This is a genomic window from Gilliamella sp. wkB7, from assembly GCF_001693435.1.
Classification (GTDB): domain Bacteria; phylum Pseudomonadota; class Gammaproteobacteria; order Enterobacterales; family Orbaceae; genus Gilliamella; species Gilliamella apicola_N.
This window is the reverse complement of sequence record NZ_CM004509.1, coordinates 1,787,815-1,903,157: the sequence shown is the minus strand read 5'-3', so window position 1 is coordinate 1,903,157 and position 115,343 is coordinate 1,787,815. Positions and strand designations below refer to the sequence as shown.

Below are 115,343 nucleotides of genomic sequence, written 5' to 3'. Positions count from 1 at the left end.
ACTTCAGATGGTGATTCAGCTAGCGTTGCAATCATGGATAAAGAGTTATCAAACACAATAATCATTCTTGATGGGTTAGGATTATTCTTTATCTCTTCTTTAGTAATACAATTCGGAGGATTTTTGACTTTTGGCACTGGTTTAGGTGCATTTTCTATCTTGATATCTTGCTTTTTATCTTCAATTGGTAACTCTTTTGGCTCTAAATTTTCAACAAATTTAGGTTCTTCTTTAGGAGATTCAGCAATTGGTTCTGGCTCTGGTTTTTTTACCAATATAGGAGAAATAATGGTAATTTGAGGTATCGTTTCTGCTAGTTTATCCTTGTTAAATGGATAAAAAAAGAGTAGCAAAGCACCTAATGCGGCTAATAATAATAAAGATAACAATAACACATGCCACCATCTCCAGAAAGTTTTTGGAGAAATGACTGGCTCTGTAATAGCTGGTTTAGGTAAAACAGGCTCATCAAGACTATAAATTATTACGGGATCATCATTAATAACAAGAATTTCATTACTTAAACTTTTGATCCGAGGTAACCATAATGAAATTATTTTTTGCTGTTCTTCATCCAATACAATTGTTTTGATAGATGTTTCAACATCATTTATTCGAGTTTGTAACGTTTCCGTTATCTTTTGTTTTAATGACTCATCTGCAATATTATTAACTGGAATAGGTTGACCTTCAAGATTTGTGTACCAAGCTAAATATTGATTATTATCTATTAACTTTGGTACCGCAAAAATCGAAAAAGTCCGTTCGGTCAAATAAGGTTTTAGTAACGATAATATTAAATTATATTGATCTAATAAAATGAGTTTTGATGGATTATTGTGATCGACTTTAACTCGAGTTATACGTTGCATTGTTAACCCACGTCCTTATTTCTAATTATTTTCAGACTATCATACAAATCTAATGTGAAGCCTATTTATATCATTATTTTTTTAATTAATTTATATATTAAATAATCTTTAGCTTAATATCATTCACAGATAGGTTTAGTAATATTCAAGTCAGAAACAGCATTGTTCATTTGATTAACAATTTCTGTCGGATTTTGTGCGATATAAACTTTACCACCTGTGCTTTTCGCTACACAGTCAATTTTATGTTGCCCAGCAATATCAACAATATTAATTTTTAAACGGGGCTGTTTAGCTGCAATTTTACTAGCTAATGTACAAATATTACTTTTAGTACAATTATCTTCACCATCACTAATTATTAAAATATAATCATCGCGATTTACACCATCAAGCATTTTACTCGCTTGCTGTACACCACTGTATAATGGCGTAGCACTATTATATTCTAATGGATTGAGTTTATTAATCTTATTTTTTAGTTTTTCGCGGCTGGCATGATCATAAAATGAAGTTGTTTGTGCAACAGGGCAACTGGTTAATGTAACGAGAGCAATATTAATATCTTGTTGTATTTTATCAATAGTCGACAATGCGACTTTTTTACTACTTGATAAACGATTAGGTAACCTTGTCATTCTCGCTTCATAAGCATCAGCTTCTTTTTCTGTCATCATACTAAAATCACTTGCTAAATACTGATCAATAGCTGATTTTGACTCCATTAACGTTAATGTCATTGAAGCCGAATTATCAAATATCATCACCATCTTCGATGCATTATTATTTTTTATCACATCTTCTTTAGGAATACAGTTTCTAGCAACAGGAGCCGGTTCTGGTTCGGGTTTCTTAACCAATACTGGCGGTATAATAGTTAATTTAGGTATCTCGCCTACTATATTGGCTTTATTGAAAGGATACAAAAAGTATAACAAGGATCCTAATGCTGCAAATAAAAGAGCTAATATCAGAAAATGCCACCAACGCCAAAATTTTTTCATCGGTATAGTTGAAGGCGCAACAACAGGTGGTGGTAAGATAGGATCTTCAAATGTATTTATAATCACTGGTTCACCATTAACAATATAGATTTGGTTACCTAAACTTTTAATTCTTGGTAACCAAGATGAAACCAACGCTTGTTGATCCTCATTCAACTGTAAAGATTTAATGGTTAATTCAATGTCGCAAATTCGTGTTTGTAATTTTTCTGATATTTGCTTTTTTAATACTTCATCAGCAACACTATTTAGAAAAGCAGGTTGACCCTGAAGATCTGTATACCACCCCAAATACTGATTGTCATCAATTAATTTGGGCGTAGCTAAAATTGAAAAGGTTCGTTCAGTTAAATGTGGTTTTAATAACGTTAACAAAGAATTATACTGATCCAATAAAGACATTTTTTGAAAATCATTATGATCAATCTTAATCCTTATTATTCTCTGCATTTGTTATTAATTCCTTACATTTAACTTTTTTATCAATATTTTATTAAGCACCAGTATATTTATATATTTAACGCTTTTTGTAATTTTTGAAGTTTTATATACAATTTGTCGAGTTCAACTTGTTTTTCAATTTCTGACTTATTTGATTGATTAACTTGTTTAAATTGTTGTTGAATGTCATTAACTTGTTTTTGTAAATCATCACGATCTTTAGCTTTTTCTTTAACTTCATTAGTCAATTTCATTAAGTCTTGTTTAAGTTTGTTTTGCTGAGCTTGTTTTTGCTTAAGACTTAAAGTTGTATCATTTTTTTGTTTTTCTATATTGGCATAAATTTCTTTAAACTGCTGGTTAGCTTTTTGCTCATCTTCAAGAATTTTCTTCTTCTGATCAATACGTGTCTGGTAATTACCAGAATAGTTACAGCTTATTTTATCCATAATACCCAAATTAGTATTTCTTGGATCGCATTGTTCTGGGGTCGTTGAACAACCTACTAGTGAAACTAAAGACAAAAGTGAAATAATAGATATTTTTTTCATAATTAACTGACCTTCACAGCTGAACGTTGTTGAGTAACTAAATTAATTTGTTTTTCAAGTGCTGAAATTTGTTTATGTAATTGACCTATTTCTTTATCTAATCTTGTTACATTTACACCTGATTGTTGTTCTTGTACAGAAAGATTAACCCAATCATTTTCAACTTTTTTAATTCGATTTAATTTATCATTCAGATAAGCAATGTTTGCATCAATTTGAGTTAAATTTTTCTGAGCTTGTTTTTTATTCACATTATCATTTTTTATTTGTTCATTTAATGTATGAAGGGTAGCTAAATTTTTATCCAAAACATTCTTTGCATTTTGTGTAATTGATTGAACTTCTAGTGTGTTTTGTTGAAGATCTTGAATGTAAGCATCAATACGCATCTCAGCATCAGCATACTCTGCGCGTTTAGTATCCAAATAATAGTTTCCTCCCATCATTACACCACAACCAATAGCTGCTGAAGCAAGGCATGTGCGCGCTTCTTCACCTAACAACAAACAACCAACTCCCATAATACCAACACCTATAGCACAAGCTTGCCAAGCGGATTTACTGAAAAATTGAGCGGTATTACCTTTTGTTAAAGCAGGATCGGCATTTCTAGTACTTACACCACCTGATGATGATTGGCAACCAGCTAAAATTATCGATATGCATAAAGCTAATGTTCCTATTACTTTGTTCATTATTTTTTTCCTTTTATCTCATCACAAGACTGTAACCAAGTTGTTCTATCAACCTTTCCTGACGCAATGTATTGATTAATATGCTTTAAATAAATTTTTAAGTAATCACTCATGTTGGCTTTACCACTGTTTTCCAAAATAAATTGTGTGGGCTGAGCTTGCTCATTAATGATATTTTTTTCATAATTTGATGCAGTAGTAACGATAGTATCGGCATAATATTTTAAAATAAAGTCTCTTGCATTTTTTGATTCATTGAGTACCTGTTTTAAATTATTGAGCTTAACTTTTGAACACATATTATCATCAGGCAATGTTTCTGTTTCATCTGGATCGCAAATTTCATTAGTCATTGCATTATACAAGTTATTATTGTATTCAAATTTACTGTTTAAATCTGAAACATTGGCGCACAAAAACGCACCTAATTGTAATGCTGACTGTATAGAACGATTTCGTTGTTCATCTCTAGCTTGATTTGCACTACGTAACAACGTATTGAGTTGATTCAATTCTTTTTTTGTTTTTTCATCATCAACTTGTTTAGTAATTTTCTCAAGTTCATTAACAACGTTACCATTTGCTGAACTTGTTGTTTCATTTCCAAGTTCACTCCATTGTTTATCTAAAACTTTAACAGCCTCACTTGAATTCATGATTGAAGTTGTATAAACCAAACGAAATCCAACATCCTGACTCTTGTAAGCACCTTTATCATCATAATAAGGTTTTTCAGTACGAAATGCTGTAGTTATTGACGACTCAGGAGTTAAATAACTGCCACCACGAACAATCATTCCACCTTCTTGCCCATGATAACGATCTAACTTATTCATACGAAAAGAGTCAAACATCATTTCATTTGCATTACCCAAAATATCATAAATATCCAACGGATTAGGCTGTAATCGACCTATAAGTTGTAGTTTACCATTGGCAGATTTTGCTCCAGAAAACCAAGCGTAATTTTCTAAGTTAGCTGTCATTGGAAAGTGGTTTTCACGAAATTCAGATTCAGTTACTTTTGTACCACCTCGTGCTGCATATTCCCATTCAGTATTATTAGGTAAGCGGAAATACCCATGTGGAATTTTGTTTAATTTGGTTTTTGTCTCATTTTCAATTAACCATCGGTTATATTTATCAGTAAATGCAATAGCATCAAACCAACTAATATTTGTCACTGGAAATATAAGTGAAATTTTTGCTGAAGGGCAAGTATCATTCATCACAGCTTGATATTGCAATGCTGTTATTTCATACTTACCTATCAGATAATATCGTTCTTTACCGTTATCTGAAAAACTACCCGAAATATAATTTGGAGTTGCATATTCAGCAAAACCAAGCTCTTTTTGGTTGCTACCCAGAATCACTTTGATATCATCTAGTGGTTTATTGGTAGGTGTATAAACTTTCTTCATCACCAAGCTACCATCACATGGCATTGGTAAAATAACATCATCATTCGATGGTTTAGGATTATAAAAACTAGTATCCCATGGCTCAGCATAGCTGATGAGAGGAAATAAACTCATGCCTATAGACATTAATAAACAAAAAATATTTTTTTTAGTATTAAACTTCTCGTAAACTTTCAGCTGGCTGGATTTTAATGGCACGTTGACCTCCTATAACCACAACAATACATGCAATAAACATGGTCAGCATAAATGCAACAACCAGATGCCGAAATTGTAAACGACTTACAATAGGTTGTGAAATTAAATTTTCACCTAAAACACTATTAAACGCATGATTTCCTAATAAAAATAGAATAATAGATACCAAAAATGCCAAGCAATTCAATATTACAGCTTGGTTAATCAAATAAAGCATAATATATTTTGATTGAAAACCAAGCAAACGCATAAAAGCAATATCTTTACGCTTACGTTCAATGTTAGATAAAAATGAACCAGTAAATGATAAAATACAACCAAAACCTGCAGTAATAGCAATTACACTAAAAATAAAACTAAATACCCGATCAATTGCTTTTATATTTTCAATTGCATTAGATTGAGTACGCGTTTCAATATGCTTTTCTCGTAATTTAAAAGATAGCGGCGCCACACTATCTAGCGAATTAGCATAAATACGGGCTCGCGCAAATGAAGTATGGTTTGGAGGATTAAGTTTCCCGACTTGAGTTGCAAAAAGGTCACTTTGATAACCATCATAAAAATTTTCCATAGCAATCAATAAATTTAACGAAACAAAAGCAGCTGTTCGGCTATAACGATTTTCTGGAATAATGCCAATAACGTCTAATTCAGTTACACCTTTTTCGAATTTACCATCAAGTTGTCTTGTAATAATTAGTTTTATCCGGCTACCAACAGTAACTTGCATTTTTTCCGCAGATAAAGCACTTAGTAAAACTTTATTTTCATTATCAATTGTAGGTAGATCGTTTGTAAGTGGATCTCCACTAGCCGTTGGTATGATTTCAGCGTTATTTACAAAATGGCTTGAATCTTTTATTAAATCGGCCTGAGTATTAAGCGAGCGAGTTAAAGGAATGACAAAAGCTGTTTCTGGTTGCGCTCTTATCCAATCAAACATCGCATCATCAAGATTTAAATTTCCTACAATTTTTACTTCCAAATTTTGTGGATCATTAAGTAATTGCTGACGAAGCTGTGAAACGACTCCATACTTTAAACTAAATAATAATAATAATGGTGTAATAACGGATATAACTGATGCAATGATGCAAAATGAAACTTTTTTGTCATACCATAAATCAGCAAATGACAAACGAATAATCAGCAACCATTTGGATATGATTTTAGCCATTTTTTACTGCCTATCATGTAAAGGTAAAAATTCTGATGAATGTGAGGAGACTAACTTAGCAGATAAAGTGAATAAACCTTTAGTTGAAATACGTTGCCAATCATGAGTAACTATTATAACTGCGATATTATCTTGTTGTGCCTGTTCAATAATTAAATCAAAAAGTAAATTTGCATTATAAGGATCGAGAGCAGAGGTTGGTTCATCTGCAAGTAGTAATGCTGGTTTATGGATAATTGAACGAATAAAAGAAGCTCGTTGACGCTCACCAATCGATAATTGTTTAGGATATTTATTTAGCAAATGAGAAATGCCTAGTTTATCTATCAAATATTCTAACCGTGAATTATCAACATTTTTTTGTAATAATTTAATTGGCAATAAAATATTATCATATATCTTCAAAAAAGGCAGTAAACCACCAGTTTGCAACATAAATCCTAAATATTGAGCACGTATATTGGCTAATTGATTTATACCATTGTTATTAATCCATTTAGCAATATCAAGATCGTTATTATCTAAAAAAAGTTTAAAGCCATCTACCTTATCTGGTTTGAGAATCATACCAATCATTTCAAGCAAAGTACTTTTTCCCGATCCACTGTCTCCTTGAATCACAACAACATCCCCTGCTCTTAATTTCAATTCAGGTAAACAGACTCTAAAAGAAGATTTACCAGTTGATCGAGAAATTTCAAGTTGTTTTATTACTAACATTTGCTTTACGGTAACATTTCTAATGGAATAGGATAAACATTATCTCGCGGATCACTTCCTTCAGCTAATGAAATCCAACGATCAACATCGGCATTACATTTTTGGTAATAACGAACTTTACTATTTAAATTTCGAATAAATTTTTCTTGCTCTAAACCACTCATACTTTTCCAAGTATCTTGATCAAGACCTGTGACATCACTTTTATATGGAATATTATCCAAATATTCACCTAATAAGCCTAAATCGGCAATTTTAATCACTGACTCTGATTTTAATTTATTTGGATCTTGTCCCATAGCCGCAGCAACAGAACGTAACTGCGAAAACATATCATCAGCAGAGATCAACCCATCATTAGCCGCATTAGCTATTTTACTGACAATATCACTTAAATCACTTAATTGAGATTTAGTCAATAAAATGCGAGGTTCAGCTGTCGGTATCGTTGGTTTAACAAAATCCTTATCAGCAATCCACCCTTTGAAAACTGAAGGTGCTTTCGTACCATTAGTATCACCTAGATAAGCAAGTTGCATCGCCTTACTTAATAGCAATGCATCTTTTAACATATTGGAGCTATCATCTTTAGCGTTAATTGCATTACCTACTGATGCTTCGCCTTTATATGCTAGTTTAACTTGTTCAGACAGAGCTTTAGCTAACAAGTCCACTTTCCGACCAAATTCATTCACATCACCGGCATTAACAGGATAATAAAGTGATTTATGGATATAATCATTATAAGTTAGATCTGAATACTGAGTTGCCGCAACTTGGTGATCTTTTTCACCATTTGGTGTTTTTAAATGTAATGCATAGATAGCAACACCCTTATGTTGAGCTTCAAGTCTTAACTGCGCAGCATCCATTCCAGTACTGGAAAGTTTATCATCGCCAGGAATAGCACTAGCATCAGTGATCAAAATCATATAACGTGCACCAAAGCTATTCCAATTAATATCATTTAATGCTTTTGCAATACCAGCATAAGAATCTTCAGCAAAATAAGCAGTAGAAACAGTCGCCTGTTTGAGCGATGAACTTAACTGCATAAAATCTTCTCTATTTTGTACCTTGTTAGGATCAACAAAAATCTTTGTTAAAAACTCTAACTTATCCGATGTTTGTAAACTTGAACGGAATGAGACTAGACCAAATTTTACTTGTTGTTGTAAATTTTCCTTTTCTATATGTCGATATACTTGTTCAACCGCTTCTTTAGTTCTTGAAATATAAGGATCCATTGAAATAGTCGAATCTATAACAAATACTATCGCAGCTTTGAATGGCGCTACCTGATTGATGTCATTATCAGAATTTTGTACATTAGATTGAGCGTTATTATTTTTTACCAAATCATCTTGCTTACTCACTGAAGCAACTTCTAAAATACGCTCATAAAATCCTTTACCATTCATTACCTCTTCACCTTGTAAAATAGGTAATAAATAAAAATTTGTTTTAAAATCAACATATTCTTTTGGCTCTTGAGCAACAATTTCAGGGACTGATTTATTGTTTTTAAGTGCTTCCCTAATAGGTTTTAACAAAGTTTCAGGTTGATTTGCATCAACAAGAGTCGTAAGTGAGGCTTTATCTTTAAAAAATAAAAGAGAATCACGATCAACAGGGTTAGTAAAGACTAATGTCATTTGCATATTCCAAGCAATAGCACATGCATTATTAATCCAACCTATGGTTTTTCCATAAGAATCCGGACCAACACTAAGCCATTGTTGATTATTATCCGTTTTACGCTCATAAACATAATAACGAGAAAAGGCAGGCACTGATTGACCAGTAGGATCCTTAATATCCTTTTTTAACTCACAAGTTGGAGTACTAAGAACTCGCTGGTAAAGTGTTGTTTTACCCTCTTGCTTTAATGGTTCTATAGCCGAACTAACCAAAGGTAAACAAGTAAAACTAAATCCGATAATTAATGTTGAAATTACTTTTCTTTTCATACTTGCACCTTATTATTTTTGCAATTCAGCTAAACGCTCTTTAGCCAAGGCGTTATTAGGATCATTATTTAATGTAGTTTCATACCAATAAATCGCCGTTTCCTTATCTGCTTTAAAGCACGCGTTGTTATGATAAAATTTTTCATCATATTCTTTGGCATAAAGTAAGGCAATTTTAGCATTTAATAAGGATTGATTCGCATATAACCGCTGAGCAATATTACATTTATTCGCTTGTTTTGCTTGATTGATTACCTCAATTAACACATCAGTATTCGGTTTTGACTGTAAACATTGTTGAATAAAGGTTAAATCATCACTTGTTACATTAGCAACATTACACTGACTATTGCCTTGTATTGAAGTATCTGAAGAACTTTTATCTTGAGAAAAGAAGAAATACCATGCTAATGCACCAAGCCCACTTAAAATCAGTATTATTATAAAAATTAGGATAAATATCCTCAGGTTACTTTTTGATTTAGTCGGTTCTGGAGTAGAGATAACTTCTTGTGTAGTTGCTGGTTCTGGTATGACTTCTATCTCAACCTCAGGCTCTGTTATTGCTTGATTTTCTTCTTCAACAGTTGGTAATTCATATTGAGGATCTAAAGATTCGATAGTATCTGATTGAACCGAATTCGAATTAATCTCATTTATCTCAATCGTATTTTGTTCAATAACCTGTGGTTGTTCTGTTTGAATATTCAAAGCAGAGGATGGAAATACTGTTTCACCAATATTAACTACTCCACGATCTGTATAACTTTCATTTTGTTTATCACGAATTTGAATAAGAAATCTAACACTGTTTTCTTGAGATAATAAAGAGTCAACTAGCCATTCATCAACATATCCAATTAATTGCTCATTATCTACTGACATATTATTCAATGAATGCCAATTTTTTTCTGGTCCCCATTGATTAAGACCGGATAAATAATAATTATCTTGGTTACGTTGAATCAATATATCAATATCAGCACTGCCATTCCATTTTTGTGCCAAAAATCTAGCAATACCTGGTTTATACCCTTCTAATTCAATTCTTAGTGCCATGATATCCTCTATTTCACAACTAAGAGTTTATCAATATAGATTGATAAACTTTTCATAATCCAAGATAGCTTCATGCTACCTTATTTATTTAATGACGATAAAATGATTGTCACTTAATTTATTTAAAATAACTATTTTATTCGTGATTGTTTAAAGAACATTAAAATCTCACCAAGTCGAGAGTTTTGTTCTTGACTTATTTCACGCCCAGCATGATGCCCAACATTTTCTTGAGCAAGCATAGCAAATGCAATAAACCAATCAAATATAGCAAATTGAGAATAATTTTTAGTCTTATCATCAAGTACTGGTAGTGGATGTGATAATTGACTTGAAAATTGGCTCAATGGTGAAGAAAATATTGGTTTACCTTGATTAACTCGGCTCATTGGTATTTCAATAGATTGTCCTTGAACAAAACCGAGCCATGCAATGAAGTCTGCTAATAAAGTATGTATAGTGCTCACTTGTCTAGACTCTAAATCATCGCGTTTACTACCTGTATTTTCATTTTGCAATATTCGTTCAGTTAAACTTGCTTCAATTTTTAGACGATTTGCTGCAGTAATAAGCTCTTCGACAATAAAAGATAGTGATTTTTGCTCCAAACCAAAAAATTGTAAAATATGTTTATCTAAAACAATATTTCTTAAATACTCTAGCCATGTAGTAAATATTGTTTTAGCCAATTTACATTCAGTTGGTAAAATGGTTACTGGTTTTACATTAGATGAGAAATTATCATCGGAAAATAATTCAAAATCGGTATTCAATCCAAAATCGGTTGATATATCATTACCCATATCATCATGAGCTTCGTTTTTAGATGTATCAGTACCTGTTTCACTAGTATGATAAAGCGCACGAATGGTTTGTTCAGGTAGTTCTAATACTTTAAGTAGTTCACCCAGTAATAAGGCTTTTCCCTGTAGTTCTTTAACGACATCAGCGATAATCTGTTTTTTCTTACCAAGTTCTTCATCATTATCTGCCTGATACCAAGTATCAAAACGCATATTAATAATATAATCAATTTTTTCATTGAGTTGTTCAACAATGCGTTGTTGTTTGATTTCAGTAATAGCAACTTGTTCTAAATATTGGCTAATTCTTCCGATACCACCATCATTCAATTTTAACATGGCATCCCATGCCTGATCTGGATCGTTAACATACTCTTTGATATCAGGATCTTCAACAAATGTATTTTTTAAAATTTGCATTTTTTCTTGATAAGTATCGTTGTAAGATAATTCAAGTTTTGTCTCTGCATCAGTATTTAAAAATGGTACATCAAAACCTGGTTTTCGTACTAAAAAAACATTGTTGAATTTATGTTCATTAAACCAATTTGTTAACCAATCATAGTTACCAAAACGTTCTAAAATGGTTTGTTGTAGTAATCCACCTTTACCCCAACTATTTTTAAGATTATCTTCTGATAAAGTTAATGAATTGCTAATCCGTTTATCGAACATAGTAATAGCCCATAATAGCCCAGCTTTTTTAGTCGCTCTTTTTTCTGCTGACTCTCCTTGGGTCTTATCTATCCAACGTTCAAGAACGGGACCAACATCGTTAACATCAGATTGTTTATCTGATGGGGTACAAACAACAAGAACATTCATTTCTTGATTATCAGTGTATTTTTCGAAAAGATAAGCTACTTTACCCCGTAATAAAAGTTGAGCAATAGGATTACCTTCTTTAACATCTGAAATAGAAGTTAAATTTAATCGTCCCCGATATCCTGGGAAATCAAGCAAATCAACTTTTTCAAACGTAGGCACACGCGTTTGATTTACTAATGGAAAAGTTAATTCAGCGGTTAAAAAAGCAAGTTGAGCCAGAGAAATCGAGGTTGGTACACCATTTTGAGGAGTAATAGTTACTGATGAGTCTCGGTCAGTATTTAATCGATCAAGGATGTCGACATTCATAATACTGTCAATTTGCGACTTAGTACCATTATTATCTTTAACTAATACTGAAATTGGTGCATATACTGTACTCACATAATTTAAGCTAGCTAATGTTGTCGCTAATTGTATATAAACAGCCGTAATTTCACTGATACCACCCCATAAAACTGAAAAAAGTGCACTACGTTCAGAAGTTTTAAGATACGGTAGCAAATACATTGCTTTTTCCCAATAACCACCTTTTAATCCTTCAAGCGAATTACCAAAATTTTCAGCTAGATAATCATATAGATCAACAATATCATCTTCAGTAATACCACCTGTATATTCATCTTGTTTTTTACTTTCAATATTTTGAATCAGCTGATTTAATGAGGAAAATTCGATTTTATTATTAATTCTTTGTTGATCAAAATCTTTAAAATAAGCATTAATTAAAATTTTAACAATTTCAATTTCTTGAAAGAGTTTTAGTTCTAAAGGATAATTTGCAATACCTCCTTTAGCTATTCGGCTAAAACGAGTTACTAGACCCGTTGCCTCTTTACCACTACCGACAGGATTAACATGATCGATAAAATCTAGAATTTCATTATCAACAATGGTTTCAAGTTTACCATTTTGACCTGCTGCTAATGCTGAAATTAGATAAGATTTTCCTGCCTGTGATAAACCAAAAAAGCCAACTGCAACAGATTTACTTGATACATCACCTAACTTTTTTGCACTATTACGAAGACGACGAAGATCGAGAATTAAACTATCAGCTTCATTATTCAGACGTTTAGAGGAGTTACGCGTTTGATCCACCCATTCAATGGCCTTTGCAGATGCTTGATAAACCTGTTCCCAGGATTTAGGTAGTTGTTCGTTTAAATTTTTCATCGTTTTATTATTCCACTATCAAGCCAATATTGTGTGCTAATTAAACCTGAATTTACCATTGTATTTAAATTTAGCTTTATATCCTTAGTTTTGTTGCAGGCACGCCCATCTGAGGCTTTAACATCTTTAATATAGAAATTCTCAACCGTTTTTTGTTGGTTTTTTATTCCTAATGTTACTTCTAAAACTACACCTTCCGCACTGAGCCTTTTGGCAACATCGCCATTTTCAATTGTTAAGATATAAATTGGTGATGCAGGCCAACGATCAATTTCTAATTGTTTAAATCCGAGTCTGGTTGTCCCTCGGATCTCAAATGAGATATCAGGAAAATCATAATCAGGATCATCTAAATCAATATCTCGATAATAAATATTTTCATCTTTTATCATATTTAAATTATCAAGCAGACCAATGTATTTAACCGTCGAATATAAATCGATATTTGATGATCTAAAATAAAAATTAGATAGTCTTAAATTCTTACTTAAAAAACAGAGCATTGCCCCAACAGCGGCTGTGGTTTTTGGATCATCAATTCGTTCTTGTTTATGAAACGGATACCACCCTCCCGTATAATAGCCATGTAATGGTAAAATTCTTCCTGAAGGTATTGATAAGCGTGAACGAAAATAACTTTGAACGCCAGGTAGGCGTGATGGACGACCCGTTAGCAACAATACGTCACATTGATAACAACTGATAATTTCAGATAATGCATCAAATGTCTTACAGATATTATAATAATCACCACGAATGAATAAGTAATGAATACGTTTCAAATTAATCTCTATACTGAGATCAAGCACTGAAAATGTTGGATTATTTAAAGCTCGCCTAATCGGTTCATTAATAAAATTCAAAACATGATCAGTCATAGATGTATGCTGTAATAACTCACTGAAAGTTGTGTTATACACATGTTGATCTGCATGAAGTGGATCGTAAAGCTCATATTGCTTTAAAACTTGTAATCCAATTGGCGTAAATAACTGTAAGTTGAGCTGTTGGCGTAATACAGCATCTTGAATAGAAAGTTGCTGTGAACCAATAATCGTTGATAAAATTGGATTTGGATCAGTTAAACCTGCTTTCTTTAAACCATTGGTTAATGAGGTCAATACAACATCTTGAATGATATCAAGTAAAATATCATCCCCAGCAACTTTAAATCCATCACGAAAACGTTGAATAGGAACAATATAAGTATTACTACCATTTGTTTGCTTACTGCTACCATAATCAAGCTCATAGTCATTAATAACTAGGTCAGTTGTACCACCGCCAATATCAACAGTTGCGATTGTCAGTTTTTGCTTATTAACTTTATCAGGACGAACTATTGATGCAATAAATTCTTCACTGCGTCCATTATAATTATTTTGTGTTTCGTTAAACAGATAAACAATTTGACCGCAGGTTGCTTCATCCCATTGAATATAAACTTCAGGAATATTTGGCCAAATACTATTTAATTGATCACGGTTATTAAAATCAATATTACTATCTGAATTATCCCAACCAAGACTTTTCCAAACAAGTCCTATAGCTTGATAAACACAACTTTTAAAAATTGCCTGTTCAGGTTTAGGCATTGCTGGTGGAATAGTTAAAATGATAGAACGCAAATTACGGGGAGTTTTAGCATGTTCAAGTTTATTACGTTGAGCAACACTATTTATTTGCATTAAAGCATGCATTAAAACTTCACATAGCATGAATGTCATTAATGAACTACGCGAGTATTTTGGATGGAACACTGGCATTTTGCGGTCATATTCTTCTTCAATATCATTACTTAAAATGTGTAGTGCTTCACCATATTCATTAATTAAACTTGAAAAGGGTTCCGCTGTCGCAAACGGTTCATGATCACTTTTTACATAATGAGAATTAAAGCGCCAACCTTGTTCATATTTATCTTTATCCCATAAATAGCGTTTTGGACTTGAAAGTCCTGTTGCTCCCTCATTACCTTCACGTCGGCTTGCAAGACGGCTAGCCTCTTTACCTACTCGCACGATACTTGGCCAGCGAAAAGTATCTCTCCTTCCACTTTGTAAAGAAAAATGTTCCTTACCAAAGAAAGTCTGAGCAAATTCAACTCGACTTTCAAAAGGTTCATTGTAAATATGTTCTGGCTGGGTAAGATCTCGAATTTCAAGCTCATAACGATGATTTAAACTATCTTTATCTTGAATATGATCCTCGATTAAAATCCCGCAAGTTCGACTGTTTCCAACATCAAGAATCATATCGACAGGAATTGATTTGACAACATCATTTTTATCGTTTGATACTATTTTGATTGTTGGTAACTGTATTGAATCTGCGAGCAAATTAAGAATGTTTAGATAATGACCATAATAAGCTTTATTACTTATTTCTAATTCAATATCATCTTTGTGTATTTTTAGCCGTTCAGGCTGAGGAGCCAATTCTTGGAACAAGTCAATTAACCAACTTGTTATCCATTTTAGTTCTAGATACCAAGAAACCTGATCTGAACGATGTGCCAGACTGAATACTGAACCTGTTTTTACATCATTTTCAGTAGGTGCTAAGTAAACAACGTCTTGCATGTTTGCAAAGATTTTAGTATCAAATGCAAAAGTTATACGATGTGTATTGCCATCAGGATCTTCTCCTTCTGGAATGCTAACAATCCTTACACGACTCCAATTATGGGGTCCTTTATCAAATCGTTCAGGGGGTATTGATCTCAAAACAGGAACAGGCAACCAAATACCATCATACAATTTTAATGATTGGTCAACACTAATCTCTTGTGTAGGGGTTACAGCAAAAGAGAGATTATCTGGTACAAAAAATTTACCATTATTACTATCTTCAATTAATCTAACTAGCGCCCCACTTTCAGAAGGATCAATAAAACTACCATTAATTTTACTGCGCCATTGATTATCTTTCCAATCTATTTTTAGTGCAAAATCAAGAAATTGAATTCCACTATTCATTATCAGTGTAACTTCTTGACCATAGTTGCGTGTTTCTGGAAGCATATACAACCTTATTGTTTTTTCATCGTAATTGGGAACGAAGTTCCGTTATCATAAATTCCCTGGCAATCAGCTTGATTATTGTTGCCTGATTTACACTGAATCTTAGGTAATTGATATTTGCTATTATCACTACAGATAGCTTGGTTATTACTACCAATACTTAAATTAGCATTTTGAATACCACTATCAACTTGACCAACGCATTTAACACCATCACTACGAGTAACGGTAACTTGGCCATTTCCATCTTTAAGTTCATAACTCAATTGTAATGGTTTACCTGTAGCCTTATCTTGAATTCCTCCACTAACAGACCATTGCCCATCCAAAAATTTAGTGGAACCTTGCTTTATTTGATCTGGAGATAACGTTAAGTTATCTACCTTATCCGGATTTATATTAGTATCAGAATTATTATCTTTATTTGACTCTTGAGGTATTTGACCTTTATTATCTTCATCTTTTGAGCCATCCAAATTATCTTTTTTATCAGTCTCAGCTGTGTTAGGGACACCAGCTTTGTCATCTTTATTATTTAAGGCGTCTGGGATTTGATTAATATCACCATTATTATTTTCAATATTGTTTGGTATTGCATTTGGATCAACAGTATTAAGAGCATCCCCTAGAACTTCAGTGTTAATAGGTACACCATTAGCATCAACTAAATTTTTTGAACTATTTTTGATGCCATTAATAACATTAATTTGTCTATCAATTACTTGATCTTTCGTTTTTATTTCTTTTACATCTTGTTTTTCATCTGCTGGCAAAAGTTGATTAATATTATTTTCCTTTGCTATTTCATGATTAATCGAAATGTCCACATTTTGTCGACACCCCCGTAACCCAAGTATTGCCAATAAAAGCAATAATAAAAGCAACAAACCAAGTAACCACGCCCACCAAAGTTTCCACCATGGTTTTTTAATTACCTCTGGTTCAGTTACTGTTGATGCTAAAGGGATTGGTTGTTGTATAGATTTCAAACAATTAAATGGTGAATTATTTTGCGGTGTTTGTGGATAAACAAATCCCCAAAAGGTAATCACTGGTTTACCGTTAACAATATAAACAAATTGATTACTAGGAAAACGTATTGCCATCAAATTTGGTTCAGTGCTATCAATATTATTTTTTGGATCATAAATCAGACGACTAAAAAGTAATTGATCACCCGCTAAATTTGGATTGCTCGCAAGTTGTTTACCCAAATTCATAACTTTGTTTTCGAATTCTTTGAGTAAAATCAATGCTTCTTCTTGCTCTGATTCACTGGCAGAGGTCCAAGGAACAATATCATACTGCCCATCAGATTGAGCTGAATCAAAAGGAATATACCAATCAATAATATTACCTTGATCATTGCGTTGTGGAATAGCTAAATAATCAGCATACTGTTTACCTAACTTTACTCTAAACATTTCACGAATTTGGGCAGCAACTAAATAAGCGGCTTTACCATCGTGCCCCAGCATTTTGAAATCTTTTATATCACCACTTCGCAGTAAAGTATTTACCATATATTCCTTCTTATTAATTGTATTTATATTGTTATTATTTTTATATAATTGTATCAATTTTAACAAAAAAATTTATTATTGTAATTGTTAAACTCACCGATATTATGTCTTTTATATTTGAAGGTTAATTAAAGCTTTATATATTTATTACAGAAAATAATACATTAATAAGTATTAATACAACAAAAATCATAATAAAACCACTTAGTAGTATTATTCTCTTTAATTTTATACTGAAACGTATGCATAACCTGAAACTTTTTTACAAAAAGTGTTTATTGTTATTGTTTTAAAAACTCCTCATCAGTTAAAACTCGTAATGGTTGCATATCACTTTCACCCTTTATAACCAAAGACGGATCTGAACGTAAACATGCTCCGCCATAATGCCCACCTACAGTAAAAGTGCATAATTGTAGATAACGATCATCAACCTTTGGTAAACACCAAAGTTCTTGATAAATGTTTTCTTGCTTAGCAAACTTTCCTACTGTTTTATTAAGAATCTGTTCTTGACTACTAACTAATTGAATATCACTACCGCGTCGCCCTGCTATAGGTTTAATGGCATAACCTTTTTTAATTAAGCTGTCATTAAGTTCAAATGTTGATTCTAATAAATAACGGTGGTTTGGGAATAAAGACCATAAAACAGGCAAAATAGCTTTATTACTTGGAATAACCGTCCACAAAGGCTCAAAAACTGACACTTCTGGTCGTAAAAGCACATCAATTAATCTTACCGCATTTTCAGGATGCCAAGTGCGAATTGGTAAGCCGGCAATCTGAGCTTCACTTTCTTCTCGTAGTTGTTCTAGAACGGTTTCCCATGCCCATGTTTTCCAAACACATGTAACTTGTCGATCTTCATCATCAACTAATCGACCTCGTTTATCCCATTTTAGCCCATTAAGTCCACGTAGAATCTTGCTACTAAATCCTGCTTGTGTAAGGGCTGTTTGCATAAACAATGCATGATAATTTTCTTCACTATCGTTATCTTGCATGATATGAACAAAAGCTTGTGCATCGCTATGTGTCCAACAATTAGCCAAAGAATTGAGTAAACCACTACTTGGATTGACACCCACATTTAATCCTGCTTGAATTGCCCATTTATCAAGAATGTGTCCAGCTTCAGTATGGCAAGAAGCTGAATCAGCATTATATTCGTAAACTTTAAAACCTCGTTCATCCATGCAAAAATCTAATCGTCCTGTGATCATTTGATAGCGACGCTGTTGCCATGAGAGTCTAAGCCTTGGCCATAATATTCCTGGAATATTAAAATTAATTAATAAACTATCATCTTTTAATACTTTATCAGTAGCATGTAAATACATTAAATGTAATTCATTGGTTGCACGAATTAACTCTTGTTCCGCGCTTTCTGAAATGGTGAAATAACGATATTGATCGTCATGGCTGATTGCATGCCCTGTGGCTGATACATAGGCATTTTCGAGCGTATCTAATTCATTTAGCCACTTTTTATCAAATTGGCTTTCATTTTCAATATGAGCGCTGTGGATCGCTAACAACGGATTAGGTACATTAGGTTGTGGCAAACTATGTTCCGTATTATCTGTTTGAATCATCCAACCAAGAATCGTTGTATCATCAAACGTGTCATGTAACTGATAACCGCCATCTATCCTTGTCATAGCAAGCTCACGAGTCCATTGCTGACCAATGGGCAAACGTGTATGCCTCACATTTTGTTCAGCGATCCGAATTTTATCTTCAAATACTTCAGTAATAATAGCGACATGACCAGTACGATCAAAAAAGCCTCCATCATCCCAAACTAATAATGCACCAGCCTCTGGCGCACGTTTACTGCCATTGGCAAATGCTTGTAAAGGTAAAATCGCTTCATTAATGACATGTCTTAAAAATCGTAACGAGAATATCTCATGCGCCATACCCACATCGGTAAATACAATACCGTGATTTAAAAATAAAAATCGCCTAGCAAATTCGACACATTGCCATTTATATCCCATATATTCATGACCAGAATAACTGCGAAATGAGGCATCATTAGGGTAAAGGTTGGAATCTAATGTTTCATAATCAGATGAATAAATTGCAACGCCTCCTGGCGCATAACCTAATAATGTACCAAAAGATTCTTTGTTATTGGACAAAGATGACATGCTGTATTAACCTTATATTTATGAACAAAATGCAAGATAGATTTATCAAGCTATGTTAAAATTTCCCTATCATAGATCAAATTATAAGCTTTAAAAAGCGATGTTTATATTTCATATTACTTGAAGAAGTATAAACTGCCTATATATATTCGTTATTCTTGGTAGTCATACCAATAAAATGAACTAATAAAATGAGAAGTATAAAATTATGCAACAAACAAAATTAAATGAACTATTAGAGTTCCCTTGTTCATTCACCTATAAAGTGATGGGAGAAGCAAAACCAGAGTTGGTTGACAAGGTTGTATCCGTAATTCAACGCCATGCGCCTGGTGATTATACTCCATCTATCAAACCAAGTAGTAAAGGTAATTATCATTCTGTATCGATTACTATTAATGCAACACATATTGACCAAATTGAAAATCTTTATAAAGAATTAGGCGAAATTGATATTGTAAGAATGGTTTTATAATTTATTGCTTTTTTTAAAATTTTTTCGCAAAATAGAGTCTCATACTGCAATAATGAGGCTCTAATATGAAACCAGAAACCATTGCCATCCATACTGGCTATACACCCGAATTAACAACCCACGCTGTTGCTGTACCTATTTATCAAACTACTTCTTATTCTTTTGACGACACACAACATGGTGCAGATCTTTTTGATTTGAAAGTGCCTGGAAATATTTATACAAGAATTACGAATCCAACTAATGCAGTACTTGAAGCAAGAGTTGCGGCCCTTGAAGGCGGAGTTGGAGCCTTAGCCGTAGCATCAGGTATGGCTGCCATTACTTATGCAATTCAAGCAATTACTTTTACTGGTGAAAATATCGTTTCAGTTTCTAAACTTTATGGTGGAACGTATAATTTATTTGCTCATACATTACCTAACTTTGGTATTACAACTAAGTTTGCTCCTCACGATGATCTTGTCGCTATTGAAAAACAGATAGATAACAAAACGAAAGCCATCTATTGTGAAAGTATAGGTAATCCCGCTGGCAATATTGTTGATATTGCAGCATTAGCGGATATTGCTCATCGTCATGGTATCGTTTTGATTGTCGATAATACTGTTGCGAGCCCTGCACTTTGCCGACCGTTTGAATTTGGAGCAGATATAGTCATTCATTCCCTCACTAAATATATTGGTGGGCACGGCAATAGTTTAGGTGGAATGATTGTTGATTCAGGTAAATTTCCTTGGAAAGATCATGCGGATAAATATCCAATGTTAAATCAACCTGACCCATCTTATCATGGCGTTTCATATACTGAAACATTTGGTACTGCTGCTTATATAGCGCGCTGTCGTGTTATCCCCTTGCGTAATATGGGCGCAGCATTATCTCCATTTAATACTTTTTTACTGCTACAAGGACTCGAAACATTATCTTTAAGAGTTGAACGTCACTGTCAAAATACCCTAAAAGTCGCCCAATATTTAGAAGCTCATCCCCAAGTTAGCTGGGTAAATTATGCTGGTTTATCAAATCATCCAGAACACCAATTAGCCATAAAACAGATGGATAATGGTTTGCCAGCTGGTATTTTATCGTTTGGTATAAAAGGAGGTAAGCAAGCCGGAGCTAAATTTATTGACGCATTAAAACTGATAATTCGCTTAGTTAATATCGGCGATACTCGTTCATTAGCTTGCCATCCAGCCACCACAACACATAGACAACTTAATAATGAAGAGCTGCAAAAAGCAGGAGTCAGTCAAGAAATGATTCGCTTATCTATTGGTATCGAACATATTGATGATATTATTGCTGATCTAGAGCAAGCCCTTACAGCTGCTTCGAATTGACCTATTATGCAATAAAAAAGTCAGATAGCTAAAAACTATCTGACTCTTTTACTAAAATCAATTAGCCTAAGATTTTAGCTAATTCTTTTGTAACATCAGCAACCGGCTGGGTTCCATCAATACGGAAATACTGTGTACGACCTTCTTTAGCTTCATGTTGATAATAACTAATCAAAGGTTTAGTTAAATCATGATATTCAACAAGACGTTTACGAACAATTTCTTCGCTATCATCTTTGCGAATAGTTAGCGATTCGCCAGTAACATCATCAATATTTTCAACTTTTGGTGGATTATGACGTATATGATAAACACGACCAGAAGCAGCATGGATTCGTCGTCCACTCATACGATCAATAATCACTTCATCAGGCACATCAAACTCAAGTACATAATCAACATTAATACCAGCAGCTTTCATTGCATCAGCTTGTGGCACTGTACGAGGAAAACCATCTAATAAAAAACCATTAGAGCAATCACTTTGTGCAATACGTTCTTTAACTAGTGCTATTACCAGCTCATCAGTAACAAGTTTTCCTGCATCCATAAGTGATTTTGCTTGTAAACCTAATGGGCTACCTGCTTTTACTGCGGCACGTAGCATATCCCCAGTTGAGATTTGTGGGATACCATACTTTTGCATAATAAATTGTGCTTGGGTTCCCTTTCCTGCCCCAGGTGCACCTAATAATATAATTCGCATTAAATAACCTCTTATAACTTTAATATAAATAGTTTTTTCTATTCTGGTAAATAATGAAATATCACTTTACTACTTGATATTAAACCATCTGTTTGACAAATATAATTGATCGAGCCACAGCCTTTAATCATTTGCGCACTTTGTTGGCAAATTGGACATATATATTGTTCAATGTAATGTTGTTGGCATTTAGAACAACTGAAATGTTGAGGAGAAATATTACTCATTTTTTCATTACAGTTTGGGCAAATGCCTTCTTGTCCATGATTAACTGCTATTTTTTTTGGCATAATTTATTTTCGACCTCGAACATGTTTCATCAACCGGCGACGTTTACGTTGCTGTGATGCTGTTAAGCTATTTTTTCGACCTTCAAATGGGTTAGCTCCTTCTTTGAATTGTATTCGAATTGGCGAACCCATAATTTTTAATGAACGTCTAAAATAGTTCATTAAATAACGCTTATAAGAGTCAGGTAAATCTTCAACTTGATTACCATGAATAACAACAATTGGTGGATTATAGCCACCAGCATGTGCATATTTTAATTTTACTCGACGACCACACACCAAAGGAGGTTGGTGATCATCTTGTGCCATTTGCATTATTTTTGTTAGTAGTGCCGTATTTACACGACGCGTTGCACAGTCATAAGCTTCTTGAATGGAATCAAATAAATTACCAACTCCACTACCATGTAAAGCAGAAATAAAATGTACTCGAGCAAAATCAATAAAATCAAGCCGATCATCAAGAGTCGTCTTGACTTGTTCTTTGATGTCTTGTGATAAGCCATCCCATTTATTAACAGCTATTACAAGTGAGCGACCACTATTTATAATAAAACCAAGTAATGATAAGTCTTGATCTGACACTCCTTCTCTGGCATCAATAACTAAAATCACAACATTAGCATCTTCAATTGCTTGTAATGTTTTAATGACAGAAAATTTTTCAACGGTTTCGGTTACTTTACCTCTTTTACGAACACCTGCGGTATCAATTAAGACGTATTCACGTTCATCACGTGTCATTGGTATATAAATGCTATCTCGCGTTGTTCCTGGCATATCATATACAACAACACGCTCTTCACCTAATATACGATTAGTTAGTGTTGACTTACCAACATTTGGACGCCCAACAATAGCAACCTTGATAGGTTGATTTATCAGTGATTGAGTATCATCATCATCAAGGACAAGATCATCATATGACTCGGGCAAATCGTTAGATGATTCATCGTTAACAAAATTATTTTGCTGTTCATCTTTGAATTGAAAAATAGGCTCTAAAACAGTCTCAATTAATGAACTTACTCCTCGACCATGACTAGCTGCAATTGAATAAATTTCACCTAATCCTAGCCCATAAAAATCAGAAATAGCAATATCAGCATCAATACCATCAATTTTATTTGCTACTAAAAATGTAGCTTTCTGGCGGGAACGCAAGTGTTTAGCGATAGCATGATCAGCAGGCATAGCGCCTGCTCTAGCATCTACTAAGAAAAGAACAATATCTGCTTCTTCAATTGCTTGTAGGGATTGTTCTGCCATAAAGCTTTCAACCCCATCTTCAGTTCCATCAATACCGCCAGTATCAATGACGATATATTCATGTCCTTTAATTTCGGCTCGTCCATATTTACGATCACGAGTTAATCCGGGAAAATCAGCAACTAATGCGTCTCTAGTTCGAGTTAACCGATTAAATAAAGTCGACTTTCCAACGTTTGGACGACCAACTAGTGCTATAACTGGTACCATGTATATTCTCTATTTACCTTAATTTTTTGTAAACGCATAAATATCACCATTTTTAGCTTGGACAATTATTTTATTGTCTACTATTAATGGTCGCGATATTAAACCACTATTACTTACTTGTGTTTTAGCAACGATTTCGCCGCTATCTTTATTTAGAAAATACAAATAACCTTCAAAGTCACCAACAATAATATAATCTTGGTAAACAACTGGATCGGTTAATTGACGATGTAAAAGGCCTGGTTGGGTCCAGTCCAGTGCACCACCTTTTTTAGTGATAGCTTGAACATTATCATCCTGATCAACAACGAATATCTGTTGGGAATCGACAGCAAAACTATGTGTTGAACCTAATTGCTTACGCCAAACAACTTGACCATTACTTAGATCCAATGCTGCAACATATCCATTATAACCAATAGAATAAACCAAATTTCCTTCAACAACAGGTGTAGAATCAACATCGTTCAATTTTGCTATTTCAGTTGAACCTGTCGGTTGAGAAATACGTTGTTGCCAAATGAGTTGGCCATCTTTGATATAGTAAGCATTTACTCGCCCACTATCATCTCCCACAATTGCTGCACCATGAACAACCGTTGGTGTTGAATTGCCTCTTAACGATAAAGAAGGAGTATCAAGAGTTACATCCCACAGCACTTCACCGGTATTACGGTTTAGTCCTTGTAAAATGCCATTAGCAGAATGAATAATCAATTTATCCTGAGAAGATACAGGTCGAGCAAGTACTTCGCCGTTTACTTTTTTTTCCCAAACAACTTTACCATTACTACGATCTAAGGCATAAACAACTGCCCGTTCACTTCCAATGTAAACATATTTGTCATCAACGCTTACTCCACCAGAAAACAAAGCTGTTTTGCTACTAAAAAATGTGCTTTGGGATAAATTTACATCCCATATAGTATTACCATTTAATAAATCAATGGCTTTAACTTGTCCACTGCGACTAGCAACATAAACAGTATTATCATAACTAGCAGGACCTAATAAGGAGTAAATTTGCGTATTTCCCGATGTACTATTTCGCCATATTTGCTGAATAGGAAATTGGCTTTTCACTGTTGGTGAAGGTGAAATTTGTACAATCTCTTCTTCACCACCAAATAAGGAACATCCCGCAAGTGAACAAATTAAAACACTGGTAAAAAAATATTTTGTTAACTTCATATTCTATGACCCTTATAGCAGGATAAATTAATTTTTACTTTCTTCTGTTGCTACATTATTCCCTTGTGACTCTTGTTCTGCCTTATCTTTTATTGCTTGTTCTTCCTGTTTATCTTTTAAGTATTGTGCTTCATTTAATTTCATTTTTATATTTGTTTTTAACTCATTAGTTGAGGATGAAGTCAACGCAAGGTTATATGCATCAACAGCATCACTATAACGAGCCATCTTCACAAATATATCACCACGGATATCGTTTACAATAGTCATCCAACTTTGTTCAGATACCTTACCTAATGAAGTTAAACTATCTTGATATTTTTCTTGTTGATATTGTAAACGAGCTATTCGAATATATGCGATTGCTTTAACGGGTTCTGCATCCGTTTTCTTTAGAGAATCCGTTAGTAAAACTTGTGCGCCTGCATAATCTTTTAATACTTCAACATAAAATTTAGCTGCATTAAAACTAGCAAATACACTATAAATAGTATCGTCTTTTTTAGCAAAAGCGACTAATTCATTGACAGAATCTGGGTTACTATTATCTAATTTCGCTATTAATTGTTCATATCGTTCTGATGACTCAATTGACTTATCCACTTTATAAGATTGCCAGTAATGCCATCCATAAAAAGCTAGTAAACCAATTACGATAACTGCAACCATTATTTTCCATGTTTTTGCAAAAAATTCTTTAATCTCCGAAAATTGTTCCTCAGGCGTTAATTGATGACTCACTTTTTTCTCCTATTATCCTTTATAGTATAGCCAAACAAGTTTGAATAATATTTGTTTGCACTACTTCAACTTGTTCACCGTTTTGTAAATTTTTAATGGTTACTGTTTGGTTTGCTATTTCATTTTCACCAATAATAACCGCTATTTTAGCACCTAACTTATCAGCCTTGGCAAATTGTTTCTTGAAATTACTGGAACCATAATTGGTGACAATGCGTTTTTCAGGTAATCCATCTCGTAATTGTTCTGCTATGCATTGTGCTGCTGAGATTGTCTTTTCATCACCTGACGAAATCATATAAATATCAATTGAATTATCACAGTTCAATGACGGGTTGACTGCTTGAACTAATAAAACTAAACGCTCAACACCCATAGCAAAACCAACAGCTGGTGTAGGTTGTCCTCCTAGTTGGCTAACAAGACCATCATAACGACCACCACCACAAACGGTACCTTGTGCTCCTAAACTGCTTGTTACCCATTCAAAAACGGTGCGATTATAGTAATCTAATCCACGAACTAACCGTTGGTTAATATTGTATTTGATTCCAGCATTATCTAATAAGCGACACAAACCATCAAAGTGCTCTTTAGATTCTTCATCCAAATAATCAAATAATTTTGGTGCTTTATCTAACAAATCTTGTATAACAGGATTTTTTGAGTCAAGAACTCTTAATGGATTAGTATACATTCTACGTAGACAGTCTTCATCCAATTTATCTTTGTGTTGTTCAAGGAAGCTCACTAAAGCATTACGATAATTTGCTCGAGCCTCAAGAGAACCAATTGAATTAAGTTCAAGAGAAGTATGCTGTTCAATACCTAGCGCTTTCCAAAAACGAGCTGTTAATAAAATAAGTTCTGCATCAATATTTGGTCCTTCAAGCCCAAAGACTTCAACACCAAATTGATGAAATTGACGATAACGCCCTTTTTGCGGTTTTTCGTAACGAAAAGCAGGTCCTAAATACCAAAGTCTTTGCTCTTGGTTATAAAAAAGACCATGTTCAATACCGGCACGAACACAACCTGCTGTAATTTCAGGACGCAGAGTAATGCTCTCATTATTACGATCATTGAATGTATACATCTCTTTTTCAACGATATCTGTAACTTCACCTACCGCTCTTTTAAAAAGTGCAGTATCTTCAACAATAGGTGTTCTAATTTCGTTATAACCATAGCTATTTAATACACCTTTAACGATTTTTTCAATCTGTTGCCAACTTGCACTCTCAGTTGGAAGTAAATCGTTCATTCCACGTATTGATTGAATTTTTTTATCTGTCATTTTTTATTCACTTTCTTTTAAAATTATAATTCAGTTGTTGAAATTTTATTTTTCAATAATAATGCTTTAGCACGGATTTTAGCTTCTAATTCGTCAATCATTTGCTCATTATCAATACGACCTATTCGCACACCATCTTCATAAAAGCCACTTTTATTATGACCGCCGGCAACCCCCATAGTTGAAGCTAATGCTTCACCAGGGCCATTGACCACACAACCAATAATTGAGACATCCATAGGTGTAATAATATCTTCTAATCTTTGTTCCAATATATTTACCGTATTTATTACATCAAATTCTTGACGAGAGCATGTAGGACATGCAATAAAATTAATGCCTCGAGCCCGTATACGCAGTGATTTTAGAATATCAAATCCAACTTTCACTTCTTCTGTAGGGTCAGCAGCTAATGATACACGTAAGGTATCACCAATACCTTCTGATAATAATAATCCCAACCCTATAGCCGATTTAATAGCACCACTACGAACTCCACCAGCTTCAGTAATACCTAAATGCAATGGCTGCTTAATTTGCTTAGCCAACAATCGGTAAGCATCAACTGCTGTAAAAACATCAGAAGCTTTTACACTAACTTTAAACTGATCAAAATTAAGCCGGTCAAGTATGTCAACATGACGCATGGCTGACTCTACAATTGCTTGCGGAGTTGGCTCCCCATATTTTTCTTGTATATCTTTTTCCAGTGAGCCTGAATTAACCCCAATGCGAATTGGAATATTTTTATCTTTAGCACAATCAACAACCGCACGTATTCTCGATTCGTTACCTATATTACCAGGATTTATCCTTAAACAGTCTACTCCATACTCAGCAACTTTCAGAGCAATACGATAATCAAAATGAATGTCAGCAATAAGTGGAACTTTTGCTTGCTGTTTAATAAATTTAAAAGCTTCTGCTGCATCCATTGTGGGAATAGAAACACGAACAATATCGACGCCAACACGTTCAAGAGCTTGAATTTGGGCTACGGTTTTTTCAACATCTGTTGTACGAGTATTTGTCATCGATTGAACAGCAATTGGAGCCCCACCACCAATAGGAACATTGCCGACATAAATTTGGGTAGATTCTCGTCTAATAATAGGTGAATCTTGATGACTCATAACATGCCTAATTATATTACAAAATAACTAGCCAGCAATCTTAACAAGATTTAAAGCAAAAGTCTGTATGAGAATAAGAAAATTTGCTAACTATTAACATGTTTAGATAGTGATGGAGAAATATAGTGACTAACTTCCACAAGATTACTTTTATTTTCTTTATTAACATAATATAGGGTAACACCTAATGCGCATAAAAAAACTAAAACAATCATAAAAAATATTTTTTTTCCATGTCTTTTTTTATATTTTTGTGAATAATTTTTCATTTCATAGGATTGGTAGTGGTGGGATAACTCATCAAGATAAGGTTGATATTCATCAGCGGATAAACCTACAAGTTCAGCATAAGAACGGATATACCCTTTAACAAAAACAAAAGAAGTCCGAATCAATTGTTCTTTTTCAATGTCATCAATTATCGTTTTACGGACATGAATCTTATTGGCAATATCATCTTGAGTGAATCCCATTTGCTCTCTTAAATAGGCAAGCTTTCCTCCCAATGAAATGTTATCCATTATCCCCTCATGTATATAATAATCCAGAAAGATATCTCATTTTTACATATTTTGATAATTAATCAATTTTTTTCGCACTAAACCACTGAGTTGGTTTTGCTATTTCATCTTGTGCTGCAACCAATTGTAATTCATATTCATTTTGTTTTAAAGTTTCGAGCATAACAGCATACACCGCAGCAGTAGTATGTTCTAAAGCTTCTACCAATGATTTTCCAAGTAGAATATTAGCTAAAAATAATCCACTGGTCATATCACCAACACCAACCGGTTGTTTTACACCAAAATCAACTAACGGTCTACTTATGTGCCATGCTTCATTTTGAGTCACAAGTAACATTTCAAAACGATCATTATGATATCCTGCCCGGCTTAGATGTTTAACCAAAATAGCTTTTGGCCCTTTTTCACATATGGCTCTGCAAGCTAATACAGCCTCATCAACATTATTGATATGTTGTTTACCGTTAAGTTCTTCAAGCTCAAGTATATTGGGTGCCATTATATCTGCCATAGGTAATGCAGTATTACATAAAAATGCAGATACACCTGGTGCAACAAAGCAGCCTTTTTCAGGATGCCCCATCACTGGATCACAAAGATAAATAGCATTTGGATTAACAGCTTTTACTTTTTTAACAATCTCAATAATGGCATCACCTTGTTCTGGTGATCCCATATAACCGCTTAGTACTGCATCGCAACGTCTTAATTCATCAATGGCATTAATTCCATCAACAATCTCAATCAGATGAGATGCAGGCATTACCGTTCCTGTCCACTGATGATATTGAGTATGATTAGAAAATTGTACTGTATTTAGAGGCCAAACATCTACGCCTATTCGACGCATAGGAAACACTGCTGCACTATTTCCTGCATGACCAAATACCACATGTGACTGAATCGATAAAATACTTTTCATGGAATTATCTCCAAATTAATAAGCAATAATATTTTTTACCGCGACGAAGCAAGGTATAACGATTAAAAAGTTTATCATTATCTGAAAAACGATAATCAGTTGTTGTATTACGTTCACCATTAATTGAAATAGCATTCGATTCAATCATGGTTCTAGCTTGTCCTCGTGATGGCGCAAATTGAGCATTGACAATTGCTTGTTGTAAATCGACATCACTTTCAACATCAAGCGTTGGCATGCCATCTTGCGCAAGCTGTTCTAGATCGGCTTGCGATAAATCACTTAATCGCCCTGAAAATAAACTTTCAGTAATTCGTTTAGCTGCATTTAGTCCTTCTTCACCATGTACGAGACGAGTAACCTCCTCGGCAAGAACATATTGAGCACGAGGTGCAACACCACTATTTTTATCTTCTTCCTCTAATGCATCAATTTCATTTAATGGCATAAATGTAAAGAATTTCAAGAACCGATAAACATCAGCATCAGCAGTATTAATCCAGAATTGATAAAATTTATACGGACTCGTCTTTTTAGGATCAAGCCATACTGCACCACTTTCGGTTTTACCAAATTTAGTTCCATCTGATTTTGTGATCAAAGGTACGGTCAAACCATAAACTTGTTTTTGATGTAAACGACGCGTTAAATCTATACCGCCGGTAATATTACCCCACTGGTCAGATCCACCAATTTGTAAAACAACATTATGAGATTTATTTAAGCACGCAAAATCATAGGACTGTAATAGACTATAAGAAAATTCTGTAAACGAGATCCCTACTTCATCGCGATCAATACGTTGCTTGACAGATTCTTTGTTAATCATGGCATTAACCGAGAAGTATTTACCAATATCACGTAAAAATGTTAGAACGTTCATACTACCAAACCAATCGTAGTTATTGGCAACAACAGCCGATTGTTCACCACAATCAAAATCTAAGAATGGTGAAACTTGCTGTTTTATTTTTTCACTCCATTCAACAACTGTTTCTTGAGTATTAAGTTTGCGTTCAACGGCTTTAAAACTAGGATCACCAATTAATCCTGTCGCGCCACCAACTAAAGCAACAGGTTTATGGCCTGCTAATTGAAAGCGCTTTAAACAAAGTAACGGCACCAAATGCCCTAAATGTAGGCTATCGGCTGTTGGATCAAAACCACAATAAAGCGCAATAGAATTTTGTTCAATTAGTTCTATTAGTGCTTTTTCATCAGTAAGCTGAGCAATAAGTCCTCGCTCTTGCAGTTGTTTGATCACATTTTTTGTCATAATATTCTACCTATTAAATTTTTTTACGATTTATATTTTATCTTAAATAATAATCTATTGTGTCTTGTTATGATAACGTTTATACGCTTGTTTGAAATGATCTTCCACTATTTCATTAGGTTTTTTATCAAAAAGGCTAAAAATAATAATGCCAATAGAAGCAAATAAAAATCCAGGAATAAGCGAATAAAGATTAAACCAATTAAAATTAATCCAAAGTAATACAGTTACTGCACCAATTATCATACCGGCTAATGCTCCGTTACGTGTCATGCGCGCCCAAAAAACAGAAAATACAATAATAGGACCAAACGCCGCACCAAAGCCAGCCCATGCATGGCTTACCAAATCAAGTACACTGTTATTTGGATTAATCGCTAATAATATTGCTACAATTGATACAATTAGTACCATTATACGCCCAACCCAAACAAGTTCTTTTTGTTTTGCTTTTGGTCTAAAAAATGCGCGATAAAAATCTTCTGTTAATGCACTTGAACAAACCAACAATTGGCAACTTAGAGTACTCATAACCGCAGCTAAAATAGCTGCCAATAAAACACCTGCAATCCAAGGATTGAAGAGTAATTTTGACAATTCAATAAAAATACGTTCATGTTTACCATCATTGATTAGATAGGCTAAATCAGGATTATGAGCAAAAAAAGCAATACCAAAAAAGCCAACAGTAATTGCGCCTCCCAAGCATAAAATCATCCATGTCATACTAATTCGACGAGCATTTTTCATAACATCATGCGAGTCTGCAGCCATAAATCTTGCTAAAATATGAGGTTGACCAAAATATCCAAGCCCCCATCCCAATAGTGAAATAATGGCAACAAAATCCATATGAGCAAATAAATTAACATAATCAGGATTAAGTAATTCAATATAATTCATTGCATCAGTAAATCCACCAGCGTTCACCATAACCATAATTGGAGTTAAAATAAGTGCAAACATCATCAAACTAGCTTGAATAGTGTCAGTCCAACTTACTGCTAGAAATCCACCAATAAATGTATAAGCTATCGTTGCTCCAGCCCCAGCTAACATTGCCCATCCATAACTCATACCAAATGTACTTTCAAATAACTTGGCTCCTGCAACTACACCTGAAGCGCAATAAATAGTAAAGAAAATAAGAATAATAATGGCTGAAATAATACGGAGTAATGAGCTTTTATCATCAAATCGTCGAGCAAAGTAATCGGGTAATGTTAATGAGTTATGGTTAATTTCAGTAAAAACACGCAGTCTTCCAGCAATCAGTAACCAATTTAGATATGCACCAATTATTAAACCAATTGCAATCCAGCTTTGCGAAATACCAAATAAAAAAACAGCGCCAGGAAGCCCCATTAACAACCAACCACTCATGTCGGAAGCTCCAGCAGAAAGTGCTGTCACAACGCTACCGATACGACGTCCACCTAATATATAATCACCAAAGTTTTGTGTTGCGCGAAACGCAAAAAAACCAATTGCAATCATTCCTAAAATGTACACAGCAAAGGTGACAATCATTGGTAACGACATTTTTATAATATACCCTGTAAAATGAAATTTAAAATAGTTGGCTAGCTTACCATAAAAAACTTATGCTAAAAAGCAGGCGATTTATAGATATCTATGAACCAAAAAACTAAAGATAACCTGATGCTAACATTAAGAATATTTAATTTATATTTTAATAGCGACATATCTTCATCGGTATAAGCTATTTAAAAACTAAATTTAACCTACAGATAAACCCTAAATTAGGGTATATAATAAATGGCAAATTACTTTTTCATATAATCATTTTGTGAAACAATTAACTCGAATTCAAATTTTAGAAAGATTAAAAGAACATATTAAAGATCCTACAACTGAGCTTGTATACAAAACGCCTTTTGAATTACTCATTGCGGTTGTACTTTCAGCTCAAGCTACTGATATTAGCGTCAATAAAGCAACGAAACCATTGTTTGCTGTTGCCAATACTGCTGAACAAATTTTAGCCCTTGGCGTTGATAAATTAAAAGATTATATTCGCACAATCGGCCTTTATAATAGCAAAGCCGAAAACATCATAAAAACATGTAAAATATTAGTGGATAAGTATCAAGGACAAGTACCAGAAAATTTTGATTCACTTATTGCTTTGCCTGGTGTTGGTCGAAAAACAGCAAATGTGGTACTAAATACCGCTTTTGGTTGGCCAACAATTGCGGTTGATACCCATATCTTTCGCGTCAGTAATAGAACGGGTTTTGCTCCAGGTAAAACTGTCGAAGCTGTTGAAGAAAAATTACTAAAGGTTGTTCCAGAAAAATATAAAATTAATTGCCACCACTGGTTAATTTTACACGGTCGTTATACTTGTATTGCCAGAAAACCCAGATGTGGTTCATGCGTAATCGAAGATCTATGCGAATTTAAAGATAAAATTTACCCTGAGTGAAAAAATAATGATAAATAAATTCAAATTAACCCACGATGATATCAACTTATTTAAAAATAGCCTTGGAGATACCAAAAAGATAAGGCAAGACACTGTGCTCCACAAACCACAAAAGCGCTCACAAAAAGTCATAGAGACTCAAAAACAACAACACGAAAAAGTTAATACTGAGTTTTATTTTTCAGATGATTATCAACCACTTTTACAAGAAGATCCCATTCGTTATAGTAGAGAAAATGCAGATCCTAACGAAGTCAAAAAATTACGACGCGGTTTTTATGAACCTGAATTTTTTTTAGATTTACATGGATTGACACAACGAGAAGCAAAAAAAGAGATAGCCGCGCTTATTGCTGCGTGTTTGCGAGAAAAAACACCATGTGCATGCATTATGTATGGACATGGAAAAAACATATTAAAAAAACAAACACCAATGTGGCTTACTCAGCATCCACAAATTATTTGCTTTCATCAAGCACCAAAAGAATTTGGGGGTAATGCAGCATTACTCATTTTATTTGATATCAATGATGAATCTGCTAATAATTAATGATAACTAATTAAAATATATAAATATATATGATAATCTCGCCAAATTTGTATAACTAATACACGATTTGTAATAATTTGTAGCAGTATAAGTATATTACCAATGAGTAACGAAAATTATATAGAGATTTAGCAGCGATACTAAATGAAAGTTTTACAATGAGTTATTACTATCATTTATTACTACCATTAATCACTTTCATATAATATATGAGTAACGTAAAAATGATTAAAAATAAATTACTACTTGAATATAAACATTTATTGTCAATATGATTGAGGTTAAATTTTTACGTATCGACACTCTAAATAGTATGAAAATAAAAAAGCCAGCCTAGGTAAACTAAGCTGGCAAACATTGGAAGCAATGTGAGCAATGTCATACTTCTTAGAAGCCTTTCGACGTTCTAACAAAGTACAATTTGATGATAATGATTCTCATTATTAAAAGCAAGCGTTTTTTTTGACTTTTTTAAAATAAATTTTTCATGAATTGTTTTACAAATTAGATTAATATCTAACCAAATAAAAAAACAAAAGAAACGAGTAGAGGCGGTAGCCTCTACTTGTAATAGATAATTAAATAAAGTAGTTAAGTTCAGTAGAATATAGAATAGAGTAAAGACTTATTTATTTTTGATAAATGAACTCAATCCCCTCTTCATCACTTTCGTCCCAATCATCAAAATCATCATCGTCAAAAGCTTCATCCATTGCTTGTTGGTGATAATCATCCCACATAAATTCTACTTTTTCAGGTGATGATTCTTCTTGCTCAGCTTCACGTGGATGAGCATTCATGTATTCCATCAAATCCCAACACAAAGCTTTTACACCCTCATGATTAACAGCTGAAATTAAATAATATTTGTCTTGCCAATCAAGTGCTTTGGCAATTTCTGCTGCACGCTTAGCGCTCTCTTCGGCACCCAACACATCCATTTTATTAAATACTAACCAACGTGGTTTATTAGCTAATTTTTCACTATACTGATGTAATTCTTGAATAATTACTTTTGCATTTTCAATAGGATCGGTTCCATCAATAGGCGCTATATCAACTAAATGAACTAATACACGACAACGTTCAAGATGTTTTAAAAAACGGATACCAAGACCTGCTCCATCTGATGCACCTTCAATTAAACCTGGAATGTCTGCGACAACAAAGCTTTGTTCATTATCCATTCTTACTACACCCAAACTTGGAACTAAAGTGGTAAATGGATAATCAGCAACTTTTGGTTTAGCAGCAGAAACAGAACGAATAAAGGTTGATTTACCTGCATTCGGTAGACCTAACATACCCACATCTGCAAGTAACAATAATTCTAAAAGCACATCGCGCTTTTCACCTGGAGTACCATCAGTTTTTTGTCTTGGGGCACGGTTTACCGAGGATTTAAAACGGGCATTACCCAAACCATGGAATCCTCCCTTGGCAACTAATACTTTTTGCTGGTGATGTGTTAAATCACCGATAATTTCACCTGTGTATTTGTCGGTAATACGTGTTCCAACGGGTACTTTAACGGTAATATCTTTACCACGTTTACCTGTACAATCTGAACCTTGACCATTTTGTCCGCGTTCGGCGCGATAATTTTTTTCAAATTGAAAATCAACTAATGTATTTAAATTTTCATCAGCAATAAAAAATACATCACCACCATCGCCACCGTCTCCGCCATCAGGTCCACCTTTAGGTATATATTTTTCTCGACGAAAACCTACACAACCATTCCCACCATCGCCGGCTTCTACTCGGATTGAAGCTTCATCAACAAATTTCATTACTCTTCCCCTTTTTTCCGGTTAATTAGCCAACCTTTTCTTGGATGCCAAATATGGTGTCCAATAGTCGCAAACATAGCGCCTGCAACAACAGATACTGCACCAATATAACCTAAAATATTTAAATATTGCATAGCAAATTTTTCTGGCCAAATTAACGCAAACAAATCCGAAAATATTAGTGCAAATAATGGCGTTAAAGTTGTTATAGCACTAACTTGTGCTGCTTGCCAGCGTTCCATAGCCATCACTAATGCACCATAAGCAATAATGGTATTTAAACCACAAAATATGATGGCAAACAATTGGGTGCCATCCGCATTAGCTATCATGCTAGGTGATGCAAAAGGCCATAAAAATACAGCACAAATAAGGTAAATTAACCAAAGTAGTTGTTCTGCACGTAATTTTTGCAATAAAACTTTTTGAGCCAGCGCATAACATGCCCATGAAACCGAAGCAAGTAAAGCAAGCCATACACCAATGCCATATGTAGACATATTAGCAAAAAGATCAACAATATTTTTATTAAAAAATAGCCCTAATCCAATCAACAATATTGTTATACCAATAATTTGCGTTGACCTTAACCTTTCTTTAAAAATAAAAGCACTTGAAATCATAAATATTACAATACCCATTTGCCCAACAACTTGAGCTGTTGTGGCACTAAGATACTGTACTGCAGTAGCAAATAATGCAAAATTACCTAATAATCCAAATCCTGCAACCATCAACAAAATAAAACGACGACGTTTTTTAAAAATTGCTAAATTTGGAAATTGTTTTTTATATGCAAGCCAAATGGTAATACCAATGGCGGAAATAGAAAGTCGCGACCATGCTAAAGTTAGGGGGTCAATAACCACTAACGCATATTTCATTGCAATCGGCACTACGCCCCACATCACCGCAGTTAACATGGCTAATGCAAAACCTAATTTTACATTTTGCTGCTTTATCATATCGCAATTAATTTATATGAATTTCAAGAAATGAAAAAAGCCCCACAATAACTGTGAGGCTTCTATAACGTCCAAACCGTTTTTAATTAACTGTTAGCAATTACACTAACATAACGACGGTTTTTAGGTCCTTTAACTTCAAATTTTACTTGTCCATCAATTAAGGCAAATAGAGTATGATCACGACCACAACCTACGTTAGTGCCTGGGTGGAATTGAGTTCCACGTTGACGAACTAGAATATTACCTGCAAGAACTTCTTGAGAACCATAACGTTTAACACCTAAACGTTTACTCTGGGAATCACGACCATTACGTGATGAACCACCCGCCTTCTTATGTGCCATTGTTCGATACTCCTATTAAGCGATTGCAGTGATCTTCACATCAGTAAACCACTGACGGTGACCTTGTTGTTTACGATAGTGTTTACGACGACGGAATTTAACAATCTTCACTTTGTCACCACGACCGTGCTCAACAATTTCTGCTTTAATTGTTGCACCTTCAACAAACGGAGCACCAACTTTGATGTCTTCACCATTTGCTACCATTAAAACTTTATCGAAAACAACTTCTGCACCTGTTTCGACTTCAATTTTTTCCAAGCGAACGACTTGTCCTTCGCTAACTCGGTGTTGCTTGCCACCACTTTGGAAAACTGCGTACATACTTAACTCCGCAATAAAAAACAGACGATTACTTGATTGAACATATATGTCTGTATGATTAATCTTATAGGGCGTGAATTTTACGCAAAATTTATGCTTGTTGCAAGCGCTGTTTACTAAAAGATCGCAAAAAGTTACAAAAAAGATCAGAGATATACTGCTTTCACGCTACAATAGTTATAAATTATTATTTATTTAAAATATTTGTAATCCTATAGAGTTTCAATATGTCGGGAAGAAAAGTTCGCTACAATGCCTCTATTACTAGCCGTTTAACACTACTCATATTCATTTTAGGGGGTATTGCATTAGTAGCATTATCATTATCAATTAGAATCGCTAATGATACCAAAGGCAGTGCTTATATGATTAATCAGTTAGGGTTACTCAGAATGAAAAGTTATCAACTTTTGACAATTATCCCACTATCCCAAAATGATTATAATCATCTCAATATTTTTAAAGAATTATCATCTTCCAAACAATGTTTGCAATTATTTGAACATTACGGCTTAACCAATGAATTTAATCAATTGCAAAATGAGTGGATAAGCAATATAGCACCAAAAATACAACAAGCAAAAAAAAGTGATGAAGTAAAAAATGATATAGATAACTATGTTGATCTCACTAGTAACTTAGTACACAAAATTGATCAGAAAACAGAAACACAGATCCATTATATTTTTCAGTTACAACTACTATTTATTGCTATTATCATACTTTCTTTGATTATCCAAATCTCCTATTTACGTCGCTATATTTTAGTTCCATGGCAAAAACTGATTGATATGGCAGAAGCGATCTCAAAGCATAACTTCAGTAAACGTTTTAACATTCGGAAAAAAAAGAATGAATTTGATTTACTTGGGTTAGCTTTTAATAAAATGTCAGAACAAATAGAATCACAATATTTATTACTTGAACAGCGCGTTGCCGAAAAAACATCTGAATTACAAAAAACCAATCAAATTATTTCTTTTCAATGTTATGCAACCAAGCAACTACATACTTCAGAACCATTATGTGAGCGTTTTCTTAAAATATTACGAGAATTAGAAGAATTGGTGCCACTCACTCAATTTCAAATTCGTTTTTATGAATCAGATAATCCAGAACATTATCAACAGATTAGTTATGATAACCAACAAAAATTACCCTATTGTCTTAATCCAAAATGTAATGCCTGCTTAACTCCCTCAAAAATTGATCAAAAAAATGGGCTGCAACGCCTTTGGTATCTTCAAGAAAATGGCGAAAAATATGGAATTTTATTTGCTATTCAACCCACTGATGTCACACTCAGCATTGAGCAAGAGAATCTAATTACTGGATTAATTGAACAAATGACCACAGCAATTATGCTTGATAGGCAAATTGAACAACAAAAACAATATTTATTAATGAAAGAGCGTTCGGCAATGGCGCGCGAATTACATGATTCGATAGCCCAATCGCTATCTTGTTTAAAAATTCACCTCAGTTGCTTACAGATGCAGTCTGATTTGAATTCACCAACCAGCGTTGATTTGCTCACTACTATGCGCAAAGAAGTCAATGTTACTTACTCGCAACTAAGAGAGTTAATCACTTCTTTTCGTTTACGCTTAAACCAAACAGGATTTTATGCAAGCTTAATTGAATTAGTAGAAGAGTTTAATATCAAATTAAAATTCAATATTCAGCTTAAATATCAATTGCCTTTAAATATTATCAATAGTAAATATGCTTTTCATTTATTGCAATTTATTCGTGAGGCACTAAATAACGTATATAAACATGCAAAAGCATCCAGTGTAATAATAAAATTAGAAATGGATAATAATCAAATAATTACATTGAATATAAAAGACAATGGAATAGGTTTTCAAAGTAAAATTAAACAAGATCACCATTATGGACTTATTATCATGCGAGATAGAATTGAGATATTAAATGGTAATCTAGTCATTGATAGTAAACCCAATAAAGGAACACAAATTGTGGTAACATTTAAAGCGATGGAATCTACTCCCCTAAAAATAATAGAAGAGTAACCAATGGAACAAATTAAAAGTTCAATATTACTTATTGACGATCATCCTATGTTAAGAAATGGCGTAAAGCAATTAATCCATACTGTCAATCATTTTGAAATTGTTGGTGAAACAGGTTCAGGAATAGAAGGAATTAAACTAGCTGAAGAGCTCGATCCAGATATTATTTTACTTGATATTAATATACACGATGTCAATGGGTTAGATATTCTTCGAGCTTTACGTGAAAAAAATATCTCTAGTCGTATCATTATGTTTACCGTATCGAATGCAAAAGAAGATATTATTACGGCGCTTAAAATAGGTGCTGATGGTTATCTGTTAAAAGATATGGAACCAGAAGACTTTATCAAAGCATTACAAGATATTTCAATTGGTAAGGTAATAATGGATGATGCAATTTCACATATTATTCTCAATTATATGCGTCACGGTGATGAACCGACAACAAAACCGATCCATGATGTCAATCTTCTCACTCCTAGAGAGCATGAAATATTTAATCTATTAGTGCAAGGATTATCCAATAAATTAATAGCTAAAGATTTAGATATTGTTGAAAGCACGGTAAAAGTTCATATCAAAAGCATATTTAAAAAACTTAACTTCAAATCTCGTATGGAAATGACTGTGTGGTATTTACAAAGTAAGGAATAGATCTAGCGATGAAAGACAAATAGTTTTTATCTATTTTATATAGAATAACAACTATTTAAAATGAATTCTTTAAATTTTATAAAAACAAGATATGCTATAAATAACAGACAAGTATATGACTAAAAATTGACATTTACTTGCCTATTGATATTAATGATTAGAAAACCAATTTAATTTTTCACGCAGCGCAACCACTGGTCCAATAAGAACTAAGCTCGGACTATGCGCTTGCAAAGCCAGATTTGCTAAATTGTCCAACAAACCGGTAATGACTCTTTGCTTAGTACTTGTTCCCTCCTCGATAATAGCAATGGGTGTTTGAGCATTCATACCATGTTTAATCAATTGGTTACTAATATTTTCCGCTTGAGAAAGCCCCATATAAAAAACTAACGTTTGTTTTTCTGCTGCTAAGCTTTGCCAATCCAAATAATTACCATTTTTTAAATGTCCTGTAACCAAACGTACACTATGAGCATAATCACGATGTGTTAATGGTATACCACTGTATGCAGAACAACCAGAAGCAGCAGTTATACCTGGCACTACTGAGAAAGGGATATTAGCGTTAAATAATGTTTCTAGTTCCTCTCCACCACGACCAAAAATAAAAGGATCGCCTCCTTTTAAGCGTACTACACGTAATCCTTTTTGAGCCTGTTCTAACAAGATTTGGTTAATTTGTTCTTGTGAAACACAATGATATCCTACTCGTTTACCAACAAAAATACGCTGAGCATCGCGACGAACAAGATTCATAATTTCATCTGATACTAATCGATCATAAACAATAATATCAGCTTGTTGAATTTGCTGTAGTCCTTTTAATGTTAGTAAACCCGCATCACCTGGTCCTGCGCCAACTAAAACGACTTCTCCGCGATCATCAAGTGACATATCAAATAACTCATTAGTCAATAGTTCAACGCGTTCTGAATCATTATTTGCAATAGCTTGTGCTAACCTATCATGATTAAATAGCTTTTCCCAAAATCGACGACGTTCTGTCAATGTTTTATAACTAAGTTTAACTTTATTACGTAAATAACCAGCATATCGCGCTAATTTACCTAAATGTTGCGGTAAAATAGCCTCTAATTTTTCACGTAATAATCGTGCTAAAACAGGAGCATGCCCAGCGGAGGAAACCGCTACCATAATTGGTGAACGGTCGATAATTGAAGGCATAATAAAACTAGCATCTTTAGGAGAATCAACCACATTACAAAAAATGCGTCGCTTTTCAGCTTCAATACTTACTAGTTGGTTAGTTTTATCACTATCAGTCGCAGCAATAACCAGCCATTTATCATCTAGTAATTCGGCTTTAAATTCATCTTGGACTAACGTTAATTGTTTGTGATCTTGCCAAACCAAAAATTGTTGGCTAAAAGTGACAGCATTAACAGTGATACTAGCCCCAGCTTCAAGCAACAAACGAGCCTTTCGTTCAGCAATTTCACCCCCCCCAACTAACAAACAATGACGATTTTGTAGTTTACAAAATAGAGGAAAATAATCCATAACACTTTTATTCCTGCACTTTAACTATGTAATTGGTGCTAAGGGCGTTCTGATTTAGGCGTTGCATACCAATATCCTAACCCCATAAAAATAGCCCCAGATACAATATTACCCAATGAAACCCATAATAAATTATGACCTATGCCAGCTAATGTATAATTATCACTATGGTTACCAAACCAAGACAAAGAAAAAAGTGTCATATTGGCAACCGAATGTTCATAACCACAGGCAATAAAAGCCAGTAAACACCACCAGATAGCAATAAATTTCGCTGAACCTTCAACACGATTAGCCATCCAAATAGCTAAACATACTAACCAGTTACATAATATACCACGAAAAAATAACGCACTAGCGGACGCTGATGTTTTAGCTAACGCAGCGCTATGCACTAAACTAGTATCAGTTGATAGTAAAGGAGTTGCAGCATAAAAGTAAATTATTGCAACAAAAATTGAACCTAGCAAATTTCCTAACCAAGTTTGTGGTAATACAAACCACATTTGTTTATGAGTAATACTTTTACATTTCACACCAAAGGTTAAAAACATGGTATGTCCCGTAAATAACTCGGAACCGGCAATCACGACTAATGTTAAAGCAATCCCAAACGTTGCCCCCATTAATAATGGTCTTAAAGCAGGATCAATTAAATTACCAAGTGTAAAAATAAGAATAATACCAAGCCCAACATATGCACCAGCCATAGCTGAACTTAACCAAAATCCTAATGGATTAAATTTTGCAAATCGAACAATGCGTGCCGCATTAGTGGCACATTTATTGATAGTATCGGTATACATAACAAAGTTATCCTTTCAAAATTTTAATCCGCTTTTACTTGTACAGAGCCATCATCATTCACTTTTACTTCATAATGAGGGATAGAATTATTCTCATCATCGTAACAATAACCATCTTTTAAACGAAAACGCTGTTTTTTAAGTGGGCTAGCGACCCATAATTCATCATCATGCTGACCAATAATGCCACGAGACAACACACTAGCATCAGCAAAAGGATCAATGTTACTTATTGCGTAAAGTTCGTTGGAGTGGTAAGGACGAAAGATCGCTACATGTGCTTTCCCAACTAACGCACAAACACCTGTCTCTGGCAGAATATCCTCTATTTTGCAAACAGTTATCCAATCACTCATATTATTGCTCCTCTGATATTGCATAGCGTTCATGTAAACTCGCTGGGCGATGTTGATTACGCTCAGAAATAAACTGGACATTTTCATCGCGTTGATTACTATTAATGAAGTGAGCAAAACGATGTTGATTTTCAGGATGTTCAATTGTCTGCTTCCATTCACATACAAATAAACTTCGTAAGCGAGTCATTTCTGTTTCTAGTTCATCATTAATACCAAGTTTGTTATCAACAATTACACTGCGTAAGTAATCAATACCCCCTTCCATATTTTCAAGCCAAACAGACGTACGTTGTAATTTATCTGCGGTACGAATATAGAACATAATAAAACGATCGAGATATTGAATTAATGTATCTTTATCTAAATCAGCTGCCAATAAATCAGCATGACGAGGCTTCATTCCGCCATTACCACAGACATATAAATTCCATCCTTTTTCGGTAGCAATTACCCCAATATCTTTACCTTGCGCCTCAGCACATTCACGAGTGCAACCTGATACGCCTAATTTAAATTTATGAGGTGCACGAATACCTTTATAACGGTTTTCTAACTCAACGCCAAAACCAACACTATCACCAACACCAAAACGACACCATGTGCTACCTACACAAGTTTTAGCCATTCGTAATGCTTTAGCATAAGCATGGCCACTTTCAAATCCTGCATCAATTAACTCTTTCCAAATAGCTGGTAAATCATCTTTTTGTGCACCAAAAAGACCAATACGCTGTGAACCAGTAATTTTAGAGTAAAGGTGATATTTTTGAGCTATTTTCCCTATGGCAATCAATCCTTCAGGGGTAATTTCACCACCAGCACTACGTGGAATAACCGAATAAGTACCATTTTTTTGAATATTACCGAGGAAGATATCATTACTATCTTGCAGAGGGATTAGATCTTGTCGCAAAATATAATCATTCCAACATGAAGCTAATAACGAAGCAATTGTTGGTTTACATATTTCACAACCATAACCAATACCATGTTTATCTATCACCTGCTTAAATGTTTTCAATCCTTCAACCCGAATCAAATGATATAATTCTTGGCGAGAATATTTAAAATGCTGGCAAAGGGAGTGACTGACTTCTATACCTTGTTTTGCTAGTTCTGTATTTAAAATTTGTGTAACCAGCGGTATACATCCCCCACAGCCTGTACCTGCTTTGGTTTGAGCTTTAATGGCAGCTACAGTATGGCAACCTGCATGAATGGCATTGATGATTTTTTCTTTAGTGACATCAAAACAGGAGCAGATTTGTGCAGAATCTGGCAATGCATCCACACCCATTGTTGGCTTAGAACCGGCATGTTCAGGCAAAATCAATGTATCAGGGTGTTCTGGTAGATCCATATTATTGAGCATTAATTGTAATAAATTGCTGTAATCTTTAGTATCTCCTACTAATACCGCACCCAATAATTTTTTATTATCATTAGAAACAACTAATTTTTTGTAAACAGGTATATTTTCATCTAAATATATATAACTACGGCTACCGACCGTTTTGGCTTTGGCATCGCCAATACTACCTACATCAACGCCCATCAGTTTCAGCTTGGCACTCATATCAGCACCATCAAATGGAATATTGCCGCCAAGTAAATGCACAACAGCAATTTGCGCCATTTTATAACCTGGAGCGACTAAGCCAAAGACTTTACCTTGCCAACATGCACATTCGCCAATAGCATATATATCAGGATCAGAAGTTTGACAATAATCATTGATGACAATGCCCCCTCGAACACCAATGTCTAACTGACAATCACGCGCTAACTGATCATTAGCTCTAATGCCAGTGGAAAAAACAATAAAGTCGATTTCTAGTGATGTACCATCAACAAATTGCATTACTTTACCTTGTGGTGTATGCAAAATTTCTTGAGTATTTTTGCTGGTATGGACACTAACGCCCATTTCTTCAATTTTATGGCGCAATTGTTCGCCACCTATCATGTCAAGCTGTTCAGCCATTAAAACGTTAGCAAACTCAACCACATGGGTTTGTATGCCTAAATTTTTAAGTGCTCCTGCAGCTTCAAGTCCGAGTAAACCACCTCCGACTACGGCACCCGTTTTACAATGGCTAGCACATTGTGCAATAGCGTCTAAATCTTCAATCGTGCGATAGACAAAACAATCAGCACCATCAGCACCTTTAATTGGGGGAACCCAAGCATAAGAACCTGTCGCTATAATTAACTTGTCGTATTCAACAATTCGCCCAGTTTGTGAATGCACCTGTTTAAGTTGACGATTGATCAATATCACACGTTCATTTAGTAAAATATTGATGTGATGTTCTTCATAAAATCCTTCTTGAACAAGCGATAATCCTTCAGCAGTAAAGTCTGAGAAGTAAGAGGAGAGATGAACCCGATCATAAGCGACCCGAGGTTCTTGACAAAAAATAGTAATATTGAATTGATCAGACTGCATTTTGTCGATAATTTCTTCGACAAAACGATGCCCAACCATCCCATTACCAATGATAACGAGATTGGTTTTACTCATACAAAAGCTCCAATTTATTCTAATTTAAATAATCAATTTTGAGACTATTCCCATTGTATGAAACTTTATACAGAATATAACTACTCTCAAGGGTTACTACTAAAGTAGTAATCTTAAACAATATTATTTAATATCATTATGTTATGGCAATTGAACATATAAGTAAAATTAAAAATGTTATAACCATCTTAAAAATGCGCTTATTAATTAATCGTTAACAGATATAAAAAACCAGTGAAAATGATTGCCAATTAATATTAAATTAGTATAATTAGCCGACTAATTAAATTGAGTAATGATAATTGAATTATAAGTCAAGAAAGCTTCCATCTCGTGAGACATTAGCACGAGCACAAAGATTTAATGATGATATCATTGACGTATCTGGTGTTGACCTAGTTTTAAGTTTGATAACAACAGCTGATTTGATCCGTTCAAATATTTATGCACAACTGACTAAAGATTATGATGTTTCTGAAGGTAAGTTTGCTTTGTTAATGTCATTATATTCAGAAGGTGAAACCAGTGCTGGCGATCTCGCACTGCGTATAGGAGTAACTCCGGCAACCGTATCAGTTATGGTTAAGCGGATGTTAACCGTATCAAATCCATTAATATCCATGACAAAAAACGATGAAGATGGTCGTTCACGTTTGATAACTTTGACAGAAGCAGGAATAACACTTATTCAAAATGCATTACCCGATCACCTTAAATCGATTCGTGCTTTTGCGCAGGTACTAAACCCGCAAGAACAAGAATCTTTAATACTTATGTTGCGTAAATTATTACGAAATAGCTGACTTCAATGAAAATTGAAGTCATTCTTTTTAATTAAATAATTAGCTGACTAAATAAATGGAAAATAAGCTGTATATGAAAAAAAATGTCAAAATTCCTGTTATCTTTTTACTTCTTCTATTTTTTGGATCATTTTTAATCTTTTTGGGCTCCCGCAATGATGCTGTAACAGTTGCGAAAAGCATTAAATCAGGAGTGTTAACTGCTGATGAAATTAATGTTGCCTTTCAAAATGTAGGAGGTAAAGTCATTAAGCGATTTGTGGAAGAATCACAAATGGTTAAAAAAGGGGATCCTTTAATGCAATTAGAGGACGTTGATACAAAATTGGCAATTGATCGCTTACAAGCATTAGTTGATAGCCAAAGAGCAGCAGTTAATCAAGAACAAGCTGCAATTGAAATCACTGAAAACGAAACCAATCTTTCTGAACTATCGACTTGGCGTAAAATTGAAGAAGTTAAAGCAAGTTTAGAAGCGGCGAAATCTGCTAGAAATTTGGCTAGTACTGAGTTTGATCGTCAGACACAATTACGTAAAACAGGTGGAAACTCACAATCACAACTTGATAATGCTCGTAATGCTTTTGTTGTAGCCAAAATGCAAGTAATCCAAATTGAAAGCCAATTATCAACATTAATGATTGGTGCTACACCAGAACAAGTCAGTCAATTTGAAAAAACGCAAAATGCTACTGGCATGTCACTACAATCGATTACAATTGCTAGACAAAAGCTTGAAAATCGCCAAAATCAATTAGCACAACTCAAGGCACAGTTAGCTCAAGGCGAAGCTGATTTAAAACAATTGCAAATCAATTACCAAAGACTCACATTAAAAGCACCTGAAGATGGTAAAGTTTTAAAACTGATGTTTGAAGATGGTGAATTGGCACCAACAGGTGCGCCCGCTGTACTGTTAGAAACCGATCGTAAATATATCGACATTTATGTGAATGAAAAAATGGTCAATGACTACCAACCGGGTACAACGGTTACAGCAAATGCGATTGCACTGGACAAAGAAGTAAAAGGTAAAGTTCGTTTTGCAACAGCAGCACCATCTTTTGCTGATTTACGCATGACTCGAGAACGCGGTCAAGCTGATTTAACATCTTATCAAGTCAGAATATATATGGAATCAATTCCAAAACTATTAACTGGAATGACACTTGAGGTTAAACAATGATGCAAAACATCATTAAATCTATTCAAGAAGAGCTTGATGCAATGTTATCAGGCCACTTTATCCCGTATTACAAAGTTGCTATAGGGTTAGCCGCTATTGTTGCACTTATTTTCTCTATTGTACTCAGTCATGGTTCAGTATTTGAAGGTAAAATTGCAGTTATAGACCTTGATGGCTCTAATTATTCGACTGAATTAATTAGTAAAATAAATACTTCTTCTTACATTGAAGTTTCGGAAGTAATCAGATCGCCTATTAATCCTATAACTTTAGTTTCTCATGATCGTAATTTAGGTGTTTTATATATTCCTAAAGGGTTGGAAAAGAGTTTAAAAAAAGGGGATCAGACTGTTCGTTTAGGTTACTTTGCTGATGATACGAATGAAGCCCAAAATGCTAAAGTACTTCAAAATCTCAACGAATATATACCTGAATTAGGCGCAGAACTGAGTGTGGGTAAAGTTTCGTCATTGGGGTTTGGTCGAGATGGCACCGAAGCCACTTTATCACCTATGCAGCTAAAATCTCGTAATCTATTTAATCCAGCAAGTTCATCAACAATTTCAACTATCATCTATTTTGTTTACTTTTTCTCATCTTTAACATATGGGTTAACATCATTGATGATTATAGGTCGTTTAAAAATTACTGGAATGTGGAATACCGTTTTAGAAAGAGGCTTTGTGGCTTTATTAGCAAGAACAATACCTTATGCCTTGTTTTATACTACCGGATTAACTTTGATTACCGCAGTACTTGTTTTATTCGGACAATTACGTTTTGATGGTAACTACTTCGTGTTTGTACCGAGTATATTTATGACTGGATTAGCATTTGGTTGGTTAGGTTTTTTACTTTCTTGGAAAACCAATAATCCAGGTGAAGGTGCAAGTAAAATGGTATTTTTAGTACCTCCAGGCTTTATTATGGGGGGATCAACAATGGCTGTTGGTATTATGCCAATCTGGGCTTATTATGTTAGTCATGCTTTCCCTTTAGTTTGGTTATTCCGTTTTTTCCGTGATATCGCTATGCGTGGTCGTTCACTCATTGATATGATGTCCACATATGGAGTATTTATTATTTATTTAACCGTTATTGCATTTGTTGTAATGATAGTTTTTAACCAAGTTAAAAAAACAGCTGCAGAGCCAGAATTGAATTAAAAAATACAAGTTATTGAAACTATAATATGGTTTCAATAACTTCCCATCCTCAATTCTTCATTTAAATAATTTTTCACGTTAAATCTCACCAAAATTATCATTATTTCAAATCTAATGATCAAATTTGTGATGGACATCACTTTATAAAATGAAATTATATACTTTCATTTCTTATTCAAATAATTTTTCATCTTTTCATTAACTATTTGAATAAAAATAATAATAATTTTATATCTAAAATATAATTTTATTTTTATTCTTTCATTTCATTTCAAATGAAATGATTTTTAGGCTTTTCTATACATAATCTGTTTTGTGACTTATTTATCATTTTCAATCCTTTTCATGTGTTCAAATCTAATAACAAAATGAAAGCTCAATAAGTTGCAACTTTATGACTAATGAAATCATGAACACTCTTCAGCGTCGAGAAAAAATCATTCATTTACTGGGTAAAGAAAATACCGTGTCTGTGAATAAATTGAGTAAACTTTTTAAAGTCTCTACAGTCACAATTCGTAATGATCTTCGCCATTTAGAGCAAAAAGGCTGTGTATTACGCTCTTATGGGGGAGCAATGATAAATAAAACTTTTGCTTTTGATAGACCTCTGTTTGATAAAAGCCGCATTAATTCGATTATAAAAAATAAGATTGCTAAAAAAGCGGCTGAAATGGTAAATGACGGCGATCGAATTATCCTCGATTCAGGTTCAACAACCGCTGCAATGGTGCCATATTTAGGTAAAAAACAGAATTTAGTCGTTTTTACAAATGCGATTAACATTGCTTATGAATTATCAATCAATACAAATATTGAAGTGATTATTGCTGGCGGTAATATTAGAAAAAAAGCTTACTCTATTTCAGGTTCAACTGTGGAGCAACAATTAAAAATGTACCATTTTAATAAATTATTTTTAGGTGTTGATGGATTTGATCTCAATGCAGGTATTACAACTCCAAATTTTGGTGAAGCTTCAGTTAATAGAGTAATGTGCCAAGTCTCTGAACAAATTATTGCAGTAACAGACTCAACAAAATTCGGTCGAAAAAGTTTCTGCACGATAGAAAAAATTAATCTTATTAACACTCTAATCACTGATTCAAAAATATCCAAAGACCATTTAATGCAGTTACATTCACTAGGAATTAATGTGGAAATTGCAGATATATAAATGATCTTATTTTTAACCATATCATTATTCAAAAGGCAGGATCGAAATTATGCAACAGTATTTAAATTATTCATTAGATTGGCTAAAAAAACACGGCGCAGAACACACTGCTAAAGAAATCTGTCAACAACCTAAAATTTGGCGTGATTTATTACAGTTAATTGAACAAAACAGAGATCAATTACAAACATTTTTAGAACCTTTACTGGCGGATCCAAATTTAGAAATTATTTTGACTGGAGCTGGTTCATCAGCTTTTGGTGGCGTTGCGCTTGCACCTTGGTTAAGGGAGCATACCCATCGAAACGTTCATGCCTATGGTACAACTGAAATTGTTGCTGACCCATTACAATATCTTTCACCAAATAAAAAAACATTAGTGGTGTCATTTGCTCGTTCAGGCAATAGTCCTGAAAGTGTGGCAACGGTTAAATTAGCAGATGAATTAGTTTCTGATTGTTATCACTTATTTTTAATATGTAACCCAAACTGTGCTTTAAACGATTATGCAACTAATAACAATTCATCAAATCGTATTCTTCAACTGGTTATGCCAGATGGTGCTCATGATTTAGGTTTTGCTATGACATCAAGTATTAGTAGTATGATGCTTGCAACATTACTCCTTTTGGGAAATATTGATCATGTAGAAGCACATGAAGCAGTAATGGAAATTGCTAATATTTGTGAACAAAAAATAGAAAGTTGGCAGGAAATAACTAAACAATTAGCACATAAAAACCATGAAAGAGTTATCTATGTCGGTAGTAGTTGTTTTACTGGTATCGCCCAAGAGTCTGCATTAAAAATTCTTGAATTAACAGCGGGTAAAATAGCTTCTCGATTTGATTCTATTTTAGGTTTACGTCATGGCCCTAAATTCATGATTAATTCACAAAGTTTAGTCGTCTGTTTCTTCTCTAACGATCATTATATTAATCAATATGACACTGATTTATTAAATGAATTAGTTAATGACCATATCGCAATGGATGTACTTGCGTTAAGCGGAAAAAATAGTACCGATAAACAAAATATACTTGCAGTAAATAGTAATTTTGCGGATTGCTGGCTGATCTTCCCATATCTTGTTTTTGCCCAGATGCTCGCCTTTGAGAAATCATTAAATCATGGTTTAACGCCTGATAATCCTTGTCCAACAGGTGAAGTTAATCGAGTGGTAAAAGGCGTTACTATTTACCCATTTAACTAAATTTAAAGTATCCCATTATCACAAAACGAAGGATGTAAAACATATGAGCACTCCGAATATTCTTATGACACGCATTGATAATCGCTTAGTTCATGGTCAAGTTGGTGTAACTTGGGTCAATGCACTTGGGGCTAATTTATTATTAGTTGCTAATGATAATGCTGCACAAGATCCCGTTCAACAAAATCTTATGGATATGGTTATCGCAGAAGGAATACAAACCCGTTATTTTACTTTACAAAAAACCATCAACATTATTGGCAAAGCAGCAGAACGACAAAAAATATTTATTGTTTGTAAAACACCACAAGATGTTTTAACTCTCGTTAAAGGAGGTGTACCTATCAAATTTGTTAACGTAGGTAATATGCATTTTTCGGAAGGAAAAAAACAAATTCATAAAACAGTATCTGTTGATAAAGAAGATATCGCTGCTTTTAAAGAACTTGAACGATTAGGTGTAACGTGTGAGATTCGCCGTGTACCAGATGAGGCTGGTGAAAAAATAATAGATCTAATTGATCAATCCTAACCTAGGAGCAAACTATGTTAATCGATGCATTATTAATTGGATTACTAGCAGGTATCGCTGGTGTAGATTTATTCGATGGTCTAACTCATTTACATAGACCTATTGTAATTGGTCCTTTAGTGGGATTGATTTTAGGTGATATAAAAACAGGATTATATGTTGGTGGTTCATTAGAACTTGTTTGGATGGGAATGGTACCATTGGCTGGAGCACAACCACCTAATGTTGTTATTGGTGGCGTAATTGGTACAAGTTTTGCAATTTTAACTCATGCCGATCCTAAAGTTGCCATTGGTATTGCCGTTCCATTTGCTATAGCGGTACAAGGTTGCATCACTATTTTATTTACTATCTATTCACCAATGATGCACAAATGTGATCGCTATGTTGATCAACTTAATTTCAAAGGTATTGAGTGGGTCAATTACCTTGGCATGATTATCCTGTTTTGCTTTTATTTCATTGTCGCATTTTTACCAATTTACTTTGGTGCTGATGTAGCAACAGATTTAGTAAAAAAATCACCACAATGGTTACTTGATGGATTAAGCGTTGCCGGTGGAATGATGCCCGCAATCGGTTTTGCTATGTTAATGAAAATTATGATGAAAAAAACCTATATTGCCTATTTCATTTTAGGTTTCCTTGGCGTGACATACCTTAACTTGCCAATATTAGCAATTGCATTAGGCGCTTTAGCAATTGCAATGATTGATTTCTTTAATTATAGCCGAGTTAACAACGACAATGACAAATCAGTACGGGCAAGTTCTGTGGAGGTAGAAGATGGGATTTAATGACGAAAATGATAAAATAATGGCTGCTAAAGCAGAAAAACGCATGGAACAAGCACTAGCAACAAGCAAAGTATCAACCGATACTTATATTGATCAAAGCCAAAGTGTAGCATTAACTAAAGTTGACATTAATCGAATGGCATTTCGTTCTTTAGCTCTACAAGCTTCGTTCAATTATGAACGTATGCAAGCTGGTGGTTGGCTTTATACTATTTTACCTGCGCTAAGAAAAATTCATAAAAATTCAGATGACTTAAAAAACTCTATGCATATGCATATGGAGTTTATCAATGTCCATCCTTTCGATGTTACCTTTTTGTCTGGTTTAGTTTTAGCTATGGAAAAAGGCAAAGAAAATATTTCAACAATTCGTTCAGTTAAAGTTGCCTTAATGGGGCCTTTAGGTGGTATTGGTGATGCATTATTTTGGTTAACATTGTTGCCTATTTGTGCTGGAATTGGTGCTTCATTAGCACTAGAAAATAGTTTTTTTGGTCCAATAATTTTTTTATTAATGTTTAATTTAGTCCATTTTGGATTACGTTTTGGTCTTGCTCATTATGGTTATCATGCTGGTACTAGCGCATTACCCTTATTGAAAACCCATACCAAACGCATTTCACATGCAGCATCAATTGTCGGCATGACAGTTATTGGTGCACTTGTAGCCTCTTATGTACATTTATCCACACCATTAGAGATTAATGCGGGTAAGGCTCATATCGCTTTACAAGCCGATGTTCTAGATAAACTTATGCCAAATTTATTACCATTAGGATTTACGTTAATTGTCTATTATTTAATGAAACGTAATTTCTCACCTGTAAAATTAATTGGTTTAACCGTGGTAATTGGCATATTAGGTAAATTAGTTGGATGCTTATAGAGGTTAAATTATGTTGGGTATCATTTTAACAGGCCATGGTAGCTTTGCTACCGGCCTTTATGAAGCGGTAGTACAAGTTATTGGAAAACAAGCACAATTTACTGCTATTAACTTTCCTGATGGGATGAGTAGTGAAGTGTTAGAACAACAACTAACTGATGCGCTAAAAAAGTGCGATAAAGGTGATGGCGTAATATTTTTTACAGATATTTTAGGTGGTTCTCCATTTCGATTATCTGCAATGTTAAGCTATCAATTTAATAATGTTGAGATAATTAGTGGTACCAATTTACCTATTTTATTAGAAATGTTATTACAACGAGATGAATTAGATGCTGAAAGTTTCCGTCTGAGGGCATTAGATATTGCAAAATCTAGCATAACCAGTTTATGGGATGAAAACATTAAAAAATCAATTGATAAAAAGGAATATTCAGATGGAATTTGAAAAAATACATGCTAAACAAGTTCTAACCCCCGTTGGTTGGTTAGAAAATGCAATGGTTACCATTAAAAATGGGAAGATTATAAAAATTGAACAAACAAATAAAGTTTGTTCAGATAATATCAAGGTGTTACCTGCACTAATAGATACCCATATTCATGGCGTAATGGGCGCAGAAACAATGGATGCAACCCATGAAGCCCTTAATACAATGAGCAGTTTCCTAGCACGACATGGTATTGGTGCTTTTTTAGCTACAACAGTTACAGAAAGTCATGAAAAAATTGAGGCAGCATTAGTACAAGTAAAACATAGCATAAAGCAAGGAGTCGCTGGTGCAACTTTATTAGGTTCATATCTTGAAGGACCTTTTTTTAATGCTGTACATAAAGGAGCACATCCAGAAACGCTACTACATGCCCCAGATCGCAACCTTATAGAAAAATGGTTAGATCTTGCTGAAGGCACATTAAAGTGTATAGCTCTTGCTCCAGAGTATCCAAATGCATTAGAAATTATAGAATGGTTACGTTCAATAAATATCAGGGTAATGATTGGACATACCAATGCGGACTATCAAACAACAAAAGCGGCGCTACTTGCTGGTGCAAGTGGTGTAGTGCATTGTTATAACGGCATGTCAGGTTTGCATCATCGTAATCCTGGCGTAGTTGGTGCAGCCCTAACAATAGATAATTGTCAAACTGAAATTATCATAGATGGTCATCATGTACATCCTGCAGCAGTTAATATTGCTCATAAATGTTGTGGGAAAAACTTATTATTAATTAGCGATGCAATGAGAGCAACAGGGATGTCTGATGGTGATTATCAATTGGGTAAATTAAAAGTACATGTACAAGATCATGTTGTACGTACAGAAGATGGGGGATTAGCGGGAAGTACTCTAACGATAAATCGTGCAGTTACCAATCTTGCAGATTATGCGAATATTTCATTTGAACAAGCGTGGTTACATGGTAGTTCTTATCCAGCAAAAGCATTAGGTATAGATCATTACTTGGGTGATATTGCTGTTGGAAAACAAGCTAATCTAGTACTATTAAATGCAAATAATCAACTAATGGCAACTATTGTAAATGGTAATATTGTTTATCAAACATCAGCAGATCTTACCGATATTTTGATTTAAAAATCCATAAACTTTTTATCAAAGTAAGAGTCAACGGTGTTGCTTTCTTAGGAGTCAAAATGTTTATCAAATCTATTTTTGTAACTTTTATAGTATTATTAGAATGCATAAGTAACATTGCCAGTGCTGAGTTAATCAAAATTATGTCATTTAATATACATCATAGTGAACAACATGATGGAACAATTAGTACTGCAAGTATTGCCGATAAAATAATCACAGAAAGGGCAGATATTATTGTATTGCAAGAAGTCGATGATAAAACCAAAAGAACCAACAATGTTGATCAATTAGCTCAAATTGCCAAATTAGCCAATTTAAAGTATTACAAATTTGGAGCATTTTTCGATTATGATGGAGGGCAATATGGCATGGGAATTATTAGTCGTTACCCTATTATTGATTCATATAATATTCCTTTACCAGATGGTCCTGAACCAAGAACCTCATTAATGACAACAGTTAATATTAATGGCAAAAAACTAAATGTTATAGGAGTACATCTTTATAGATCACTTGAAGAAAGAACATTACAGGCACAAGCCATTGTTGACTATGTTAAGTCATCAACATTACCTCTAATAGTGACAGGTGATTTTAATACTACTCCAACCAATAGTTCACCGACTAAATACGTTAATTCAACCATAGATCATGGTAAAGATAACACGCTAATGCAATATTTAACTTCACATTGGACTCGATTAGAAAAAATAGGGAATAAAGTCTCATTTCCGTCAGGCGATATGTGGGATGATGATGGAGAAGGACAAGTCGAAATCGATCACACCTTTATCAAAAATTTGGATATTAATAGTGTAAAAGCGCACTACTTAATTAAAGGAATTGTAAGTGATCACCGACCACTTATAACAGAAATATCATGGTGATATTATCTCTTTAAAAGTTAATTAAGAGGTTTTTATTTATGCGAAAATTAAAAATAATATTAGGTCTGTCTTTTGTTTTATCTTTTTCTGCACAAGCAATAGAGACATTAGACAATTATACTTTAGAACAAGTAGTCGTATTTAGCCGACATGGTTTAAGGGCTCCTCTTTCCAGTCCAACAAGCACGCTTGGTAAAATTACACCCAATCAATGGCCACAATGGGATACTCCTGCCAGTTATTTGACTACTCGCGGCGGGGTATTAGAAAGCTATTTTGGTCATTACTTTAGTGAATGGTTGGTTGATAATAAACTTTTAACCGAAAATACCTGCCCAAGTGAAAATGAAGTGTATATTTACACCAACAGTTTACAACGTACTATTGCAACGGGTCAGTACTTTACAGTTGGTGCTTTTCCTGGTTGTATTGTACCAATTATTCATAAGGAAAAATTAGGTACTATGGATCCCGTATTTTTTCCTGTGATTAGTGATGATAATCCTGAATTTAAACAAGCAGCAATCACTTCAATCAACCAAACTGCTCATGCGAAAGGTATTGAAGGGTTAAATCAAAAACTTAATAACACTTATCAAGATCTGTCTAATATCGTAAATTATACCCAATCAACTAATTGTTTGGTCGATAAACAGTGTGATTTTACCGATTTACCAACCAAAATTATTATTGAAAAAGGCAAAGAACCTGGCATAACCGGCCCCCTTCGCACTGGGACATCAATCGCTGATGCTTTTATTTTACAATATTATGAAGGCGCTCCATTGCAAGATATTGCTTGGGGAAAAATAAAAAACAATAAACAATTTGAACAATTAGTTGCGATAAAAGAACATTACAATACTGTTTTATTTGGTTCACCCGTTATTGCTAAACAGGTTGCCGCAAATTTAATTAACTATATTAATCAAACTTTCTCAGAAAAAAATCATACCAAATTTACTTTTTTAGTCGGTCATGATTCAAATGTAGCATCATTATTTTCAGCACTAAAAATTAAATCTTATACACTACCCGATCAATTTGAAACGACACCAATTGGAGGCAAAGTAGTGTTCCAAAAATGGCGTGATAATCATAGTGGTGAAGCATTGATGAAAATTGAATATTTTTATCAATCAACCGATCAAATCCGAAATTTGACCCAATTAAATCGTAACAATCCACCCCATAAAGTAACGTTAGAAATGGAAAATTGTCCAACTAATACAATGGGTTTTTGTTCATTTTCGACCTTTAAACAAATCATCGGCAATATAAATAAATAATGCGTAACTCCATTGATAATATGTTCAAATTAGGTAAGTGTTGAACATATTATCAATAATTACACGGCAAAAATACTTTGAGATTAAACTGTTACTTAAATAAAGCAATAAATAAGTTTATCAATTATGTTTTATGTATTGCTTTTTAATATTTCAAAATCGTTCTCGTTTAATTTTTTTATTACTAGCTCGTCAAAAGATTCAATATGTATCATACAATTATCATCAAATGAATTAGGACAGTTGACACTAATAATTTGACATTGTGCATTAAATGCAGATTCAATACCTGCTTTAGAATCTTCAAAAACAATACACTGATCAGCAGGTAATCCAAGTAAATTTGCTGCTTGTAAATAACCATCAGGAGCGGGTTTAGTATTAATGACCATTTCACCAGTAATAAAAACTTTTGGTTTAGCTACATTGAGAATACTAAAGCGAGAATTAGCTACTTTTTTTGTACCAGAAGTTACAATTCCCCAAGGAATATTAAGTGAAGATAATTGCCGTAAGAAATGACTGGCTCCAGATATTTCATCAATATCTTTTATATCTTCAGTCTCTAATTGTTCCATCCAACGATACTCTTGTTCGATAAAACTTTCTGGTTTATTAGGTAAAAATAGTTTTATATTGTCGATAGCTTTACGACCATGAATGGTTTTTAATACATAGGAATGATTAAGTTTATGACGATCAGCAAATACTAACCAGCAGAGCTCAACTGCTGGTAATGAATTGACTAATGTTCCATCTAAATCAAATAAAATACCCTTTGCTTGCATACTATAATTTCCCTGCACTACCACAAATACGAATCTTTTCTTCAACAATTTTTTTCATTGCTGATTTAGCTGGTTGCATATAATGCCTAGGATCATTAGCATCAGGATGAATTTTAAAATCTTGTTTTAAAGCATCAGAAAAAGCAATTTTTAATTCTGTTGCGACATTCACTTTACAAATACCCAATGAAATAGATTTTTTCACCATTGTTTCTGGAATACCCGATGCACCATGTAGTACCAAAGGAACTTCAACTTTGTCACGTATTTTTTCTAACCGTTCAAAATCAAGCTTAGGTTCCCCTTTATATAAGCCATGAGCAGATCCAATTGCCACAGCTAAAGAGTCAATTCCTGTACGTTCTACATACTCTTTGGCTGCATCAGGATCGGTAAATGCGCTTTCTTTATCATCAACAACCAAATCGTCTTCCTGTCCTCCTAAACGGCCAAGCTCAGCTTCAACACTTGCGTTATATTTATGGCTAAATGCCACCATTTTACTGACAATATCAATGTTTTCTTCAAATGGATAATGAGAAGCATCAATCATAATTGAACGAATACCTTCCTCGATTTTAGTTTTAATATCACTCAGGTTTTCATGATGATCTAAATGTAACGCAAATGGAAAATGATGGATTTGTGCCGCAGTTTTACAAATATTGATCAAATACTGTGTGCCGGCATAGTTATACGTTGCTGGTGTTGCTGCAAGTATGACAGGCGATTGCATATCTTTTGCTGTATCAATTACAACTTGAATTGTCTCAAGGTTGTGTATATTAAAAGCGGGAACGGCATAATGTTCTCGCTGAGCTTTTTTTAACATCTCTTGACTGGAAATAAGATACATAATTTACTCCTAATTAACCTTATGATTTATATATTTTTTTAACTTTAACTTGTTGATAGTATTGGTCATAGTTACTCATATTGACAAAACCTGTTTGTGATTCCATCGTATTTAACATACCCATCGTCATAGCACGTTTCAGCATACCGTCTACTGATTCGCGTTCGTGTAAACTTACCGCAAGCCCCGCTAATGTGACATCACCTGAACCAACTGGATTAACTACATTAATTTTAGGAATTGTGACTTGATAAAATTGGTCATGACAACGAGCAAACGCACCCTTTTTACCTAACGAAATAATAATGAAAGGAATATCATTTAACAGAGGATGATTAAGTGCTTTAATTAATGAATTGTTATCACTATCATCAATATCCATTTGGATGACTTGTTTTAATTCTTCTTTATTGGGCTTTATTAAATAAGGTTTATGTTCGGAAACGAGTGTTGCATGAAGCATTTTTCCAGAAGAGTCAAGCAAAACAGGTATTTGATGCCTATCGGCTTGTTCAATTAAACTTACATAAAAATCGATGGGAAAACCCTGAGGTAATGATCCGGAAATGGTCACAAGATCTGCTTTTTCAAGCAATGTTTGATAGTGTTTTAAAAAAAGATTAGCGTCCTGAAGCTCTAACACAGGACCTGATTCTAAAATTTCGGTTTGGTTTCCTTCATGTAAAATGGCAATACAGTTTCTTGATTCCTGCTTTGTTATATAAAAATCATAATCAATATTATCTTCATCTAATTGTTTTTGGATATAATTCCCAGTTGTTCCACCAATAATACCAGAGGCTAATACTGATATATTTGAAAATTTAATTCCTCTAGTAACATTAAGCCCTTTACCGCCAGCGGTCTTTTTTACATTAGATACCCGATTAATATCATTAATAATTAATTTATCTAATGGGTATGATATATCCACCGAAGGATTCATCGTAATTGTTAATATCATATTCTCACCTACAAATTAATATTGTTGGGAGAAACAACAATCTTAAATGATCACTTTTTAGATAGAATTCATTTTAAGCAAGTATGGAAACAATTCATAAATTATTAAACTGTAATTCGTTATCTTTTAAAAAACGTTAGATCAATTAAACCTACTTTAATCAGGTACCCTATTATCAATCGAAATATTAAACAGCGATTAAACTAACTCCCTGTTTTCCAAATTCCTGCTTACATTTACCATCAACATTGATATCTGTAATAATAGTATTAAGCTTATTTAGTGGTAAAACCACATTAATGCCATTTCGTCCGAACTTAGATGAATCTAGCACAGCAATTACTTTTTTTGCGGTATTAGCCATCACACTGCTAATTGTGTACCCTTCATTAAAGGTTGTTATTCCTCTTTTTGCATCTATACCATCTGCACCAACAAATAAAATATCAGCAGAGATACCATCTAACGATTGCTCAGCAATTTTTCCATGAAAAGATCGGGTTTTATGCCTAAGTGTCCCACCACACATAAATAACATTATGTCGCTATTATCAGAGAGTATAAAAGCAGAGGTAAGACTATTTGTTATAACAGTAATGTTTTTTAATTTAACAAGCTCTTCGGCTATTAACATAGTAGTACTACCACTATCTAAAATAACAGTATCGCCTTGTTTAACATGTTTTACTGCTTCAATTGCAATTCGTTTTTTATCTTCAATAAATCGCTGATATCGTTCTTCTAACTGCAACTCTTTAAATGACTTTATATCATTATTATTGATGATTTTTGTTGCACCACCATGAAATCGTGTTAGCTCACCTTGTTTCTCTAATAGTCGAAGATCTGTTCTGATAGTGACTTCTGAAACCTCATATTGTTCCGATAAATCACTGACTAATACTGTTCCTTTCATATTAAGAAATTCTATTATCTGTTGACGTCTTTCACTTGCATTCATATTATTTCCTTTTTCGAAAATTTTTAAGCAGTGTATAACAAACAAAATCAAAAGATAAGCTTTCATTTTTCATAGTTAATCTACAGCAAACTTTTAACTGCAATTTAATAAAATTTTGCCATTCATTGAATGCCCATTTAAATCGCTAACTTTATGAATAAATATATTAAAATCACCAATCACAGCGATTAGTTCATTAAGATTTATTTTACCCTCTACAAAAAACCTACTTACCAATAACCACTCTTCACCAGGCCATGGCGCAGAATAGTTCATCCAACTCCCTAAAATTTGTAACTCTTTTCGTAAAATAAGACCGAACGTTTTTTCTGATAAGGTAAAATCATCATGGAGAGTACCAACCAAGCCCACTTTAGATCTAGGACCAGCAATTTCAATGGCTAATCTGACAGTAATTGGCGAACCAGCTGTTTCTAATACAATTTGATCAAAACGATTGTAAGATAAAGCTTGATAAATCTCATCAGAACTAAGATTTTTAGAGTTATAAGTAGCATCAGCACCTAGTCGTTTTGCAAGATTTAGTCGTTCATCATTAATATCTAAAACGGTAATAGAACTCGCCCCCATTGCCTTGGCACAAAGCATAGCAAGCAGACCGATTGTTCCACCACCAACAATTACGACATGTTTATTTTGGCAGCCACCCGTTAATAATAGTGCGTGCATTCCAACTGTCATCGGCTCAAAAAAGGCGCCTTCAAGAGCACTTACCTCTTTTGGTAATTTAAATGCATTTTTTTTATTTAATACAATATATTCAGCAAAACCTCCTGTTATTCTTGAACCCACAAAAGTATAATTTTTACAAAGTGAATAGTAATGCTTTTGGCACTCATCACATTTAAAACAGGGTAATAATGGTACACAAGAAATTAAATCACCAATGTCAAACTCAGTTACATCATCGCCTATTTCAATGACAGTGCCACTAAATTCATGTCCAAGTGTAATAGGATAAAAATGTGCTCCATGATGGAAAATTCTAGGAATATCGGATCCACATAATCCACAATAAGCAACTTTTACTAAAATTTGATCTGGAGATGTAATTTTGGGTATGTCAATATCTTCTATAGATAGAGATCCCCCTTCATTGACAATGACCGCTTTCATTTTATTTTCCTTAATTAGTAATCAAATTATTTTGAGAGATGACTTTCACTGCTTATTCAGTGAAATCCTTGAAACTACATTTATTTATACGATTTATGGACTATTTTTTTTATTTCATCTGATTGTGCTATTTGTTGTTCTTTTAAAAATAGCTCATATCTTTTAGCTCGCTTCCATGTTAAAAATAGGCAGAAGAGGTAAAACAATCCAATAAAAGCAAAGCCAATAGGTTGTTTTAATTTCACTAGCTGAACCATAATATAGGTAATTGGTGAGCCACCTTGATCCATTGCTCCTACACTAATACTACTACCATCAGTGATAGTACCGGCATTGATTGCTAGTTGAGTTGTCAGAGGAACCATTTGTGTAGCAATCCAAAGCGTGATAGCAATAATGATTGAACCTGAAATAATGATTCTGAACAAATTACCTTGATGAATAGCCACACTCATTGCGATAAAAAAGCCAATAGTAGCTAAATCACCAAATGGTAAAACTTCATTGCCTGGTAAAATAATGGCAATAAAAATACTTAGTGGAATGAAAATTAAGCTAGCAGAAACAACTGTTGAATGTCCTAATAATAAAGCAGGATCTAAACCGATGAGAAAATCTTGACCACCAAATTTTGATTGTAGATGTTTACGAGCTTGTTTAGATATTGGTGTTAAGCCATCCATAATCGGTTTAATTACACGTGGCATTAATAACATTACCGCAGCTGTCTGAATAGCAAGTTGTAATGTTTCTTTCACACCATATCCAGCTAAAAGCCCTAACATAATGCCCATAAATAAACCAACCGTTACTGGTTCACCAAACGCACCAAACCGTTTTTGCATATCTACAGCATTAAAATTAATCTTATTAATCCCTGGTATTTTTTCAATTACAGCATCGACAAACACAGCAATTGGGCCACAATAAGCGGATGTACCATGAGGAACAGCAATCCCTTCAAGTTCAAAAAACTCTTTAGTATCTTTAGAAAACCAATCACCTAATTTATACGCAATAATGGCATGGACAATAACACCTGCAATACCTAACCAGTAGGAACCTGTTGCAATATAAACAAGTGCCCCAGAGAATGTCATATGCCATATATTCCAAATATCGACATTAACTACTCGTGTTAATTTTGCTAATAACATGACAATATTCACTGCGATCGCAATAGGTATCGCAACCAAGGCTATTTGTGATGCCCAAGTCATCGGCGCAGCGCCTGGCCATCCAACATCAACCACATTCAAACTGATATCAAATCTTTCAGCCATAGCTTGAGCAGCAGGACCAACTGAACTTGTTAATAAACCAACAACTAAACCAATACCAACAAATCCTATACCAATATGAATGCCCGCTTTTAAAGCATCACCCACTTTCATTCTTAATGCTAATGAAAATAGAATAATGACAATGGGTAACATTACTGATGGACCAAGATCCAAAATGTACTGCATAATTTCAGTAAACATAGATTTATCCTTTCAATATAGATAATATTTTATCTTTTAGCAGATCTATCCCAACACCTGAAACAAAAGGCATACCATGTACAATAGGAATGTCACCAAAAGTCTGATCCATTCTTGCTGTAGTACAAATTAAATCGACATCATCAATAAAGGTGTTAATTTCATTAATCCGACATTGAATAAGATCTAATTCAATATTATTTTCTTTACATAAATCTTTTATCTCTTCTGCAGCTAAAGTTGATGTTGCAACTGCACCACCACATGCAACAATAATCTTCTTTTTCATAATGCCTCCTAAATAACTTTTTAATTAAATATCACTTTACTAAAACGCTCTGTAATTTCATCTGGCGGCGCTTTTAATAAGAAGTGATAGAATTCTTTATTTTGTAAATTTGAAAAAAGTGCTTTCAACAAATCAAGTTGATCTTCAGGGGAAGTTACAACTAATGAAATAATGAGTGAAACATCAACAGTACAGTCATCATCAGCTCGATTAAAAGCGACTGGACTTTGAGTGCGAATAATAAAAACTGCGGGTGTATTAGCATGTTCAGCCTCACAATGTGGAATCGCTACAGCATAACCATCAAGGGCAATACCTGTTGGAAATAAAGCTTCTCTTTCAATTAAAGCTTTTAAGTGGCTCTTTTTGACGATTTTTTTTTGCTGTAAATGCTCACTAATATAAGTTAATACTTCTTGCTGATTGTCAAACTTGAGCTTGTCTTCGAAAAGAAGCTGACACTTGTTCATATTTAATCTCCATTGTTGTACTTCTATTAAATTCTTTTATTTTACTTTCGAAAACAAAATATATAACGAAAGATTATTTACTTTCGATTTAAAAAGCAAACAGACTTTTATATTTTTGTGATCGAAATCTATTTTTTTAAAATAAAGATAAAAACTTAACTTCGTGATTATTTATGTTTATGAGGAAAAATATGATCATGATCACAAAAAGGAGTTTTTTAAATTGAAAAAAAAATCTAATATGCAAAAATGTTACCCGTAACAATATTTCAATTAAGGAGCAACTGTGACGAAAAATAATAAACAAGTTTTTGTATTAATGGGTGTTTCTGGTAGTGGAAAATCCGCAGTTGCCAAGCAAGTTTCATACAACCTTGATGCAGCATTTCTTGATGGTGATTTTTTACATCCTAAAGCAAATATCTTAAAAATGCGTAGTGGGACGCCATTAAATGACGAAGATCGTTTTCCTTGGCTTAATTTGATTAGTAATGCCGCATTTGCAATGAGCAACGTTAATGATATTTCTATTATCATCTGCTCAGCTTTAAAGCGAAAATATAGAGATATCATCCGTGGCGAAAACGAAAATGTACACTTTATTTATTTAAAAGGTAGTTATGATGTAATCGCTGATCGTTTAGCGAAACGAAAGGGGCATTATCAAAAAACAGGGATGTTGCAATCGCAATTTGACACTCTTGAAGAACCAGCCGCTGATGAAAAAGATGTGTATATCGTCAATATAGAACAACCATTAGAAAGAGTTGTGCATGATACCCAACAAGTCATATGCACAATATGCCAGCGCGATAAATAGAATATAAAATAAAAATTATACAAGAGGTTAATGTGAATCCAACTGTCAAAAATGTAACACAGCGAATTATTGAACGTTCCAAAGCTACTCGCACAGCCTATCTGCAAAAAATAGAAGATGCAACACTTAATAAAGTCACCCGCTCTAAATTACCATGTAGCAATTTAGCACATGGTTTTGCAGCTTGCTGTATTGAAGATAAGAATGATTTAAAAAATATCTTAAAAAGTAATATCGGTATTATTAGCTCTTACAACGATATGCTTTCAGCACATAAACCTTATGAGCTTTACCCAGAACAAATTCGCAAAGTATTACATGAAGTTGGTGCCGTTGGACAAATGGCAGGGGGAGTACCAGCAATGTGTGATGGAGTAACTCAAGGTGAACCTGGAATGGAGCTGTCATTAATAAGCCGAGATATCATTGCAATGTCGGTTGCTGTGGGTCTTTCACATAATATGTTTGATGGTGCATTATATCTTGGTATATGCGATAAAATTGTACCGGGTTTATTAGTTGGAGCTTTAACCTATGGTCATCTGCCCGCAATTTTTGTACCCGCAGGACCAATGCCATCTGGACTATCAAATAAAGAAAAAGTTCGTATTCGTCAACTCTACTCTGAGGGAAAAGCCTCGCGTGAAGATTTATTAGAGTCAGAAGCTGCATCTTATCATTCTAGTGGCACTTGTACTTTTTATGGAACGGCAAACAGTAACCAAATGGTGATTGAATTAATGGGATTACACTTGCCGGGATCTGCATTTGTCAATCCAGAAACAACTTTACGTTTCGAATTAACCAATGCTGCAGCTAAACAGATTACTCGCCTGACTAAGCAATCAGGTAATTATATGCCTATTGGAAAAATGGTTGATGAAAGAGTTATCGTTAATGGCTTAATTGCATTACTTGCAACAGGTGGTTCAACTAACTTAACAATGCATATAGTAGCAATAGCGAAAGCTGCCGGCATTATTGTTAATTGGGACGATATTTCAGATCTTTCAACAGTCGTACCACTTTTATGTCGAATTTATCCAAATGGACCTGCAGATATTAATTATTTTCAAGCTGCAGGTGGGACTTCATTATTGGTTAGAGAATTACTTGAAGGTGGTTTATTACACGAAGATGTTGAAACGGTTGTGGGACGAGGATTGAGCCATTACATCAAAGAGCCAATTTTAGAAAATGGTAAACTTATTTTCCGAGAGGGTCCAAATCATTCATTAGATGAAAATGTTATTACATCAATAAAAAAACCTTTTAATTCACATGGTGGATTAAAAGTAATGTCAGGCAACATTGGTAGAGCAGTAATGAAAACTTCAGCTATTGCTCCAGAACATCAGATCATTGAAGCTCCTGCTGTTGTCTTTAATAGTCAATATGACTTAGATGATGACTATAAAGCCGGCAAGTTAGATAAAAATTGTGTAGTAGTAGTTCGTTATCAAGGCCCTAAAGCAATCGGTATGCCTGAACTGCATAAATTGATAACACCATTGGGAGTTTTGCAAGATCGAGGATATAAGGTTGCTTTGTTAACCGATGGTAGATTATCAGGAGCATCAGGTAAAGTACCGGCAGCAATACATGTAACACCTGAAGCCTATGATGGTGGCTTATTAAGTAAAATAAAAAATGGAGATATGATAAGAGTTAATGGACAGACTGGTGAAATAACGTTATTAGTAGACGAGACAGAGCTAGCTAAGCGCCAACCTCATCGCTTTGATTTATCAAATTCACATATTGGTTATGGACGAGAACTGTTTACTATTATTCGTGAAAATTTAACTTCTGCTGAAGAAGGTGCAGTAAGTTTCTAAATTAATAGTTCTGCCGCAATACGCGGCAGAAATCAGTAAAAATATACTGAAACGTACCCTTAACCTGAAACTTTTTGACAAAAATTATTAATAATAACTTTATAAATTATTTTTTAATAAAGTTATCAACCAATAAATTCATTACATCACCTATTTTCCCACTCAAAGAAGCTTTCACACTGTAAAGTGCCATCCCCATAACTTGCGAAGCCTTTATTTCAGGGGGCATAACAAGTTCATCCGTACTGGTTTTAACATCCAAAAGTGCTGGACCACTATGAGTTAAAAATGTTTGCATTGCAGCTTCAAGTAAATCTGAATCATCAACTCTTATTGAAAATAATCCCATCGATTCCGCTACTTTGGCAAAATTTGGATTCTGTAAATCAGTATAGTGATTAACCAAACCCTCTACTTTTTGTTCTAATTCTACAAAGTTAAGTGAACTATTATTAAGTACAATTATTTTTATCGGTAATTTTTCTTGGATTGTCGTTAATAAATCGCCCAATAACATACTAATACCACCGTCACCTGATAAGGTGATCACTTGACGATTAGGAAACGCTTTTTGAACACCTAAAGCTTGTGGCATAGCATTAGCCATGGTGCCATGTTTTAAACTAATTACAGTTCGTCTTTTGCCATTAGTATTAAAGTGTCGACAAGCCCAAACCATAGCCGAACCAACATCGGCACAAAGCACAGCATCATCGGTTGCATATTTATCAATTAATTCAGTTAAATATTGGGGATGAATAGTAGATTTGGAGGGTAATGCTTTTTTATTCAACTTACTCATAGCACTACTATACAATGTTCGGCATGTTTCTAAAAATTTAGTATCATGCTTTTCGTTAACTAAAGGCAACAAAGCAGCTAAAGTTGGTTTACAGCTACCAACAACACCAACATTTACTGGATGACGTCGTCCTAAGTGAGTTGCATCAATATCAATTTGAATAATTGTGGCATTATTTGGATAAAATTGAGGCCATGCAAAATCAGTACCAAGCAGAATAAGAACTTCACACTCTTTAATTGCCATCGTTCCTGATTTAACACCAAACATTCCAGTCATACCGACATTATATGGATTATCATATTCAACAAAATCTTTACCTCTAGAGGTATGTACAATAGGAGATTTTATTTTTTCGGCAAATGTAATAAGCTCATTATGAGCATCATATACACCTTGACCAGCAAAGATGGTCACTTTTTGATTTTTATTTATAATATCTGCAATTTCAGCCAACTCTTTATCTGATGGGCGTATTATTGGTTTAGGATGGTAAATCTTGTGACCACATTTATCTTCTATTTTCTCTAAACTAATATTATAAGGAATCACCAACACCGCAACACCGCGTTGATTAATAGCGGCTTGAATAGCCGCAGTAGTGATTTCTCTTACTTGCGTAGCATCACTAATTTCCCGACAAAATACAGAACAATTTTTATATACTGATTCAAAATCAACTTCTTGTGGAAAATCGTTTCCTTGTTGCGAAGTAATTAACTGACTCGCTAATAAAATAACGGGTACTCTATTTCTTTGTGCTTCATAAATACCATTAATAAAATGTAGACTACCGGGTCCACAAGAACCAGCACAAGCGGTAATTTGATCGGTAAGATAAGCTTCTGCTCCAGCAGCAAAAGCACCAACTTCTTCATGGCGTACATGAACCCATTCAATATCACTTTTTTTAATAGCGGAGGTAATTTGATTTAATGTGTCGCCTACAATACCATAACAATGTTTAACACCTGCTTCACCTAAAATATCAACTATAATTTGTGCAACTGTTTTCTTTGATGACATATTCTCTCCTAAACAAGGGTTATCGGTTGAATAAGTTAATTTCAGTAAATTACACCTAAGTTTTGTTAAAGCGAATGAGTTATAAAAAAAATAGCAAAAAATGTTAAATATGTAATAAATGATCAATTATTGTTAAATAAACAGCAATAGAAAATATTCCCTATTACAATAAATCAAGGTATTATGTATAAAATAAAACCTACTTCATTGAGTTATTTTTGTGAAAAACTTGTCATCTGAGCATGGCTTAATGTCATTTACTGCTGCTTTTTTGCCTGATTATTTAACCCAATATTATCCTCTCATCGTTGTTTGTATATTGCTATTTATTGCCATTATCTTATTTTCTCTTAGCAAGTTAAGAATGGACATAATTGCACTACTTACCATTACGGCTATCACCATGACAGGTGTGTTAACGCCTGCTGAAGCTCTATCTGGATTTAGTGACCCCAATATTATCTTAATCGCACTACTTTTTGTTATTGGTGAAAGCCTAGTAAGAACGGGTATTTCATACAAGATGAGCGAATATATTCTGAAAATAGCTGGCCAAAATGATATTCGTATTATCACTTGTATCATGTTAGGCGTCGCTTTACTTGGCTCAGTGATGAGCTCAACAGGCGTTGTTGCTATTTTTATTCCTGTTGCTATTAGTATTGCTAATCATACAGGTATTCATGTTAAAAAACTAATGATGCCTCTTTGTATTGCAGCTTTAATTAGTGGCATGATGACATTGGTTGCCACCGCCCCCAATCTAGTAGTAAATAGTGAACTAAGTCGTGCCGCACTTGAAGAGTTTGGATTTTTCTCAATTACGCCAATTGGTATTGGTGTTTTAATTGTTGGCGTTATTTATTGTATATTAACACGCAATTGGTTGCTTACTGCAGAACAAGTTACACCAACTAATATTCAACCACAAAGACGAAAAATAACTGATTTAATTCGAGACTATAAATTAATTGGTCGTGCTCACCGCGCACAAATACTGGCCGGATCGCCTTTTGTAGGACGAACTATTGATGGTTTACACTTGCGTACTAAACATGGTGTTAATGTTATCGGTATTGAACGTTGGCGTAAATTTCATAAAGTATTAATACCAGTAAATGGTTCAACCGAATTTCGTGAAAATGATATCTTATTATTAGATATGTCGCATTCAGAAGCCGATTACCGAACATTTCTGACAACAAATAATCTGGAACCTAAAATTTTACGCGGTGAATATTTTTCTGAACAAGTTAAAGAAGTTGGCATGGCCGAAGTTGCACTACTACCAGAATCAACATTATGTGGTAAAACACTTAATGAAATAGATTTCAGAGGAAAATACTTTCTAACAGTAATTGGCATTTGGCGCAATCACGCTCCAGTTGAAACAAATAACTTATTCCAAGAGCGTTTAGAAATGAGTGATACATTATTGGTCTGTGGAGATTGGGGATCAATTCAAAAACTGCAAACACGTACTAATGATTTTGTGGTCTTAGATTACCCTGCAGATATTGACGATATCGCTCCTGCAAGCTCACAAGCCCCCGCAGCTTTAATAAATTTGGCGATAATGATTATATTGATGGTTACAGGTATTGTACCAAATGTAGTTGCGGCACTTATTGCCTGTCTATTAATGGGAGCTACTCGTTGTATTGACATGGCCAATGCTTATAAATCCATTCATTGGCCAACATTAATTTTAATTATTGGGATGATGCCTTTTGCTGTAGCTTTAAATAAAACGGGAGGAATTTCGCTAATATCTGAATGGCTAGAAATTCATCTACGATCTTTTGGTCCATACATAGTATTAACCTTTATCTTTTTATTATGCTCAACAGTAGGGTTATTTATTTCTAATACTGCAACTGCAATTTTGATTGCTCCAATCGCAATTGATTTAGCGGTAAAATTTAATTATTCACCTTATCCTTTTGCCATGACTGTCGCCATTGCAACATCTGCATCATTTATTACACCTGTTTCTTCGCCAGTTAAAACCATGGTTGTTGCGCCTGGTGGATACAGTTTTATTGATTTTGTTAAAGTTGGCGTACCATTAACATTTTTGGTGATGGTAGTAGACATTGCTCTAGTACCTATATTTTTTCCATTTTAAAAATTAATGATGTTTTGATTGCTTATAACAAACGTTTTGTTAAAATTTATTGGTTGAAAAATATATTATTAAAAATAATTAATTGAATTATAGGAAGATAAAGGTATTAAAAAATGAGTGATATCATACAAACTATTATGGCTCTTATCGTTGTTGCCGCTATTTTTATCGGTTTAGCAACATTTGTTGGACTTATGAATAAGCTTTATTGCCAAAGAATTATAAAACTTGTTGAATCAGGAGAAATGAGCGATGAGGAATTAACAAAAAACTACAATATGTCCAAAAAAAATCAAGATAATACAATGTGGGCATTTTTTATATTTGGGATCTTTTATCAATATGGTTTAAAATTGCAACATAAAGTTTTCGATACCTATAAAGAAGCAATGATTAAACGTAACCTACCTTTATAATTTTGCTACTAATTTTATACAATACAACCCTATATGATAATAAGGTGCTTTCAGTAATAAATAATGGCACCTTTTTTGTTTAAAGATTCTCAACGAAATTTCAACTATAATCATTATTTTTTATTATGGATATAAAACTTATGCAACAGACAACTAAACCGTTAAATATTATTTTTGCCGGTACGCCTGACTTTGCAGCCACTCATTTAAAAGCATTAATTGACTCTAATCATAATGTGATTGCAGTTTTCACACAACCTGACCGTCCTGCTGGTCGTGGCAACAAAGTAACAGCCAGTCCGGTTAAACAATTGGCGTTAGAAAATAATCTTCCGATTTATCAACCGGCAACGCTTAAATCATCAGAAGATCAAAAAATCATTAGTGATCTTAATGCTGATATTATGATTGTTGTAGCTTATGGATTGATTTTGCCACAATCAGTTTTAGATACGCCAAAACTTGGCTGCTTAAATGTGCATGGTTCGTTATTACCAAGATGGCGTGGAGCAGCCCCAATTCAACGAGCTTGTTGGGCTGGTGATAAACAAACTGGTATAACCATTATGCAAATGGATGCGGGCCTTGATACTGGTGATATGTTATATAAACTAAACTGTAACATTGAACCAACTGATACAAGCGCTTCATTATACGATAAATTGGCTAAACTTGGTCCACAAGCATTACTCAAAACACTAGATTTAATCAGCGAAGGCAATATTCATCCTGAAAAACAAGATCCTTCGCAAACGACTTATGCTAAAAAACTATCAAAGCAAGAAGCCAAATTAGATTGGCATCTTTCTGCCCAGCAACTTGAGCGTTGTGTACGAGCCTTTAATCCTTGGCCTGTAAGTTATTTTGAAGTTAATAGTGAATTGGTTAAAGTATGGCAAGCACAAGCTATTGCAATTAATCACAATAAACCTGTTGGTACCATTTTGCAGGCAGATAAAACTGGAATTTGTATTGCAACCAGTGAAGGAGCATTAAATATGACACTGCTACAACCTGCGGGTAAAAAACCTATGTCAGCACAAGATCTATTAAATTCTCGTAAAGCTTGGTTTGAGGTTGGTGAAAGACTCAATGTAAACGAATAACAATTTAAATATATTAATATTACGGGATGCTATCCTGTAATATTTATCGTTTTTTAGCTAAAAGTGTAGCAAATCTTAATTTAATTCGATTACCATAAATATCCGTTTTGTGTAATTCACCAACATCTTCGTTATACTTTAAAATATCCCAATTTTGATAGTAATGAAGCAATTCTTTCTCTTTAAATGTGAATGAAAATCCGACCTGACAAGGATAATCTTTAGTCGACATAGCACAAACAATTAAATTATATCCACCTGATTTAGTAACTAATTGCATATTATCAATAATGTCTGCAATTCGGTCTGATTGCAAAAACATCATAACTACAGTAGAAATAATGAAATCATATTCACCTTGTAAATTAGCTTGGTTAATATCATAAACATCAGCATTAATGCGAGATAAATGCTCACTATTAATAATTTGCTCTAAATTATTTATACTTAATTCGGATTTATCAACTGCATCAACATCAAACCCTAACAGCTGTAAATATAGTGAATTACGTCCAGAACCACAACCAAGATCGAGTGCTTTTCCAACTGGTACAATATGGCAAGCAGATATTACTTCAGAATGTGTTTTTGTCATTTGATACTTTTTATGAGTATAGTCTTCGGGTTGACAATAAAAAGTTAATTGACATTGTAAATCATCGGATACTTCAGCAATGCGATGCCATTGCTGAGGTGTGATAAATGGGGGTTGGTGTTGTATATCGTAATGGTGCCGAGTTAAAACTTCACCTTGTTCAGTTAATAACTCAAAATCTAAATAACCAGCAATGAGTGTCAATTTTGCCCATGTTCCAACTTGAGTATTGTGTTGTTCGCAAAACATTTGTGGTAGTGTTTTAACATTCCAAACAGGTAACGTTTTATAACAAACTAAATTTTCCATAATAATTTCACCATCTACAAACGACAATAGTTTACTATTATAGTCAACTATTAATAAAATTAACAACACTTGTTTTAAGCTATGGAACTGAAAACAACCAATTAAAAAATGAATTTTTGTGGCGAAGTTAACTTTATCAACATATAATCATAACTATCCTAAACTATATAGCAAAAATATTAGAGGAAAAATTATGGGATTTTTAGTAGGTAAGCGCATACTAGTTACTGGTGTTGCTAGTAATCGTTCTATTGCTTATGGTATTGCACAAGCTATGCATCGTGAAGGAGCTGAATTAGCTTTTACTTATCAAAATGATAAATTAAAAACACGCGTTGAAGAGTTTGCAGCGGATTTTGGTTCTAAAATCGTCTTACCATGTGATGTGTCACATGATGAAAGCATCACTGAACTTTTTACTGAATTAGCAAAAACATGGGACAAATTTGATGGATTTGTACATGCAATCGCTTTTGCTCCTGGTGACCAATTAGATGGTGATTATGTTAATGCGGTTACGCGTCAAGGGTTTGCTATCGCACATGATATTAGTTCTTATAGCTTTGTTGCTATGGCAAAAGCATGTCGATCAATGTTAAATCCAAATTCAGCATTAGTAACACTTTCGTATCTTGGTGCTGAACGCGCAATTCCTAACTATAATGTAATGGGATTAGCTAAAGCTTCACTTGAAGCAAATGTTCGTTATATGGCAAACGCCATGGGACCAGAAGGAGTACGTGTTAACGCAATTTCAGCAGGCCCAATTCGTACACTTGCCGCATCAGGCATTAAAGACTTCAAAAAAATGTTATCTCACTGCGAATCGGTTACTCCTATTCGTCGTACCGTAACAACTGAAGATGTTGGTAATTCAGCAGCCTTTTTATGTTCAGACCTTGCATCAGGAATTACTGGTGAAGTGGTACACGTCGATGGCGGATTTAGTATCGCAGCAATGAATGAGTTAGAACTTAAATAGTTCCTAACACCATTATTCTCCCGTGAAATTACGGGAGAGTATTTCGTAGTAAAATTAAAATCTGCTAATAAAATGGATTATCGGTTATATTTATTCGTATCAATAACTAAAACTGATAAATCGAATATTGCCAAAATATTATGGAAAATTTAATATTTTGCTAAATATCGGCACAAATAAGCAGTAGGCTCTACAACTACAACATCAAATTGGCTTTCTCCTGCGATATGGAAAACCTGCCCTACTTCAAAAATCCGCCAATCCTTTGCTGTAGGTAATAGTACTTTTAATGAACCAGTAATCACGGTCATTTCTTCTGGTTTGTCGGTGCTAAAAATATACTCACCAGGTAACATTACTCCAATAGAAGCTTGGCCAAGAGAGGCATTTTGAAAACCAATGGACTGCACTTTACCATTAAAATATTGATTTATATTTAACACAATCACTCCTTATCATTTTTAGTTAGTTTCAAATTTTTAATTAAATAAGTTATCTATAAATTATTTAATTACAACTATGAATGATTAATTTCTAAAACAGAATAACTTTAATTTAGCAATGACAGATTTATACAAAACAATATAAAATATTAGTAGACATATTACAAATATTAACCAATTTAAGTATCGCTTTTTAAAAAAATCTTACTGAAGATTCAAAAGGAATCTTCTAATTTTCACCTCAAATTTTTTCAGAAGAAAATAGCATACAGATTAGATTTTTTCCGTTAAAATCTACCTTAATTTGCTCAATAAAAGTTTATTGGAGAAAAAATGAAAATAGCAAAAAATAAAGTTGTCAGTTTAGCTTTTCAAGTTCGAACTAAAGATGGTGTATTGGTTGATGAAGCAACTAAAGTCGCACCTTGTGAATATTTGCATGGAGCAGAAAACTTATTACCAGATTTTGAAAAAGCATTAGAAGGTCGTCAAATCGGTGATAAATTTGATGTTGAGCTAATTAATGCTTATGGTGATTTTAATGATGCACTTGTACAAAATGTTCCACGAGATGTTTTTGTTGGTGTAGATGAATTAGAAGTTGGTATGCGCTTTTTTGCTGATACTCAGCATGGACCGCTACCAGTGGAAATAACAGCAATTGATGGAGATAATATCACTATCGATGGCAATCATATGTTAGCAGGTCAAGATTTGAAGTTTACTGGTGAAGTATTAGCTATCCGTGAAGCAACAGAAGAAGAAATTGCTCATGGACATATTCATGGTGAACATGGTCACGATCATGGACATAGCGGTTGTGGCTGTGGTGGACACGATCACGAAGAAGATGATAATCAAGGTTGTTGTGGTGGTGGTCACGGTGGTTGTGGTTGTCATTGATTTTTTCGATAACGATTATAATATTCTAAAGCGCCATTAGGCGCTTTTTTTGTATGGTGCAAATTTTCTCATTTTTTTGTGAAATAACTCATAATATTTCTACTGATTATTTTATCTTATCTATTATTCCATTAATAATTCAGTTTTGAATAATAGGAATTGTATTATGTCTTCAATACCCACAACATTAATGCCCAGAGAAAAGCTTTTGAAATTTGGAGTAGAAACATTAAGTGATGCTGAATTACTAGCGTTATTTTTACGTACTGGTACACGTAACTTACCTGTTTTACAGTTATCGCAAAAATTATTAAGTGAATTTGGTTCTTTGTATAATTTAATTAATGCAAGCCATAGTGAATTTTGTAAAAAAAATGGATTAGGGACAGTAAAATACACACAATTAAAAGCAGTCATTGAACTTTCACACCGATACCTTAAAGTTAAAATGGCAAACGAGAACTTTCTTTCTTCACCATCCTTAACTCATCATTACTTAGCTAGTCGACTAGCAAATAAAGATCGAGAGATTTTTATGGTAGTTTTTTTAAATAATCAAAATCAAGTAATTACATCTGAAGAAATGTTTATTGGTACTTATAATTGTGTCGAAGTGCATCCACGAGAAGTTGCTAGACGAGCATTGCAACATAATGCTGCGGGTTTGATTTTAGCGCATAATCATCCATCTGGGATGGCTGAACCAAGTCAAGCAGATCGTATATTAACTCAAAAAATAGAGCAAGTTTGTGAATTAATTGATATCCGAATTGTTGATCATCTTGTAATAGGTAAGGGGGAATACGTCTCTTTTGCCGAACGAGGATGGATTTCATAGGTCTTTTTGCTTACAATATGAAAAATTGAATAGAATCCACAAAAACACTTTATGAAACATCAATTAGAATTACTAGAAACAAAAGTTGCATTTCAAGAAATGACCATTGAAGAATTAAATCAGATGGTGGTTAATCTACAATCTGATATCAGTAAACTTAAAGAACAATTAACATTATTGTCGCAAAAACTTCAAGCAACACAAGTATCAAATATTGCTAGCTTGTCTGAAGAGACTCCACCGCCACACTATTAATGTATATTGCTGTATCTTATAGTGATTCCCTTTTAATTTATAACTCAAAACTCAATAATAAAGTTAATAAGTCATTACTTAAGAATTAAATCTCTTATAAAACGGAAAATTTATTTTACTAATAAAAAACCGGCATATAGCCGGTTTTTGTACACAATGATTTTATAATTACTCAGCTGCTGCTTCTGCTTCTTCTACCGCAGGGCGATCAACTAATTCAATATAAGCCATTGGAGCATTATCTCCATCACGGAAACCACATTTAAGAATACGTACATAACCGCCTGGACGGGTAGCAAAACGTGGACCTAAATCTGAAAATAATTTTTTCACTGTATCTTTATCACGGATACGAGCAAATGCCAAACGGCGATTAGCTACGCTATCGCTTTTGGCTAGCGTAATTAACGGTTCAACAACACGACGCAACTCTTTTGCTTTAGGCAATGTAGTTTTGATGATTTCATGTTCAACAAGTGAACTAGTCATGTTACGAAACATTGCTTGACGATGGCTGCTATTTCGGTTCAGTTGACGACCACTTTTACGATGGCGCATAACTTTATCCTTCTTATAAATTTTATCTTAGTCTTCAACAATACTTGCTGGTGGCCAATTCTCAAGACGCATGCCTAAAGATAAACCACGAGATGCGAGCACATCCTTAATTTCAGTAAGTGATTTCTTACCAAGATTAGGAGTTTTAAGCAACTCAACTTCAGTACGTTGCACTAAATCACCAATATAATGAACTGCTTCTGCTTTTAAGCAATTAGCAGACCGAACGGTTAATTCCAAATCATCTACTGGACGTAAAAGAATTGGATCGAACTCCGGTTTATCTTCTTTAACTTCAGGTTGACGTACATCACGTAGATCAACGAAAGCTTCAAGTTGTTCAGCCAAAATTGTTGATGCACGACGGATAGACTCTTCAGGATCGATAGTACCATTTGTTTCCATATCGATAACAAGTTTGTCTAAATCTGTACGCTGTTCCACACGAGCAGCATCGACAGAATAAGCGATACGCTCAACAGGACTATAACATGCGTCAACTAACAAACGACCAATTGGTCGATCTTCATCTTCTGACTTGACACGAGCAGAAGCAGGGACATAACCACGTCCTCGTTGTACACGAATACGCATACTAATTGAAGCATTGGCATCAGTAAGATGACAAATTACTAAATCAGGATTAACAATTTCAACATCACCATCGTGAGTGATATCTGATGCAGTTACAGCACCAATACCTGATTTATTTAAAGTCAGCATAACATCATCTTTATTATGCACTCGAACCGCTAATTTTTTTAAATTAAGCAAAATATCAAGCACATCTTCTTGAACGCCTTCTTTAGTACTGTACTCATGCAGAACACCGTCAATTTCAACTTCGGTTACTGCATGTCCCGGCATAGATGATAATAAAATGCGGCGTAGTGCATTACCTAAAGTATGACCAAAACCACGCTCAAGTGGCTCTAAAGTCACTTTAGCATGAGTTTGACTGTATTGAACAACATCAACTAGGTGAGGTTTTAAAAACTCTGTTACAGAACCCTGCATTATGTCCTCTCTTAAGTGCTAAACTTTACTTAGAGTAAAGTTCGACGATCAAATGTTCGTTGATGTCAGCAGATAAATCTGAACGTTCTGGTAAGCGTTTAAATACACCTTCCATTTTGCTAGCATCAACTTCTAACCATGTTGGTTTTTCACGTTGTTCAGCTAACTCTAAAGCGGCTTTAATACGTGCTTGTTTTTTTGATTTTTCGCGAACACTAATTACATCTTCTGGTGAAACCTGATAAGAAGCAATGTTCACTACCTGACCATTAACAAGGACAGCTTTATGACTAACTAATTGACGAGCTTCAGCACGAGTTGCACCAAATCCCATACGATAAACAACGTTATCTAAACGACGCTCTAAAAGACCAAGTAGGTTTTCCCCGGTATTGCCTTTAATACGCGCAGCATTTTTGTAATAATTACGGAATTGACGTTCTAAGATTCCATAAATACGTCTAACTTTTTGTTTCTCACGTAACTGAACACCATAATCTGATAAACGCGGTTTACGCGCACCATGTTGTCCAGGAGCTTGTTCTAATTTACATTTACTATCAACCGCTCGGACTCCAGATTTAAGGAATAAATCTGTACCTTCACGACGACTTAATTTGAGCTTTGGTCCCAAATATCTTGCCATTTTATTTCTCCAATAATCCTAAACATTCAATGTTTAACAAAATTAAACACGACGTTTCTTTGGTGGACGACAACCGTTATGAGGAATCGGAGTAACATCAGTAATATTAGTGATGCGATAACCCGCTGCATTTAATGCACGAATTGTTGACTCACGACCAGGACCAGGTCCTTTTACCATAACTTCCAGATTCTTGATTCCGTAATCTTTGACGGCTTCAGCACAACGTTCTGCTGCTACTTGAGCTGCAAAAGGTGTTGACTTACGAGAGCCACGGAAACCAGAACCACCAGCGGTTGCCCAACCCAACGCATTACCTTGACGATCGGTAATAGTTACGATTGTATTGTTAAATGATGCATGAATATGAGCTATACCATCAGAAACTTGCTTTTTAACACGTTTACGTGTACGAACAGGTGTCTTTGCCATTTAATTATACCTCAATTATTTCTTGATTGGCTTACGCGGTCCCTTACGGGTACGAGCGTTAGTCTTAGTGCGTTGACCACGAACCGGAAGTCCACGACGGTGACGCATGCCACGATAACAACCAAGGTCTAATAAACGCTTGATACTCATAGTTACTTCACGACGCAAATCACCTTCAACTGTGAATTTAGCGACTTGTTCACGTAACTTTTCAATCTGATCTTCAGATAGTTCTCTGATCTTAACATGTTCTGGAATACCAGCTTCAGCACAAATTGTCTTAGCGCGGGTATTTCCAATACCATAAATTGCTTGTAATGCAATTACAGCATGTTGCTGATCAGGAATGTTAATGCCTGCTATACGGGCCACTATGCACTCCTTTATTGTTAATGTTTAGTAAAATCACTATACTGAAAAGCCCGTTTTCAGGATACTCAAACAGCGATTTTACAAATAAATTTAGGCTGGCTATTCTAGCCAGCTTTACTATACTTTGGCAAGTAAAATATGCAAAAGTTACAACTTCGCAACCAAATAATTAGCCTTGACGTTGTTTATGTTTACCTTCAACGCAAATAACACGAACAATGCCATTACGTTTAATGATTTTACAATTTCTGCATAATTTCTTGACTGAAGCACGAACTTTCATGTTTTTCTCCGTAACTTCTGGCTAACTTATCGGCCGTAGCCTTTAAGGTTCGCTTTCTTTAACACTGACTCATAACGATTCGGCATCATTAAAGTCTGTACTTGTGCCATAAAATCCATGATTACAACAACCACAATTAATAAAGAAGTTCCACCAAATTGAACCGGAACTTTCATTGCACTTGTCATAAACATTGGAACCAAACATACAAAAGTAATGTAGATTGCGCCAACCAGCGTTAAACGAGTCATTACTTTGTCGATATATTTAGATGTTTGTTCACCTGGACGGATACCTGGAATAAATGCACCAGATTTTTTTAGCTGATCTGCTGTCTCTCTTGGGTTGAAAACCAACGCCGTATAAAAGAAACAAAAGAAGATAATCGCTGCTGCAAAAAAGATTATATATAATGGTTGATCATGAGAGAAGTATTGTCCGATAAGAACAATGATATATCTCCATCCTTCACCATCTCCTTGAAACCAAGAAGCCATCATTGATGGTAACATAACAATTGTTGAAGCAAATATTGCAGGGATAACGCCTGCCATATTGATTTTTAATGGTAAATGTGTGCTTTGTGCCGCATAAACTCTACGACCTTGTTGACGTTGAGCATAATTGACAACGATACGACGTTGACCACGTTCAACAAATACAACAAAATAAGTCACACCAACCACTAATGCTGCCACGACTAATAATAAAATCGGATGCAATGAACCAGAACGAGCTTGTTCAATCGTTTCATAGATTGCATGAGGAAGACCTGCAACGATACCAGCAAAGATAATGATTGAAATACCATTACCTACACCGCGTTCCGTGATCTGTTCACCCAACCACATAAGAAACATAGTGCCAGTAACTAAGCTAACCGATGCAATAAAATAGAAAGAAAATCCTGGATCAATGACCACTTGACCATAACCAGGAATATTAGGTAAACCAGTCGCAATACCAACAGCTTGTATCATCGCCAAAGCCAATGTGCCGTAACGAGTGTACTGACTAATTTTCTTACGACCTGACTCACCTTCTTTCTTCAATTCTGCAAGTTTAGGGCTAATGGCCGTTAATAATTGCACAATAATTGATGCAGAAATATAAGGCATTATCCCTAAAGCAAAAATCGAAGCACGGCTTAAAGCACCACCAGAGAACATGTTGAACATACCTACAATACCATTAGATGATGCTTGTTCTAGTAAGTCCGATAACGCTTTAGTATCAATACCAGGAACCGGAACGTAAGAACCAAGACGGAAAACAATAAGCGCTAAAAGCACAAATAATAAACGTCTTTTAAGCTCGCCGCTACCGCCTCGTGTACTTTGAAAATCTAATCCTGGTTGCTTTGCCATCTTTCTAATTATTCCTCAATTTTTCCGCCAGCAGCTTCAATTGCAGCTTTAGCACCTTTAGTCACTCGAATACCGCGAACAGTTACAGGTTTAGTTACTTCACCAGATAACATAATTTTTGCGTACTCGATTTGTGAATTAATCACATTAGCGACTTTTAAGCTATTTAGGTCAACAATATCACCTTCAACTTTCATTAAATCTGAAAGACGAACTTGAGCTGTAACTTGAGCTTTACGTGAGGTAAAACCAAATTTTGGTAAACGACGATATAAAGGCATTTGACCACCTTCAAAGCCGCGACGTACGCCACCACCTGAACGAGATTTTTGACCTTTAATACCACGAGTACCAGTTTTACCTAATCCAGAACCAATGCCTCGACCTACACGTTTAGGTGCATGCTTTGAACCTTCAGCAGGAGATAAAGTATTTAAACGCATTACTATTACTCCTCAACTTTAACCATGTAATAAACTTGGTTTACCATACCGCGAATCGCAGGAGTATCCTCACGCTCAACAGTATGACCAATACGACGTAATCCTAGACCAACTAACGTTGCTTTATGCTTCGGTAGACGACCAATAGAACTACGAGTTTGTGTAATTTTAATTGTTTTTGCCATGGCTAATTACCCCAAAATTTCTTCGACGGTTTTACCACGTTTAGCAGCAACCATTTCTGGTGATTTCATATTTTCTAAGCCATCAATCGTCGCACGAACCACATTAATTGGGTTAGTTGAACCATATGCTTTAGCTAGAACGTTACGAACTCCTGCAACTTCTAAAACAGCGCGCATTGCACCACCAGCGATGATACCAGTACCTTCTGATGCTGGTTGCATATAAACACGAGACCCAGTATGAGCACCTTTAACTGGATGCTGTAAAGTATCGTTATTTAAAGCAACATTAATCATATTACGACGTGCTTTTTCCATTGCTTTTTGGATTGCTGCAGGCACTTCACGTGCTTTACCATATCCAAAACCTACGCGGCCATTACCGTCACCAACTACTGTTAGTGCAGAAAAACTAAAAATACGACCACCTTTTACGGTTTTAGAAACTCGGTTAACTGCGATTAATTTTTCCTGCAGTTCACCAGCTTGTTTTTCGATGTTTGACATCTTTAACTCCTACCTTAGAACTGTAGGCCAGCTTCGCGAGCAGCATCTGCTAGCGCCTGAACTCGACCATGATATTGGAAACCTGAACGATCAAATGAAACTTCTTTGATATCTTTCGCTAATGCACGTTCTGCAATTGCTTTACCAACTGCTGCCGCTGCATCTTTGTTTCCAGTGTATTTTAAACTTTCACTGATAGCTTTTTCTAACGTAGAAGCTGCTGCCAGTACTTCTGATCCGTTTGGTGCGATAATCTGCGCATAAATATGACGCGGAGTGCGGTGAACCACCAAGCGAGTTGCAAGTAGTTCATGCATCTTGCGACGCGCTTTAGTTGCACGACGGATACGAGCTGATTTCTTATCCATAGTGTTACCTTACTTTTTCTTAGCTTCTTTAGTACGCACAACTTCATCTGCGTAACGAACACCTTTACCTTTATAAGGCTCAGGACGACGATAAGCACGGATATCTGCTGCAACTTGTCCAATTAACTGTTTATCCGCACTTGTTAGTACGATTTCAGTTTGTGAAGGACATTCAGCTTTTACACCAGCTGGTAATTCATGTTCAATTGGATGAGAATATCCAAGAGATAAACCAATCGCATTACCTTTAACTTGTGCACGATAGCCGACACCAACTAACTGAAGTTTTTTAGTAAAACCTTCAGTAACACCAATAACCATTGCGTTAACCAATGCACGTGCAGTTCCAGCTTGAGCCCAAGCATCTGCAAAACCATCACGAGGACCAAATTTAATTTGACCTTCTTCTTGATTAATTACAACAGCATTATTTATTGTGCGAGATAACTCGCCATTTTTACCTTTAATCGTAATTACCTGACCATTGAGTTTTACCTCTACGCCAGCAGGAACAACGACAGGTGCTTTTGCAACACGAGACATTTTTTTCTCCCTTACGCTACGTAGCAGATAATTTCACCACCAAGACCTGCTTGGCGTGCTGCACGATCAGTCATAACACCTTTAGAAGTAGAAACAACTGCGATACCTAGTCCAGCCATAACTTTTGGCAATTCATCTTTACGTTTATAAATACGTAAACCTGGACGGCTAACACGTTTAATACTTTCTACAACAGCTTTACCTTGGAAATATTTTAAAGTAATTTCCAATTCTGGCTTAGTGTCACCAACAATTTTAAAGTCCCCGATATAACCTTCTTCTTTTAGCACATTGGCAATTGCCACTTTTAGCTTAGAGGAAGGCATGGTGACTGCAACTTTATTCGCAGCTTGACCGTTACGAATACGGGTCAACATATCTGCTATAGGATCTTGCATGCTCATCTATAACACTCCCCTGATTACCAACTTGCCTTTTTAAGACCAGGAATCTCACCACGCATGGCTGATTCACGAACCTTAATACGGCTTAAACCAAACTTACGAAGGACGCCATGAGGACGACCAGTTTGACGACAACGACGACGTTGACGTGATGGACTAGAATCACGAGGAAGCGTTTGCAATTTAAGCACTGCATTCCAACGATCTTCATCTGATGCATTAAGATCAGAGATAATCGCTTTTAATTCTTGACGCTTTGCAAAATATTTTTCTGCTAGCTTTACGCGTTTTTTGTCGCGTTCAATCATTGATTGTTTAGCCATTATGCCCTACCTTACTTACGAAATGGGAAGTTAAAGGCAGATAATAAAGCTCGGCCTTCTTCATCTGATTGTGCAGTAGTAGTGATAGTAATATCTAAACCACGAACACGATCAACTTTATCATAATCGATTTCAGGGAAAACGATTTGTTCACGAACACCCATGCTATAGTTACCACGACCATCGAAAGATTTCGCGCTTAAACCACGAAAATCTCGAGTACGAGGAAGAGCAATATAAACTAGACGTTCAAAAAATTCCCACATGCGTTCGCCACGTAAAGTGACTTTACAACCAATAGGATACCCTTGACGGATTTTAAAACCAGCAACTGATTTGCGTGCTTTAGTGACTAGTGGTTTTTGACCACTGATTGCAGCTAAATCTGCAACAGCATTATCTAATAATTTTTTATCAGTAATTGCTTCACCCACACCCATATTCAAGGTGATCTTTTCGATCCGAGGGACTTGCATGACAGATTTGTAGCCAAACTGTTCTTGCAGTTTATTTACTACCTGTGCTTTGTAGTAATCATGCAGTTTCGCCATCGTACACTCCAAATTACTTATTTGATTAATTCATTAGTAGACTTATAAAAACGGACTTTTTTACCGTCTTCAATACGAAAGCCTACGCGATCTGCTTTGCCTGTAGCTGGGTTGAAAATTGCTACGTTAGAAACATTAATAGCTGCTTCTTTCTCAACAATTCCACCATCTTGATTTAATGCAGGTACAGGTTTTTGGTGTTTTTTCACCAAATTAATACCTTCAACAATCACTTTGCCTGTAGACAAAACGCTTTTTACTTTACCGCGTTTACCTTTATCTTTACCAGTTAACACGATAACTTCATCTTCTCGACGGATTTTCGCTGCCATTACCCGCTCCTTACAGTACTTCTGGTGCTAATGAAATGATCTTCATAAACTTCTCAGAACGAAGTTCACGAGTGACCGGTCCAAAAATACGCGTACCAATCGGTTGCTCACTGTTATTATTTAAAATAACACAAGCATTACGATCGAAACGAATGACAGATCCATCAGGGCGACGAACACCTTTTCTAGTACGCACTACCACAGCTTTAAGTACATCACCTTTCTTAACTTTACCACGTGGAATTGCTTCTTTGATAGTAACTTTGATGATATCACCTACCGCTGCATAACGACGGTGCGATCCACCGAGAACCTTGATACACATTACGCTACGTGCGCCAGAGTTATCGGCAACATCTAGCCTAGTCTGTTCTTGGATCATTTTAATGCTCCGTATAAATTAATTATTGTCTAATCTACCTTCATCCACCTCAACTTCCATGGATAAGAATAGACAACCAAAAACCCACTTACGTGAGGGCGCATAGTATAACACCACTCAAATAAAATGGATAGCATAAAATAAACGGCCGTCGAGCCGTTTATTATATTATGTGCAGTTTTTAATCAAATAGATTAACTAACCGCTTTTTCAACGATTCGAACAAGAGTCCAAGATTTAGTTTTTGATAATGGACGACACTCTTTAATTTCTACAGTATCACCAATACCACACTCGTTGTTTTCATCATGTACATGCAATTTAGTCGTACGTTTAATGAACTTACCATATAACGGATGCTTCACTTTACGTTCAATAGCTACAGTAATAGATTTATCCATTTTGTCGCTAATAACACGACCTTGCTGAGTACGAATTTTTACTTCAGTAGTCATATTACGCACCCGCCTTCTCAGTTAATAACGTTTTAACTCGTGCAATATTACGACGCACTTGTTTTAACATATGAGTCTGTTTCAACTGACCCCCAGATAATTGCATACGTAAGTTAAATTGCTCACGTAATAAATTAAGAAGTTCAGTATTTAACTCTTCAACGCTTTTTTCGCGTAGCTCTTTTGCTTTCATTTACATCACCGTCTTAATCACAAAGGTGGTTTTAATTGGCAGTTTTGCAGCTGCCAACGCAAATGCTTCACGAGCAACTTCTTCCGGTACTCCGTCCATTTCATAAAGGACTTTACCTGGTTGAATCTGAGCAACCCAGTATTCAACGTTACCCTTACCTTTACCCATACGCACTTCAAGTGGTTTTTCAGTAATTGGTTTATCAGGGAAAACTCGAATCCAGATTTTACCTTGACGCTTAACTGCACGAGTCATTGCACGACGTGCCGCTTCGATCTGGCGCGCAGTCAAACGACCACGACCCACAGCCTTAAGACCGAATGTACCGAAACTAACGTCAGTACTTACAGCAAGACCACGATTGCGGCCCTTGTGCACTTTACGGAATTTTGTACGCTTTGGTTGTAACATCAGCGACGCTCCTTATTGTTTTCGGCCTTTGCGCTGCTTTTTCGGTTGAGCAGCAGGTTGTTTCTCTGCTTGTTCAACGGCAGCCATACCACCAAGGATCTCACCTTTGAAGATCCACACTTTAACACCAATAATACCATAGGTTGTTAATGCTTCAGACAAACCATAGTCGATGTCAGCACGTAATGTATGTAAAGGTACTCGACCTTCACGATACCATTCACTACGAGCGATTTCAGCGCCGCCTAAACGACCACTTACTTCAACTTTGATACCTTTAGCACCCGCTTTCATTGCGTTTTGAACCGCACGTTTCATAGCTCGGCGGAACATAACACGGCGTTCTAACTGAGAAGTAATGCTGTCAGCAACTAATTTAGCATCAAGTTCAGGTTTACGAACTTCGGCAATATTAATTTGTACTGCAACATCACGTTTTTCTCTCTTGTCTTTATATTTATTGACAATAGAAGCTACGGCATTACGTAATTTTTCAACGTCCTCACCTTTTTTACCAATCACAATACCTGGACGAGCAGTGTGAATAGTAATGCGAACGTTAGTTTCTGCTGAACGATCGATTACAATCTTAGAGATTGATGCTTGTGCTAATTCTTTGTTCAAGAATTCACGCACTCTAAAATCACTTTCTAAATTATCAGCGAATGTCTTTGTACCCGAATACCATGTAGATGTCCAAGGCTTGACGATGCCTAGTCGGATACCATTTGGATTTACTTTTTGACCCATTGCTATTCTCCAGCCTAGCGATCTGAGACGATCACGGTGATGTGACTCGTACGCTTCAAAATTCGATCTGCACGACCTTTCGCACGAGGCATAATACGCTTCATGGTTGGGCCTTCATCTACGAAAATTTTCGCAACTTTTAGATCATCAATATCAGCACCATCGTTATGCTCTGCATTAGCAATAGCAGATTCTAATACTTTTTTAACAAGTACAGCCGCTTTTTTATTGGTGTACGTTAAAATATCAAGTGCCTGAGACACATTCTTACCGCGAATAAGATCTGCAACTAAGCGAACTTTTTGCGCAGAAGAACGAGCGTGGCGATACTTTGCAATTGTTTCCATCTCTTTCTCCTACTTATTTCTTCTTAGCTTTCTTATCAGCCGCGTGGCCGCGATAAGTACGAGTCGGCGCGAATTCACCCAATTTATGACCAACCATTTCGTCGGAAACATAAACTGGAACGTGCTGACGACCATTATGGACAGCGATGGTCAAACCGATCATATTAGGAAAGATCGTTGAACGACGGGACCAAGTACGAATTGGTTTCTTGTCCCCGCTTTCCACCGCTTTCTCTACCTTCTTCAGCAAGTGTAGGTCAATAAAAGGACCCTTCTTGAGAGAACGTGGCATAGCTAATCCTCTATATTAATTATTTCTTATTGCGACGGCGAACAATATACTTATCAGTACGTTTGTTGCTACGCGTTTTCAATCCTTTGGCTTTTTGACCCCATGGAGACACAGGATGTTTACCAAAGTTACGACCTTCACCACCACCATGTGGATGGTCTACCGGGTTCATTGCTGTACCACGAACAGTAGGACGAACACCACGCCAACGCGCTGCACCCGCTTTACCTAATACGCGAAGCATATGTTCTGAGTTACCAACTTCACCAATGGTGGCTCGGCAATCAGATAACACTTTACGCATTTCACCTGAACGTAGACGTAATGTTACATAAGCACCATCACGCGCAACGATTTGAACATAACTACCAGCAGAGCGAGCAAGTTGTCCGCCTTTACCTGGTTTCATTTCAATATTATGCACGGTAGAACCGACTGGAATATTGCGCATCGGTAAACAGTTACCTGTTTTAATTGATGCATCAACACCAGATTGGATCTGATCACCTGCTTTTAAGCCTTTAGGCGCTAAAATATAACGACGTTCACCGTCTTTATATAAAACCAATGCAATATTTGCACTACGGTTTGGATCATATTCCAAACGTTCAACAACTGCTGGAATACCATCTTTATTACGCTTAAAGTCAACAATACGATAATGTTGTTTATGACCACCACCGATATGACGGGTAGTGATACGACCATTATTATTGCGACCACCAGTTTTGCTTTTTGAATCAAGCAACGGTGCATAAGGCTTACCTTTATGCAACTCTGGGTTAACCACTTTAACAACGTGGCGACGACCCGGAGATGTAGGTTTACACTTAACAACTGCCATTGTTCTTACTCCTCCGAATTACTCAGCGACGCCAGCAAGGTCTAAATTTTGACCTTCTGCTAAAGTAACGTAAGCTTTTTTCCAGTCGCTACGGCGACCGATTTGTTGACCACGACGTTTAACTTTGCCTTTAACAACAAGTGTATTAACGCCATCTACTTTAACTTCAAATAGTTGTTCAACTGCGGCTTTAATCTCTCTCTTAGTAGCATCTTTAGCAACTTTCAATACTAATGTATTTGTTTTTTCCATTGAAATAGATGCTTTTTCAGAAATATGTGGTGCTCGCAGGACTTTAAGCAGACGCTCTTCACGAATCATGCTAACATCTCCTCTACTTGTTTAACAGCATCAACAGTGATAACCACTTTGTCAAATGCAATCAAACTAACTGGATCAATACCTGCCACATCACGCACATCAACTTTATGTAAGTTACGTGCTGCTAAGAAAAGATTTTCATCAACATCAGAAGTAATAATAAGAACATCATTAAGGTTCATATCATTTAATTTCTGAGTTAATAATTTAGTCTTAGGTGCTTCAACAGTGAATGTTTCAACCACAACTAAACGTTCTTGACGCACTAATTCAGAGAAAATACTCTTTAATGCACCACGATACATTTTACGGTTAACTTTTTGGCTATGATCTTGTGGTTTTGCTGCAAATGTCACACCACCACTACGCCAGATTGGGCTCTTAATAGAACCTGAACGAGCACGACCTGTGCCTTTTTGACGCCATGGTTTTTTACCTGAACCAGCGATTTCTGCACGAGTTTTTTGTGCGCGAGAGCCTTGACGAGCAGCAGATGCATAAGCAACAACTACTTGGTGAACTAACGCTTCATTAAACTCACGTCCGAAGGTAGTTTCGGAAACAGAAAGCGCTTGCGCGTCTTTTACTACTAATTCCATCTCTATCTCCTCGACGTTAAGCCTTGATTGCCGGTTTAACAATTACGTCACTATTGATTGCGCCTGGAACAGCACCTTTAATTAATAAAAGGTTACGTTCTGCATCAACACGCACAATATCTAAGTTTTGAACAGTTACACGTTCATTACCTAAGTGACCTGCCATTTTACGACCTTTGAACACTTTACCTGGAGTTTGGTTTTGACCGATAGAGCCATGACCACGGTGTGCCAAAGAGTTACCATGAGTTGCATCTTGAGTACGGAAATTCCAGCGTTTAGTTACACCAGCATAACCTTTACCTTTAGATGTTCCAGTAACATCAACTTTTTTAACGTCAGTGAAAATATCAACGTTAATACTTTGACCTACAGTAAATTCGCCTTCTTCAAAACGGAATTCCCATAGACCACGACCAGCTTCAACGCCAGCCTTAGCGAAATGACCTGCTTCAGGTTTATTTACGCGGCTTGCTTTTTTGCTGCCAGTAGTAACCTGAATAGCTTGATAACCATCATTCTCAAGAGTTTTAACTTGAGTAACGCGGTTGCTTTGAACTTCTACTACGGTGACGGGAATAGAAACACCTTCTTCAGTGAAGATTCGTGTCATTCCCACTTTACGACCGATTAAACCAATCATTGTTTCGACCTCTCAATCATTCAGCTTAGGATTAACCTAAACTGATCTGCACATCAACACCGGCAGCAAGATCTAGACGCATTAAGGCATCAACTGTTTTTTCAGTTGGCTCAACAATATCAACTAGACGTTTGTGAGTGCGAATCTCATATTGATCTCGCGCATCTTTATTTACGTGCGGAGAAATCAATACAGTGAAACGCTCTTTGCGTGTCGGTAATGGAATAGGACCACGAACTTGCGCACCTGTGCGCTTCGCAGTTTCTACAATTTCAGCAGTTGATTGATCAATCAAACGATGATCAAACGCTTTTAACCGGATACGGATTCTTTGGTTCGACATGAGACCAGAGCTCCATTATTTAAAAGTTATAACAAAAGACTACTCCTCCTACCCTGTTTCGATTGACAGGAGAGTGTAATCCGTTCTTTTCGTAACCCCCAAATCGGGAGTATTGTTGATATAATTCAATACATTATATATTAACTATATCTTTATACGCATTTGCTGTTGAAAAATCAACAAACAAAGTGCGTCAATTATACGTAAATTATAAATGAATGCAAGGAGTAATTAATAAAGTATGTAGATAATTATTTAACTAACAAACATTTTTTAAATAATAGGTATAATTACGAGTTTTGACGCTTGAAGAGTGAATTTAATTACAATATATCATTCTTCAAACATCCTTTTTTAAAATAGATTATTTAAGGAAAGAAAAGCGCTTTGCAGAAATTTAAATCAAATTGTGATAGATAAAACCGCCATTATGGCGGTCTTTTTAATGCTCTTCTTTGGCATGATTTAAACTATATCTTGGAATTTCAACTTCAAGATCTTCATCAGTAACTCGAGCTTGGCAACTTAATCGACTATGAGGCTCGACTCCCCAAGCTTTATCAAGCATATCATCTTCTTGCTCATCACTTTCTTCTAGCGAATCAAAACCTTTACGAACAATACAGTGGCACGTTGAACATGCACAAGACATTTCACATGCATGTTCAATTTCAATATCATTACGAAGTGCAACTTCTAAAATAGATTCACCTTCTTCAGCTTCAACTGTTTTGCCTTCAGGACAAAGATCAGCATTAGGTAAAAATGTAATTTTGGGCATAATAATCTCGTTTGTTAAATGTCATCAACTTTATGGCCAGTTAAGGCTTGACGAATTGATCTATCCATACGTTTAGCAGCAAACTCTTGTGTCATATTATCAACAATCTTAATATGCTTTTTGATAGCATCACTATCATCTAATTCACTTACTGCCTGTAACTGATGCTTAGCGATTAAAATCTGATTAAGCTGTTGCTCATTTAACAGATCAGCATCTTTATCTAAAGCACTTTGTAAACTCTCTAGTACTCTAGCCGCTTCAACCTTTTGTTCGGCAAGCATTCTTACTTGTTTATCTTGCTGGGCATAATTGATTGAATCTTGAATCATGTTAGCAATTTCATTATCAGTTAGACCATAAGATGGCTTAACTTGAATCGCAGCTTCAACACCTGTTGATTTTTCCATTGCAGTAACATTTAATAAACCATCAGCATCAACTTGAAAAGTAACACGAATATGTGCCCCGCCAGCAGGCATTGGGGGAATACCTCTTAGCGTAAAACGAGCTAACGATCGGCAATCTGCAACACTTTCACGCTCGCCTTGTAACACATGAATCATCATAGCTGTTTGGCCATCTTTAAATGTGGTAAATTCTTGAGCTCTTGCACATGGTATTGTGCTATTACGAGGGATGATTTTTTCCACTAATTCCCCCATTGTTTCTATTCCTAAAGATAAAGGAATGACATCAAGCAATAACATCTCTGAATCGGGCTTATTACCAACCAGAATATCAGCTTGTATTGCCGCACCAATAGCAACAACTTTATCAGGATCAATGGAAGTTAAAGGCTCTTTTCTAAAAAAATCACCCACTAATTGTCGAACTAAAGGGACACGAGTTGATCCTCCGACCATGACAATTTCAACCACTTCATCAATATTGATTTCAGCATCTCTTAATGCTCGGCGACAAACCGCCAAAGTTCGTTTAACTAAAGGTTCAATTAAGTCTTGAAATTGTTGACGCGTTATAGTTAAAGATTGACCTTCTATATTGGCTAAAGCTAAGTCTTGCTGACTTAATGCTATTTTTATTTTAACTGTTTCATCGATAATTTTTTGGTTTATATAGGGATCAGTATTATTTTCTAAACCTAATTGATTTTTTAAATAATCAGCAAGCAATCGGTCAAAATCATCACCTCCTAGCGCTGAATCACCACCGGTTGCTAAAACTTCAAATACCCCTTTATGTAGACGCAAAATAGAAATATCAAATGTACCGCCACCTAAATCATAAACTGCAATAACGCCTTCTTTGTCAGTATCTAAACCATAAGCGATAGCAGCAGCAGTTGGTTCATTTAATAATCTTAAAACATGCAGCCCAGCTAATTTAGCCGCATCTTTAGTTGCTTGCCGTTGCGCGTCATCAAAATAGGCTGGCACTGTGATTACAGCACCATCAATTTCACCACCTAAACTCTGTTTTGCACGTTGAGCTAAAGCGATCAAAATTTCCGAGGAGACTTGTATTGGGTTAACTTGATTATTAGGCAAATTCAATAATGGAACACCATTATCCGTTTGTGAAAAAGTATAAGGAAAATGTACAGCATCAACATCAGATAAGTTTCTACCCATTAACCGTTTAACAGAACTCACCGTGTTTTGAGGATCATTTACAGCATTAGATTTTGCATGCTTACCAACGGTAATAACAAGATTATCATCAACATCTAAGCCGTAATGAACTACTGAAGGTAATAGAAAATCATTATCCAAATCTGGTAACACTTCGGTTTGTCCGCTACGCACAGTAGCAACTAGTGAATTAGTTGTCCCCAAATCAATTCCCACAGCTAAACGGCGCTGATGAGGTTCAGGAGTTTGTCCAGGTTCACTAATTTGTAATAATACCATTTGAATTGTCTCTAATTGATATATGCTTAATTAAAATTATAAAGCATATTGTTTTTCTTGTAACTTTTCGATTTGTTCTATCAATCTAGTTAAATAGCGGATTCTAAAGATTTGATTAAGGGCAGTTTCCCAATCTTGTTTGTTAATAAATTCTAATAATTCTTTATAAACATCACGTTGACGCGCAAAAACTTCCGAATGAAAGTTATCTAATATAACAAAATCATCCTGACTTTCAATATCTTCTAATTTTTCACGTAAAACAAATTGTTCCATTAAAAAATCAGCATCATGAATGATATTTTGCTCAGTTGCCACATCAAGACCTTGCAAAGACAACAAATGTTCAGCAGCTTTAATGGGATTTTTCAGTGTATGATAACCGTCATTAATCATTGCTGATTTTTGTACCATCATCATTTTATCGTTATCATTAGCAGTGGCAAAATTATCTGGATGATATTGTCTTTGTAATTGTTGATAATGCGCTGTTAGTAACGAAACATCTACTGGTAGCTTAACAGGTAAATCAAATAGTTCAAAGTAATTAGGCATGTTCATTACCCCAATTACACATTAAAGCTTTCACCGCAGCCACATTCATTTTGCGCATTGGGATTATTAAATTTAAAACCTTCGTTTAATCCTTCTTTAACAAAATCCAGTTCGGTACCATCGATATAAACTAAACTTTTTTTATCAACAATGACTTTAACATTTTTATCTTCAAACACACTATCATCATCGTTAATAATATCAGCAAACTCTAAAACATATGCCATACCAGAGCAACCGGATGTTTTAACGCCTAACCGCAATCCTACCCCTTTTCCTCGATTGGCAAGAAAAGCCTGAACACGATTAGCGGCGCTATTTGTTAGTGTAATTGCCATTAACTTTGACCTTTTTTAGTTTTATAGTCATCAATTGCTGCTTTAATTGCGTCTTCCGCTAAAAGCGAACAGTGAATTTTAACAGGTGGTAACTCAAGTTCTTTAGCAATATCTGTATTTTTGATTGCTTGCGCTTCATCCAAAGATTTACCTTTAATCCACTCAGTAACTAAAGAACTTGATGCAATTGCACTACCACAACCATAAGTTTTAAATTTAGCATCTTCAATTATACCGTCATCATTTACTTTGATTTGTAAACGCATAACATCACCACATGCCGGTGCACCAACCATGCCACTACCAACATTAGGATCATTTTGATCAAAAGAACCAACATTACGAGGGTTTTCATAGTGATCAACTACTTTTTCACTGTATGCCATAATTTACTCCTAATTTTAATGGGCTGACCATTTGATTTTGCTTAGATCAACACCATCTTTGAACATTTCCCAAAGTGGAGATAATTCCCTTAATTTACCAATAGAATCTTTAATTAGTTTAATAACATAATCTACTTCTTCTTCAGTACTAAATCGACCAAATGAGAATCGAATTGAGCTATGTGCAAGTTCATCATTAAGGCCAAGTGCTCGTAATACATAAGATGGCTCTAAACTTGCAGAAGTACATGCTGAACCGGATGATACGGCTAAATCTTTTAAAGCCATCATAAGTGACTCACCTTCAATATAAGCAAAGCTTACATTTAATATATTAGGGACACTATGTTCTAAAGAACCATTAAGATAAACTTCTTCGATATCTTTTAAGCCATTCCATAAGCGATTTTTTAACGCTAATAAACGTGGCATTTCAGTTGCCATTTCTTCTCTAGCAATACGATATGCTTCGCCCATACCAACGATTTGATGCACTGGCAACGTACCAGAACGCATACCGCGCTCATGACCACCACCATGCATTTGCGCTTCAATACGAACACGAGGTTTACGTCTAACATAAAGTCCACCAATCCCTTTTGGCCCATAAATTTTATGTCCAGAAAATGACATAAGATCAACTTTTAATTTAGACAGATCAATGGGTAATTTACCAACGCTTTGGGTTGCGTCAACATGAAAAACAATACCTCTTTCACGACACATCTCACCAATTTTTTCGATATCTTGAATGACACCAGTTTCATTATTGACATGCATAATTGATACAACGGTTGTATCACTGCGCATGGCTGCTGCAAGCTTATCTAAATCCAGTATCCCATTAGACTCTGGAGCCAAATAAGTCACTTCATAACCTTCACGTTCAAGTTGACGACAAGTATCAAGTACCGCTTTATGTTCCGTTTTACAAGTAATAATATGTTTACCTTTAGATTTATTAAAATGCGCTGCACCTTTAATAGCTAAGTTATCAGCTTCCGTTGCTCCAGAAGTAAATACAATTTCGCGGGAATCAGCACCAATAAGATCTGCAATTTGATTTCGAGCAATATCAACCGCTTCTTCGGCTTGCCAACCAAATTTATGAGAACGAGATGCAGGATTACCAAAAATACCATTTGGTGTTAAATACTGCATCATTTTTTCAGCAACTCTAGGATCAACGGGTGTTGTAGCTGCATAATCCATATAAATAGGTAATTTCATTAATTACTCCCAATAACAAATTCTGTATTTTATTTTTTAATTAATGCTGACGTGTCGTATATTACTTTGTCGATTAGCTACGGCTTTAACTTCATTATTATTGACTAATTCGCTAAGTGTAATACTGGTTAAAAAGTCTTCAATTCGCTCACTTAAATCATTCCATAGTGTATGAGTTAGACATCTAACACCACCTTGACAGCCATCTTGACCGTGACACTTAGTTGCATGTACCGTCTCATCAACGGCTTTTACAATTGAGCTAATCGCAATTTGATCCATTGACCGACTCAGCACATAACCCCCACCAGGGCCTCTAACGCTGGTTACTAAACCATTTTTTCGTAACCGCGCAAATAATTGTTCAAGATAAGAAAGTGAGATTTCTTGACGTTCTGAAATATCGGCAAGTGATACAGGTCCTGAATCAGAATGTAATGCTACATCCAACATTGCAGTTACCGCGTATCTTCCTTTTGATGTCAATTTCATTAATCATCCCCCTATGTGTTATAATATTTATTGTATATATCCTTTTATTTTAGTCAAGTATTTAGTTGACTATTTTAGTGGGAATTATCCTCTCTTAGTTCATCATCGACGAAACACAATGAAATATGCTAATCTAGTTAGATAAATTCATATGGGAGCTAAAGGATGAAATTGGTATCACGTTACTTATTGATAATAAGTTTAATATTTACAAGTAACGCTTTCGCAAATAACTCTCAAAAAATGTTACGAGAAAATTATCAAAAATGGATTAACTCATATCAATCGTTAAGTTTTCAAGAACAAAAAACATTACTTGCAACCATAAAAAATTATCCATTATATCCTTACGCTGCTGTGCAATTTTTTCAAAAAAATATAAAAGTTGTCTCCCCTGATGTAGTTAGCGATTTTGTAAAGAAAAATCAGGATTTTCCTTTAACAAACTCTTTAACACAATCCTACTTGAAAGAGTTAACAAATCGCCAAGATTGGAGTTCAATAATTTCATTCCCAAAAGATAATTCAATATCTTCTAATTGTCGCTACCAATATGCTTTACTCATGAAAAACGGAGATAAATCAGTTTTTAAAGATGTAGAAACACTTTGGATGACAGGAAAAGATCTTTCTTCTGCATGTGATCCATTACTTAATGCTTGGGCTAAAGCCGGTAAACGAACAAACAATTTAATATTATTACGTGTTGAATTGGCAGTTGAAGCGAATAATTTAAAATTAGCTCGGCATCTAACAAATTTATTAGATGAGGATTACAAAACAACTAAAAGTAATTTACTAGCTTTATTTGATAATCCGAGAAAATTAGACAATTTTTCAAAAAATATTAAAGCGAGTTCTTTTACTAAAAAGATTATTTTAGCATCATTTTCTCGTTTAACTAAAGTCGATATAGAATTAGCTGAGACCTTATTACCACAATTCATCAAACAGCAAAAATTAAATGAAAATGAACAAAGTTTATTGCAAAAAAGTTTAGCAAACCGTTACTTTAATGATTCAGCCACTTATGAACAAATTAAATGGCGAGATAATTATATTGCAAAAAGCCATGATTTATCTTTGGTTGAAAAACGTATTCGTTTAGCTATTGATGAAAATAATTACAAGGATATTGCTTATTGGTTAGAACAACTATCACCAGAAGATCAATTAAAAGAAGATTGGCAATATTGGAAAGCACGAGTGTTATTAAAAAATAATCGAAAAAAAGAAGCTAATAGTATTTTACAAACACTCACAGTTAAACGTGGTTTTTATGGTATGATCAGTGCGCAAACGCTGAATCGACATTATTCTCTTAATAATCAATCAAAAAAAATTACTCATACCGAAATTTCAGCATTAAAGTCTAAGTTTGATGATAAACCATTTGTGAAAAGAATTAATGAATTACGTAGTTTAGGAATGTTGCCAGAATCAAGCAGAGAATGGCGATATATGCTAAATAATCAAGTGGATAGTAATGAATATCTAAAATTGGCTCAATATGCTTTACATAAAGGTTGGGGAGATCTAAGTATTCAAGCAACGATTGTAGGCAAATTATGGAATAACTGGACTGAACGCTTGCCCATCATGTACCAAGACTTATACCATGATACCCTAAAAGATAAAGCTATCCCTCTTTCTTATGCTTTAGCTATTTCTCGTCAAGAAAGTGCGCTTGATACCTCGGTACAATCTTCAGCTGGAGCCAGAGGCTTAATGCAACTGATGCCTGCAACCGCTAAAGAAACAGCTAAAAAAATGGGCTTACTTACTTATGCTTCATCAACACAACTGTTCGATCCTGAAATCAATATACAATTGGGTAGTTACTATTTAAATTCAGTTTATCTACAAAATGGTAATAATCGGATATTATCTTCAGCTGCTTATAATGCTGGACCTAATCGCGTTAAACGATGGTTAAAAGAGAGTGGTGGAAAACTTGATGCCGTTGCTTTTATTGATAGTATTCCATTTACTGAAACACGTAATTACGTGAAAAGTGTTTTAGTGTATGACTATATCTATCAAATAATCTTAGGTAAAAAAAATCCACATATTTTGACTCAGCATGAATTTAATAAACAATATTAATGGTGACTATAATGAAAACTAACGAATGGCAACAAACCGTTAAGCTATTACACCAAGCATTTAATGATGGTTATTCAATTGATATATTAAAATTATTAATGACCGCCGATGAGCGCGATGCATTGATAACTCGAGTAAAAATCGTACATTCATTACTTGATGGTTCAATCAACCAACGACAACTAAAAGATCAACTAAAAATAGGCATTGCTACAGTAACTCGAGGTTCTAATAGTCTAAAAGAGGCAACACCTGAATTTAAAAAATGGTTAGAGAATATTCTATTAAGCTCAGATAACTAAAACACTAGCTAATATCTATTCGTTACACTTGTAACAATCAGAGTTATAAATTTTGTTGGATATTAACCTCAGTTTCTGTAACAACTGGCACACAGTAATCACATTCCATAGTCTTAATATCTTTAACAGAGGCAACCGTATCATCATGAAGATTATGATGGATTTCGATTAAACAGCTGGAACTACGTAACCGAACTTTTAGAGCTGGCATTGCGGCTAAATGTACTTGAGAAATGAAATCTCTAAAGTTATCTGGTGAACCAATATATTTAAAGCAAAGATATAATCCACCTTCACTGACAACTTCTTCAATATGTTCAAGATTATTATTATGATCTAACGCAATAGTATAAAGTAATTCTTGTTCATTGGTATTATCTTTACTTTTTAATATGCGACTAAAAGCATAGATTTTATCAGGCAAATCTTCGTTTTTATTTGTACAACGGGATAAATAATTATGAAAAAACTGTGTTCTAAGTCTATTTTCTTCGTCTAATAATTGCCCTAAATTACAATTATTTTTGAAAGAAATTCCCCAAAAAGTCTGTTTCGGCATATCAACAAATTTGGGTTCAGGTAGTGAAAGCTGATTTTTATTAAGCTCAATTGCTGGTGTTAATCCTGCTGGATCCCAAAATTCACCTCGACGATAACTTGCTGGAGTTTCATTGAACTGTTTTTTAAAAGATCGGGTAAATGTTTGTTGCGAATCAAAACGATATTGCATAGCAATGTCTAAAATGGGTTTACTGGTCATACGCAAAGAGAGCGCTGCATAAGTTAAGCGACGATGACGAATATAAGTTCCAAGAACTTGACCCGTCACTTCTTTAAACATACGTTGTAGATGCCACTTTGAATAACCAGACTTTTGCGATACATTATCAATAGACAATGGCTGTTCTAAATTTTTCTCAATCCAAACGATAAGATCTGAAATAATACTAACTTGATTCATAAAACCCCATCATAAAGTGAACAGACACATAACCCTTGATTATGACTTAATCCCAGCAATAAGCAAGTTTTAAATAAAAATTATTTTCCATGCATTTTAACAAAATGAATGTGTACCTGCTTGATGTTCAGTAATATCTTTCACTCCTGCAAGCTCAGGAAATTCAACCATTAGTTGCTTTTCGATACCTTCTTTTAAAGTATAATCAACCATTGAACAACCATTACACCCACCGCCAAATTGTAAGATGACATAGTTATCATCGGTCAAATCAACTAAATTTACGCGCCCACCATGACTTGCCAACTGAGGGTTAATCTGCGCTTGAATCACATAGTTGACTCGCTCAATTAACGGAGCATCATCAGCAACTTTTTTCATTTTAGAGTTTGGTGCTTTTAATGTTAACTGTGCACCAAATTCATCTGTCACATAATCAATTACAGTTTCCTCCAAAAATGGGGCACTAAATTCATCAATATACACTGAAAAATCTGCATACTTTTCTTCTATATCATTATCTTCAACTGTATCGGCCGGACAATACGAAACTCCACATTCTGCACTAGGCGTACCCGGATCCATAACAAATACTCTAATTTGTGTGCCTTCTGGTTGATTAGCAAGCAATTTTTTAAAGTGCTGTTGAGCTGATTCAGAAATAGTAATAATAGACATAACTCCTCACTTTAACACCATTTATAATAGTTGACTAACTTTCTTGGTTATTATAGGGACTGTTTAGGATTTTACAATACCGTTCGACATAAACAAATTATCTGAACACGGGTTGCTCCACACTGTTTTAATTGCTTACTAATAGCATTTATAGTATTACCAGTAGTAACAATATCATCAATAAGCATCACTGATTTATTAGCAACATTTTGGTTACAAACAAAAAGTGTCTCAACATTGCTCATTCTTTGTTTAAGTGATAATTTCTTTTGATCTGTTGCATTTTTCTTTCTTGATAACAGATGAGGATAAAAATCACAATTTAACCATTTAGCAATAGGCTTTGCCAACAATTCGGCTTGATTATAGCCTCGTGACCAATATCGAAGATGATGCAAAGGCACACACGTAACCAAATCTGGTTTAGCTAAACCTTCTATTTCTCGTCGTTGATACCATGCTAAAAACATTAATCTCGCTAATGCTAGGCTTAATTCAACTTTTTTATAAAATTTTAATTGATGAATTAAGTTTTTCAATGGATGAGTATATTCACTAACAGCAATAAGTTCGTCCCAATAAGGTTTATGTTCTCGGCATCGATAGCATACATTCGTTGATAATGAATGGGGTAGACAACATTGGCAACAAATTTTATTGAATTTAGGTAGATTTTTAACACATTGACTGCAAATACCATGATGAGATAAAAATAAAGGCATATTACATAAAATACAACGCATATAGTTTACTTTTTTGTAAAAAAGTTTCAGGTTAACATAACGTTTCAATATAAAAATGGCTTATTCGTTTCGCTCAATATCAAAATTAATATGGATACGAATTAAAACGTTATACCAAAATCACAACCAAATAAGTTTATTTATATAAATATTTTAAAAAACTTGTAATTAACAAAAAATAAAATTGCGATCTATGACACATAATTTCATCTGATTTTACATAAAAATTATTTAAAATAATCAAATATTAGGTATAATCAACCAACTATATTGGATTAAGGAAATAATATATGAAAAAAATCAAATTATTATTTATATCATTGCTATTAACTCTTTTTACTAGTGTTGTTTTCGCTGACACTAAAGTTTTATTACAAACGAGTCTTGGTGATATTGAAATTGAATTAGATAGTGAACATGCGCCAATAACCACGAAAAACTTTCTTGATTATGTTAACAGTGGATTTTATGAAAATTTAACGTTCCATCGCGTCATACCTGGTTTTATGATTCAAGGTGGTGGTGCCGATGATCAATTAAAATTTAAAGATGGTAATGCTCCGATAAAAAATGAAGCAAATAATGGTTTAAAGAACAATCGTGGCACAATAGCCATGGCAAGAACGAGCGATGTGGATAGTGCAACTAGCCAATTCTTTATCAACACAGTAAACAACGAATTTCTTAATTACCAATCACCTGAAAATTATGGTTATGCTGTTTTTGGTAAAGTGATTAAAGGAATGGATATTGTTGATAAGATTGTAAATGTAGCAACTCATCGTGTAGGACCTCATCAAAATGTACCTGTTGAGCCTGTTTATATTAAAAAGGCAACTATTATTGAAGAAAAACAATAAATTATTTAAAAAGAGATGAAAACCTAAAAAAACCATCTTAATCATTTAAGATGGTTTTCCTCAAAAATTTAATTATTTTTTAATTTATTACAAGCTTTTTCAAATCCCAGATCACAAGACTGATTTAAATAATTTTTAGCTAAAGATTTATTCTGCTCAACCCTATCACCTTCATAATACATAAAACCTAAAACAGTCTGAGCATTTGCATCTCCTTGTTCTGCTTTTTGTGTGCATTTTTCCAATACTTTCTCATAATTCTTTTTTTCAAAATCAATATTGCATTGACTTGCATATATTGAAAAAGAACAAAGGGATAATAACCCAAAAGATAAAAATTTTTTCATTGTATTTCCTATACATGTTTAAAGAAGAATTAATATTTTTTATTTACCTATTATATATAAAAGTATATATCAAAAATAATCGCCATTATTGATTTTCGTAATTACCAATCACCTGAAAATTACGGTTATGCCGTTTTTGGTAAAGTGATTAAAGGAATGGATATTGTTGATAAGATTGTAAATGTAGCAACTCACCGTGTAGGACCTCATCAAAATGTACCTATTGAGCTGGTTTATATTAAAAAGGCAACTGTTATTGAAGAAAAACAATAAATTATTTAAAAAGAGATGAAAACCTAAAAAAACCATCTTAATCATTTAAGATGGTTTTCCTCAAAAATTTAATTATTTTTTAATTTATTACAAGCTTTTTCAAAGCCCAACTCACAAGACTGTTTGAAATAATTGTTAGCTAAAGATTTATCCTGCTCAACTCCATCACCTTCATAATACATAATTCCTAAATTGTATTGTGCTGATGATACATCTTGTTCGGCTGCTTTAGTAAACCAAAATGCAGCTTTTTGTTTGTCTTGTTTTATACTCTCATCTTTACCATACATAAGCCCTAAATTAAATTGTGCACTCGCGAAACCTTGTTCCGCTGATTTTGTATACCAATAAATAGCCTTTTGTTTATCTTGCTTTATTCCATCACCTTTTTCATACATAAAAGCTAAATTATATTGTGCTTTTGTATCATTTTGTTCTGCTGCTTTAGTAAACCAATAAACAGCTTTTTGTTTATCTTGCTTTATTCCATCACCTTCATAATACATAAGTGCTAAGTTAAATTGTGCACTCGCGAAACCTTGTTCCGCTGCTTTTGTATACAAATATACAGCTTTAAGTTTATCTTGCTCTATACCGTCGCCTTCATTATACATTTTTGCTAAATTATTTTGAGCATTGGATAAACCTTGTTCTACTGCTTTAGTAAACCAATAAACAGCCTTTTGTTTATTTTGCTTTATGCCATTACCTTGATCATACATAATTGCTAAATTATTTTGGGCATTGGATAAACCTTGTTCTGCTGCTCTTGTATACCAATAAACAGCTTTTTGTTTATCTTGCTTTATTCCATCACCTTCATAATACATTTGCCCTAAATTAAATTGTGAGATGGATAAACCTTGCTCTGCAGCTTTTGTATACCAATATGCAGCTTTGACTTTATCTTGATCTATACCATCACCTTTATAATACATAAAACCTAAAACAGCCTGAGCATTTGCATCTCCTTGTTCTGCTTTTTGTGTGCATTTTTCAAATGCTTTCTCATAATTCTTTTTTTCAAAATCAATATTGCATTGACTTGCATATATTGAAAAAGAACAAAGAGATAATAACCAAAAAGATAAAAATTTTTTCATTGTATTTCCTATACATGTTTAAAGAAGAATTAATATTTTTTATTTACCTATTATATATAAAAGTATATATCAAAAATAATCGCCATTATTGATTTTCGTAATTATCAATCACCTGAAAATTACGGTTATGCCGTTTTTGGTAAAGTGATTAAAGGAATGGATATTGTTGATAAGATTGTAAATGTAGCAACTCACCATGTAGGACCTCATCAAAATGTACCTGTTGAGCCGGTTTATATTAAAAAGGCAACTGTTATTGAAGAAAAACAATAAATTATTTAAAAAGAGATGAAAACCTAAAAAAACCATCTTAATCATTTAAGATGGTTTTCCTCAAAAATTTAATTATTTTTTAATTTATTACAAGCTTTTTCAAAACCCCGCTCACAGGACTGTTTAAAATACTTATTAGCTAATAATTTGTTTTGCTCAACCCCATTACCTTTATCATACATAATTCCTAACCTGTATTGTGCTTCAGGGACGACATTCCGCTCCGCTAATTTAGTATACCAAAATGCTGCTTTTTGTTTATTTTGTTCAACTCCATCACCTTCATCATACATAAGAGCTAACTCAAATTGTGAATTGAAGTCATTTTGTTCTGCAGCTTTTTCATACCAAAATATCGCTTTTTGTTTATCTTGTTCTATTTTATCACCTTGATTATACATATATCCTAACTTGTTTTGTGCCTCTATATAACCTTGTTCAGCTGATTTTATATACAAAGTTAAAGCTTTTTGTATATTTTGTTCAACGCCATGACCATATTCATACATAATAGCTAAATTATGTTGTGATGGGGGGTCATTTTGTTCTACAGCTTTCTCATACCAAAATAACGCTTTTTGGGAATCTTGTGTTTCATCATCACTTTGATCATACAATATGCCTAGAGCATATTGTGCATCTACATAACCTTGTTCGGCTGATTTTGTATACCAATAAATAGCCTTTTGATATAGTGCCTTATCTTGCTCAACTCCTGTTGTAGCATCAAAATATAAGTCACCTAAAAGATACTGCGCTTTTGAACTACCTTTTTCTGCTTCTTGTGTACATTCAATAAGTGCCTTTTCATAATTTTTATTTTCAAATTCTGTTGTACAATCCCCCGCATAAGCAGCAAAAGAAAATAAGATAGGCATAACTAATAGTAATTTTTTTATGTTCATGATATTCCTTATATATTCATAAATTTTTTAAAATTTTATTCAATTAATCATAAATTTATTAAAAATCATTTTAATACATTTAACAAATTAGCAAGCGTTCTTATCCCAATGCCTGTTGCTCCAGTTGCCCATAAAGCGGTTGCGCTTTTGCGGAATGTAGCTGAACAGTCAATGTGTAGCCAATTTTGTTTATAATTTTTTATAAAATGGGACAGAAATGCGGCGGCAGTGCTTGCACCAGCGGTATTCGGTAATCCAGAATTTGCCATATCAGCAAACGAGGATGGAAATTGACAACGGTGAAAATCAGCTAATGGTAATCGCCAAAATGCCTCATGTTCAGCTTGGCTACTTGCTAATAACTGATTAGCAAATTTGTCATCAAATGATAGTAATGATTGATAATCGTTACCTACAGCAATTTTTGCTGCACCAGTAAGCGTTGCGCAATCAATGATATAATGAGGATTATCATTATCTGCATTAATTAATCCATCAGCTAAAACCAAGCGACCCTCGGCGTCGGTATTATCAACTTCAACTGTTTTACCATTACGATAACGAATAATATCACCTAGTTTGAATGCATTACCACTTACCAAATTATCAGCACAGCATAAATAAAGTTTGATGCGATGATTGACTCCGCGAGCAATAGCAAGAGCCAAAGCACCAGTCACCAATGCCGCGCCACCCATATCCGATCGCATTGATTCCATAAAACTACTTGGTTTTAAACTATAACCTCCAGAATCGAAAGTAATCCCTTTCCCGACTAGGCAAGCAATAATTGGTGCTTTTGGATTTTTAGTCGGATTATAATCAAGCTCGAGTAAGGCAGCTGGTCTGTCAGAACCTTTACCAACTGTGTAGATGCCCATATAATCTTGTTCTTTTAGTGCTTCTCCTGAAATAATGTTATAGGAAATATCAGAGGAATAATTGCTAATTAATTTTGCACTTTGCGTTGCTAATTCTAAAGGACTTAATGTTTCTGCTTGTTGATTAACAATATCTCGACACCAATCAATGATGGCTAAGCGATTTTTTAGTTCTTGCTTATCTTTCTTATTTAATTTTGCCCAACTGACTTTATTATTGTTTTTAGCATTACGATAACCAATCCAAAAATGCCAACATGACTCTAAATCCCAATTGTCACCACTAAGTTTAACTGATTTAATACCTTGATTATCTAATTTTCGTGCAGCTCGCTGAATGGCACCATGTCGATGCTCGGGTTGATAATGAATGGTAACAGCATCTTCTGAAAAACTGAGTAATGCATCTTTACCCCACTTTGATGGAGCAGGTTTTTCCGAAAGTAATATAGATAAAGTCGACATAATAAATTCCTCAAACAATAATAATGCAAAAACGGTGAATCAATTCTAATCAGAAACATGTTAATATAGCAAGCAAAGTTAAGCATAAATAAGGACCTATAATGACATCAGTTGTACAAATCAAAAATGGAATCAATTTTCGTGACTTAGGTGGCATTAAAACCAGTGATGGTCGTCAAATCCGCTCAGGAATGTTGTATCGTTCAGGTGAATTTTCACGCCTTAATGATAGTGAAAAAAACTTTTTATCTGATGAGCTTAATTTGCATTATGTATTAGATTATCGAGATCAACATGAAATTGATCGTAATCCCGATAATCTTTGGAATAACAGTCAATATATTAATGTGCCTGCAAACCCATTAAGTGATGAAATTACAGCAAGCCTAACCAGTGATGATATTTTCGTTATGAAAAAATACTCACCTTTTGATTTTATGGTTAAACTTTATCAATTATTACCATTTAATAATGTAGCATATAAAAAGCTAATATCGCTGCTGCTCAATGCCAACGGTAAACCGTTAGTGCAACACTGTGCAGTAGGTAAAGATAGAACAGGTGTAGGTGTTGCCTTAACCCTATTTGCATTGGGTGTGAGTGAAGAAGTGGTTATGCAAGATTATTTACTCACCGAACGCTATTTAAATGATTATCGTGAAGCCATACTTAGTCAAAATAAAAATAAATTATCATCAGAAGAATTTGAAAAACAAAAAACTATTTTCGCAGCTAAAGAAGAGTTTTTAAGTGCGGCTATTGATGAAATCAAAAAACGATATGACACAATCGACAATTGGTTAATTAAAGAATATCAATTAGATGATAAAAACAGGAAAATTCTTCAAGATATTTACCTAATTTAAATAAAATAAGGGGTTTACTATCCCCTTATTAACAATCATGTTACCTTTATTATAAGTAAGTTGGAATTACTTATTACAAGTATAGAATAAACTCATTTCATTAACACTATTACAGGATCAATATCGAACAGCATATTTATTTACTAAGATTGTAAGATAAATTCGGTGATAGGTTTATTATGATTAACAGCAAGATGAACTGATGCAACTTGCTGATATTGATAATAAAAATGTTGACCAAATGGTGCACTGATCAACTGCTTTTCAATATCTACTTTTACTGATTTTATTTGCCAGACGCCTTTAGCATATAATTTAAGTGCTGATTCTTTTAAAGTCCAAAGCTGCCAAAAGGCCGTTAAGGTATCTGCTTGTTGCATCATCCACTGATACTCAGCATCCGCAAAAAAGTTTTTGGCTACATCTAAGTAATTTTTACGTGGGCGAGCAACTTCTATATCAAGTCCAACTCTACCATCTAACGATATTGCAACCGCTACCCAATCTTGACTATGACTGATATTAAAATCAGGAAGATTGCGATCTAAAAAACAAGGTCGATTATTATCACCTATGACCATAGTTGGTAAAATAGCAATTTGACAATACTGATTAAGCAAGCTAGCTAAGATTGAACGACAGACTAAAAACTGTTTTTTACGTCTGCCATTGAATAATTCAGCATCGTTAATGATCTTTTTTGATAATAGTGAATAGTTCACTTCCACCGTGTCTAAATGGGCAAGTTGGACAATTAACATTTTATATAAGCCATTTTAAACAAAAATTATTTTTTACTATTTTAACAGCATGCTATGCTAACTGTTATCGAAATTTATTAGATCAATAAGGATGCATCATGTCATTACAAACAGAATTAGTTCATGCCGGTCGAAAAAAACGTTATACCCAAGGTGCAGTCAATTCAGTTATTCAGCGAGCATCATCGCTGGTCTTTGACTCATTAGAAGCCAAAAAAGAGGCAATGGAAAATCGAGCTAAAGGAGCGCTATTTTATGGTCGTCGTGGCACGCTAACTCATTTTGCCCTACAAGATGCAATGGCCGAAATTGAAGGTGGTGCAGGCTGTTACCTTTATCCATGTGGTGCAGCAGCCATTGCTAATGCCATCTTAGCTTTTGTAAAAAAAGGCGATCATATCCTTGTATCAGAAGCCAGTTACGAACCAACACAAGAATTTTGTGAACATATATTAAAAGATTTTGGGGTCGAAACAGATTATTTTTCACCTTTGATTGGACGGTATATTACCAATCATATTCAACCAAATACGAAAGTAGTGTTTCTTGAATCACCAAGTTCCATTACTATGGAAGTACACGATGTGCCAGCTATAGTTAAAGCGATTCGCAGTGTTAATCCAGAAATTGTTATCATGATGGATAATACATGGGGAGCAGGTGTTTTATTTAAAGCTTTAGAGCATGATGTAGATATTTCTATTCAATCTGGTACAAAATATTTAATTGGGCATTCCGATGCAATGCTAGGTACAGCCGTTGCCAATCAACGTTGTTGGGATACCTTGCGTGAACGTTCTTATTTAATGGGACAAATGTGTGATGCAGATACCGCCTATATGGCAGCTCGTGGATTACGAACTCTAGCGGTTAGACTCAAGCAACATCACGAAAGCAGTTTAAAAGTGGCAAACTGGTTAGCCAATCATCCTAAAGTTGCAACCGTTAATCACCCTGCATTAGCAAGTTGTAAAGGGCATGAGTTTTTTAAACGCGATTTTAGCGGTGCTAGTGGCTTATTTTCATTTGTACTTAAAGATCATTTAAGTTATATTCAATTGTCTGATTTTTTAGATAATATGACTCACTTTTCAATGGCTTATTCATGGGGTGGATTTGAATCATTAATTTTAGCCAATCAACCTGAAGATCTAGTAAAAATACGACCAGTATCCGGTGTTGATTTCACAGGTACACTAATCCGGTTACATATTGGTCTTGAAGATCCTGATGATTTAATTGCCGATCTTGCTGCAGGCTTAGATAGAATCAAATTACATAAAAACAAAGTTAATGCGTTACAAAGTTTAGTGTAAATGGATAGCGGATGAACCATCAAAACCAAGCTAAGACTAAAAGTAATATAGAACAAACTATTTTACAACACCTAAACGGTCGGCAATCGCTACTCGTTGCCTTTAGTGGTGGCGTTGATTCGACCGTATTAATGCATGCATTAGTCACCCTAAAGCAACAGCTTCATAATTTACAACTTAGAGCCATTTATATTCACCATGGTTTAAGCGAAAACGCTGATAGTTGGGCTGAACATTGCCAGCAACAATGCCATACTTGGCAAGTTCCTTTGATTATTGAAAAAGTCAAACTTGATAGATCGACGGGCAATATTGAAGAACAAGCCAGAGAAGCTCGATACCAAGCTATTTATCGACATTTAAAAAATAATGAGTTTTTATGTACAGCCCAACACCTTGACGATCAATGTGAAACGTTCTTTTTAGCGTTAAAGCGTGGAAGTGGCCCAGCGGGCTTATCCGCTATGCCACTTGAAAATGGTCAGCATCTTAGACCATTACTAACGATATCTCGTCAAGATATTGAACAGTACGCCAATCAGCACCAATTAAGTTGGATAGAAGATGAAAGTAATCAAGATGACCATTACGATCGCAACTTTTTACGTTTAAATGTTCTACCAACACTTAACCAACGTTGGCCTCATTTTTCACAAATGGTTGCTCGCAGTGCCGAATTATGTCAACAGCAAGAAATACTACTTAACGAGCTACTATTAGCTGATTTTAAACTCGTTACAACACCTGAAGGGCAGTTATGTTTAACACCGTTATATAACTATTCGGACTACAAACGTAATGCTATATTGCGCATGTGGTTTCGATCTAAACAGATCAATATGCCAAGCCAAAAACAGTTATCACTAATTTGGCAAACAGTGGCTTTAGCAAAAGAAGACGCTAATCCACAATTTATTTTGCATAATTGGCAAATTCGCCGATATCAAAACCGGCTCTATTTGTTGCCTTTATATCAAGATATCGAACAGCAAATCTTGCCTTGGGATCTAAGTACATCGCTAATCTTGCCGGATAATTTAGGCGTATTACAGCCCAATTATCAAACCGATTTAACTTGCCGTTTACCGCAAAAAGAGGAAACTGTTTCAGTGCGTTTCCATGCCCAAGGTCAATTTCAAATTGTTCAGCGCAAAGGATCACGATCGATAAAAAAATTGTGGCAAGAGCATCATATTCCGCCTTGGATGCGTACCCGTATTCCTTTAATTTATTATAATGAACAATTAATTACTGCCGTTGGGGTATTTGTTACCGAACAAGGTAAGGGTTTACAAATTGGGTTTAATCTTAGTAATACTCCATAATTAAAAAAAATAAGGAGACAATACATCTCCTTAATTTAAATTATAAAATATCAAATTATTTTGACTCAGAACGAGCTTTCCATCGTTTTAACAATAAAGCATTAGTCACCACACTTACACTGCTAAGTGCCATAGCAGCACCAGCTATCATTGGATTTAAGAAACCTAAAGCAGCCAGTGGAATGCCAATTAAGTTATAGAAAAATGCCCAAAATAAATTTTGTTTGATTTTATTATAGGTTCTTCGAGAGATATCAATAGCATCAGCAATTAAAAACAGATTGCCACGCATTAAAGTAATACTGGCCGCATGCATTGCCACATCGGTTCCCGTACCCATTGCAATACCAATATCAGCCGCAGCTAAAGCTGGCGCATCATTAATACCGTCACCTACCATTGCAACCTTATGATTGCTATCACTATTGTTAGTGTTTTGACTTTCTTTTTGTAATTGATAAATATAATTCGCTTTATCTTGCGGTAAAACCTCAGCAATAACCTTATCTAAATTTAATTGCTGTCCTACATAATTAGCTGCTTGTTGATTATCTCCGGTTAACATTACCGTTTTAACATTTAGCTGATGCAGTGCTGTAATCGCAGTTTTTGCTTCTTCTTTTATGACATCTGAAAAGCCAAATAGAGCTAATATCACAACGTTTGCTTCTAACTGTTGTTTTGCTAAAAATGAAATCGTATAACCTTTATTAGTTAGCTCATTGATTTTATCGTCCATATCCACAAAATGGGCGTTTAATGATTTCATCCAACGCAAACTACCTAAATAGTATTCAGTGTTATCAATCGTTGCCATGACACCCGAACCTGTTACAGAAGTAATATTTTGAGCATAACTATGCTGTTTTGCTTTTTTTAGAATTGCTTTTGCTAGTGGGTGTTCACTACCTGCTTGTAACGATGCAGCAATCGCTAATATTTGCTCAGGGGTTTGTGTCCCTATCACATCCATTTCAACCAATTCAGGTTTACCAATGGTTAAAGTTCCTGTTTTATCGAACGCTACGGTATTAACGTTATGTAATGTTTCGAGAGCTTCGGCATCTTTAATCAAAATACCATGACGAGCCGCAACGCCAGTACCCACCATAATAGCCGTTGGTGTTGCTAGTCCTAAAGCACATGGGCAAGCAATCACTAACACCGCGACAGCATGAAGTAAAGCTTGTTGCCAATCCTGAGAAATCACGCCCCATGCAAGTAATGTAATAAGCGCAATCAATAAAATCACAGGTACAAAAATCGCGCTAATTCGATCTACAATTCGCTGAATAGGTGCTTTTTTAGCTTGAGCAGACTCTACCATGTTAATAATCTTTGACAAGGTAGAATCAGCTTGAATTGCCGTTGTTTTTACCATTAATAATCCTTCACCATTGATAGTACCACCTGTGACAATATCATTGACTGCTTTGTTGACTGGAAAACTTTCACCAGTTAACATCGACTCATCACTACTTGATGCACCTTCAATCACGATACCGTCAACAGGAATACGCTCACCAGGCTTCACTATCACTACATCACCAACAACAACTTGGTTAATGGGCAAACTTATCTCTTGATCGCCCCGCCTAACTAAAGCAACATCAGGTCGTAAGGCAGACAGTGCTTCGATAGCTTGGGTCGTTTGATGTTTCGCTCTTGACTCTAACCATTTACCAATCAAGATTAAAGTAATAATAACAACTGACGACTCAAAATAAAGGTGATCATTATTACCGATAATCCATTGATACAGCGATAAGCCATAAGCAGCACTAGTACCAATAGCGACCAGTAAATCCATATTACCGGACAACGCTTTGACGGCATTGAAACCGCTGCGATAAAATTTAGCGCCTAACCCAAATTGCACAATCGACGCAATTATTAATTGCAACCAAGCGGGCATCATCAAATGTATCCCGAAGGGTTCAAATAACATAGGCAGAACAAAAGGTATCGCTAATAAAACAGAGATAATAATCGGCCAAAGTGATGCTTGTTTCTCAGCATCCTTAATATGAGTTTGTTGATCGTTAATTTTAACTGTATGATAGCCTGCTTTGTCTACTGCCGACATTAATGTTTCTAATTTAACATTGGCATTAGCGTTAACGGTTGCTTTTTCTGTAGCAAGATTAACACTGACGTCAATCACACCATCAATCTTCTTTAGCGCTTTCTCAACTCGACTAACGCATGATGCACAGCTCATATCCTCAACAAAAAAATTGTATTCAACTGTTTTCATTTGATGCATCCCTTAACTGTCTTTGTTGATCGTTAATTTTAACTGCATGATAACCTGCTTTGTCTACTGCCGACATTAATGTATCTAATTCAACATTGGTATTAGCGTTAACGGTTGCTTTTTTTGTAGCAAGATTAACACTGACGTCAATCACACCATCAATCTTCTTTAGCGCTTTCTCAACTCGACTAACGCATGATGCGCAGCTCATATCCTCAACAAAAAAATTGTATTCAACTGTTTTCATTTGATGCATCCCTTAACTGTCGATGTTGTTTAGATTTAGTATTGGCTGAATATTAAGAAACTATTTTCCAACAAAATATACTGTTGTTTTAACAAATAGAGACAGGTTACTTTTTGTCTCTATTAAAAAGGGCTTGTTATATTAATTGATATCAAATAACTATAGACACTTACAAAACAAGTCTTTTTAAATACCTCATTAATAATAGCCATAACTTCAAAGGTTATACTTCTGTAAGAATAGCAATACAAACGCAACTACTAACCTATTTAATGACTATTCTAATGTTTATTATTCTTTTAGCAAGAATGCACTTTTTTGATATATACTTCCCAAAAAGATACTATTGAGACATTAAAATGAAGAATAAATCAGATTCTAATGAAGATTATAAACCTACTATCCGCTGCCCTGTTGAGACAACAATAAATATCATTGGAGGAAAATACAAATCTCTAATTTTATGGAAATTGATGACAACAAAAACACTGAGATATTCTCAATTACGTAAAGAGATTCCAAGTGCCACACCTAAAATGCTCACCCAGCAACTACGCGAACTTGAAACAAGTGGCTTAATTCATCGCAGAGTATTTCCAGTTGTCCCACCAAAAGTCGAGTACTCATTAACCGATTTTGGTAAAAGTATTAAACCCGTATTAAAAGCAATGTATAAATGGGGTAACCACTGCTTAGATAGCCAAGGATTAGAAGTTAATTGTTCAATGGTTGAGCTAACAGATTAATTATGAAAATTTAACTCAATAAGTTAGATAAATACTCAAAAACTATATGAAAAATAACAGGGTGTGAGTAACCCTGTTATTTTAATCTAAAAATTAGTTACGTAATTTTTCTGGCCAATCGTTTTGAGTTGAAACTAATAGATCTTTAACAATTCTAGGATTTCCAGCTACTACATTACCAGAAACCATATAATTATTATTACCAGCAAAATCGGTCATCACACCGCCAGCTTCACGCAAAATCAATTCACCACCAGCGATATCCCATGGTTTTAAACCAATCTCAAAAAAGCCATCTAAACGACCAGCTGCAACATAAGCCAAATCTAAAGCTGCCGAACCGCTACGGCGAAAATCGCCACATCGAGTAAATAACTTTTGTAAAACCGCAAAATAGCTATCACTATGTTGTTTAGCCTTGAATGGAAATGCCGTAGCGAGTACACTGCCATCTAAATCTTTAGCGTTACCAACACGAATACGATAACCATTAAGCTGAGCACCTTTACCACGCGCAGCAGTGAATAATTCATTACTCATTGGATTATAAACCACAGCAACTTCAGTTTTGCCCTTAACACGAGCAGCAATAGAAACAGCAAAATGCGGAATATTTTTAATAAAATTGGTCGTACCATCAATTGGATCGATTATCCACTGTGTTTCAGCATCATTACCTTTAGCCAAACCACTTTCTTCGGCAATAATTGTATGATCAGGATACGCTTTTTTGATTGTCTCAATAATCAAAGCTTCAGCAGCGCGATCAGCATTAGTAGCAAAATCGTTTGCGCCTTTAGTGTCAATTTCGATTGAACTAGGGTTTTCATAAGCCTTTATGGCCACATTACCTGCTTTACGAGCAGCGCGAATAGCAATATTAAGCATCGGATGCATAAATTTCTTCCAATTGATGATGTTAAAGAACGGATAGTTTTAGTAAAACTTACACAGTCATACTAAAATTTACGGCATAGTATAAAGGTTTTACCACTTCATTGCCAGACTATGTTAGGATTAATGGCTAAAATAGCCATATTCTCGTAACACTAGCATTATTGCTTACCTTATTACTAAATTTATTCCATCTATATGTTGCATCTAAGTGAAAATTTTATTGATAACGGTTCCGTTAATTAACTACGATCAATTAGGGTAAAAGAATGACTAAATCAATCTATCGTAACTTTTTTCATCGCATGATTGGCTTTCTATTCGCAATAAATTAAGAATTATTGCATAATACCTTGCGTATAAAATAGCGAACTTAAGTTAGGAATAATTATGGAACTTCTTTGTCCAGCGGGATCTTTACCATCACTTAAAGTAGCCATCGATAATGGCGCTGATGCTGTTTATATTGGTTTGAAAGATGATACTAATGCCCGTCATTTTGCTGGTTTGAATTTTAACGAGAAGCGCTTAATTGAAGCATCTGACTATGTGCATAAACGTGGTAAAAAACTACATATTGCAATTAATACTTTTGCGCATCCTGAAAACTTCCAGCGTTGGCAATATGCAGTTGATACAGCAGCCAATATTGGTGCTGATGCACTTATTATTGCGGATTTAGCAATGCTAGATTATGCTGCTGAAAAATATCCAAACCTTGAGCGTCATGTCTCAGTGCAAGCATCATCAACCAATGAAGAATCAATTAAGTTCTACTATAACAATTTTCATGTACATCGTATCGTGTTACCGCGAGTACTCTCTATGCATCAAGTAAAGCAACTTTCGCAAGTATCACCAGTTCCACTTGAAGTATTTGCCTTTGGTAGTTTATGTATTATGGCTGAAGGACGTTGTTATTTATCTTCCTATCTTACCGGCGAATCTCCTAATACCGTTGGCGCTTGTTCACCAGCAAAATTTGTTCGCTGGGAAGAGACCGAAAAAGGTCTTGAGTCCCGCTTAAATAACGTGTTAATTGATTGCCATAAAAAAGGTGAAAATGCTGGTTATCCAACCTTGTGTAAAGGTCGTTATTATGTAGGCGATGAGCTTTATCATCCTATTGAAGAACCAACCAGTTTAAACACAATTGAACTACTGCCTGAACTGTTTGCTG

126 protein-coding genes (2 of these 126 only partly in view) are annotated in these 115,343 nt (G+C 34.7%); 37 read left to right on the top strand and 89 right to left on the bottom strand.

Annotated elements, in window-relative coordinates:
- The 13 genes from A9G17_RS08405 to gss form a co-directional block, all read right to left on the bottom strand.
- Positions 1 to 872: the 5' portion of a hypothetical protein gene (locus tag A9G17_RS08405; protein ID WP_065738315.1), read on the bottom strand. 601 nt of this gene lie to the left of the window's left edge; 872 of the gene's 1,473 nt are visible here — the first part of the coding sequence; its start codon is at positions 870 to 872; the stop codon falls past the left edge of the window.
- A gap of 119 nt (positions 873 to 991) precedes the next feature.
- Entirely contained in the window at positions 992 to 2,278 is a 1,287-nt protein-coding gene (locus A9G17_RS08400) for a vWA domain-containing protein (RefSeq protein ID WP_065738314.1), read from the bottom strand.
- 107 nt (positions 2,279 to 2,385) lie between these two features.
- A complete protein-coding gene (locus A9G17_RS08395) occupies positions 2,386 to 2,868 on the bottom strand; it encodes a hypothetical protein (RefSeq protein ID WP_065738313.1) in 483 nt (160 codons plus the stop codon).
- Between the two features lie 2 nt (positions 2,869 to 2,870).
- On the bottom strand, positions 2,871 to 3,563 hold the full coding sequence (locus A9G17_RS08390; RefSeq protein ID WP_065738312.1) for a hypothetical protein: 693 nt from the start codon (positions 3,561 to 3,563) through the stop codon (positions 2,871 to 2,873).
- Complete coding sequence (locus A9G17_RS08385) at positions 3,563 to 5,101, bottom strand: SUMF1/EgtB/PvdO family nonheme iron enzyme (protein ID WP_218059714.1); 1,539 nt, start codon at positions 5,099 to 5,101, stop codon at positions 3,563 to 3,565. The genes A9G17_RS08390 and A9G17_RS08385 overlap by 1 nt, the downstream gene beginning before the upstream one ends.
- 40 nt (positions 5,102 to 5,141) lie before the next feature.
- Positions 5,142 to 6,365, bottom strand: a complete 1,224-nt coding sequence (locus tag A9G17_RS08380) for an ABC transporter permease (protein ID WP_065738311.1) — start codon at positions 6,363 to 6,365, stop codon at positions 5,142 to 5,144.
- A 3-nt stretch (positions 6,366 to 6,368) separates the two neighbouring features.
- Positions 6,369 to 7,085 carry an ABC transporter ATP-binding protein gene (locus tag A9G17_RS08375; protein WP_065738310.1) on the bottom strand — a complete coding sequence of 239 codons (717 nt, stop codon included), beginning with the start codon at positions 7,083 to 7,085 and terminating at the stop codon, positions 6,369 to 6,371.
- A 5-nt stretch (positions 7,086 to 7,090) separates the two neighbouring features.
- The gene (locus A9G17_RS08370; RefSeq protein ID WP_065738309.1) at positions 7,091 to 9,055 is read right to left on the bottom strand and encodes a vWA domain-containing protein; all 1,965 of its coding nucleotides are present in this window, start codon (positions 9,053 to 9,055) and stop codon (positions 7,091 to 7,093) included.
- A gap of 12 nt (positions 9,056 to 9,067) precedes the next feature.
- Entirely contained in the window at positions 9,068 to 10,114 is a 1,047-nt protein-coding gene (locus tag A9G17_RS08365; RefSeq protein ID WP_065738308.1) for a hypothetical protein, read from the bottom strand.
- A 131-nt stretch (positions 10,115 to 10,245) separates the two neighbouring features.
- Positions 10,246 to 12,921, bottom strand: a complete 2,676-nt coding sequence (locus tag A9G17_RS08360; RefSeq protein ID WP_065738307.1) for a putative virulence factor — start codon at positions 12,919 to 12,921, stop codon at positions 10,246 to 10,248.
- Positions 12,918 to 15,944, bottom strand: coding sequence for a virulence factor SrfB (locus A9G17_RS08355; protein ID WP_065738306.1), 3,027 nt, complete (start codon positions 15,942 to 15,944; stop codon positions 12,918 to 12,920). The genes A9G17_RS08360 and A9G17_RS08355 overlap by 4 nt, the downstream gene beginning before the upstream one ends.
- An 8-nt stretch (positions 15,945 to 15,952) precedes the next feature.
- Entirely contained in the window at positions 15,953 to 17,467 is a 1,515-nt protein-coding gene (locus A9G17_RS08350; RefSeq protein ID WP_065738305.1) for an SrfA family protein, read from the bottom strand.
- Between the two features lie 281 nt (positions 17,468 to 17,748).
- Positions 17,749 to 19,626 carry a bifunctional glutathionylspermidine amidase/synthase gene (gss, locus tag A9G17_RS08345; RefSeq protein WP_065738304.1) on the bottom strand — a complete coding sequence of 626 codons (1,878 nt, stop codon included), beginning with the start codon at positions 19,624 to 19,626 and terminating at the stop codon, positions 17,749 to 17,751.
- 208 nt (positions 19,627 to 19,834) lie between these two features.
- On the opposite strand from gss, the gene ybeD reads away from it, so the two are divergent.
- Both ybeD and A9G17_RS08335 read left to right on the top strand, forming a co-directional pair.
- The gene (ybeD, locus tag A9G17_RS08340) at positions 19,835 to 20,101 is read left to right on the top strand and encodes a DUF493 family protein YbeD (RefSeq protein ID WP_025314454.1); all 267 of its coding nucleotides are present in this window, start codon (positions 19,835 to 19,837) and stop codon (positions 20,099 to 20,101) included.
- Positions 20,102 to 20,166: 65 nt separating this feature from the next.
- Positions 20,167 to 21,447, top strand: coding sequence for a bifunctional O-acetylhomoserine aminocarboxypropyltransferase/cysteine synthase (locus A9G17_RS08335; protein WP_025314453.1), 1,281 nt, complete (start codon positions 20,167 to 20,169; stop codon positions 21,445 to 21,447).
- A gap of 61 nt (positions 21,448 to 21,508) precedes the next feature.
- Here the strand turns inward: A9G17_RS08335 and adk are convergent, their stop codons facing one another.
- The 11 genes from adk to putP all read right to left on the bottom strand — a co-directional run bounded on the left by adk (position 21,509) and on the right by putP (position 32,554).
- The gene (gene adk, locus A9G17_RS08330; RefSeq protein ID WP_039128367.1) at positions 21,509 to 22,153 is read right to left on the bottom strand and encodes an adenylate kinase; all 645 of its coding nucleotides are present in this window, start codon (positions 22,151 to 22,153) and stop codon (positions 21,509 to 21,511) included.
- A 38-nt stretch (positions 22,154 to 22,191) separates the two neighbouring features.
- On the bottom strand, positions 22,192 to 22,443 hold the full coding sequence (locus A9G17_RS08325) for a YfgJ family double zinc ribbon protein (RefSeq protein ID WP_065738303.1): 252 nt from the start codon (positions 22,441 to 22,443) through the stop codon (positions 22,192 to 22,194).
- Between the two features lie 3 nt (positions 22,444 to 22,446).
- Positions 22,447 to 23,922 (bottom strand): ribosome biogenesis GTPase Der, encoded by a 1,476-nt coding sequence (gene der / locus A9G17_RS08320; protein WP_065738302.1) that lies wholly within the window; start codon positions 23,920 to 23,922, stop codon positions 22,447 to 22,449.
- An 18-nt stretch (positions 23,923 to 23,940) separates the two neighbouring features.
- Positions 23,941 to 25,113 carry an outer membrane protein assembly factor BamB gene (gene bamB / locus A9G17_RS08315; RefSeq protein ID WP_065738301.1) on the bottom strand — a complete coding sequence of 391 codons (1,173 nt, stop codon included), beginning with the start codon at positions 25,111 to 25,113 and terminating at the stop codon, positions 23,941 to 23,943.
- Between the two features lie 27 nt (positions 25,114 to 25,140).
- Positions 25,141 to 25,854, bottom strand: a complete 714-nt coding sequence (locus A9G17_RS08310) for a YfgM family protein (RefSeq protein WP_065738300.1) — start codon at positions 25,852 to 25,854, stop codon at positions 25,141 to 25,143.
- 19 nt (positions 25,855 to 25,873) lie between these two features.
- Positions 25,874 to 27,151, bottom strand: a complete 1,278-nt coding sequence (gene hisS / locus A9G17_RS08305; protein ID WP_065738299.1) for a histidine--tRNA ligase — start codon at positions 27,149 to 27,151, stop codon at positions 25,874 to 25,876.
- A 23-nt stretch (positions 27,152 to 27,174) separates the two neighbouring features.
- Positions 27,175 to 28,284, bottom strand: coding sequence for a flavodoxin-dependent (E)-4-hydroxy-3-methylbut-2-enyl-diphosphate synthase (gene ispG, locus A9G17_RS08300; protein ID WP_065738298.1), 1,110 nt, complete (start codon positions 28,282 to 28,284; stop codon positions 27,175 to 27,177).
- An 86-nt stretch (positions 28,285 to 28,370) separates the two neighbouring features.
- Complete coding sequence (locus A9G17_RS08295) at positions 28,371 to 28,805, bottom strand: helix-turn-helix domain-containing protein (protein WP_065738297.1); 435 nt, start codon at positions 28,803 to 28,805, stop codon at positions 28,371 to 28,373.
- A 58-nt stretch (positions 28,806 to 28,863) separates the two neighbouring features.
- On the bottom strand, positions 28,864 to 29,730 hold the full coding sequence (pdxY, locus tag A9G17_RS08290; protein ID WP_065738296.1) for a pyridoxal kinase PdxY: 867 nt from the start codon (positions 29,728 to 29,730) through the stop codon (positions 28,864 to 28,866).
- Between the two features lie 4 nt (positions 29,731 to 29,734).
- Entirely contained in the window at positions 29,735 to 31,006 is a 1,272-nt protein-coding gene (gene tyrS / locus A9G17_RS08285) for a tyrosine--tRNA ligase (protein WP_065738295.1), read from the bottom strand.
- Between the two features lie 54 nt (positions 31,007 to 31,060).
- On the bottom strand, positions 31,061 to 32,554 hold the full coding sequence (putP, locus tag A9G17_RS08280; RefSeq protein WP_065738294.1) for a sodium/proline symporter PutP: 1,494 nt from the start codon (positions 32,552 to 32,554) through the stop codon (positions 31,061 to 31,063).
- Between the two features lie 262 nt (positions 32,555 to 32,816).
- Between putP and nth the strand changes: the two genes are divergently transcribed.
- Entirely contained in the window at positions 32,817 to 33,455 is a 639-nt protein-coding gene (gene nth, locus A9G17_RS08275; protein ID WP_065738293.1) for an endonuclease III, read from the top strand.
- Positions 33,456 to 33,462: 7 nt separating this feature from the next.
- Positions 33,463 to 34,005 carry an endonuclease SmrB gene (smrB, locus tag A9G17_RS08270; protein WP_065738292.1) on the top strand — a complete coding sequence of 181 codons (543 nt, stop codon included), beginning with the start codon at positions 33,463 to 33,465 and terminating at the stop codon, positions 34,003 to 34,005.
- Between the two features lie 629 nt (positions 34,006 to 34,634).
- Here the strand turns inward: smrB and cgtA are convergent.
- From cgtA to rplU, 4 genes are all read right to left on the bottom strand, one after another.
- The gene (gene cgtA, locus A9G17_RS08265) at positions 34,635 to 35,798 is read right to left on the bottom strand and encodes an Obg family GTPase CgtA (RefSeq protein WP_065738291.1); all 1,164 of its coding nucleotides are present in this window, start codon (positions 35,796 to 35,798) and stop codon (positions 34,635 to 34,637) included.
- Entirely contained in the window at positions 35,798 to 36,763 is a 966-nt protein-coding gene (locus A9G17_RS08260; protein ID WP_065738290.1) for a DMT family transporter, read from the bottom strand. Before A9G17_RS08260 ends, cgtA begins: the two co-directional genes overlap by 1 nt.
- A gap of 86 nt (positions 36,764 to 36,849) precedes the next feature.
- Entirely contained in the window at positions 36,850 to 37,110 is a 261-nt protein-coding gene (gene rpmA / locus A9G17_RS08255; protein ID WP_025314437.1) for a 50S ribosomal protein L27, read from the bottom strand.
- Between the two features lie 15 nt (positions 37,111 to 37,125).
- A complete protein-coding gene (gene rplU / locus A9G17_RS08250) occupies positions 37,126 to 37,434 on the bottom strand; it encodes a 50S ribosomal protein L21 (RefSeq protein WP_025314436.1) in 309 nt (102 codons plus the stop codon).
- Between the two features lie 227 nt (positions 37,435 to 37,661).
- Here rplU and narX point away from each other — a divergent pair, with 227 nt between their 5' ends.
- Together narX and narL are read left to right on the top strand one after the other, a co-directional pair.
- Positions 37,662 to 39,470 carry a nitrate/nitrite two-component system sensor histidine kinase NarX gene (narX, locus tag A9G17_RS08245; protein ID WP_065738289.1) on the top strand — a complete coding sequence of 603 codons (1,809 nt, stop codon included), beginning with the start codon at positions 37,662 to 37,664 and terminating at the stop codon, positions 39,468 to 39,470.
- A gap of 3 nt (positions 39,471 to 39,473) precedes the next feature.
- The gene (narL, locus tag A9G17_RS08240) at positions 39,474 to 40,127 is read left to right on the top strand and encodes a two-component system response regulator NarL (protein ID WP_065738288.1); all 654 of its coding nucleotides are present in this window, start codon (positions 39,474 to 39,476) and stop codon (positions 40,125 to 40,127) included.
- 150 nt (positions 40,128 to 40,277) lie between these two features.
- Here the strand turns inward: narL and cysG are convergent, their stop codons facing one another.
- From cysG to nirB, 4 genes are read right to left on the bottom strand one after another with little or no spacing between them, the layout of a single operon-like run.
- The gene (gene cysG / locus A9G17_RS08235; RefSeq protein WP_065738287.1) at positions 40,278 to 41,651 is read right to left on the bottom strand and encodes a siroheme synthase CysG; all 1,374 of its coding nucleotides are present in this window, start codon (positions 41,649 to 41,651) and stop codon (positions 40,278 to 40,280) included.
- A 38-nt stretch (positions 41,652 to 41,689) separates the two neighbouring features.
- Complete coding sequence (gene nirC, locus A9G17_RS08230; protein ID WP_065738286.1) at positions 41,690 to 42,457, bottom strand: nitrite transporter NirC; 768 nt, start codon at positions 42,455 to 42,457, stop codon at positions 41,690 to 41,692.
- 23 nt (positions 42,458 to 42,480) lie between these two features.
- Positions 42,481 to 42,813, bottom strand: coding sequence for a nitrite reductase small subunit NirD (nirD, locus tag A9G17_RS08225; RefSeq protein ID WP_065738285.1), 333 nt, complete (start codon positions 42,811 to 42,813; stop codon positions 42,481 to 42,483).
- Between the two features lies 1 nt (position 42,814).
- The gene (gene nirB, locus A9G17_RS08220; protein ID WP_065738284.1) at positions 42,815 to 45,340 is read right to left on the bottom strand and encodes a nitrite reductase large subunit NirB; all 2,526 of its coding nucleotides are present in this window, start codon (positions 45,338 to 45,340) and stop codon (positions 42,815 to 42,817) included.
- Positions 45,341 to 45,642: 302 nt separating this feature from the next.
- On the opposite strand from nirB, the gene A9G17_RS08215 reads away from it, so the two are divergent.
- The 12 genes from A9G17_RS08215 (at position 45,643) to agp (ending at position 56,877) form a co-directional block, all read left to right on the top strand.
- A complete protein-coding gene (locus A9G17_RS08215; protein WP_039128907.1) occupies positions 45,643 to 46,143 on the top strand; it encodes a MarR family winged helix-turn-helix transcriptional regulator in 501 nt (166 codons plus the stop codon).
- 73 nt (positions 46,144 to 46,216) lie between these two features.
- On the top strand, positions 46,217 to 47,329 hold the full coding sequence (locus A9G17_RS08210) for an HlyD family secretion protein (RefSeq protein WP_081301723.1): 1,113 nt from the start codon (positions 46,217 to 46,219) through the stop codon (positions 47,327 to 47,329).
- Positions 47,329 to 48,495 carry an ABC transporter permease gene (locus tag A9G17_RS08205; protein WP_065739124.1) on the top strand — a complete coding sequence of 389 codons (1,167 nt, stop codon included), beginning with the start codon at positions 47,329 to 47,331 and terminating at the stop codon, positions 48,493 to 48,495. Before A9G17_RS08210 ends, A9G17_RS08205 begins: the two co-directional genes overlap by 1 nt.
- Positions 48,496 to 48,889: 394 nt before the next feature.
- Entirely contained in the window at positions 48,890 to 49,672 is a 783-nt protein-coding gene (gene agaR, locus A9G17_RS08200) for a transcriptional repressor AgaR (RefSeq protein WP_065738282.1), read from the top strand.
- 49 nt (positions 49,673 to 49,721) lie between these two features.
- Positions 49,722 to 50,885, top strand: a complete 1,164-nt coding sequence (locus tag A9G17_RS08195) for an SIS domain-containing protein (RefSeq protein WP_065738281.1) — start codon at positions 49,722 to 49,724, stop codon at positions 50,883 to 50,885.
- A gap of 43 nt (positions 50,886 to 50,928) precedes the next feature.
- Positions 50,929 to 51,417, top strand: coding sequence for a PTS N-acetylgalactosamine transporter subunit IIB (gene agaV / locus A9G17_RS08190; protein WP_065738280.1), 489 nt, complete (start codon positions 50,929 to 50,931; stop codon positions 51,415 to 51,417).
- A gap of 14 nt (positions 51,418 to 51,431) precedes the next feature.
- Positions 51,432 to 52,214 (top strand): PTS N-acetylgalactosamine transporter subunit IIC, encoded by a 783-nt coding sequence (gene agaW, locus A9G17_RS08185; RefSeq protein WP_039129098.1) that lies wholly within the window; start codon positions 51,432 to 51,434, stop codon positions 52,212 to 52,214.
- The gene (locus A9G17_RS08180; RefSeq protein WP_065738279.1) at positions 52,204 to 53,100 is read left to right on the top strand and encodes a PTS system mannose/fructose/sorbose family transporter subunit IID; all 897 of its coding nucleotides are present in this window, start codon (positions 52,204 to 52,206) and stop codon (positions 53,098 to 53,100) included. The genes agaW and A9G17_RS08180 overlap by 11 nt, the downstream gene beginning before the upstream one ends.
- Positions 53,101 to 53,110: 10 nt before the next feature.
- The gene (agaF, locus tag A9G17_RS08175; protein WP_065738278.1) at positions 53,111 to 53,548 is read left to right on the top strand and encodes a PTS galactosamine/N-acetylgalactosamine transporter subunit IIA; all 438 of its coding nucleotides are present in this window, start codon (positions 53,111 to 53,113) and stop codon (positions 53,546 to 53,548) included.
- Complete coding sequence (gene nagA / locus A9G17_RS08170) at positions 53,538 to 54,698, top strand: N-acetylglucosamine-6-phosphate deacetylase (RefSeq protein ID WP_065738277.1); 1,161 nt, start codon at positions 53,538 to 53,540, stop codon at positions 54,696 to 54,698. The genes agaF and nagA overlap by 11 nt, the downstream gene beginning before the upstream one ends.
- A 59-nt stretch (positions 54,699 to 54,757) precedes the next feature.
- Positions 54,758 to 55,588, top strand: a complete 831-nt coding sequence (locus A9G17_RS08165; protein ID WP_065738276.1) for an endonuclease/exonuclease/phosphatase family protein — start codon at positions 54,758 to 54,760, stop codon at positions 55,586 to 55,588.
- A 38-nt stretch (positions 55,589 to 55,626) separates the two neighbouring features.
- Positions 55,627 to 56,877 carry a bifunctional glucose-1-phosphatase/inositol phosphatase gene (gene agp / locus A9G17_RS08160; protein ID WP_065738275.1) on the top strand — a complete coding sequence of 417 codons (1,251 nt, stop codon included), beginning with the start codon at positions 55,627 to 55,629 and terminating at the stop codon, positions 56,875 to 56,877.
- Between the two features lie 131 nt (positions 56,878 to 57,008).
- On the opposite strand, the gene A9G17_RS08155 is transcribed toward agp, so the two are convergent.
- The 8 genes from A9G17_RS08155 to gatA form a co-directional block, all read right to left on the bottom strand.
- The gene (locus tag A9G17_RS08155; RefSeq protein ID WP_065738274.1) at positions 57,009 to 57,665 is read right to left on the bottom strand and encodes an HAD-IA family hydrolase; all 657 of its coding nucleotides are present in this window, start codon (positions 57,663 to 57,665) and stop codon (positions 57,009 to 57,011) included.
- A gap of 1 nt (position 57,666) precedes the next feature.
- Positions 57,667 to 58,521, bottom strand: coding sequence for a tagatose bisphosphate family class II aldolase (locus A9G17_RS08150; RefSeq protein WP_065738273.1), 855 nt, complete (start codon positions 58,519 to 58,521; stop codon positions 57,667 to 57,669).
- A gap of 19 nt (positions 58,522 to 58,540) precedes the next feature.
- Positions 58,541 to 59,485 carry a hexose kinase gene (locus A9G17_RS08145; protein ID WP_065738272.1) on the bottom strand — a complete coding sequence of 315 codons (945 nt, stop codon included), beginning with the start codon at positions 59,483 to 59,485 and terminating at the stop codon, positions 58,541 to 58,543.
- Positions 59,486 to 59,672: 187 nt separating this feature from the next.
- Positions 59,673 to 60,446 carry a DeoR/GlpR family DNA-binding transcription regulator gene (locus A9G17_RS08140; protein WP_065738271.1) on the bottom strand — a complete coding sequence of 258 codons (774 nt, stop codon included), beginning with the start codon at positions 60,444 to 60,446 and terminating at the stop codon, positions 59,673 to 59,675.
- Between the two features lie 93 nt (positions 60,447 to 60,539).
- Positions 60,540 to 61,583 (bottom strand): alcohol dehydrogenase catalytic domain-containing protein, encoded by a 1,044-nt coding sequence (locus A9G17_RS08135; RefSeq protein WP_065738270.1) that lies wholly within the window; start codon positions 61,581 to 61,583, stop codon positions 60,540 to 60,542.
- 80 nt (positions 61,584 to 61,663) lie between these two features.
- The gene (locus A9G17_RS08130; RefSeq protein WP_065738269.1) at positions 61,664 to 63,067 is read right to left on the bottom strand and encodes a PTS galactitol transporter subunit IIC; all 1,404 of its coding nucleotides are present in this window, start codon (positions 63,065 to 63,067) and stop codon (positions 61,664 to 61,666) included.
- 4 nt (positions 63,068 to 63,071) lie between these two features.
- A complete protein-coding gene (gene gatB, locus A9G17_RS08125) occupies positions 63,072 to 63,356 on the bottom strand; it encodes a PTS galactitol transporter subunit IIB (RefSeq protein ID WP_065738268.1) in 285 nt (94 codons plus the stop codon).
- A gap of 20 nt (positions 63,357 to 63,376) precedes the next feature.
- Positions 63,377 to 63,826, bottom strand: coding sequence for a PTS galactitol transporter subunit IIA (gatA, locus tag A9G17_RS08120; RefSeq protein WP_065738267.1), 450 nt, complete (start codon positions 63,824 to 63,826; stop codon positions 63,377 to 63,379).
- 319 nt (positions 63,827 to 64,145) lie between these two features.
- Here gatA and A9G17_RS08115 point away from each other — a divergent pair, with 319 nt between their 5' ends.
- Together A9G17_RS08115 and edd are read left to right on the top strand one after the other, a co-directional pair.
- Positions 64,146 to 64,646, top strand: coding sequence for a gluconokinase, GntK/IdnK-type (locus A9G17_RS08115; RefSeq protein WP_065739123.1), 501 nt, complete (start codon positions 64,146 to 64,148; stop codon positions 64,644 to 64,646).
- 32 nt (positions 64,647 to 64,678) lie between these two features.
- Positions 64,679 to 66,484 carry a phosphogluconate dehydratase gene (edd, locus tag A9G17_RS08110; protein ID WP_065738266.1) on the top strand — a complete coding sequence of 602 codons (1,806 nt, stop codon included), beginning with the start codon at positions 64,679 to 64,681 and terminating at the stop codon, positions 66,482 to 66,484.
- Positions 66,485 to 66,590: 106 nt separating this feature from the next.
- On the opposite strand, the gene A9G17_RS08105 is transcribed toward edd, so the two are convergent.
- Entirely contained in the window at positions 66,591 to 68,312 is a 1,722-nt protein-coding gene (locus A9G17_RS08105; RefSeq protein ID WP_065738265.1) for a thiamine pyrophosphate-dependent enzyme, read from the bottom strand.
- Between the two features lie 250 nt (positions 68,313 to 68,562).
- Here A9G17_RS08105 and A9G17_RS08100 point away from each other — a divergent pair, with 250 nt between their 5' ends.
- From A9G17_RS08100 to fmt, 3 genes are all read left to right on the top strand, one after another.
- Positions 68,563 to 70,440: an SLC13 family permease gene (locus tag A9G17_RS08100; protein ID WP_065738264.1), complete on the top strand. Its 1,878-nt coding sequence runs from the start codon at positions 68,563 to 68,565 to the stop codon at positions 70,438 to 70,440.
- A 113-nt stretch (positions 70,441 to 70,553) separates the two neighbouring features.
- Entirely contained in the window at positions 70,554 to 70,856 is a 303-nt protein-coding gene (locus A9G17_RS08095) for a hypothetical protein (RefSeq protein ID WP_065738263.1), read from the top strand.
- A 140-nt stretch (positions 70,857 to 70,996) separates the two neighbouring features.
- Complete coding sequence (gene fmt / locus A9G17_RS08090; RefSeq protein WP_065738262.1) at positions 70,997 to 71,962, top strand: methionyl-tRNA formyltransferase; 966 nt, start codon at positions 70,997 to 70,999, stop codon at positions 71,960 to 71,962.
- A 43-nt stretch (positions 71,963 to 72,005) separates the two neighbouring features.
- Here fmt and tehB read toward each other — a convergent pair whose 3' ends face one another.
- Positions 72,006 to 72,866, bottom strand: a complete 861-nt coding sequence (gene tehB / locus A9G17_RS08085; protein ID WP_065738261.1) for an SAM-dependent methyltransferase TehB — start codon at positions 72,864 to 72,866, stop codon at positions 72,006 to 72,008.
- 193 nt (positions 72,867 to 73,059) lie between these two features.
- Here tehB and fabI point away from each other — a divergent pair, with 193 nt between their 5' ends.
- A complete protein-coding gene (fabI, locus tag A9G17_RS08080) occupies positions 73,060 to 73,848 on the top strand; it encodes an enoyl-ACP reductase FabI (RefSeq protein WP_065738260.1) in 789 nt (262 codons plus the stop codon).
- Positions 73,849 to 73,997: 149 nt separating this feature from the next.
- Here the strand turns inward: fabI and ppnP are convergent, their stop codons facing one another.
- On the bottom strand, positions 73,998 to 74,291 hold the full coding sequence (gene ppnP / locus A9G17_RS08075) for a pyrimidine/purine nucleoside phosphorylase (RefSeq protein ID WP_065738259.1): 294 nt from the start codon (positions 74,289 to 74,291) through the stop codon (positions 73,998 to 74,000).
- A 333-nt stretch (positions 74,292 to 74,624) separates the two neighbouring features.
- Here ppnP and slyD point away from each other — a divergent pair, with 333 nt between their 5' ends.
- The 3 genes from slyD to A9G17_RS08060 all read left to right on the top strand — a co-directional run bounded on the left by slyD (position 74,625) and on the right by A9G17_RS08060 (position 76,287).
- On the top strand, positions 74,625 to 75,194 hold the full coding sequence (gene slyD, locus A9G17_RS08070) for a peptidylprolyl isomerase (protein WP_065738258.1): 570 nt from the start codon (positions 74,625 to 74,627) through the stop codon (positions 75,192 to 75,194).
- Positions 75,195 to 75,360: 166 nt separating this feature from the next.
- Positions 75,361 to 76,032, top strand: coding sequence for a RadC family protein (gene radC, locus A9G17_RS08065; RefSeq protein WP_065738257.1), 672 nt, complete (start codon positions 75,361 to 75,363; stop codon positions 76,030 to 76,032).
- Positions 76,033 to 76,083: 51 nt separating this feature from the next.
- Complete coding sequence (locus tag A9G17_RS08060) at positions 76,084 to 76,287, top strand: SlyX family protein (protein ID WP_025314409.1); 204 nt, start codon at positions 76,084 to 76,086, stop codon at positions 76,285 to 76,287.
- Between the two features lie 168 nt (positions 76,288 to 76,455).
- On the opposite strand, the gene rplQ is transcribed toward A9G17_RS08060, so the two are convergent.
- The 35 genes from rplQ to iscR form a co-directional block, all read right to left on the bottom strand.
- On the bottom strand, positions 76,456 to 76,845 hold the full coding sequence (rplQ, locus tag A9G17_RS08055; protein WP_025314408.1) for a 50S ribosomal protein L17: 390 nt from the start codon (positions 76,843 to 76,845) through the stop codon (positions 76,456 to 76,458).
- A gap of 27 nt (positions 76,846 to 76,872) precedes the next feature.
- Positions 76,873 to 77,862, bottom strand: a complete 990-nt coding sequence (locus A9G17_RS08050; protein ID WP_065738256.1) for a DNA-directed RNA polymerase subunit alpha — start codon at positions 77,860 to 77,862, stop codon at positions 76,873 to 76,875.
- 25 nt (positions 77,863 to 77,887) lie between these two features.
- Positions 77,888 to 78,508 (bottom strand): 30S ribosomal protein S4, encoded by a 621-nt coding sequence (gene rpsD, locus A9G17_RS08045; RefSeq protein WP_025314406.1) that lies wholly within the window; start codon positions 78,506 to 78,508, stop codon positions 77,888 to 77,890.
- A 42-nt stretch (positions 78,509 to 78,550) separates the two neighbouring features.
- Positions 78,551 to 78,940 carry a 30S ribosomal protein S11 gene (rpsK, locus tag A9G17_RS08040; RefSeq protein WP_025314405.1) on the bottom strand — a complete coding sequence of 130 codons (390 nt, stop codon included), beginning with the start codon at positions 78,938 to 78,940 and terminating at the stop codon, positions 78,551 to 78,553.
- A gap of 15 nt (positions 78,941 to 78,955) precedes the next feature.
- Positions 78,956 to 79,312, bottom strand: a complete 357-nt coding sequence (gene rpsM / locus A9G17_RS08035; RefSeq protein ID WP_025314404.1) for a 30S ribosomal protein S13 — start codon at positions 79,310 to 79,312, stop codon at positions 78,956 to 78,958.
- A gap of 169 nt (positions 79,313 to 79,481) precedes the next feature.
- A complete protein-coding gene (gene rpmJ, locus A9G17_RS08030) occupies positions 79,482 to 79,595 on the bottom strand; it encodes a 50S ribosomal protein L36 (protein ID WP_025314403.1) in 114 nt (37 codons plus the stop codon).
- Positions 79,596 to 79,621: 26 nt separating this feature from the next.
- Positions 79,622 to 80,962, bottom strand: coding sequence for a preprotein translocase subunit SecY (gene secY / locus A9G17_RS08025; RefSeq protein WP_065738255.1), 1,341 nt, complete (start codon positions 80,960 to 80,962; stop codon positions 79,622 to 79,624).
- An 8-nt stretch (positions 80,963 to 80,970) separates the two neighbouring features.
- The gene (rplO, locus tag A9G17_RS08020) at positions 80,971 to 81,405 is read right to left on the bottom strand and encodes a 50S ribosomal protein L15 (protein WP_039127711.1); all 435 of its coding nucleotides are present in this window, start codon (positions 81,403 to 81,405) and stop codon (positions 80,971 to 80,973) included.
- Positions 81,406 to 81,410: 5 nt separating this feature from the next.
- Positions 81,411 to 81,590 (bottom strand): 50S ribosomal protein L30, encoded by a 180-nt coding sequence (rpmD, locus tag A9G17_RS08015; protein WP_025314400.1) that lies wholly within the window; start codon positions 81,588 to 81,590, stop codon positions 81,411 to 81,413.
- 6 nt (positions 81,591 to 81,596) lie between these two features.
- Positions 81,597 to 82,097: a 30S ribosomal protein S5 gene (gene rpsE / locus A9G17_RS08010; RefSeq protein WP_025314399.1), complete on the bottom strand. Its 501-nt coding sequence runs from the start codon at positions 82,095 to 82,097 to the stop codon at positions 81,597 to 81,599.
- 14 nt (positions 82,098 to 82,111) lie between these two features.
- Positions 82,112 to 82,465 carry a 50S ribosomal protein L18 gene (gene rplR / locus A9G17_RS08005; protein WP_025314398.1) on the bottom strand — a complete coding sequence of 118 codons (354 nt, stop codon included), beginning with the start codon at positions 82,463 to 82,465 and terminating at the stop codon, positions 82,112 to 82,114.
- A gap of 9 nt (positions 82,466 to 82,474) precedes the next feature.
- A complete protein-coding gene (gene rplF, locus A9G17_RS08000; protein ID WP_065738254.1) occupies positions 82,475 to 83,008 on the bottom strand; it encodes a 50S ribosomal protein L6 in 534 nt (177 codons plus the stop codon).
- An 11-nt stretch (positions 83,009 to 83,019) separates the two neighbouring features.
- Positions 83,020 to 83,412 (bottom strand): 30S ribosomal protein S8, encoded by a 393-nt coding sequence (gene rpsH, locus A9G17_RS07995; protein WP_039129274.1) that lies wholly within the window; start codon positions 83,410 to 83,412, stop codon positions 83,020 to 83,022.
- A 17-nt stretch (positions 83,413 to 83,429) separates the two neighbouring features.
- A complete protein-coding gene (rpsN, locus tag A9G17_RS07990; protein WP_025314395.1) occupies positions 83,430 to 83,735 on the bottom strand; it encodes a 30S ribosomal protein S14 in 306 nt (101 codons plus the stop codon).
- A gap of 11 nt (positions 83,736 to 83,746) precedes the next feature.
- On the bottom strand, positions 83,747 to 84,286 hold the full coding sequence (gene rplE, locus A9G17_RS07985) for a 50S ribosomal protein L5 (protein ID WP_025314394.1): 540 nt from the start codon (positions 84,284 to 84,286) through the stop codon (positions 83,747 to 83,749).
- 17 nt (positions 84,287 to 84,303) lie between these two features.
- Positions 84,304 to 84,618, bottom strand: a complete 315-nt coding sequence (gene rplX, locus A9G17_RS07980; protein ID WP_065738253.1) for a 50S ribosomal protein L24 — start codon at positions 84,616 to 84,618, stop codon at positions 84,304 to 84,306.
- Between the two features lie 10 nt (positions 84,619 to 84,628).
- Positions 84,629 to 85,000 carry a 50S ribosomal protein L14 gene (gene rplN, locus A9G17_RS07975; RefSeq protein ID WP_025314392.1) on the bottom strand — a complete coding sequence of 124 codons (372 nt, stop codon included), beginning with the start codon at positions 84,998 to 85,000 and terminating at the stop codon, positions 84,629 to 84,631.
- A gap of 194 nt (positions 85,001 to 85,194) precedes the next feature.
- Positions 85,195 to 85,455 carry a 30S ribosomal protein S17 gene (gene rpsQ / locus A9G17_RS07970; protein WP_025314391.1) on the bottom strand — a complete coding sequence of 87 codons (261 nt, stop codon included), beginning with the start codon at positions 85,453 to 85,455 and terminating at the stop codon, positions 85,195 to 85,197.
- Between the two features lies 1 nt (position 85,456).
- Positions 85,457 to 85,648 carry a 50S ribosomal protein L29 gene (gene rpmC, locus A9G17_RS07965; protein WP_025314390.1) on the bottom strand — a complete coding sequence of 64 codons (192 nt, stop codon included), beginning with the start codon at positions 85,646 to 85,648 and terminating at the stop codon, positions 85,457 to 85,459.
- Positions 85,649 to 86,059, bottom strand: a complete 411-nt coding sequence (gene rplP, locus A9G17_RS07960; RefSeq protein ID WP_025314389.1) for a 50S ribosomal protein L16 — start codon at positions 86,057 to 86,059, stop codon at positions 85,649 to 85,651.
- A gap of 12 nt (positions 86,060 to 86,071) precedes the next feature.
- The gene (gene rpsC / locus A9G17_RS07955) at positions 86,072 to 86,809 is read right to left on the bottom strand and encodes a 30S ribosomal protein S3 (RefSeq protein ID WP_025314388.1); all 738 of its coding nucleotides are present in this window, start codon (positions 86,807 to 86,809) and stop codon (positions 86,072 to 86,074) included.
- A 14-nt stretch (positions 86,810 to 86,823) separates the two neighbouring features.
- Positions 86,824 to 87,156, bottom strand: a complete 333-nt coding sequence (gene rplV, locus A9G17_RS07950) for a 50S ribosomal protein L22 (protein WP_025314387.1) — start codon at positions 87,154 to 87,156, stop codon at positions 86,824 to 86,826.
- Between the two features lie 13 nt (positions 87,157 to 87,169).
- Complete coding sequence (gene rpsS / locus A9G17_RS07945) at positions 87,170 to 87,448, bottom strand: 30S ribosomal protein S19 (protein ID WP_024496505.1); 279 nt, start codon at positions 87,446 to 87,448, stop codon at positions 87,170 to 87,172.
- 19 nt (positions 87,449 to 87,467) lie between these two features.
- Positions 87,468 to 88,292 (bottom strand): 50S ribosomal protein L2, encoded by an 825-nt coding sequence (gene rplB, locus A9G17_RS07940; protein ID WP_025314386.1) that lies wholly within the window; start codon positions 88,290 to 88,292, stop codon positions 87,468 to 87,470.
- An 18-nt stretch (positions 88,293 to 88,310) separates the two neighbouring features.
- Positions 88,311 to 88,613 (bottom strand): 50S ribosomal protein L23, encoded by a 303-nt coding sequence (rplW, locus tag A9G17_RS07935; protein WP_025314385.1) that lies wholly within the window; start codon positions 88,611 to 88,613, stop codon positions 88,311 to 88,313.
- The gene (rplD, locus tag A9G17_RS07930) at positions 88,610 to 89,212 is read right to left on the bottom strand and encodes a 50S ribosomal protein L4 (RefSeq protein WP_025314384.1); all 603 of its coding nucleotides are present in this window, start codon (positions 89,210 to 89,212) and stop codon (positions 88,610 to 88,612) included. The genes rplW and rplD overlap by 4 nt, the downstream gene beginning before the upstream one ends.
- A gap of 16 nt (positions 89,213 to 89,228) precedes the next feature.
- On the bottom strand, positions 89,229 to 89,855 hold the full coding sequence (gene rplC / locus A9G17_RS07925; protein WP_025314383.1) for a 50S ribosomal protein L3: 627 nt from the start codon (positions 89,853 to 89,855) through the stop codon (positions 89,229 to 89,231).
- A gap of 31 nt (positions 89,856 to 89,886) precedes the next feature.
- On the bottom strand, positions 89,887 to 90,198 hold the full coding sequence (gene rpsJ, locus A9G17_RS07920; RefSeq protein WP_006120582.1) for a 30S ribosomal protein S10: 312 nt from the start codon (positions 90,196 to 90,198) through the stop codon (positions 89,887 to 89,889).
- 442 nt (positions 90,199 to 90,640) lie between these two features.
- Complete coding sequence (gene fdx / locus A9G17_RS07915; protein ID WP_065738252.1) at positions 90,641 to 90,979, bottom strand: ISC system 2Fe-2S type ferredoxin; 339 nt, start codon at positions 90,977 to 90,979, stop codon at positions 90,641 to 90,643.
- Positions 90,980 to 90,993: 14 nt separating this feature from the next.
- Positions 90,994 to 92,853, bottom strand: coding sequence for a Fe-S protein assembly chaperone HscA (hscA, locus tag A9G17_RS07910; protein ID WP_065738251.1), 1,860 nt, complete (start codon positions 92,851 to 92,853; stop codon positions 90,994 to 90,996).
- A gap of 36 nt (positions 92,854 to 92,889) precedes the next feature.
- Entirely contained in the window at positions 92,890 to 93,408 is a 519-nt protein-coding gene (hscB, locus tag A9G17_RS07905; protein WP_065738250.1) for a Fe-S protein assembly co-chaperone HscB, read from the bottom strand.
- 14 nt (positions 93,409 to 93,422) lie between these two features.
- Positions 93,423 to 93,746, bottom strand: coding sequence for an iron-sulfur cluster assembly protein IscA (gene iscA / locus A9G17_RS07900; RefSeq protein WP_025314377.1), 324 nt, complete (start codon positions 93,744 to 93,746; stop codon positions 93,423 to 93,425).
- Positions 93,746 to 94,132: a Fe-S cluster assembly scaffold IscU gene (iscU, locus tag A9G17_RS07895; protein ID WP_025314376.1), complete on the bottom strand. Its 387-nt coding sequence runs from the start codon at positions 94,130 to 94,132 to the stop codon at positions 93,746 to 93,748. Before iscU ends, iscA begins: the two co-directional genes overlap by 1 nt.
- 15 nt (positions 94,133 to 94,147) lie before the next feature.
- Positions 94,148 to 95,362, bottom strand: a complete 1,215-nt coding sequence (locus A9G17_RS07890) for an IscS subfamily cysteine desulfurase (protein WP_065738249.1) — start codon at positions 95,360 to 95,362, stop codon at positions 94,148 to 94,150.
- Between the two features lie 36 nt (positions 95,363 to 95,398).
- Positions 95,399 to 95,854 carry a Fe-S cluster assembly transcriptional regulator IscR gene (gene iscR / locus A9G17_RS07885; RefSeq protein WP_039127725.1) on the bottom strand — a complete coding sequence of 152 codons (456 nt, stop codon included), beginning with the start codon at positions 95,852 to 95,854 and terminating at the stop codon, positions 95,399 to 95,401.
- A 165-nt stretch (positions 95,855 to 96,019) separates the two neighbouring features.
- Between iscR and sltY the strand changes: the two genes are divergently transcribed.
- Positions 96,020 to 97,960, top strand: coding sequence for a murein transglycosylase (gene sltY, locus A9G17_RS07880; RefSeq protein ID WP_065738248.1), 1,941 nt, complete (start codon positions 96,020 to 96,022; stop codon positions 97,958 to 97,960).
- A gap of 11 nt (positions 97,961 to 97,971) precedes the next feature.
- Positions 97,972 to 98,262, top strand: a complete 291-nt coding sequence (trpR, locus tag A9G17_RS07875) for a trp operon repressor (protein ID WP_216354586.1) — start codon at positions 97,972 to 97,974, stop codon at positions 98,260 to 98,262.
- Between the two features lie 43 nt (positions 98,263 to 98,305).
- Here trpR and robA read toward each other — a convergent pair whose 3' ends face one another.
- The 3 genes from robA to A9G17_RS07860 form a co-directional block, all read right to left on the bottom strand.
- Positions 98,306 to 99,223, bottom strand: coding sequence for an MDR efflux pump AcrAB transcriptional activator RobA (robA, locus tag A9G17_RS07870; RefSeq protein WP_039127734.1), 918 nt, complete (start codon positions 99,221 to 99,223; stop codon positions 98,306 to 98,308).
- Positions 99,224 to 99,319: 96 nt separating this feature from the next.
- Positions 99,320 to 99,901, bottom strand: coding sequence for a Fe-S biogenesis protein NfuA (gene nfuA / locus A9G17_RS07865; protein ID WP_172397793.1), 582 nt, complete (start codon positions 99,899 to 99,901; stop codon positions 99,320 to 99,322).
- 71 nt (positions 99,902 to 99,972) lie between these two features.
- Positions 99,973 to 100,644 carry a phosphoribosyltransferase family protein gene (locus tag A9G17_RS07860; RefSeq protein WP_065738246.1) on the bottom strand — a complete coding sequence of 224 codons (672 nt, stop codon included), beginning with the start codon at positions 100,642 to 100,644 and terminating at the stop codon, positions 99,973 to 99,975.
- A gap of 290 nt (positions 100,645 to 100,934) precedes the next feature.
- Here A9G17_RS07860 and A9G17_RS07855 point away from each other — a divergent pair, with 290 nt between their 5' ends.
- Positions 100,935 to 101,504: a peptidylprolyl isomerase gene (locus A9G17_RS07855; RefSeq protein WP_065738245.1), complete on the top strand. Its 570-nt coding sequence runs from the start codon at positions 100,935 to 100,937 to the stop codon at positions 101,502 to 101,504.
- Between the two features lie 68 nt (positions 101,505 to 101,572).
- Here A9G17_RS07855 and A9G17_RS07850 read toward each other — a convergent pair whose 3' ends face one another.
- On the bottom strand, positions 101,573 to 101,851 hold the full coding sequence (locus A9G17_RS07850) for a tetratricopeptide repeat protein (protein WP_065738244.1): 279 nt from the start codon (positions 101,849 to 101,851) through the stop codon (positions 101,573 to 101,575).
- Between the two features lie 156 nt (positions 101,852 to 102,007).
- On the opposite strand from A9G17_RS07850, the gene A9G17_RS13460 reads away from it, so the two are divergent.
- Positions 102,008 to 102,124: a peptidylprolyl isomerase gene (locus tag A9G17_RS13460; protein WP_081301721.1), complete on the top strand. Its 117-nt coding sequence runs from the start codon at positions 102,008 to 102,010 to the stop codon at positions 102,122 to 102,124.
- 68 nt (positions 102,125 to 102,192) lie between these two features.
- On the opposite strand, the gene A9G17_RS07845 is transcribed toward A9G17_RS13460, so the two are convergent.
- Positions 102,193 to 103,227 carry an SEL1-like repeat protein gene (locus A9G17_RS07845; protein ID WP_065738243.1) on the bottom strand — a complete coding sequence of 345 codons (1,035 nt, stop codon included), beginning with the start codon at positions 103,225 to 103,227 and terminating at the stop codon, positions 102,193 to 102,195.
- Positions 103,228 to 103,383: 156 nt separating this feature from the next.
- On the opposite strand from A9G17_RS07845, the gene A9G17_RS13455 reads away from it, so the two are divergent.
- Positions 103,384 to 103,500 (top strand): peptidylprolyl isomerase, encoded by a 117-nt coding sequence (locus tag A9G17_RS13455; protein ID WP_081301720.1) that lies wholly within the window; start codon positions 103,384 to 103,386, stop codon positions 103,498 to 103,500.
- A 68-nt stretch (positions 103,501 to 103,568) separates the two neighbouring features.
- On the opposite strand, the gene A9G17_RS07840 is transcribed toward A9G17_RS13455, so the two are convergent.
- The gene (locus A9G17_RS07840) at positions 103,569 to 104,405 is read right to left on the bottom strand and encodes a tetratricopeptide repeat protein (protein ID WP_065738242.1); all 837 of its coding nucleotides are present in this window, start codon (positions 104,403 to 104,405) and stop codon (positions 103,569 to 103,571) included.
- A 65-nt stretch (positions 104,406 to 104,470) separates the two neighbouring features.
- Complete coding sequence (pepB, locus tag A9G17_RS07835; RefSeq protein WP_065738241.1) at positions 104,471 to 105,751, bottom strand: aminopeptidase PepB; 1,281 nt, start codon at positions 105,749 to 105,751, stop codon at positions 104,471 to 104,473.
- 101 nt (positions 105,752 to 105,852) lie between these two features.
- On the opposite strand from pepB, the gene A9G17_RS07830 reads away from it, so the two are divergent.
- The gene (locus A9G17_RS07830) at positions 105,853 to 106,617 is read left to right on the top strand and encodes a tyrosine-protein phosphatase (RefSeq protein WP_065738240.1); all 765 of its coding nucleotides are present in this window, start codon (positions 105,853 to 105,855) and stop codon (positions 106,615 to 106,617) included.
- A gap of 143 nt (positions 106,618 to 106,760) precedes the next feature.
- On the opposite strand, the gene A9G17_RS07825 is transcribed toward A9G17_RS07830, so the two are convergent.
- Entirely contained in the window at positions 106,761 to 107,378 is a 618-nt protein-coding gene (locus A9G17_RS07825) for a 4'-phosphopantetheinyl transferase family protein (protein WP_065738239.1), read from the bottom strand.
- A 98-nt stretch (positions 107,379 to 107,476) separates the two neighbouring features.
- Here A9G17_RS07825 and metC point away from each other — a divergent pair, with 98 nt between their 5' ends.
- Both metC and tilS read left to right on the top strand, forming a co-directional pair.
- Positions 107,477 to 108,694, top strand: a complete 1,218-nt coding sequence (gene metC, locus A9G17_RS07820) for a cystathionine beta-lyase (protein ID WP_065738238.1) — start codon at positions 107,477 to 107,479, stop codon at positions 108,692 to 108,694.
- A gap of 11 nt (positions 108,695 to 108,705) precedes the next feature.
- A complete protein-coding gene (tilS, locus tag A9G17_RS07815) occupies positions 108,706 to 110,019 on the top strand; it encodes a tRNA lysidine(34) synthetase TilS (protein WP_065738237.1) in 1,314 nt (437 codons plus the stop codon).
- A 55-nt stretch (positions 110,020 to 110,074) separates the two neighbouring features.
- Here the strand turns inward: tilS and A9G17_RS07810 are convergent, their stop codons facing one another.
- A complete protein-coding gene (locus tag A9G17_RS07810; protein ID WP_301531097.1) occupies positions 110,075 to 112,276 on the bottom strand; it encodes a heavy metal translocating P-type ATPase in 2,202 nt (733 codons plus the stop codon).
- Positions 112,263 to 112,523, bottom strand: coding sequence for a heavy-metal-associated domain-containing protein (locus A9G17_RS13285; protein ID WP_065738235.1), 261 nt, complete (start codon positions 112,521 to 112,523; stop codon positions 112,263 to 112,265). The genes A9G17_RS07810 and A9G17_RS13285 overlap by 14 nt, the downstream gene beginning before the upstream one ends.
- A gap of 359 nt (positions 112,524 to 112,882) precedes the next feature.
- On the opposite strand from A9G17_RS13285, the gene A9G17_RS07800 reads away from it, so the two are divergent.
- The gene (locus A9G17_RS07800) at positions 112,883 to 113,269 is read left to right on the top strand and encodes a winged helix-turn-helix transcriptional regulator (RefSeq protein WP_065738234.1); all 387 of its coding nucleotides are present in this window, start codon (positions 112,883 to 112,885) and stop codon (positions 113,267 to 113,269) included.
- A 93-nt stretch (positions 113,270 to 113,362) separates the two neighbouring features.
- On the opposite strand, the gene suhB is transcribed toward A9G17_RS07800, so the two are convergent.
- Positions 113,363 to 114,166 (bottom strand): inositol-1-monophosphatase, encoded by an 804-nt coding sequence (gene suhB, locus A9G17_RS07795; protein WP_065738233.1) that lies wholly within the window; start codon positions 114,164 to 114,166, stop codon positions 113,363 to 113,365.
- 387 nt (positions 114,167 to 114,553) lie between these two features.
- On the opposite strand from suhB, the gene ubiU reads away from it, so the two are divergent.
- Positions 114,554 to 115,343: the 5' portion of a ubiquinone anaerobic biosynthesis protein UbiU gene (gene ubiU, locus A9G17_RS07790; RefSeq protein WP_065603214.1), read on the top strand. It continues 206 nt past the right edge of the window; only the first 790 of its 996 coding nucleotides appear in the window; it begins with the start codon at positions 114,554 to 114,556; its stop codon lies off the right edge, out of view.

Bases quoted from the DNA above. Each gene is read 5' to 3' on its own strand.
- A9G17_RS08400 (WP_065738314.1), bottom strand. From the start codon at position 2,278: ATGTCTTTATTGGATCAGTATAATTCTTTGTTAACGTTATTAAAACCA.
- A9G17_RS08395 (WP_065738313.1), bottom strand. From the start codon at position 2,868: ATGAAAAAAATATCTATTATTTCACTTTTGTCTTTAGTTTCACTAGTA.
- A9G17_RS08390 (WP_065738312.1), bottom strand. From the start codon at position 3,563: ATGAACAAAGTAATAGGAACATTAGCTTTATGCATATCGATAATTTTA.
- A9G17_RS08385 (WP_218059714.1), bottom strand. From the start codon at position 5,101: ATGAGTTTATTTCCTCTCATCAGCTATGCTGAGCCATGGGATACTAGT.
- A9G17_RS08380 (WP_065738311.1), bottom strand. From the start codon at position 6,365: ATGGCTAAAATCATATCCAAATGGTTGCTGATTATTCGTTTGTCATTT.
- A9G17_RS08375 (WP_065738310.1), bottom strand. From the start codon at position 7,085: ATGTTAGTAATAAAACAACTTGAAATTTCTCGATCAACTGGTAAATCT.
- A9G17_RS08370 (WP_065738309.1), bottom strand. From the start codon at position 9,055: ATGAAAAGAAAAGTAATTTCAACATTAATTATCGGATTTAGTTTTACT.
- A9G17_RS08365 (WP_065738308.1), bottom strand. From the start codon at position 10,114: ATGGCACTAAGAATTGAATTAGAAGGGTATAAACCAGGTATTGCTAGA.
- A9G17_RS08360 (WP_065738307.1), bottom strand. From the start codon at position 12,921: ATGAAAAATTTAAACGAACAACTACCTAAATCCTGGGAACAGGTTTAT.
- A9G17_RS08355 (WP_065738306.1), bottom strand. From the start codon at position 15,944: ATGCTTCCAGAAACACGCAACTATGGTCAAGAAGTTACACTGATAATG.
- A9G17_RS08350 (WP_065738305.1), bottom strand. From the start codon at position 17,467: ATGGTAAATACTTTACTGCGAAGTGGTGATATAAAAGATTTCAAAATG.
- gss (WP_065738304.1), bottom strand. From the start codon at position 19,626: ATGTCATCTTTGTCCAATAACAAAGAATCTTTTGGTACATTATTAGGT.
- ybeD (WP_025314454.1), top strand. From the start codon at position 19,835: ATGCAACAAACAAAATTAAATGAACTATTAGAGTTCCCTTGTTCATTC.
- A9G17_RS08335 (WP_025314453.1), top strand. From the start codon at position 20,167: ATGAAACCAGAAACCATTGCCATCCATACTGGCTATACACCCGAATTA.
- adk (WP_039128367.1), bottom strand. From the start codon at position 22,153: ATGCGAATTATATTATTAGGTGCACCTGGGGCAGGAAAGGGAACCCAA.
- A9G17_RS08325 (WP_065738303.1), bottom strand. From the start codon at position 22,443: ATGCCAAAAAAAATAGCAGTTAATCATGGACAAGAAGGCATTTGCCCA.
- der (WP_065738302.1), bottom strand. From the start codon at position 23,922: ATGGTACCAGTTATAGCACTAGTTGGTCGTCCAAACGTTGGAAAGTCG.
- bamB (WP_065738301.1), bottom strand. From the start codon at position 25,113: ATGAAGTTAACAAAATATTTTTTTACCAGTGTTTTAATTTGTTCACTT.
- hisS (WP_065738299.1), bottom strand. From the start codon at position 27,151: ATGACAGATAAAAAAATTCAATCAATACGTGGAATGAACGATTTACTT.
- ispG (WP_065738298.1), bottom strand. From the start codon at position 28,284: ATGAGTCATCAAGATTCACCTATTATTAGACGAGAATCTACCCAAATT.
- A9G17_RS08295 (WP_065738297.1), bottom strand. From the start codon at position 28,805: ATGGATAACATTTCATTGGGAGGAAAGCTTGCCTATTTAAGAGAGCAA.
- pdxY (WP_065738296.1), bottom strand. From the start codon at position 29,730: ATGAAAAGTATTTTATCGATTCAGTCACATGTGGTATTTGGTCATGCA.
- tyrS (WP_065738295.1), bottom strand. From the start codon at position 31,006: ATGACAAAAAATGTGATCAAACAACTGCAAGAGCGAGGACTTATTGCT.
- smrB (WP_065738292.1), top strand. From the start codon at position 33,463: ATGATAAATAAATTCAAATTAACCCACGATGATATCAACTTATTTAAA.
- cgtA (WP_065738291.1), bottom strand. From the start codon at position 35,798: ATGAAATTTGTTGATGAAGCTTCAATCCGAGTAGAAGCCGGCGATGGT.
- A9G17_RS08260 (WP_065738290.1), bottom strand. From the start codon at position 36,763: ATGATAAAGCAGCAAAATGTAAAATTAGGTTTTGCATTAGCCATGTTA.
- rpmA (WP_025314437.1), bottom strand. From the start codon at position 37,110: ATGGCACATAAGAAGGCGGGTGGTTCATCACGTAATGGTCGTGATTCC.
- rplU (WP_025314436.1), bottom strand. From the start codon at position 37,434: ATGTACGCAGTTTTCCAAAGTGGTGGCAAGCAACACCGAGTTAGCGAA.
- narX (WP_065738289.1), top strand. From the start codon at position 37,662: ATGTCGGGAAGAAAAGTTCGCTACAATGCCTCTATTACTAGCCGTTTA.
- narL (WP_065738288.1), top strand. From the start codon at position 39,474: ATGGAACAAATTAAAAGTTCAATATTACTTATTGACGATCATCCTATG.
- cysG (WP_065738287.1), bottom strand. From the start codon at position 41,651: ATGGATTATTTTCCTCTATTTTGTAAACTACAAAATCGTCATTGTTTG.
- nirC (WP_065738286.1), bottom strand. From the start codon at position 42,457: ATGTATACCGATACTATCAATAAATGTGCCACTAATGCGGCACGCATT.
- nirD (WP_065738285.1), bottom strand. From the start codon at position 42,813: ATGAGTGATTGGATAACTGTTTGCAAAATAGAGGATATTCTGCCAGAG.
- nirB (WP_065738284.1), bottom strand. From the start codon at position 45,340: ATGAGTAAAACCAATCTCGTTATCATTGGTAATGGGATGGTTGGGCAT.
- A9G17_RS08210 (WP_081301723.1), top strand. From the start codon at position 46,217: ATGAAAAAAAATGTCAAAATTCCTGTTATCTTTTTACTTCTTCTATTT.
- A9G17_RS08205 (WP_065739124.1), top strand. From the start codon at position 47,329: ATGCAAAACATCATTAAATCTATTCAAGAAGAGCTTGATGCAATGTTA.
- agaR (WP_065738282.1), top strand. From the start codon at position 48,890: ATGACTAATGAAATCATGAACACTCTTCAGCGTCGAGAAAAAATCATT.
- A9G17_RS08195 (WP_065738281.1), top strand. From the start codon at position 49,722: ATGCAACAGTATTTAAATTATTCATTAGATTGGCTAAAAAAACACGGC.
- agaV (WP_065738280.1), top strand. From the start codon at position 50,929: ATGAGCACTCCGAATATTCTTATGACACGCATTGATAATCGCTTAGTT.
- agaW (WP_039129098.1), top strand. From the start codon at position 51,432: ATGTTAATCGATGCATTATTAATTGGATTACTAGCAGGTATCGCTGGT.
- A9G17_RS08180 (WP_065738279.1), top strand. From the start codon at position 52,204: ATGGGATTTAATGACGAAAATGATAAAATAATGGCTGCTAAAGCAGAA.
- agaF (WP_065738278.1), top strand. From the start codon at position 53,111: ATGTTGGGTATCATTTTAACAGGCCATGGTAGCTTTGCTACCGGCCTT.
- nagA (WP_065738277.1), top strand. From the start codon at position 53,538: ATGGAATTTGAAAAAATACATGCTAAACAAGTTCTAACCCCCGTTGGT.
- A9G17_RS08165 (WP_065738276.1), top strand. From the start codon at position 54,758: ATGTTTATCAAATCTATTTTTGTAACTTTTATAGTATTATTAGAATGC.
- agp (WP_065738275.1), top strand. From the start codon at position 55,627: ATGCGAAAATTAAAAATAATATTAGGTCTGTCTTTTGTTTTATCTTTT.
- A9G17_RS08155 (WP_065738274.1), bottom strand. From the start codon at position 57,665: ATGCAAGCAAAGGGTATTTTATTTGATTTAGATGGAACATTAGTCAAT.
- A9G17_RS08150 (WP_065738273.1), bottom strand. From the start codon at position 58,521: ATGTATCTTATTTCCAGTCAAGAGATGTTAAAAAAAGCTCAGCGAGAA.
- A9G17_RS08145 (WP_065738272.1), bottom strand. From the start codon at position 59,485: ATGATATTAACAATTACGATGAATCCTTCGGTGGATATATCATACCCA.
- A9G17_RS08140 (WP_065738271.1), bottom strand. From the start codon at position 60,446: ATGAATGCAAGTGAAAGACGTCAACAGATAATAGAATTTCTTAATATG.
- A9G17_RS08135 (WP_065738270.1), bottom strand. From the start codon at position 61,583: ATGAAAGCGGTCATTGTCAATGAAGGGGGATCTCTATCTATAGAAGAT.
- A9G17_RS08130 (WP_065738269.1), bottom strand. From the start codon at position 63,067: ATGTTTACTGAAATTATGCAGTACATTTTGGATCTTGGTCCATCAGTA.
- gatB (WP_065738268.1), bottom strand. From the start codon at position 63,356: ATGAAAAAGAAGATTATTGTTGCATGTGGTGGTGCAGTTGCAACATCA.
- gatA (WP_065738267.1), bottom strand. From the start codon at position 63,826: ATGAACAAGTGTCAGCTTCTTTTCGAAGACAAGCTCAAGTTTGACAAT.
- A9G17_RS08115 (WP_065739123.1), top strand. From the start codon at position 64,146: ATGGGTGTTTCTGGTAGTGGAAAATCCGCAGTTGCCAAGCAAGTTTCA.
- A9G17_RS08105 (WP_065738265.1), bottom strand. From the start codon at position 68,312: ATGTCATCAAAGAAAACAGTTGCACAAATTATAGTTGATATTTTAGGT.
- A9G17_RS08100 (WP_065738264.1), top strand. From the start codon at position 68,563: ATGTCATTTACTGCTGCTTTTTTGCCTGATTATTTAACCCAATATTAT.
- A9G17_RS08095 (WP_065738263.1), top strand. From the start codon at position 70,554: ATGAGTGATATCATACAAACTATTATGGCTCTTATCGTTGTTGCCGCT.
- fmt (WP_065738262.1), top strand. From the start codon at position 70,997: ATGCAACAGACAACTAAACCGTTAAATATTATTTTTGCCGGTACGCCT.
- tehB (WP_065738261.1), bottom strand. From the start codon at position 72,866: ATGGAAAATTTAGTTTGTTATAAAACGTTACCTGTTTGGAATGTTAAA.
- fabI (WP_065738260.1), top strand. From the start codon at position 73,060: ATGGGATTTTTAGTAGGTAAGCGCATACTAGTTACTGGTGTTGCTAGT.
- slyD (WP_065738258.1), top strand. From the start codon at position 74,625: ATGAAAATAGCAAAAAATAAAGTTGTCAGTTTAGCTTTTCAAGTTCGA.
- radC (WP_065738257.1), top strand. From the start codon at position 75,361: ATGTCTTCAATACCCACAACATTAATGCCCAGAGAAAAGCTTTTGAAA.
- A9G17_RS08060 (WP_025314409.1), top strand. From the start codon at position 76,084: ATGAAACATCAATTAGAATTACTAGAAACAAAAGTTGCATTTCAAGAA.
- rplQ (WP_025314408.1), bottom strand. From the start codon at position 76,845: ATGCGCCATCGTAAAAGTGGTCGTCAACTGAACCGAAATAGCAGCCAT.
- A9G17_RS08050 (WP_065738256.1), bottom strand. From the start codon at position 77,862: ATGCAGGGTTCTGTAACAGAGTTTTTAAAACCTCACCTAGTTGATGTT.
- rpsD (WP_025314406.1), bottom strand. From the start codon at position 78,508: ATGGCAAGATATTTGGGACCAAAGCTCAAATTAAGTCGTCGTGAAGGT.
- rpsK (WP_025314405.1), bottom strand. From the start codon at position 78,940: ATGGCAAAGACACCTGTTCGTACACGTAAACGTGTTAAAAAGCAAGTT.
- rpmJ (WP_025314403.1), bottom strand. From the start codon at position 79,595: ATGAAAGTTCGTGCTTCAGTCAAGAAATTATGCAGAAATTGTAAAATC.
- secY (WP_065738255.1), bottom strand. From the start codon at position 80,962: ATGGCAAAGCAACCAGGATTAGATTTTCAAAGTACACGAGGCGGTAGC.
- rplO (WP_039127711.1), bottom strand. From the start codon at position 81,405: ATGCGTTTAAATACTTTATCTCCTGCTGAAGGTTCAAAGCATGCACCT.
- rpmD (WP_025314400.1), bottom strand. From the start codon at position 81,590: ATGGCAAAAACAATTAAAATTACACAAACTCGTAGTTCTATTGGTCGT.
- rpsE (WP_025314399.1), bottom strand. From the start codon at position 82,097: ATGTCAAACATCGAAAAACAAGCTGGTGAACTGCAGGAAAAATTAATC.
- rplR (WP_025314398.1), bottom strand. From the start codon at position 82,465: ATGGATAAGAAATCAGCTCGTATCCGTCGTGCAACTAAAGCGCGTCGC.
- rplF (WP_065738254.1), bottom strand. From the start codon at position 83,008: ATGTCTCGTGTTGCAAAAGCACCTGTCGTTGTTCCTGCTGGCGTAGAG.
- rpsH (WP_039129274.1), bottom strand. From the start codon at position 83,412: ATGAGCATGCAAGATCCTATAGCAGATATGTTGACCCGTATTCGTAAC.
- rpsN (WP_025314395.1), bottom strand. From the start codon at position 83,735: ATGGCTAAACAATCAATGATTGAACGCGACAAAAAACGCGTAAAGCTA.
- rplE (WP_025314394.1), bottom strand. From the start codon at position 84,286: ATGGCGAAACTGCATGATTACTACAAAGCACAGGTAGTAAATAAACTG.
- rplX (WP_065738253.1), bottom strand. From the start codon at position 84,618: ATGGCAGCGAAAATCCGTCGAGAAGATGAAGTTATCGTGTTAACTGGT.
- rplN (WP_025314392.1), bottom strand. From the start codon at position 85,000: ATGATCCAAGAACAGACTAGGCTAGATGTTGCCGATAACTCTGGCGCA.
- rpsQ (WP_025314391.1), bottom strand. From the start codon at position 85,455: ATGACTACTGAAGTAAAAATTCGTACTCAGCAAGGTCGTGTTATTAGC.
- rpmC (WP_025314390.1), bottom strand. From the start codon at position 85,648: ATGAAAGCAAAAGAGCTACGCGAAAAAAGCGTTGAAGAGTTAAATACT.
- rplP (WP_025314389.1), bottom strand. From the start codon at position 86,059: ATGTTACAACCAAAGCGTACAAAATTCCGTAAAGTGCACAAGGGCCGC.
- rpsC (WP_025314388.1), bottom strand. From the start codon at position 86,809: ATGGGTCAAAAAGTAAATCCAAATGGTATCCGACTAGGCATCGTCAAG.
- rplV (WP_025314387.1), bottom strand. From the start codon at position 87,156: ATGGAAACAATTGCAAAGTATCGCCACGCTCGTTCTTCTGCGCAAAAA.
- rpsS (WP_024496505.1), bottom strand. From the start codon at position 87,448: ATGCCACGTTCTCTCAAGAAGGGTCCTTTTATTGACCTACACTTGCTG.
- rplB (WP_025314386.1), bottom strand. From the start codon at position 88,292: ATGGCAGTTGTTAAGTGTAAACCTACATCTCCGGGTCGTCGCCACGTT.
- rplW (WP_025314385.1), bottom strand. From the start codon at position 88,613: ATGATTCGTGAAGAGCGTCTGCTTAAAGTCCTGCGAGCACCACATATT.
- rplD (WP_025314384.1), bottom strand. From the start codon at position 89,212: ATGGAATTAGTAGTAAAAGACGCGCAAGCGCTTTCTGTTTCCGAAACT.
- rplC (WP_025314383.1), bottom strand. From the start codon at position 89,855: ATGATTGGTTTAATCGGTCGTAAAGTGGGAATGACACGAATCTTCACT.
- rpsJ (WP_006120582.1), bottom strand. From the start codon at position 90,198: ATGTCGAACCAAAGAATCCGTATCCGGTTAAAAGCGTTTGATCATCGT.
- fdx (WP_065738252.1), bottom strand. From the start codon at position 90,979: ATGCCCAAAATTACATTTTTACCTAATGCTGATCTTTGTCCTGAAGGC.
- hscA (WP_065738251.1), bottom strand. From the start codon at position 92,853: ATGGTATTATTACAAATTAGTGAACCTGGACAAACTCCTGAACCTCAT.
- hscB (WP_065738250.1), bottom strand. From the start codon at position 93,408: ATGCCTAATTACTTTGAACTATTTGATTTACCTGTTAAGCTACCAGTA.
- iscA (WP_025314377.1), bottom strand. From the start codon at position 93,746: ATGGCAATTACACTAACAAATAGCGCCGCTAATCGTGTTCAGGCTTTT.
- iscU (WP_025314376.1), bottom strand. From the start codon at position 94,132: ATGGCATACAGTGAAAAAGTAGTTGATCACTATGAAAACCCTCGTAAT.
- A9G17_RS07890 (WP_065738249.1), bottom strand. From the start codon at position 95,362: ATGAAATTACCTATTTATATGGATTATGCAGCTACAACACCCGTTGAT.
- iscR (WP_039127725.1), bottom strand. From the start codon at position 95,854: ATGAAATTGACATCAAAAGGAAGATACGCGGTAACTGCAATGTTGGAT.
- sltY (WP_065738248.1), top strand. From the start codon at position 96,020: ATGAAATTGGTATCACGTTACTTATTGATAATAAGTTTAATATTTACA.
- trpR (WP_216354586.1), top strand. From the start codon at position 97,972: ATGAAAACTAACGAATGGCAACAAACCGTTAAGCTATTACACCAAGCA.
- robA (WP_039127734.1), bottom strand. From the start codon at position 99,223: ATGAATCAAGTTAGTATTATTTCAGATCTTATCGTTTGGATTGAGAAA.
- nfuA (WP_172397793.1), bottom strand. From the start codon at position 99,901: ATGTCTATTATTACTATTTCTGAATCAGCTCAACAGCACTTTAAAAAA.
- A9G17_RS07860 (WP_065738246.1), bottom strand. From the start codon at position 100,644: ATGCGTTGTATTTTATGTAATATGCCTTTATTTTTATCTCATCATGGT.
- A9G17_RS07855 (WP_065738245.1), top strand. From the start codon at position 100,935: ATGAAAAAAATCAAATTATTATTTATATCATTGCTATTAACTCTTTTT.
- A9G17_RS07850 (WP_065738244.1), bottom strand. From the start codon at position 101,851: ATGAAAAAATTTTTATCTTTTGGGTTATTATCCCTTTGTTCTTTTTCA.
- A9G17_RS13460 (WP_081301721.1), top strand. From the start codon at position 102,008: ATGGATATTGTTGATAAGATTGTAAATGTAGCAACTCACCGTGTAGGA.
- A9G17_RS07845 (WP_065738243.1), bottom strand. From the start codon at position 103,227: ATGAAAAAATTTTTATCTTTTTGGTTATTATCTCTTTGTTCTTTTTCA.
- A9G17_RS13455 (WP_081301720.1), top strand. From the start codon at position 103,384: ATGGATATTGTTGATAAGATTGTAAATGTAGCAACTCACCATGTAGGA.
- A9G17_RS07840 (WP_065738242.1), bottom strand. From the start codon at position 104,405: ATGAACATAAAAAAATTACTATTAGTTATGCCTATCTTATTTTCTTTT.
- pepB (WP_065738241.1), bottom strand. From the start codon at position 105,751: ATGTCGACTTTATCTATATTACTTTCGGAAAAACCTGCTCCATCAAAG.
- A9G17_RS07830 (WP_065738240.1), top strand. From the start codon at position 105,853: ATGACATCAGTTGTACAAATCAAAAATGGAATCAATTTTCGTGACTTA.
- A9G17_RS07825 (WP_065738239.1), bottom strand. From the start codon at position 107,378: ATGTTAATTGTCCAACTTGCCCATTTAGACACGGTGGAAGTGAACTAT.
- metC (WP_065738238.1), top strand. From the start codon at position 107,477: ATGTCATTACAAACAGAATTAGTTCATGCCGGTCGAAAAAAACGTTAT.
- tilS (WP_065738237.1), top strand. From the start codon at position 108,706: ATGAACCATCAAAACCAAGCTAAGACTAAAAGTAATATAGAACAAACT.
- A9G17_RS07810 (WP_301531097.1), bottom strand. From the start codon at position 112,276: ATGAAAACAGTTGAATACAATTTTTTTGTTGAGGATATGAGCTGTGCA.
- A9G17_RS13285 (WP_065738235.1), bottom strand. From the start codon at position 112,523: ATGAAAACAGTTGAATACAATTTTTTTGTTGAGGATATGAGCTGCGCA.
- A9G17_RS07800 (WP_065738234.1), top strand. From the start codon at position 112,883: ATGAAGAATAAATCAGATTCTAATGAAGATTATAAACCTACTATCCGC.
- suhB (WP_065738233.1), bottom strand. From the start codon at position 114,166: ATGCATCCGATGCTTAATATTGCTATTCGCGCTGCTCGTAAAGCAGGT.